Raw genomic sequence first — 115,343 nt, forward strand, 5'->3', positions numbered from 1 at the left:
GCATTGTTCGAGAAATATAAGTCCGAGCTCCAGGTGCTGGGGGCGGAGTTTGCCCCGCAAAAGCAGCTTGCCGAGCAGGTCGTAAGCCGATGCACGAAGCTGTCCGTGGACAAGGGCATGGTGGTGTCTGCTACTGATTCACATCATCCGGCCGTTTCGGCCAAAAAAGTGGACGGTCGAGAGGGAGCCGGCAATGAAGCCGCATCTGACGGTTCCGTCGTTTTTGAAGGGCGATTGATAACTGCGGATTGGGTTCAGCAGCTTGCTAGGGATGGCTCGGCGTCCCGGATTGTGATCAGCAGGAGAACCCTGATATCCCCGCTGGCGGGCGATGTGTTGAAGGCAGCAGGGGTGTCGCTGCAGTATGCGGATCAAGGATAGGGGGGAGCCGGGTGTTTCTTGGCAGGGTGATCGGCAGCGTATGGGCTACGCAGAAGGAAGAAGGAATGGACAACTTGAAGCTGATGGTCGTTCAGCCGATCGACTTTAAGGAAATGGAGTCCGGACAGACGGTTATTGCCGCTGACCGGATTGGAGCCGGCGTCGGAGAGAAGGTCATTGTGTCTAGAGGCAGTCCTGCCAGAGTGTTGTTCAGCGGCAAAATGGTGCCGATAGACGCCATGATTGTGGGGATTGTGGACAGCTTCGAGGTGACGGAAGACGCCGAGTAAGGAGGACGGACATGGAGCAGCCGAAGCAGCGGGTTATACAGGAATACGTGCCGGGCAAGCAGCTTACGTTGGCTCATGTCATCGCCAACCCCGACCCGGTATTATATACGAAGCTTGGCATTGAAAAGGCGAATGCCTTAGGGATATTGACCCTGACACCGACGGAAACGGCCATTATCGCCGCCGATATTGCGACGAAGGCCGCCAATGTGGATATCGGGTATCTGGACCGTTTTACAGGCTCGCTAGTGATTGTCGGGGATGTAGCGGCTGTAGAAATGGCCGTGGTGGCGGTCAACGGCTTTTTGCAGGAAAAGCTGCAATTTTCCATCGCTCCGCTGACGAGGTCGTAAAGCGATGAAAAAAGTGATGATCATCGGTGCTGTCGGAGCCGGAAAATCGACCCTGGTCAAAGCCCTGTTTGGCGAGAGCGGGCCGGCTGTCAAGACGCAAAGCCTGGTTTATCGGGAATGGATCATCGATACGCCCGGAGAATACAGTGAGAACCCGATGTATTACCGATCGTTAATGGCTACCTCCCATCAGGCCGCGGCGATCCTGCTGATTCAGGATGCGACGCGAACGCGCAGCTACTTGCCTCCCGGATTTGCCGGGGGCTTCCCGATACCGGCGCTAGGGGCCGTCACGAAGACGGATCATCCGCAAGCGGATTCGGCTAAGGCGGTAGCCCTCCTTCGGCAATCCTTGCCTGAAGGGGATATTTTCTTGACTTCATCTGCTACCGGCGAGGGAATCGAAGCGTTGAGGAACAGGCTGATGCCGTTCGTGAATCCGTCCGGGAAAATGTAGCCGGAAAAACGAAGAAGGCTGTTCCAAGGGGATGTCTTCCTAAAATGTGTCTATTATGTGACAATGGAGTCATTGGATCACAAATCATGAAAGCGATGTGGGATTCCCGATGATATCAATCACAGCAATGTGTAAGGAGCGCACCTTGTTAAGCCTGGAAGAAACGGCGGTTATCGAGGATATGGCCCGCCACTTGCAGCTCATCGCCGATGTCTCGCAATCCGATGTATTCATCGATTGCCCGCTGCCTGATGCAGGGACGGCGCTCGTTGTCGCACAGGCGCATCCTGCCACCGCCCCTTCCTTGTACAAGACGTCGGTGATCGGTCAGCTGGCCTATGCGCATAACGAGCCTGCCGTCATGTACTGCCTGCTTTCCGGCCAGCCGGTCATCGGCTCGCGGGGAATCTCGCAGGAGCATATTGCGATGCAGCAGCATGTGGTCCCTATTCGGGCCCAAGCCGAGGGAAGGGTAATAGGTGCCTTGATTATGGAACAGGACATCTCCGAGAGACTGGAGCAGGAAAAGCACGTGGAGCATCTGATGGAGACGACGGAGCAGCTGAGCGAGACGCTCCTTAAGATGGCCATGTCCGAAGGCAGCATGCCGATGCTGATGCATGAAGGCATCATTTTGTTTGATGAGATGGAGCGGGTTACCTATACGAATCCGCGGGCCGTCCTCATGCTGAGGGAGATCGGTCACGCAGGCTTGCTGAAGGGAAAGACGCTGGCAGAGCTTTTTTACGACCGTTTGGAGAGCCAATCGGTGGTTGGACATAGGGGGATTTTTCATGAAGACATTCAGCTTGGAGTGACGGCCTTCGAGCTAAAGGCGGTATCCATCTACAAGGGACAACGAGTGGTCGGAGGTCTGATGCTGGTTCGGGACGTCTCGGATTTGAGAGAAAAGGATAAGCAGCTTATGATGAAATCCGCCGTCATTAAGGAAATCCACCATAGGGTGAAGAATAATCTGCAGACGGTCTCGAGCCTTCTCCGCCTGCAAATGCGCAGAACGAAGCTGGACGAAGTGAAGACTGTGTATCGCGACAGCATAAACCGGATCAACAGCATCGCAATTATTCATGAAATGCTTGCCTTTGACGGACTGGATACGATTCGCTTCATCGATGTGGTGGACCGGATCGCAAAAAATATCGTCTCCTCAACGGCGAAGCCGGATCAAAGCATCCGCGTCCACCTATGTGGTGATGAGCTGACGCTGCCTTCGGATATGGCGACAACTCTTGCTCTGGTCGTCAATGAGCTCATACAAAACTGCGTGGTGCATGCCTTCGCGGACAGAGAGAGCGGGGAGATCGATATCGCTCTTCGGCGCAGCGGTCAGATTGTGACCGTAAGGGTGGCTGACAACGGAGTCGGCATCCGTTCGGAGAAGCGGACTGACCCGAAGGGACATTTGGGTCTCAAAATAACGGAGACGCTCGTCAACGAAAATCTCGGCGGCAGGATGAGCATAACGTCAGACGGGAGCGGTACGGAGGTTCAGCTTACATTTTCGCTTGCGAAAGCATAGTTGGGAGGGCTGCAGCTATGAAGCATACCATTGTCGTTGTTGACGACGATCCGATTATTCGCATGGATATCCGCGAAATGCTCGAGGAGGAAGGCTACGCGGTAGCCGGGGAAGCGAAGAATGGCGAGGAGGCTGTCGCGCTCGTAGCCAGGCTGAAGCCCGATCTTGTCATCATGGATGTCAAGATGCCGGTTATGAACGGGATCAAGGCTTCCCGGATCATCCGCAAAATGCAGGACACCTCCGTGCTGCTGCTGACGGCTTACAGTCAGAAAGAGCTCGTGCAGGACGCCAAAAGCGCGGGAGTGGCCGCATATCTCGTCAAGCCGGTCTCGGAGGAGGATTTGATCCCGGCGGTAGAGATTGCCTTGAGCCAGAAGGAACGCATCGACGGCTTGAAAAAAGATTTGGAGGAGCTTAGGCAATCTCTCGAGGACCGCAAACGCATAGAGAAGGTCAAAGGCATGCTGATGAAAGTTTACGCCCTGGAAGAGGAGGAAGCTTACCGTAGACTGCGCGATGCCAGTATGGCAGCAAGAATTTCCTTGGGCAAGCTCGCTGAGCAGCTGCTTGCGGAAGGCCCGGAGATTGGGTTTCTGACGGCGAGAAACGGGTGAGGGTATGGATAACCGCAGTGGAGAGCACTGGATCACCAGTGTAGGAATCGATATAGGAACAAGCACGACCAAGATGATTATCAGCCGTCTGAGACTGGCCCGAACCTCCGGCGCGTTGAGCCTGCCGAGGTATGATATCGTCGAAAGAGAGCTGCTGTATGCAAGTCCCATCTACGGCACTCCTTTGATAAGCGCCGATGAGATCGATGCGGAACGGATCGGGGAGCTGCTGGCTGAGGACTATGCGCGGGCAGGAGTACGCGCAAGCGAGCTGAAATCGGGAGCGGTCATCATTACTGGAGAGACCGCTACTAAAGCCAATGCAAGACAAATCGTCCATCTGCTCGCGGAGCGTGCAGGCGATTTTGTCGTAGCTGCAGCAGGCCCTGATCTGGAGGGGCTGCTGGCGGGGAAGGGAGCGGGTGCCGAGCAGCGCTCCAGGCATACCCGCGGAGCCGTCGTGAATATCGATATCGGCGGCGGGACGGCTAATGCGGCAATCTTTCAAAGAGGCCGCCCGGCAGGGACGATGACCTTTCACGTCGGGGGCCGTTTAATCGAGCTGGATCGCAGAGGAACCGTTACGGCTGTATCCGGGGCCTTGAAGCCATGGCTGGACGCTAACGGGTTCCAGCTGGAACCCGGTCAAACCGTTAGCTACGGGCTGCTGAAGCAAATATGCACAGGCATGTGCCAGACTCTCCTGGAAGGCTTGCTGTGCCCGATGACGCAAGAGCCGATGAAGGAGGACACGCTCAAGCTGGTGCTCGGACGCCCGCTTCCTGTCCTTCCGCCGGTGGAGGAATGGATGATCTCCGGCGGTGTGGGCAGACTTATGGCTCTGCCGAAGCCCCTCACTTTGGAGCAGACTGCGGTTCACGGAGATATAGGCCCGCTGCTGGCACACGCAATGAAGGAATGCTTGGAAGCCTCCGGGCTTCGGTTGATCCAGGCCGAGGAAACGGTGAGGGCTACCGTGATTGGAGCCGGTATGCAGAGCACGGAGATCAGCGGGGCAACCGTTCATGTGGATGAGAAGCTGCTGCCGATTCGCAACGTGCCGGTGGTGAAGCTGGAGCTTGCGGCTGAAGCTTTGGATCGGCCCGGACTGCTGGAGCAGCCTATCGATCATGCGATGGCTGCCGCTTCAAGCCTGTATGAGCGTAATGACGCCGCATCAGCCTCCATCGCGGTAGCTCTTCCCGCTCAGAAGTACTGGAGCTACGCAGTCCTTCAGCGATTGTCCGCACTTCTTGTGGAGGGCTATAAGCGGTATTTTCCCGAGAGCAAGGTCATGGCGGTTATTTGTGCGAACGATATCGCCAAGGCGCTGGGCCAATCTCTGGCCAGGCATAGCGGCGGAAGGCCCGATATCATCTGCATCGATCAAATAACGGTGGAGCACGGCGATTATATCGATCTGGGAGAGCCGATCGGAGGCATGATGATCCCGGTAGTGGTCAAAACCTTAGCCTTCCACGGCGGGAACAGGAGGTAGACGAGTGAAGCTGAAGGTTGCTTTGCACGGCACAACGTTTCAATTCAAGGACTTGAAGGAAGTGCTGGCCAAGGCCAATGAAGAGAAATCCGGCGATCAATTGGCCGGCATTGCGGCCCGGGACGCGAAGGAGAGAATGGCTGCGAAGCTGGTGCTGGCGGATCTGACGCTGGGAGACATTCGCAATCATCCGCTGCTGCCCCCGGAAACCGATGAGGTCTCCAAAGTGATCGAAGAGGCCGTAAATGAGAAGATCTATGCCGAAATTCGAGGCTGGACCGTAGCCGAGCTGCGGGAATATGTTCTTAGGCAGGAAACGGGCGGCAGCGAGCTTCGCCGAATCAGCAGAGGGCTGACGAGTGAAATGGTGGCAGCCGCAGCCAAGCTGATGAGCAATCTCGATCTGATTCAGGCTGCATCCAAGATGGAAGTGACGAGTCATTGCAACATTACGATAGGGCAAAAGGGCGTCCTGGCGGGCAGGGCGCAGCCGAACCATCCGACAGACAATATCCAGGGAATTAAGGCGTCCTTGTTTGAGGCATTGAGCTATGGAATCGGCGATGCGGTACTGGGCATTAACCCCGTTATCGATACGGCGGAGAGCGTGAAAGAGATCCTGCTCACAACCAAAGAGGTGATGAGCAAGTGGCAGATCCCTACTCAAAACTGCGTATTGGCGCATGTGAAAACGCAGATGAGGGCGATCCGTCAGGGAGCTCCGGCGGATATGATTTTTCAAAGCCTTGCCGGGACCGAGGACGGCAACAAAGCTTTCGGCATTCATGTCGGGCTGCTGGATGAGGCCGATGACCTGATCCGAAAGGAAGGCACGGGAACCGGACCGAACCTGTGGTACTTCGAGACCGGGCAGGGCTCCGAATTGTCTGCAGAGGCGCATCACGGGATCGATCAGGTAACGCTGGAATCCCGCTGTTACGGTCTGGCCCGAAAATATAAACCCTTCATCGTGAATACCGTAGTCGGCTTCATCGGACCTGAATATTTGTACGACGCCAAGCAGGTCATTCGCGCCGGTCTGGAGGATCATTTTATGGGGAAGCTGCAGCAGCTGCCGATGGGCGTTGACGTATGCTATACCAATCATATGAAAGCAGATCAGAATGATATGGATAATTTGGCCGTACTGCTGGCGGCCGCGGGTGTCAATTACTTGATCGGCGTGCCGATGGCGGACGACTGCATGCTAAATTACCAATCGACGAGCTATCACGATATAGCGACACTGCGTGAAATGATGGGTCTTCGTCCTGCTCCTGAATTTGAGCAATGGCTGGTACGAATGGGCATTATGGAGAATGGCAGATTGACCCCGAGTGCCGGCGACCCCACGATCTTCATGTAGTGAATAAACCAAATCCGAGAGGAAAGGAGCAGGAGGATGAATCGAACGATTCCGTTGGAGCTATTGGTCGATCAGGTCATGGCGCAGCTGGAGAAGAGGCAGCTGTTGGAGGATAAGCCGATTGTCAGCGATGCTGCTGCTCCATCATCGGCGGCAGGCTTCTATAATAACCTCGGCATCAGCGATGCTGCGGATCGGGAGTCCGACTCTGCCGCAGGTGAAGAGGAGATGACGATGGAGGCGGTCTCTCACGTACCTCATCCGAAATGGAAAGAAGGGATGACCGAGCTGTTATCCAGCACTCCAGCTAGAATCGGTGTATGGCGCACAGGGACACGGGCCTTGACCAAAGAAATGCTGAAGTTCCGCTGCGACCATGCTGCGGCCGTCGATTCGATCTATGGGGAAGTCAGCTCGTCGCTGCTGGATGCTTTCGGCTTGTTTCAGGTCGAAACGTATTATGAGAATACGGATAATTACTTGAAACGGCCGGATCGGGGACGGATGATTACTCCGCAAGGCGTCGAGCTGATTCGGAGCCGGTGCGTCATGAAGCCGCAGGTTCAAATTGTGGTTTCGGATGGCCTGAGCGCTAACGCTATCGACGCCAACCTGCCGGATGTTTACCCCTCCCTGCTCGATTCTCTTGCTTCTTACGGCTTGAAGGCGGGGACTCGCTTCTTCGTTCGCGGCGGACGGGTTGCGGTGATGGATCATATTGGAGAGCTCCTGCAGCCGGAAGTGCTTGTACTGTTGATCGGGGAAAGACCGGGGCTTGTTTCGTCCCAGTCGATGAGCGCCTATATGTGCTTTCGTCCGCGCAAAGGGACCGTGGAAAGCGAGCGCACCGTTATCTCTAACATTCATCGTGGAGGGACTCCTCCGGTCGAGGCGGGGGCACATATCGGAACGTTGCTTAAAACGATGATTGAGCAGCAGGCCAGCGGTGTGAACATGGAGCTGTAAGCGGTCAGACTGGTCCAGCTGATTAGTTACCCATCTTCCAGTAAGGAGGTGACCTTCCATGTCCACAGTCATTGGAGTCATTATTATTCTCATTGCCTGCCTGTTTGCTCTAGGTATTGTCCGAATAGCCAACAACAATATCCGTAATTACAAAGAAAGCGAGCACGAAAGCTTCTTGGGCAAGTAAAATCTCACGTCAACCGGCAACGACAATCAGACGTTATCCTTAGGAGGAGGTTGAATCCATGAGTGTACAATCTCATCACCACGATAAGGACAAACAAGATTTAAACAAGTTCGGTTACGCACAGGAGCTTCTTCGCAGCATGGGCGGCTTTTCCAACTTCGCCATTTCCTTCTCGATCATTTCCATTCTTACCGGTGCCGTTTCCCTATACGGGCATGGGCTGACTTACGGCGGTCCGGGAATGATGGGCTTCGGCTGGCCGATCGTCGCACTGTTCGTCATGTTCGTGGCCGCTGCGATGGCAGAGCTGGCGTCCGCTATTCCTACGGCAGGCGCGCTGTACCATTGGGCGGCGATTCTGAAAAACAAGCGGTGGGGCTGGTACACAGCCTGGATCAATCTGATCGGACAAATCGGCATTGTCGCAGGGATCGATTATTCGGTGGCGCTGTTTGCCGACCCGCTTCTCGGCAGTGTGTTCGGCTATACCTCGGACAATACAACCGTGTTGATTGCATTTACGGTCATCCTGCTGACCCACGGCATTCTAAACCATATCGGGATACGTATCGTAGCGAAACTGAATGATTTTTCGGCTTGGTACCATATTATCATCGTGGCGGTGCTGGTCGTTTCACTTGCCTTTTTCACCAAGGGAGGCTTGAACAGCTTCGACTACTTGTTCAAGGTTGGTGAGACGTTCTCCGACAAGCCGTATATGTTCGCCTTCCTGATCGGGCTTTTGCAGGCGCAGTGGACGTTTACCGGATATGACGCCTCGGCGCATACCATTGAAGAGACGATTAATCCTCGCGTACGCGCCCCTTGGGGGATTTTTACCTCCGTCGCTTATTCGTTCGTCATCGGGTTCCTCATGCTGGCCTTCGTTACCTTGTCGATCAAGGATGCAGGGGCGGCCACAGGGTCCGATAATGCGTTCATCTATGTCATCAGTCAGGCGCTCGGCGGTACGTTCGGTTCCATTGTGTTATGGCTCGTTACAGCGGCTATGTGGTTCTGCGGGCTGTCCTCCATCACTTCGTTCTCACGGATGATGTACGCATTTTCCCGGGACAAAGGGATGCCATTCAGCCGTCAATGGGCGCAAATCTCCAAGAAATTCCGCACTCCGGCCAAAGCCATCTGGCTGGCTATTGTACTCTCGTTCCTGCTCGCCTTTGTCGATTACCTCATCAAGCTTGCTAACCCAGACGCAAAGTATACAACGATCGCTTTCTTGACCGCAGTGAGCGTCGTCGGCTTATATGTAGCCTATGGTATTCCTATTTGGCTGAAGCTTAGAGCGAAGGCTAGCGGAAGATTCCAGGAAAAGCATCTGGGTCCGTGGAATCTGGGCAAATACAGCGATGCCATATCGATCGTTTCTCTCATCTGGATCGTATTTATTTGCATTATGATGGTCATTCCGCCGAACGAGACGGCTGGCTATGCGTTGGCGGCTATGCTGATCGTTCTGGTCATTATGGATCTGGCATATTATAAGAACCATTTCCCGGGTCCCCAGGCGGCTTTGAACACATCCATGGAGGAAATTCTTCGGCGTGAAAGAGAGCTTGACAGCGGCTCTTCCTCAGGTCCGGGTATGAGCCATAAGGCTTGAACCTTTTTGTCTCTATTAAACAGCCCGGATGGCTGTCGGGTTGTTGAAAAACCCTGTTTTGCGAGAACTATGCTACATATGGAAGTGGAGTATGCCTTGGAGGAGTTTACGTCCACCTTTGAAACCCGTGAAAATACCGCAAAATCTAATCCTATTTCACGGGTTTCAACAGTGGCTGAAGGGGCATACCCCACCGGTGTATTACTGTTAATGTTCAAGCTTTATAAGTTTTTCAACAGACCCAACAGCCTGAACGGCTGTTTTTTCTTTTCTTGGCGTCTTCTTTAACCGGAATCGATCCGGTGGTACAATGGTAGCGGCATATCTTCATCAGCAGTTTGCACAACGAGCATTAGAATGACTTGGAGGTTATTATGACGAAGCTATTAGTCGTAGGAAGTGTAAATATGGATATTGTGACCCATGTCACGAAGCTGCCTGTCCCGGGGGAGACGGTCAAAGGGTTAAGCACGGATTATTTTCCCGGAGGCAAGGGAGCGAATCAGGCGGTAGCGGTGTCAATGGCAGGTGCAGAAGTGACGTTCGCCGGAGCGGTCGGAGAGGATGCTTACGGTCCCCGGCTTATCGAATCGCTGCAGAGCAAGGGGGTTCGTACGGAGAATATACTAAGGAAGCCTACGGGCTCCGGTATTGCTTATATTAACGTCGACAATAGCGGCGAGAATCATATCATTTTGTCCGAAGGAGCAAACGGCCAGTTCTCCGCGGACGACCTGCTTCGTGGTTCTCGTTGCTTTGAGGGCGTGCAGGGACTCCTGTTGCAAAATGAAATTCCATGGGAAACAACCGTTCAAGCCTTGAAGCTGGCCCGCAGCCATGGTGTGTTCACCTGCTACAATCCGGCTCCGGTAGCGCCTGTTCCTTCAGAAGTATGGCCGCTGATTGATCTTGTCGTCGTGAATGAAAGCGAAGCGGAGCAGCTGACGGGTATCCATGTGGAGCAGCCGGATTCTTATAAGCAAGCTGTGGAAGCGCTGCTCGCACAAGGCGCTCAATCGGTGCTGTTGACATTGGGGGAGAAGGGCTGTATCTTTGCGGACCGGCAGGGGAAGGAGGTTAAGCAATCGGCATTCCGGGTAAAGGCTGTCGATACAACAGCAGCCGGAGATACCTTCATTGGAAGCTTCATGGCTGCCTATTTGTCCGGTCAAGCCTTGGAGGACAGCCTTCAATTTGCTTCAGCCGCCTCTGCCATTGCTGTGTCCAGAGCAGGGGCTCAAGCATCTATCCCTTCACGCGAGGAGATCGAAGCTTTTTTACAGGCTCAGCATCAATAAGCTTATACGGACGGAGCTGCTTCGGCAGCTCTTTTTTTGTTTTGACAAAATTTATTAATTTTGAGGTAAACAAGGCAACAAGGAGTAAAGATTCGCATGGATGCTTGTGCTATTATGTAAACGCTATCATAAACCATTGTACAAGACACATGGTTTACCGATACAGAAGCGAAGGAGGAAAGAGACCGCTTTCTTAGAAACCGGGTAGACAAGCCGATAATTGATCAACACAACGAAAGTAGCTTGTACAAAATCTTGAGGAGGAGATCCATTGTACGCAATCAAAAAAAGCTTGTCCGTTTTCATGGCTGTTACGCTGGCCGTATCCCTGTTTGCAGGAATCGGCAATTTCGGGATAGGACTTGCAAGTGCCGCTTCCCAAACAGGAGCCTCGGGCTCCAAATTTGACTTCGGATCCGATACAAGCCCGGTAGCCCCGGGGTATACTCAGGTTTCCAATACGATGATTTATAGCGCAGCAAGAGGGTACGGCTTGGATAAGACGGTAAATAACCGGGACCGGGGGACGTCCGACCCTTTGCTTCGTGATTTTATTCTTGCCTCGGACTTCACCTTCAAGGTGGATTTGCCCAACGGGGATTACTCCGTACGAATCATTGCGGGGGATGCTATTGCATCGAACAAAACTGACGTCAAAATTGAAGGCGTTTCCATGGGCACGCTCTCTTCAGGTACAGGGAGCTATGCGGAAATGACCAAGAACGTGCAGCTTACCGACGGTCAAATGACCTTTCAATTCAGCAAGGACGGACGCGTGAACGCCATTGAAATTACCCCAAAGCAAGCGCCGGCAGGGCTGACCGTTACCTCGGTAACGTATGACCTGCATCCGACGGTCAGTCTGGTATGGGAAGCGGTCTATGGAGCGGCAGGATATGATCTGTACCGCTCATCGGACGGAGGCGGCGAATTTGCCAAAATAGCGGGTACTACAAGCCCCTCCTATACGGATAGCACCGTACAGCTTGGCGGCACCTATCAATATCAGGTGACCCAGCTGCTGCCGAAAAACATCGAGTCGGCACCGAGCCAACCGATAACAGTCGCCGTACTGGACAGGTCGGTTCCCGCTCCATCTGCGCCTGCGGGCTTAGCGGTAGCATCGGCCGGTAAGGAACAGCTTGCTATCCGATGGAACGCGGTCGATCGGGCGCTGCAGTATCAAGTATACCGCTCCAAGACGGAAAAGGGACCTTTCCAGCTGGTAGGAACCACAGCGGAAACAACCTATGTGGATAACGGCGTCTTCACAACGATGCCTTATTACTATCATGTGGCGGCGGTCAACTCCGGCGGCTTGTCGAACCGTTCCGAGATTCTAGCTGTGCCGGTGATGACCATTTTGAAGCGGCAGATGGAGAGCCTGGACCGTGCTCCGGTCGCGGTGAAAGTAGAGGGCGGGGTCTATACCGGCTGGCGTCTGTTCGGGACGGATGATCCTTCGACGACCTTTAATTTGTACCGGGACGGGCAGAGGGTGAACGACACACCTATTGCAGACAGCACCAACTATCTGGATCCGGCAGGGACGCTCCAATCCGAATATGAAATCCGGGCTGTCGTCCGCGGGAACGAGGAATCGCAGGGTGAAACCTTCCGCGTATGGAACCAAAACTACCTCGATGTTCCTTTGAAAAAGCCTGCCGACGGCGTGACGCCTGCCGGAGAAGCTTATTCATACAGTGCCAATGATGCGAGTATCGGGGATTTGGATGGGGATGGAAAATATGAACTTATCGTCAAATGGGATCCGTCCAACTCTAAAGACAACTCTCAATCCGGTTATACGGGAAATGTGTATGTAGATGCGTATAAGCTCGATGGTACGATGCTGTGGCGCATCGATTTGGGACGAAACATCCGTGCCGGCGCACATTATACCCAGTTTATGGTATATGATCTTGACGGTGACGGCAAAGCGGAGGTTGCATTCAAGACAGCCGACGGAACCATAGACGGAACCGGTCAGGTTATCGGGAATGCCAAAGCGGACTACCGCAATTCCAGCGGATATATTTTAAGCGGGCCTGAATTCCTGACTATTTTTGATGGTCTGACCGGGGAAGCATTGGTGACGACCGACTATGATCCGCCTCGCGGCAATGTATCCAGCTGGGGAGACAGCTACGGCAACCGGGTAGACCGCTTTTTGGCAGCGATCGCTTATTTGGACGGAGAGCGGCCAAGCCTGATCATGGCGCGCGGATACTACACCCGAACCGTGCTGGTGGCCTATAATTGGCGGGATGGCAAGCTGACCAAGCTGTGGAAATTCGATACGAATGATGCCGAGAACGCAAGTTATACGGGTCAAGGCAACCATAATCTTTCTATCGCCGACGTCGATCATGATGGAAAAGATGAAATTACGTATGGAGCAATGGCCATAGACGATAATGGGAAACTATTGTATTCCACCGGTCTTGGGCACGGGGATGCGATGCATCTGGGTGACCTGGATCCGAACCGTCCGGGGATGGAATATTTCGGAGTACACGAGGAATACCCGAATCCTGCCGGTCTGGAATTCCGCGATGCGGAGACAGGGGAGCTCATCTGGGGCATTCCGACAAATTACGATGTAGGTAGAGGGATGTCGGCCGACATCGATCCGCGTTACCCCGGAGAGGAAATGTGGGCCACGGGGGATGCAGGAGGTGTCTACAACACCAAGGGAGAGAAGATCAGCTCCTCCCGTCCATCGGTGAACTTCGGCATCTGGTGGGATGGAGACTTGCTTCGCGAGCTGCTTGACCACAAGTATACCGATCCGGTGGGAGTAGGTAAAATTGACAAATGGGATTATATGAACAGCAAGTCGGTTAACCTGTTGACAGCTGCAGGTACCTATTCCAACAATACGACCAAGGGAACCCCTTCGTTACAAACCGATTTATTCGGCGATTGGCGTGAAGAAGCCATTTGGCGTACGGAGGACAGCAGCGCGCTTCGCATTTATACGACGACGGATCTGACTTCTCATCGCCTGTACACACTGCTTGACGATCCGGAATACCGGTTGTCCATAGCATGGCAAAACGTCGGTTACAATCAACCGCCGCATCCGAGCTTTTACTTGGGAGACGGAATGGCTGCTCCGCCTGTACCTCATTTGAACCGCATCCCGATGAAAGCAGCCGGTATTTCGATCACTTCCTCCGCTGCACAGGTAGACGCAGGACAAAGCCTGAAGCTAAGCGCGCGCGTACAGCCGGATGCAGCAACGGACAAATCTATCGTATGGAGCGTTCAATCGCCTGAAGGCACCGCCACCTCGCTAGCTTCCATTGATGCCAATGGCGTTCTTACAGCCCTGGCATCGGGAGAGGTTGTCGTGAAGGCTCAAGCCGCGGACGGCTCGGGAGTCACCGCACGATATGCGGTGAACATAACGATTCCCGACGGACCGGCAGCCAGCGGACCAGGCAAAGGAGTGTTATCCAGTGATAACGGTCATGATACCGGCCTACAGGACGGCGATTACAGGATCACGATGAACCTATGGTGGGGAAGCAACGGAACCGTCTACAAGCTGTACGAAAACGGTCAGCTGATAGATGTGAAGACGCTCACCGACCAAACGCCGAACGCCCAGACAGTGTCGACGGTGATAAGCGGAAAGCCTAACGGCACTTATCAATACACTTGCGAGTTGATCAATCGCCATGGAACAACGGCTTGTGAACCGGTGACGGTGCAGGTCAACCAGGCAGTGCCGTCTAAGCCGGTATTGTCCCATAATAACTGGGACGGTGACGGGGATTATGAGGTACAAATGAATCTGTGGTGGGGGACCAACGGCAAAACCTATAAGCTGTACGAGAACGGAGTCCTGATAGATACCCAGAATCTTGTGCAGGCAACTCCTAAAGCTCAATCGGCAATTACGGCGATAAAAGGAAGGAAGCCGGGTAAGTATCAGTATGTCGGAGAGCTGATTAACGACGCGGGAACAGTAACAAGCGATAAGATCACGGTTGAAGTAAAGAAATAATAGTACGGAGCAAAAGCTTAGTACGGCAGTCGTTGACTGCCTGCTAAGCTTTTTGCTTTTTTATGGTCGAAGAAAACCGTGTGAATGAAACTCCATTCTTTTTCCGACGTATTGTTGCATACAAGGGCGCTTAAGTGTAACCTTAATGCATCTTAGCTATAATAGATGTGACGATGGTACTTGGCGCAGAAGGGGATGGCATGATGTTTAGCAGAACAGAGAGCTTAAAGCAATACATTCGGCTGTATCCGGTGAATACAGCCATTTTGGTCATCCAGCTGCTGGTTATGGCTGGAATGACGATATACGGATCATCGAAAGATAATTCGACCCTGATCCGGTTTGGAGCGATGTTCGATCTTCCGCGAATGGAGCCGGAGCTGTGGAGATATGTAACGTCCATCTTCGTTCATATCGGCTTCGAGCATTTGCTGTTCAACAGCTTTGCTATTTATGTATTTGCAGCACCGCTGGAGCGAATGCTGGGTTCTTTTCGCTATGCGGTGTTTTATCTTTTGTGCGGCATAGCCGGGAATATAGCCAGCGCTTGGCTGCACAAGGACTATTATATCGGTGCGGGGGCGTCGGGAGCCATCTACGGTGTATACGCCGCCTACTTGTATTTATCCGTGTTCCGCAAGGATTTGATTGATTACCAGACCAAACAGACGATACGCATCATTGTCGTCATCGGATTTATTTACTCTATCGTGGTGCCGAATGTTGACTTGTACGCACACTTAGGAGGATTCGTCGGTGGCCTGCTGGTTACCGCACTTCTGACCTTATTTATTAAGCGCAGAACTAGCATGCAGGAGCAAGTTCTTCATCAAGATGAGCACTATCAATAACAGAAGAGGCCGTATTAATGACATAGCGGCAGCCGGGACAGGATTATCTACAGCGTCCCGGCTGCTGCTATTTTTTATCTGGAAAAAAAGGACATTGCATGACCGGGAAGAATTACTACTAAATTGGAAAGCGCAATCAGAAAAGGAGGCACACAAATGGCTTGGCTTCATATGCATTATCATTCCGAAACGCTCCGCATGCCGGTACCCATGGAGGTTCTTCTTCCCCAGCATGTATCCGGAGGATCACGCAGGACAAAGGATCCGGGGCCTTACCAAACCTTGTATTTACTGCATGGAATGAGCGACGATCATACCGCCTGGATGAGAAGAACCAGTATAGAGCGGTACGTAGAGCGGCTGCCGCTCGCCGTTGTCATGCCTGCCGGGCATTTAGGCTGGTATACGGATATGGTGAACGGCCGTGACTATTTTCAGTTTATCACAGAGGAGCTTCCTGCTATTTGCGAAAGGCAGTTCCGCCTGTCCAGCTTGAGGGAGGACAGGTTCATCGCAGGGTTGTCTATGGGCGGTTATGGGGCCATGAAAGCAGGTCTGCTTGCCGCTGACAAGTACCGCTCTGCAGCTTCCTTCTCAGGAGCCGTGGATGTTTCTGATATGTACGACCGTCTCTCGCCGAATCTTGCAGAGGATCTATTCGGAAGCAAGGAATCGGTCCGCGGAAGCGTGAACGATCTGTTCACTGCAGCCCGCAGCCTCTCCCAATCAGGGAAGGCTAGTCCGGATTTATATATGTGGTGCGGTACGGAAGATTTTCTGTATGACGGCAATGTAAGGTTTAGAGATCACGTCAAAGCCTTGGGACTGCCTCTTACTTATGAGGAAGGTCCGGGGGGCCATGAATGGAAATGTTGGGATACATGCATAGAACGGGTGCTGCAGTGGCTGCCGCTGCGCAAATCTAGCGAAGGTTGATGGAGGAGGGACAACGATGGCTTTAATCGAAACGCATTTTTTCTCTGAGGTTCTGGGGATGGAAATGACGGTGAATGTGGTGCTGCCTCAAGAGAAATCACCCTATTCCGGTAACGGCAAGCTGAAGGTGCTGTGGCTTTTGCACGGGGGCTCCGGTGATGAATCGGCTTGGCTGCGCATGGGCAATGCGGAACGGTATGCCATGGAATACGGCTTGGCGCTTATTGTACCGGGAGGGCTGAATTCTTGTTTTACGGATATGGCTCACGGGGGGCGATTTTTTACTTACTTGACTGATGAATTACCGCGCATTCTGCGCCATATGTTTCCACGGCTATCGGAAGCCCGTGAGGATAATCTGATCTCCGGCTTCTCTAACGGGGGCTACGGATGCCTGAAGGCAGGGCTTGCGCGGCCGGATGTTTTCGGGGCGATAGGAGCGTTCTCGGCCGGCGACAAGACGGACGTCGTTTTTATCAACGATGGCTCGCGCAAGGCTAAGGATCGGATTCATCTGTTCGGCGACGGCAATATGAGGGGGACGGAGAACGATCTGCAGTATTTGGGCAGGGAAGCTCTCAGGAAGGATATCCCATTGCCGAAGGTGTATCACGCCTGCGGCAGTCTCGACCCTTGGCTGGATTTGAATGAGATCGTAAGAGACTTCTTCCAGGGACTTGAGGGCAATCCCTATCAATATGAGTACCATCAAGCGGAAGGCTACGGCCATACTTGGGAATTCTGGGAGATGGAGCTGGGCCGGTTCCTCGGCTGGCTGGGTCTGGAGAAGAGCGGTTCGCGGTACATAGGGATTTAGCGAATGAGTACCCACATTAGAGCCTTTCAGGAACAGGATCTGGACGCTATACATCGAATCTGGAATCAAGTCATTCAGGAAGGAGAGAGCTTCCATTGGACGGAACCGTTCTCCAGACAGCGGATCGATGAGATTATTAAGCGGCAGCTTGCGGTATATTGCGCTGTTCATGATACTGGAGTAGTGGCGGGTTTCTATATTCTTCATGATAATGCCTCAGGCAGAGGCAGCCATGTGGCTAACGCCTTGTACGCTGTTCACAAGGATTACAGACGGCAGGGCATCGGGAGAATGCTGGCACAGCATTCCATCGAAAGCTCCAAGCAGCATAGCTATCGGGCGATGCAGTTCAACTCGGTTGTATCTACTAATATTGGATCGGTGCAGCTATGGGAAAGCCTGGGCTTTCGACGCGCTGGAACCCTGGAGGGTGCATTCAGGAATCCTAAGGACGAGTTCGTGGATGTGTATGTCTACATGTTGAAGCTATAACGAGGCGGAGGGATATCCCTGTGATAAGAAAAGCAACCCTAGAAGATATACCGGTTCTGGTAAGGCTGAAGTATCAAATGTACGAGGAATCCGGCATGGCTTCGAGACTTCATCCCGATTTTGACCGATTGGTGGAAGCGGATTATAAGGAACTGTACCGGGCCGGAACGGCTCAGCATTTCGTGATCGAGCAGGATGGAGCGATGGTTGGATGCGCAGGAGGCTTTATCCGCAACGATGCGCCGTACCGCTATCTCAAGCTGCAGCAATATGGCTTTATAGCTGATGTCTACGTGGAGCCTGCGTATCGAAGGAAAGGGTATGCCCGTGCTCTGACGATGGAGGTTCTTGCGTGGTTCGCAGAACAAAACATCCGTCTCTACAGGCTTGGGGCTACGGATGCGGCAAGGCCTCTATATGAATCTTTGGGTTTCACGGCAACCAATGAGATGGGAATGTATCGTTAGGCCGCTTGAGCAGCTTATAGCAAAACCTGGTCGATCATGGTATAGTGAAGCGTACTGATTGGAGAAAAGGGGACTTCATAATGATCGATCACATTGTATTGGTGAAATTCGGCGAGAGCACGACACAGGAACAGCTTCAAGAGGTTGTGGACCGGTTTAAAGCGCTCAGAAGCGAGCTTACCGGCATCGTCGACCTGCAGGCAGGCATTAATTTTTCCGAGAAAAATCAAGGGTACCAGGTGGTGCTTTCCGTTCGCTTCGAGAACAGGGCAGCGCTTGAAGCCTACGGGCCGCATCCGAAGCATCAGGCTGTCGCTGCTTTTATACGAGAAGTGGGCCGGGTAGACAGCATCGTCTCTGACATCGAGATTTAGTGCTGCCTCCTTCCTGCACAACGCATGGATCTTTGGCTTAGTTTGGGAGCTCCCGCTCCGGCTAGGCCTTTTTTTGATCCTATAGCATTATTAATTTGGTGCACCCCCGTAAGTGCCCGAATCAGCTTCGAAGGTGAGGCCACTGCTTTGTGGGGGGTAATTTGATTTGTTTCAGCAAATGGGCGGCCGATAATTTGAAAAAAAGGCCGATTTATGCTATAATTGAGTTAATTTCGAGGGAAAAGGAGGTGAATGTGTATGTTATCTCGCGTTATCTCGTCCAATCGTTGGTTATCTTTGATTTTGATTGTAGTGTTCATGCTGTTTGCTACACCTACACCCAGCCTGGAGTCCAATGTAAGCGAATCGGCACGCACGTCGGTCCAACAAGGAGTCGAATATTTTTCGAGCAAAGCTACCGTACGCAAGCTCAATTCATCCTCAGAAGCGATGCGATGGAGCATGCTCTTCTCCGTGCTTTCCTTTCTTTTGGCAGGTTTGGTTAGAGTCATACGCCGCGTTTGTTCAGAAGCCCACCTTACGTTTCAACCCCTGATTGCCCGCCGACTCCTTCGGCAGAAGTTAACCCCAATCAAATTCACTTCCCTCTTCGTTTAATTTCCAGAGTTATCCACACTATTTTTTCTCATAGTACCGTTGCTAAAGCCATTTTTTTAAGCATCATCCCAATGGTTTCTTTGTGATGTTCAAATTTGTCCTTCACTATATCTTAGAATCCTATATCAGGCTTAGTGCCCGAGCTCCATAGCTTCTTTTTGCGAAAAAAAGGGAGCTATGAGGGTCTGTTTGCTGCTGCCTGAAAATCCAAATATAAGGAGGATGGTGGGAGTATGACCATTCGTGAAACGGATCTACCCGGAATCGGCAAAAAATTTCAGATGACGACGCGAGGCGGAGAGAAGCTTGTCATTGTCGTCCATGACGACGGAAGACGCGAATGCTTTCATTATGATCATCCCTTAGCGGATGAATATGCGTCCATGATTTCCCTTGATGATGAGGAGGCGCGTTTTGTGGCCGGCATTATCGGGGGAATGACCTATAAGCCCAAGGCGTTGGAAACGATAGAAATGGCGCTGGATGATTTAATCATTGAGTGGTATCGGGTGGAAGCGGATTTTGCTTCCGTCGGAAAAACAATCGGGGAGCTTGATATACGCCAGGCATGCGGAGTTACCATTATTGCTGTCGTAGAGAAGCTTTCGGGAGTCAAGCAGATCAACCCGGGACCCGATATCGTGCTTGCTGCGGATTCTATCCTGATCGTTGCTGGAGAGAGGAGGCAGCATAAGCAGTTTAAAACAATTTTGACGAATGGATGTGATGGAACGAATGAACTACATCGTATTTGAAATAGGGATAGCGATTGCGCTTATCGCCCTGTCCGGATTGCTGTCGGCGAAGCTTCGTTTCTCCGTCATTCCGTTTTATATCTTGGTGGGTATGGCCGTAGGGCCGCATTCCTTTGAAATATGGCATATTGATCTCAGATTCATCTCCAGTGCGCCGTTAATCGAATTTTTGGGAAGAATCGGAGTCCTGTTCCTCTTGTTTTATTTGGGACTGGAGTTCTCGGTGGGGAGGCTGATTCGTTCCGGGAAGTCCATTGTTGTCGGAGGCACCATCTATATACTGATCAACTTTACTCTTGGACTGTTATTCGGCTTCATGGCCGGGCTTCCTATGCTGGAGCTGCTTGTTGTAGCGGGCATAACGACGATATCGTCGAGCGCAATAGCGGCCAAGGTGCTGGTCGACTTAAAAAGGACGGCTAATCCCGAGACCGAGATGATTCTTGGCATCATTATGTTCGAGGATGTATTCCTGGCCATCTACATTTCCATCATCTCCGGTCTGATCCTAAGCGGCTCGTCTTCACTTGGCGGGATCCTTCTATCTGCAAGCGTTGCCCTTGGCTTTATGCTGTTTGTATTGATCGTGGGCCGCAAGGCGGTTCCGTTGTTGAACCGGATGCTCAATATTCGATCTAATGAGCTGTTCCTGCTTGTGATTTTCGCGGTGCTGTTTGTTGTCGCCGGCTTCTCCGAAACGATTCATGTAGCAGAGGCGATAGGCGCGCTTCTCGTCGGCCTCGTGTTTGCCGAAACGGAGCATCGCAAACGAATCGAGCATCTGATCCTGCCGTTTCGCGACTTTTTTGGCGCCGTCTTTTTCTTCAGCTTCGGTTTGACGATTGATCCCACTACCCTTGGGGGCGCGGTATGGCTGTCCCTCGGAGCGGTGCTGCTGACGCTGGCAGGTAATTTTGCCGCAGGGCTATGGGCGGGTCACAGTGCAGGGCTATCCTCTAAGGCCAGCATCAATATCGGCTTTACCATCGTCGCCAGAGGGGAATTCTCGATCATTATGGCGAACCTGGCAAAGGCAGGAGGCCTGCTGCCGGTCATTCAGCCCTTCGCGGCCCTGTACGTGCTGATTCTTGCCGTCATTGGACCGCTGCTGACGAAAGAGACGAAGCATATTTACCGTATTCTCGACCGGGTATTCCGTCTGTCTGCGAAGGAGGGGCACAAGGAACGAAGAGAACAGGCGGTTACTCCCGATAGATGAACCTTTGCTGATCGTCCGCAAGAAGCGATTTCTAACTCATGATAGTGAGGGGGAATTCCATTGAGACATATGAAGGACGTCCTATGGGGGCTTGTCCATGATTCCACATGGAATCGGTCGGTAACCATTCAAACGGGCTGCGCGGAAGAAATTATGGAAGCTATCCAGCGAACATTCGGGCGGGAGGCGGAGATTACAGCTGCCAGGAATAACGGGTACGGAGTGACTATCCACACGTTGAGGCTAGTGATATCCCGTCTGGAGGAAACGGAGCTGACTGATCTGATTATGCAAATCGACGTTGAAGCGGTTGTCGATGTCGTTCCGGCTTACGGAAGGGAAGTGAGAAGGGGGAGATGGAAGCGGCATACCAAGAGCGACTTGCCTGACGTATCCAAATATGGAAATGAGCTGTCGGATTAAATAACGAAGAACCTTAGCCTAGCATAAGCGGCTAAGGTTTTTTTAACAGTATAGCAATTACAAATTTCGGGGCTCCCCGCAAAGTACCTCACTCGTCCTCGAAGCCGCAGCCTCTTCAGAATGTCAGCCTTATTTTACGTCCCGGTAGACGATTTTCAGACCGATGACTTCGCCTGTCTGTGCGTTGACGTCGGCGTAGCCTTTATAAAAATAGCTGCAAGCGCCCCATACGAAGCAATACTTCGCTGATATGTCCTTGCCGTCGATGAAGTAAGGCTGTTTGACCACAAACCGGTAGCTAATCGTGTCCACACCATCCGGAGAGGGACGGTTCGCTAATATTGCCTCGGACTGGTAGTGGGGAAGAGAAGGGAAAAAATGTCCCTCTGATCTTGTTTCGTCTGCATCATGTTCCGGCAAATCGACGGGCTTGGCCCATCCCGCATGGCCCGCCGAGATTTCTTTGATAGAGAGAACGACCCCGGGAAGCTCCCGGCTTAACGTGCTCTGCAGAGCAAAATGGATCCGTTGATCCAGACTATGTCTAACGATGAAGAAAAGCAGAAGTCCGATAAGCGGAGTGCACACTATAGTCTTCCAGTTGAATTTATAGCGGAGAAGCAGCAGCAGGAAGCATGCCAGACTCAGAAGCATGACCATGCCTGCAATAGAATAGAACAGCAGAGGATGATTCGTATTATGAAGCAAATAATAGAAGAGTATGACGAATGCCAGCAGCAAAACCCACGTAACGAATAAGCCGCTTCGTTTGCCCATATAAGTACTCCAATCAACTAAGAATCGAATGATCAAAAGAAAGCTATCCCAATTCCTGGAACCCCACCATCATAACACGTCCCCATTTCAAACGGCAATCAGGAAATGCCATTGGCTGTTTGCCCCGAGATATTGTACGATAGGTAGAAAACGGAGCCGAGAAGGAGGGAACGGTCCGATGAAGCGCTTTGCAATTCCTTTTTTCCAGAATGCGGTCAATTGGAAGATTAAGCATAAAGTATTTTCACTCATTTCTTTAATCATGGCGGTTTGTTTCCTCATCACCTATTTTTCCTTGCAATATGCTTATTCGATCTACGACGAGCAGCTTTATTCCAAGTCGTCTCAGCTCCTCAACTTGTCCTCCAGCGGAATTGAGAACGAGCTGAAGAAGATGGACCGGCTGTCGTTCAGCATTGCGACGGATTCGCAAATTCAAAGCCTGCTGCTCTCCATCACCCCGGATACCCCGGAGTTTGAGAAGCTGCGGCTGCGCTCGTATATATCCGACAAGCTGGTTCAATACGCAGGCTATGAGAAATATATTTACTCCATCGAGGTTACCGATTTGCTGGGCGAGCAGGCATTGGCGGGCCAATCGTCCACGGTATCGAAGGAAAAGAAGCAAATCATATTGGATGAATCGGCCAAAGGGTCCGGGGAAATCCGCTGGATTCTTCCCGACTCGGAGGATACCAATCTGATAGCCGCGCGGGAAATCCGGTCCTATCAGAACCAAAACTTCAGTCTCGATAGGATCGGTACGGTGGTGCTGCGCATCCGGTTCGAGAAAATCGTAGATGACGTCATAGCGGGCACGGAGCTGAAGAACGGAGAGATGCGTATCGCTTCCGGAGACCATATCATTTACCCGACCAAGCCGGATGATGACCTGAGCTCCTTCGTCCCGGTTACTGACCAATGGCATCATAACTATGAGATCAAGCAGTTCAACGGCCGTTCGTACTTCTGGACGCAGATTCAGTCAGGCTATTTGGGCTGGGCCTACCACAGTCTGGTTCCCTATGATACGATTTTTCAAAAAATCATCCTGATGAAACGGTTCCTCCTCTTCGGGTTTATCGTCAGTCTGCTTGCGGTGATGGCTGTCGCCATCAATTTTGCAAGAAGTCTGACCAGGCCCATTGAAGATTTGATCGGCCGCATGAAGCAGGTGCAAAAAGGGGACTTCAGCCTGACCGAATCGGACTCGGCGGACACGGTCGCGCTGCAAATGGATGAGGTGGGTCAGCTGCATAGAACGTTCCGTATCATGATGCAGCAGATTAATGAGCTGATAACCGAAAATTATGCCAAGCAGCTGACCATTAAAGAGACTCAATTTAAAGCGCTTCAAGCGCAGATTAATCCGCATTTTTTGTACAACACGCTGGAATCGATCAACTGGCTGGCCAAGACGAACGATCAGCCGCAAATTTCCAAGATGGTCGAGGCACTAGGCTTTTTGCTCAGGAGCTCGATCAGCATGAGGGAAACCTTGATCACGGTGGAAGAGGAATTGGAGATCGTGATGTGTTATATTACGATTCAGAAATATCGCTTCGAGGAACGGCTGATGTTCGAGATGGACATTCCGGAAGAAGCCAAGCAGCTGAAGCTGCCCAAGCTGACGCTGCAGCCCCTGCTGGAGAACTCGATCCATTATGCGCTCGAGCAGATGCTGGAGCCGTGCCGCATTCGCATTTATACAAGAAAAGAGCCCGGCAAGATGATCATGGTCGTAGAGGATAACGGACCGGGCATGAGCGCGGCCCTGCTGGAGCAGGTGAGAAGGGGCGAGGCACGGACACGTGGGAGCGGCATCGGTCTGAAGAACATCGAGGAGCGAATCAAATTGGCTTATGGTGAAGATTACGGCATCCGGCTGGATAGTCAGCAGGACCATGGGACAAGCGTCTCCATCATCATTCCGGATGAAACGAGGGATTAACATGTATAAAGTATTGCTGGTCGATGATGAGCGAATCATTTTGGACGGCATATCGAAGATTGTCAAATGGGAGCAAGCCGGTACGGTGCTTGCAGGAACGGCCCGCAACGGAATAGAGGCTTATGAGAAGATTGAGGAGGACCCGCCGCACATCATCATCAGCGATATCAAAATGCCGGGAATGGACGGGCTTCAGCTTGCTGCGAAGGTATCCTCTCAATATCCGCATATCAAAATCATCCTGCTCTCCGGCTTCGGAGAGTTCGAATATGCCCAGTCCGCGATCGAATACGGAGTGAAGCATTATTTGCTGAAGCCGTGCAATGAGAACAAGATCATGGAGGTTCTCGAGGAGTTGGTCTCGGAGCTGAATCAGGAACGGCAGAGCGAGCAGTTCATAAGCACCATGAAGGAAGGCTTGGCTAAAGTACTGCCCCACGTGAAGGAGCAGTTTCTCAAGGAATTCGTGACGAATAAAACGTACGGAAACCGGGACTGGGAATATTTCAGCCACTTATTCCAGCTGGATTTGGGCGACCGCAAGGTGAGATTGATTTTGTTCCATCTCAATGGCCCGTTCGAATTCGAGCATCTGTTTGCGGTGAAAAATATAGCCGAGGAGCTGCTGGAGAACAATGTGCTGAGCTCGACGGTCGGCGATCATGTGCTTATCGTCGTGGAGGATACGATTACGGTAAGTGCTTTACAGGAACGAATCGGTCAAATTCGGGAGACCTTTCTGAAGTACTATAAGATCGATTTGACTATAGCATTAAGCGAGGCAGGGGAAATTATACAGGCCCGCAGTTTATACAAGCAAACGCTGGAATGCTTGAACTACCGCTTTTATCTCGGTGAAGGCAGCTTGATTACGAAGTCGGATGTTGTCGGGCTGGGCCTAACAGAAAGCGACGAGCTCGGGTTTAACGAGGACAATTTGATCATGCAGATTAAGACGGGGAACCGTCAGGAAGCGGCTCATGAGATCGAGCTGTTCTTCCAGCGGCTGTCGGAGCTTCGCTCGAATATTACAACGGCCAAATCCTATGTGATTCAGCTCTTTATGGAGATGATACGGCTCGGAGACTCTGAGAATATGCACCGATATATGGATAAAGTCGTGAAGCTGATGCAGCTGGATACCCTGCAGGCGATTCAGACGTTGTTCAAAGAAACGGCGGAAGAGATCGCTTCGAGTCATTATGAGCAGACGAAGAGCAAGCACAGCGCTATCGTGAGCAAGGTCGTGGATATTATTAACGAGCATTTGGCCGATCCCGAGCTGTCACTGAACTGGGTGGCTCACCAGATGCTGTATATGAATCCGGATTATTTGGGGAAACTATTCAAAAAAGAGACCGGAGAAAAGTTTTCCAACTATGTGATGAGGGTGCGGATATCCAAGGCTATCGATCTATTGCATCAAAAATCAGACATCAAAATCTTTGAGCTTGCCGAACAGCTCGGCTTCGGGGACAACCCTCAATACTTCAGTCAGGTATTTAAAAAATATGCAGGATGCTCTCCATCGGAATATTTGAAAACGACGTAGCGTTTTTTCTGCAATATCTCTGTTTTTTAAACAAGGTTGACGGTTTTTTTAATTCTTTTTCCTGGTCCAAAACGAGATAATAGCAATGTGAAGACGAAGAACAGGGGAGGAAATAGAGATGAAGAAAGCGTTGCCAATGGTGCTGTCGTTGTCGATGATTTTAACCGCTGCAGGTTGCGGAGGAGCGGCTTCCAACGGGGATGCCGGCAAGAAGACGGATGCGGTGAGCTCGGGCTCCGGTACGGACAGTAAGGATCCGGTAACCTTGCGTATTGCATGGTGGGGCGGTCAGGCAAGACACGATTATACCCTGAAAGTAATAGAGCTTTACCAACAAAAGCATCCTAACGTAAAAATCGAAGCGGAATACGCGTCATTCGACGATTACTGGAAAAAGCTCGCTCCACAAGCGGCTGCTAACGGATTGCCGGATATCATTCAAATGGATATGTCTTACTTGAGCCAATTCGGCGGCAGAGGCCAGCTGGAGGATCTTCGTCCTTATACGACCAACGGCAAGCTCGATATGAGCGCAGTGAACCCGAACACGCTGAAAAGCGGCGAGTACGACGGCAAGCTGTACCAGATTGCTCTGGGCGTGAACGCTCTCGGAGCGACGGTTGACCCTGATATGCTGGCTAAAGCAGGTGCAAGCATGCCTGCCAAAGACTGGACTTGGGATGACCTCGATGCATTGGGCGCCAAGCTGAAAGGCAATGGCAAAATCCTGATGGACTATTTGCGATATGATGTCTTCTTCCCGTATTACCTTCGTACAGTAGATCAAAAAATGTACAGTGCTGACGGTACCAGCCTAGGCTATACAGATGATAAACCGTTCATTGATTACTTCAAACGTTACCAAAAAATGTATGATGCCGGTTACTTGCTAAGCCTGGATAAGCTGGCTCAAAAGAAATCCACTCCTGAAGACGATGAAATGGTTCTCGGCAATGCATTCGGCAGCTTCGCATGGTCCAACCAATACGTAGCATGGTCGGCTGCGGCCAAGCGGAATACGGATCTGATTCCGATTCCAGGTCCGAACGGCAAGAAAGGCTTGTTCTTGAAGCCTAGTATGGGCTTCTCCATTACGAAAAACTCGAAGCAAAAAGACGAAGCAGCCAAATTTATCGACTTCTTCATTAACGATATCGATGCTAACAAAATCATTAAGGGCGAGCGCGGCGTACCTATCTCCTCCAAGGTGAAGGAAGCGTTGAAGCCTAGCTTGACTCCGGCTGAAGCCAAAGTATTCGATTACGTAGCTTGGGCTGAAAATAACAGCAGTCCTATGGATCCTCCGAACCCAGTCGGTTCTGTTGAAGTAGAGAAGCTGTTGAAAGACTTGAGCGAGCAAATTTTGTATAAGAAAATTTCTGTAGAAGATGCTGCGGCGAAGTTCCGTAAAGACGCCAACGCGATTCTGGCCAAAAACAAAAAATAATCCAAGAAGCGGATCAAGACAGTCTCCTGCGAGAAGTCTGGTCCGCTTTTTTTCATCTCGCCAACGGATTTTTGAACAAAGCCGGAGTCTGTTTTTTAAACAAAATGAACGGTTTTTTGCATTCTTCTAGGAGACGCCAGTCTTTATAATGAAACTATAGAGTTAAGAGAAGAACAGCAAACTACATGCATAGGGGTTGAATTCCATGAAGCTGCGGGACAACAACAATGTCGTCGGATACGTGTTTACCGCTCCGTTTATCATCGGCTTTCTCATCTTCACGTTGTATCCTATTTTATCATCATTGTACTACTCGTTTACCGAGTATAACTTGATGGAAGCTCCCCGATGGATCGGGTTTGACAACTATATCAAAATTTTTACGGATGACGACAAAATATGGAAGTCATTTCAAGTTACGTTTACTTACGTGTTCGCCAGCGTCCCTCTCCGCTTAGGCTTCGCGCTTCTGGTAGCGATGCTGTTGAATAAAGCGGCGCGCGGGATCGGCGTGTATCGTTCGGCCTACTATCTTCCGTCCCTGATCGGCGGCAGCGTCGCTGTCTCTATCATGTGGACGCAAATATTCGGCGACAAAGGGCTCCTGAACTCCTTCCTTGGAATGATAGGGATCCACACGGAAACGTCCTGGATCGGAAGCCCGGGCACGGCATTATGGACGTTGATCGCCTTATCGGTATGGCAATTCGGTTCTTCCATGCTGATCTTCCTTGCAGGCTTGAAGAACATCCCGGCATCCCTGTACGAAGCAGCCAGTGTCGATGGAGCGAACGGCATCTACAAGTTTTTCAAAATTACGCTTCCGCTGCTTAGCCCGATCATTTTGTTCAACCTGATCATGCAGACGATTTCCGCTTTCATGACCTTTACACCGGCCTATATCATATCGCGAGGCGAAGGCGGACCGCTCGATAACACGTTATTGTATTCCTTGTACTTGTACCGCAGAGCGTTCGTATTCTTCGAAATGGGCTACGCTTCGGCTCTTGCCTGGATCATGCTCATCATCATCGGGGTCATAACACTCGTCATCTTCAAATCATCCAAGTACTGGGTGCATTACGAGGCGAAAGGAGACAAATAAGATGGCTGGAAGCAAACAAATTTCAAACGTCTTCTATCACTTGATCGTAGGCTTACTGGCATTGCTCATGCTGTATCCGATCATTTGGCTGGCGGTAAGCTCGCTGAAGCCCAACGATGAAATCTTCTCCCAGGCTTACAGCTTGATCCCCAGTCGTCTTGAATTCGTTAACTACGTAACGGGCTGGAAGGGATTTGCAGGCAACAGCTTCGGCACGTTCTTTAAAAACTCGTTCATCATCGTTATTATTTCGACGATCGGCGCTGTCGTTTCTTCTGCGCTCGTTGCTTACGGCTTGGCACGAATCCCGTTTAAGGGAAGCGGTTTCTGGTTCGGCTGCGTGATGATGACGATGATGCTGCCGCACGACGTTACCGTGATTCCGCAATACGTTATGTTCGCCAAGCTGGAATGGCTGTCTTCGTTCAAGCCGATTATCGTACCAAACTTTTTCGGAGTTCCGTTCTTTATCTTCCTGATTATGCAGTTTATCCGTACCATTCCGCCAGAAATGGATGAAGCGGCCAAAATGGACGGCTGCAATAAATATTCGATCTTTTTCCGGATTATCGTTCCGATGATTATTCCATCGCTGGTTACGGCAACGATCTTCCAATTTTATTGGAAATGGGACGATTTCATCAACCCGCTGCTGTATTTGAACAAGCCTTCGCTCTATCCGGTTTCCTTGGCTTTGAAGCTGTTCCTGGACGGAGAATCGATTAACAACTGGGGCGGAATGTTCGCGATGTCCACGCTGTCGCTGCTTCCTATCGTTATTGTGTTCTTTATCTTCCAAAAATATATCGTCGAGGGTATCAGCACCAGTGGTTTGAAAGGGTAAAAATGAGTCTGAAAAACTTGAGTCTGTTCGGAGCTTCCGGCAGACTCTTCTACTTAGAGGAGGAGTTATGGATATGCCAGCACTTATTTATGACGAACAAGAAATCAGAACGGTGATCGATCGTGTCGTTCGCCGCACATTCCAAATGGATTTTAACTGGGATTGGCCGGGCGGAGTCGCTTTCTACGGTGTGGCGGAAGCATATGAAGCGACAGGGAACCTGGAATATATCAAGCTGCTGCAGGCTTGGGTGGACGAGCAGTTGGAGGACGGTTTGCCGAAGCTGACCGTAAACGGAGTTTCCATCGGTCATTCGCTTCTCAGCTTGTATAAGGCGACAGGGGAGCAAAAGTACCTGGATTTTGCCATTCAAATGGCGGATTTCCTGAAAAATGACGCAGAGCGGTTTGCAGACGGTATTTTTCAGCACACGGTGAATTCCGAGGACTATAACTTCCCGGAGCAAGCCTGGGTAGATACGATGTTTATGGCAGGGTATTTCCTGGTCCGAATCGGAACCCTGTTAAACCGCAGCGATTATTTGGAGGACGGCATCAAGCAATATCATGGGCATGAAGACTTTTTGCAGGATCCTTCGACCAATCTGTATTATCATGGCTGGGATAACCTCGCCCAGAGCCATATGTCCGGTATTTATTGGGCCCGCGGCAATTCCTGGGCGGCCATCACGATGGCTAGAGCCTTGAAGTTAATTCATGTGACCCATCCATCCTTTATGGTCATTGAAGGCTCCTTACGGGATCAGCTAGCTGCTCTGGTGCGGCTGCAGTCGGATTCGGGGCTATGGCATACGGTGCTGAACGATCCGGCCTCCTACACGGAAACATCCGGCTCGGCCGGGATTGCCGCCGCATTGATCTCGAGCGGAAAGATGTACAACAAGTATGTCAATAAATCCATTACAGGCATATTGGGGCGCATTGACGAGGACGGATCGGTGAGAGGCGTTTCTGCCGGAACGGCTGTCATGCGCGACGCAGAAGGATACAAAGGGGTTCCGTACAAACGGGTACAGGGATGGGGCCAAGGCTTGGCGCTGGTCTTCCTGTCATCGCTGTTGACGCGGCAAGAGTGGTAATAAACAGGTGGAACGATGCCGGCTGAAAAGCCGGTAGATTGTAGAGAAACCTGTAGAGCTTGAACTATTGCCAATACATTCCGATGGGGTATGCCCCTCCAGCCGCTGTTGAAACCCGTGAAATAAGATTATATTTAATGGTATTTTCACGGGTTTCAAAGGCGGACGTAAACTCCTCCGAGGCATACCCCACCCCCATATGCAGCAAAGTTCTCGCAAAAAAGAGTTTCTCAACAATCTGATGCCGGCTGAAAAGCTGGCATTTTTGCGTTCGACGGGAGAGGCCCATCCTATTTTTTTAGAGCCGCTATGCGGACGCCCTATCCATCTGATAAGGGTGACGTATGATATATCAAATTCCGAGGAGGTGGTTTCCTGTGCCGATCAAGAACGGAAAGCAGTATGTCGATCGCTTGAACAAATCCAATGCGCATGTCTGGGTCCGTGGGGAGCAGGTGAGAGGTCCTATAACGAGCCATCCTGCTTTTCGCGGACTCGTCGCTACCCAGGCCTCATTGTACGACATGCAGGGACAGGACGAATATAGGTCACGGATGACTTATACGTCTCCGACATCGGGCGATCCGGTAGGGCTTTCTTTTCTTAGACCCGAATCGAAGGCTGATCTGGAGAGGCGAAGAGTCATGATGTCGCTTTGGTGCGATCGCCATCACGGATTATTGGGCCGAGCACCCGATTATATGAATACGGCCATCATGGCGTTCGGCGCAGCAGCGGATCTGCTGAAGGAGAATCATCCGCAATATGCCGAGAACATGAAAAAGTACTATGAGTATTGCCGGGAGAACGATATTACGCTGTCCCATGCGTTTATCCTCCCGCCAACCGCAAGAATGTCAAGCTTCTTGCGGACCTTGGAGGAGCCGGATGCCCCGAGGGTTATCGAGAAGACGAAGGAGGGGCTTGTAGTTAGCGGAGCTTTCTTGCTGGCAACCCAAGGGGCTACAGCGGATGAAATCCTGATTTTCCCGCCGGCGCTTCCTTCGTTTGCTGACGAGAATCCGCATGCTTTCGCCTTTGCGATACCCAATAACCTGCCGGGCCTCAAATTGATTTGCAGAGAGAGTTTGGTCGCCGGCGATTCGGAAGCGGATTATCCGCTTAGCTCCAGGTTTGAGGAGATGGATGCGTTAGTGGTGCTGGATCATGTCGTCGTTCCCCATGATCGTGTGTTTGTATACGGGGATGAGGCGGTGCTGAGCCAATTTATCGAACAAAGCCATTTCCATACCCATGCTACGCATCAAGTACTTTGCAGGTGCATCGCCAAGACGGAATTAATGCTTGGAGTTGTCGAATCCATTATCCAGGCACTCGGGCTCCGTGCCTATACGCAGGTTATCGAGAAAGCAGCGGAAGTGATGACGATACTGGAAAGCTTAAAGGCATTGCTGATTGCTTCAGAGGCTCTCGCACAACCGGATCAATGGGGGACTATGCTTCCGAATCCAAGCTCTCTCTATGCGGCAAACTGTCTGTATCCTAAAGTGATTCCGCGCTTAATGGATATTGTTCAGCTGCTTGGAGCCAGCGGCCTGGTGATGATTCCTAACGATCAGGATTTCAAGTCGGAAATCGGAACGGATCTATCAAGGTATTTAAAAGGGATCGAAACGGATGCGCAGCTCAAGGTACGCCTGTTCCGGCTGGCATGGGAGCTAAGCACCAGCTCCTTTGCAGGAAGGCAGAGCTTGTATGAGAGGTTCTTTTTTGGGGATTCCGTAAAGGTGTCCTCGCGGCTCTACAATAACTACACGGATAAGGATGTTCTTGCGGAAAAAGTGAAGAGTATGCTGAACTAATGCTGCCCAGATAGATGAGCTATCAAACCTCTCCGGGAAGTCAAGTCATGCGAAGGGGGAGAATAGGCTAGCAAGCTAGTTTTGGATTGGATAAAGGTCGGATTGCCTGGGAGCCGGTCATTCCCGGTATTGTGGTGCCTGTCAGCTTCTTTCCCAAAAGAATGTGGCAAGGGGACTTTCGGATTCCGGCTGTATGGCCGGAACTGCGACCGCTCCGGCAATCGGACGTTCGACAATTGTGGTGGTTCCGCGCTCAGCGCCATCTGCCATATTGATATTTGAAGTAGCTTACGAAAAGCAGAATGGCCGTTAGGATATGACAAATCATGCCTACAATTGGAATCCATGCGATGCAGGAGGTAATGATACCTGCGATACTGCCGTGGATATCCTTGTATTCCTTTAAAGCCAGCACGAGGGTAATAATATGAAGCACAAACATAACAAACAAAGGCGTGTAGCTGAATCCGATGACAATGGACCCTCCCAAAAGCGGGATTCCCAAGATCCCTTCCAGTAAAGCAGTTACAAGCATAGCAATTCTTGCATTACTCATGGTTTGCACCCTTTCCCTTCCATTTTGACCCAACGCTTTGATGATTCGTCTTCCCGTTTCAAATTCCTCTATCCTGCGAATAAAATCTTATTAAATTCCCAAAAAGCACCAATGGAACACGTTAACATGATATAATAGAGCGATTTCATTACGGGAGGATTCATTACCTATGGGGACTATGTTTCTTAAGGATGGGACTGTGCCTCGCTCCCTCAGGATCGCCTTTTTGGGGGACAGCATAACCGATAACGGACGATATATTGCGTTTTTACACGCTTATTTTGCCCAGTATATGCCGGAGCAACACCTGACATTCATCAATCTTGGCGTCAGCAGTGAAACCGCTTCGGGACTTAGCGAGCCGGAGCATCCGTTTCCTCGGCCTTGTATTCATGAGCGAATAGAAGCTGCGCTTAGAGAAAGCCGACCGGATTGGGTTGTCGCTTGCTACGGGATGAATGACGGCATCTATCATCCCTTATCGGAGGACCGCTTTGCAGCGTATCGGAGCGGGATGCTGTCGCTGGTACATAAGATCAGGCAGGCCGGTGCCAAGGCTATTGTGATGACGCCGCCTCCATTCGATGTCAAATCGATCAACAGGGAATTGGCAGAACAGCCTGGCGGGGAGGAAGCAGCCTCTTCCTATAGCTGGAAAAACCCTTATGCCAAGTATAATGATGTTTTGAAAGCGTATGCGGAATGGTGCCTGACTCTTCAGGACGAAGTGGATGCAGTCGTTAATATTTATGATCCGTTGGCCAAGGATTTTGAGCAGGCTCATGCGCAGAATCCGGATTATTCTTCCGGAGACGGCATTCATCCGAATGCAAGGGGACATTGGGTTATTGCCCGAACCTTGCTGGGCCGTTTATTCAATATTACATTGGAGCGGGTACCGGAGTATGTATCACAGCCGGAAAGCGAGCAGCCTCAATGGTTCAGGTTGGTCCTTGAACGTCACCGCATGCTGAGTGCAAGCTGGAAGGAGCATGTTGGGCACACGAATCCCAACAAAACGCAGGCGCTTCCATTGGCTGAAGCTCTCGATAGAGCAGCGGAGCTGGATTTGCAGATCCAAGGCGCCGTGACTGAGTACAATAGGGTGAACCTCAAGACCTTTTCCGAGTGGAAAGGATACCGGCGTACGGATACTGTCTTCGAAGGGCGGGAGGCCATCATCATTGAGCCGAAAGACGCTGCCGCCGGACAGCCTTGGATATGGAGAACGGAATTTTTTGGCGCTTTTGCCTATGCCGACAGGGTGCTGCTCGAGCAGGGCTGGCATATTGCCTATTACAGAATCAGTCATATGTACGGATGTGCCGGAGCTGTGGAGCGGATGCGGCGGTTCCACACCTATGTTATGGGGCAGTTTAGCCTTGGAGACAAACCGGCATTGTTCGGCTTTAGCCGCGGCGGGCTGTATGCGGTGCAATATGCGGCCGCTTATCCGAGTGATGTCCTGGCGCTTTACCTGGACGCGCCTGTTCTTGACATTTCCAGCTGGCCTGGAGGGAAAGGAAAGGGCAAGCCGTCGCTCCAAAACTGGGAGGACTGCCTGGTGGTATACGGGTTAACCGAATCCACCGTAAAAGCTTTTAAGGGCAATCCGCTGGACAAGGCAGAGATCTTGGCCAATGCGGGAATTCCAACCCTGATTGTCGCGGGGGATGCGGATGAAGTGGTTCCTTTAGAGGAAAATACGGCGGTGTTCGAGAGAAAGCTGAGCCAGCTCGGCGGTCGGCCGCAGGTGATCCTGAAGCCCGGTGTCGGGCATCATCCTCACAGCTTGGAGCAGCCGGAGCCCATTGTTGAATTTGTTCAATCTGCTTATACGAGAGCACTTCATCTACAATAACAAACAAAGAACGCTCCGAAACTGGAGCGCAGGGTTGTTGAGAAGCCTTGTTTTGCGAGAAATATGCTACATATGGAGGTGGGGTTTGCCTCGGAGGAGTTTACGTCCGCCTTTGTTCTCAGGAAACACCCGCTAAGAAAATATAATCCAAGATTCCCGAGAACAACAGCGGCTGGAGGGGCATACCCCACTGGAGTATATTGGCAATAGTTCAAGCTCTTTAGGGTTCTCACCAAACAAAAAAACGCTCCCGAAACCGGAGCGTTTTTTGTTCTACATCGAACCCATAGCCATCTTCCCTTGAGAATGACGGTACAATTGGTCGTAGTAGCCTTGCTTTTCAAGCAGCTGAGTATGATTTCCTTCCTCTACGATTTCCCCCTGCTTCATCACAATGATACGATCCGCCTGCATAATCGTTGACAGCCGATGGGCAATGACGAGCGTGGTTCTGCCGGCGGAAACGACATTCAGCGCCATTTGGACCAGCTGCTCCGTCTGGGAGTCGAGATTGGCGGTTGCTTCGTCGAGAATGAGTATTTTCGGCTGGAACACAACAATCCTTGCAAAAGAGATCAGCTGCCGTTCACCGGCTGACAGCCCGCTTCCTCTCTCCGAAAGCTGCGTATCGTAGCCGTCCTTTAACCGCTGAATTAGCGAATCCGCTCCTACGAAGGTACAGGCTTCAATGACTTGCTCGCGGCTGATCGATTCATCGAACAATCTTACATTGTCAATGATGCTTCCTGAATAGAGAAACGGTTCCTGCTGAACAAGGCCGATGATCCGGTGGAGCTGCTCCTGCGGAATGCTTTGAATGTCGGTGCCGTCGATGAGAATGCTTCCCTTAGTTACATCATAGAATCGGCATAGAAGGCTCATCAGCGAGCTTTTGCCTGCGCCGGTCGTTCCTACGATACCGATCATTTCCCCCGCACGGATATGCAGATCCAGATCGCGGATAACCGGAATGCCTTCCTGGTAACCGAATTGAACGTGATTATAATCGATTTGGCCCTTAACCTCCGCCATGTTGATTTGGGCAGGGGATTCAGCATCTTTAATATCCGGTTTCACCGAGAAAATCCGGTACAGCCGGTCCATGGAGACCGTCGTGGATTGTAGCGTGTTCCATTGTTGGGTAATGGAGTTGATAGGCTGGAAAAACTGCCGAATATACGTTATGAACGCATAAAGAACACCGAATTCTATAGAATGATGGAATACCGCCATGCCCCCGATCCATGTCAAGAAGGCGACGGACAAGTTGCCCAGAATGTCAAATGAACGGTTAAACAGCACATTGGTGCGAATTTCCCGAAGATTCGCCCGGTAGTACCGGTTGTTTTGTTCCGTAAATCGCTTATCCTGCTCCTTCTCCTGGTGGAATGCCTGAATCAAATTCATGCCGGCCAAATTTTCGGCTACGAAGGCGATCAAACGGGACAGCTGCGTGCGCGCGATCTGGTAGGTTTTGCGCATATAAGAGCGAAAGCCGATGGCTATGACCGCGATAATAGGCAGCAGAATCATGCTGTATCCGGCCAGTACAGGATCCAGATGGAACATCAGGAGGATGATGAACACCAGTGTCATCCCATCCCGGATCAAGCTTAAAAATACTTGAGTGAAGAACTGGTTCAGCGATTCTGTATCGCTCGATACGTGGGTAACGAGACTGCCGCTCTGGAACCGGTCGAAGAATGGCATCGACAGCTTGGATATATGCTCGAACAGCTCTTTACGTATCCGGCCGACAATGCTTTGTCCCGTATACTGCAGCAGATTGTTCTGAATATAGGTGAACACAAGGCTGATGACGGATAGCAGCAAATACACGCCGCAGATCCAGATCAGCATGCTGAAATCGTTCTTGCCGATCAGCAGGTTGTTATCGATCGCGATCTTCACCAAATAGGGCTGGAGCAAATCAGCCGCGATCACAAGCATAGTACAGCAAAAAATTAACAGGAACTTCCAGCGGTGAGGCTTCGCATAAGCCAAAGTGGAACGAAAGGCAGCCCGGCGGTCTTCCTTGCTGACATGGTAAGCGCTGCTGATTTCCTCCTGCGGTTTCATCTTACCGGTTTCCTTCGGCATATCGGGTTCCCTCCTCCTGAATGGAATACAGGGTTGCATAAATTCCGTCCTCCGCCATCAATTGATGGTGAGTCCCTCTTTGAACGATTCTTCCCTCATCCAATACGATAATTTCATCCGCGTGCTTGATAGCGCTGATTCGATGGGCGATAATAATCGTCGTTTTGTTTTTCCGGCCCAAGCGAAGATTTTCGATGATCTTCGTCTCCGTGACCGCATCGACTGCGCTGACGCTGTCATCCAGGATCAGGATGGGCGCATTTTTGATGAAGCCCCTGGCCAGACTCGTTCTTTGCCGTTGACCGCCGGATAAGGTAACCCCGCGTTCACCGAGCTTCGTCTCGAATTGGTCGGGGAATTCCATGATATTATCGTAAATTTGCGCCTGTTTGGCCGCTTTGGCGATGGCATCGAAAGCGGAATCCCTGTTGAAGAAAGCAATGTTGTCTCGAATGGTTGTACTGAACAGAAAGCCGTCCTGGGGAACATAGGCGATATCATTACGCAGACTGTTCAGCGTAAGGCTGCGGATGTCTTCGTTGCCGATCGTAATCGTCCCGGCCGGAGGATCGTAGATGCGCAGCAGCAGCTTGACGAGGGTTGTTTTGCCGCTTCCTGTTTTTCCGATGATCCCGACGGTCTTGCCGGGCTGAATGGTCAGATTAATATCATGCAAAGCGGATTTGGAGGAATCCGGGTATGCAAACGTTAAACCTTTGATGCTTATCCCTGCAGAATGAAGCTGAAGCGGCTTGGCCTGAGGCGCTTCCTGAATATCCGGCTTCAAATCCAGAAGCTGATTGATTCGCTCCAGCGAAGCCCGGGATCGCTGCATCGTATTGATAACGTTGCCAATTTGTTGAAGCGGGTTCACCATCATGCGCAGGTACAAGGTTAGAGAGACGAAATTACCTAAAGTTATTTGATGCTGAATCGTCAGATAGCCGCCGTACAGAATAGAGACAATCAGAGACAGCGCTCCCAAAAAAGGAAGGATGGCCTGAAACAAAGAGGAGAGCCGGACTAACCGAAGCTGGTTCTCTGTAATGTTGTCGACGGTTTTGCCGAACCGGTTACGCATGATGCCCTCGACCGCGAACTTTTTAGTTACCCGTATGCCGCCGAACTGCTCCTCCGCCGATTCGGTCATTTTGGCCAAAGATTCCTGTACCTTCAACGACCGTTTGCGAATAAGCGGCCCGAAGTATACGACGACAAAAGGAATGGCGAGAAGTGGAATAATACAGACGAGAATGAGATATAAAGGAATAGCGGATAAAGACATCATGACAATAACCGATACGATAAGGATGACCGCGTTCGTCGTTTGGTTGAAGCCGCTGGAGATGGACTCCCTTACACTGGTCACATCGTTCATCACGTAACTTAGCAGCCTGCCGACGCCGTTCTTGGAATAGTAGCTTTCGCTAAGCCTCAGAAAATGCTGGAACAGCCTGCGTCGGGTAACAAATTCAAACTTTCTTCCGAGCCGCATGACGGTGTATTGGCCGAGTCCGGCCAAAATTCCGTAAATCAGACCGATTTCCAATAAAAGCACACTGTAATGAACAATGGTGCTCTGGGTGATCCCATCCGATTGCAGCTGATCAGTGAAGTTACCAAGCACCTTCGGATAATAAGATTGCGTGATATTTGCAACGCTGATGAGAACAATAGCCAGTAAATAAAACATCCAATGAGCTTTCAGGTAATCCGCGAGCAGTCGCCGTTGTTTCAATACAATCCACATCCTGTTTGTTTTATGGTCTCGATTTTTTATTATACTTCGGCACACTAAATATTTCACCCGCTCTTAGCATACTTCAGGTGGTATATTCCGAGCGGTACCCTGAGAATAGAAGTATAACAGCTGTAATTCTTCCATTTTCTCCTTTTTACGGCTGTTACAAGGTCCATATGAAAAAAGGACAAAACGGACGAACCAGACCATCCGACTTTGTCCTATATGTAGAAGACATAAAACCATTTACTTCATATCTTTAGAGTGATCATTGCTTGCGCGGTCCTCTCTCTTAAACTCCGGATCCAATGGAATGTGGGGGCTGTTAATAAACGAGCTTGCGGGCGTATCGAAGTAGGAGGAGCTTGCGATGCGTTCCGTGTCTCCAACGAGAACCACCGATGCGCCGCCGACGCCGCTTATCTTCATATCACCGACACGAATACACTTATTATTTACGGTCATTTTCAAGATAGACCTCTCTCCTTCCAGAAATGGATGAATACATGGGAACACCCGTCATAAACTACATTAAGGACATTTTATTATAAAGGATGTCGTGTTATGCCGGCTTTAGTTGGAGTGATTAATGTGAATATGATTACCGGAGTATTCAATGTGGGCGACGCTGGAATTATATCTCCAAGTACGTTTAGTACAACATATGCGGGCGGGGGATCGTTCAATTCCGGCAATACGTTGAATATTCACAATGAGCCGACCGTGATCAACGTCTATGATTCTGCAGCATACGAGCAAAGAAGCCTTACCGCCGCACCGAGTATTACGAATATCCAGGAGGAGGGGCAGACATCATGAACTTGTTTATCCAGCAAAACATTGTGATTCATACTTTGAGAATCGAAGCGATATCGAACTCATCGGTCCTTCAAATCGGCAGCGCCGGGATTATCAAGCCGATATCGCAGCTGTATAATACAGGAGGCTTCACGGGGCCTGCTCCGGCTGCCGGAGGATCTGTAGTTCCTTTCATACCCTTATCATCACCCAGATTTTAAGAATCGAGTTGTGGCTTTCCGCAGCATAAACCCGGCAGGTATTGTGGGAGAGGTTGATCGATATGTACTACTTGAGCCCGGAAGTGATGCGCTACTTACAGCAGGTAAATGAGTGCTTACAATACCAGAATCAGCAAATTCAACAGCTGAACGAGTATATTCAATATCAGAATGAGCAAATAAAGCAGCTTAATGACAAAATGGATGGGCTGATGAAGGAAATCAGCGATATGAAGAAAAAGCCCTCCAGTGAACCCTCCATGGTCCGCAACGAATATAAGTTTGACTTGTTAAAGGTGGAGAAACTCGAAGGTACGTTGAACATTGGCATTAACCCGAATGCAAAGGATTCGGACTCCTCTATAGACGAATACTCAGTCGGACAGTCGGTAAGTACGCCATCCTCGGATGACACAAGTTCTTCACCGGATTATGAAGGGGTTCAAAGTCAGGTTGACGATTATTTCAGCAGCGATGCTTACCGGGCTTTGGAGTATTACGAGCAGATGTATCAGAATCCGCTGGATGAACCGTACCGGAAGTTTATTATAGAGGATGTTAAGAAACAAATAGACAAACGAATCCAGTATTATATGGCTAAGATGGGATCAGACCGGAATCATAACGCGATCTTTGAAGAGGTCAAACGCGATATTGAACGCACCTTCGAAGCATTTATCAAAAATTTACCGCGCAGAGACGGAGGGTTCTGATGGAATTTGAAGTGATTAACGGCGAGCTTCATGTCGGCTCTATTGACATTACCTACCTAAGTACCGCATCCGTGTTCCTTGTAGGGGATATCCGGACCATCACCCTGTACGGCGCTTTCGAAACACCTCCGGAAAAAGTGATTGTTGGAGTAACGGTTCTTCCTTTCGTTGAATAGGTAGCATTAAGGTGATGTGAGGAGGGGCAGCATGGACTATAGAGTAACAACTGTTGGTTATATGAAGCTCAACACACTCGGGACCTCGACTGTTCTTGAGGTTGGCGATTCCGAGAAGCTTACCCCGTTTAACTATACGATTGCCGTGCAGAGGGAGCAGGCAATCTTTATCCAAAATGAATTTCGATTCTCCGATTACAGCTTATTCTCCCGGCCGTTATTGGATCCTATTATTCATGAAAGCTTGTCTATGAAGCGAACTAATGTATCGCCTAACATTCGCGTAGACAGGATCAACATGTTTTTGGTGAACTCTTCTTCTATTGCACATATCGGTTCAAGCGATAATTTGATCGCCCAGTCACGGATCAAGCATATTCGGCATTTACTGAGAGAAAGACCTGCTGCGCCTGCTGCGACTTAAACCTTTTTGGAAGGGGGAATTGCTTTGCCATCCATTGTACAGTCCGTCAATATTAATACGAACAGCGGGACGGTCAATTTTGGAGATACTTTGAGTATTGTACCTGTATCCAGTACAAAATCGGTTTCAGGTCAGGGCGGAAGCAATACGGGAAATATCGTCAATACGTTGAACGGTCCGAATGTCAATAATGTATTGAATGCGGCTTTAATCGACCAGCCTACTGTACCGTAAGTCATGAACTGTCAGCCAATGAGGGGGTAGGCAACTATGGATCCGAGGAATAATCCCTTTTCACAATTTGACTGGAATGAATTTGAGAAGTACTTTCAAGGCATCTTACCGCAAAATTCCGATATATCCAAGAAGACCAATTGGATTGAGGATTATGTACGTCAGGTATTGAAGGACAACGTGCCCGACATGCAATCCGCTTCCAATGCCAAGCGTTATGATACCGAAATTATGGAGACGGTTGAACATCTGCTGTTTAAAATAAAAATCCCCGATAGGGCTGAAGCCCAGAAGCTGAAGGTTTTTACGGCGAACCATCAGATCAAGCTTGAAAGCAAGGACAACCGGGAAATCCAATGGTTTCGTCTTCCGCATCCTGTGGATCCGGCGAGCTGTAAAGCCGTTTACAAGGAAGGGGCTCTGCAGCTGCTGCTTCGCAAGCTGGGAAAGGAAGAGCCGTTCTATCAAGCAACCATTGAGTTTCCGTAACAGGAGAGTGAAAGAAAGGGCAGAGGACATCGTCCCCTGCCTCTTTTTGCCGCAACTTAGTAAAGAACCGGAACCCTACGCAAAAAGGGTCTGACCCACTCGGCTAAGTACGGGACAGGCCTTATATTTAAAGTGCCTGTACTTACTTTTGCTGCGGAATGCAGTATAAACGTCCCGTTTCCTCCCAAATCTCCCCAGGATTCAAGGAAATCAAGCCGATGTCTTCGGATGGGAGGGAAACCGAGGGAGCGTTCACGAGATTGATCTGCGGCTCCGGACAGAAGAAGCCCTCCGTCGCGTTGTTATTCCAAATCATCCAGTGCTTGAACGACGTACCTACATCATATACAAGAGTAACTTGATTGCGGGTATCGGTCAGCTCCATCCGGTTGCGTCCGTTGTGGGGCTGGGACGTGTAATGGTTGTCCATCGCCTCAAAAAAAGGAGAGATCCCCGTTGTTCTCATAAGCTCTTCGTCGGCCGTCAACGGCTGATATTGACCGGTTGGCAGCATGCGATCATTCAGAGCCCAGCGGCGTCCGGTGGTCAGTGTAAAGCGATAATCCGATGCCTGACTGTTGGCGGCGAACGGCGCATTGATGGAGGTATGGAATGCTAACAGGCAAGGCATGGACTCGTGTCCGTCGTTACGAACGAGAATATGCTGGTGCAGGCCCAACTCGTTCACGGTATAGCTAAGCTTGATTGTAAATTCATGAGGGAAGTAGCGATAGACCGGATGGTTCGTATCAACCTTCTGTACCAGAGTGATTCGGCTTGCATAAGGATCTGCATGGAATTGCTCCACTTCCCAAGGGATATTGTGCAAAAATCCGTGAAGATGATTGCCTGTGCTCGGTTCATTGACGGGAAACTCATAGCATTTGCCGTTCCATGGAAATTTGCCGTCCTCGTACCGGTTCGGAGGAAATAGGACGGGTATTCCGTGAATGATCGGTTTTTCCTTGAAAGCAGCCATCTCCTCCGGTGCAGGCTCATGCAAAAAACGGTATTGGTTTACGGTATCGCGAAAGGCAATGCAATTCCCGCCGATCTCGGGTAGAATAATAGCTTCATAGGGACCATACGCCAAAAATACTGCGCGCTCCCCCTGATATGTCGCCTCATAAGCTTTGGATTGTATTGGTTCCATAACGGCCTCCTGTTTCTATGTAGAATCTCTTCCCAGAATACCATAAGGAACAGAGGAGTAGAATGGATATAGTTAAAAAAGAATCAAACATTTGGTAAAAAGAGGAATAGGCGACGATTCTCACGAATTACCTTATCGAGGTGACGAATCCATGGTTGAAAAGTATCCATTGGCCAATGAGCCAGGCCGTACAATGGTTGTTTTCGTGAAAGACGGTAAGTTTTATGGGCATATTGTGAAGGATAAAACGGATAAAGCTCCAGCCAAGTTTGTTTTTGAGACACCAAGGTTTCTTACGTTAGAGGAATTAAAGGCGGAATATCCCTCAGCGGATACGAAATAGCAGACAGGGTAACAAGCCGGTCACTCCCAGGAGGGCCGGCTTGCGTGATTTACTGCGCACATGGAAGGGCCATTCTACTTCAACAGGCCCATTAATGTTGTGACGGTTTTCCTTTGATGCGGAAGCGGCAGGTTCAGCTTGTTACGGTCGATCAGCTCATTTAGCATATAAGGAATCCATTTGCCGCCGGCCGCATTCAGACGTATCATATAAGCGATCTGGGCTTCCAGATGCTTAGGCTGACTGGACATGGCTATATTCAGCAGCTGCTCATACAGCTTACTAACGACCGGAGTATAAGCGGAAGCCAGATCCGGGATCAGGGAGAGGACCGTTTGCCAGGTTTGAGGCTCATCGACCCAAACCAAGTTCAGCTTATATCCTTCGTCTTCGGTTTTAAGCAAATATTGCTTGGAGAGAAGAAAAGCATAATCCTCCTCATGGGCTTTCTTATCGGGAAGCTCTCCTTTCATAAAGGCGTGACATAGCTGTGCATCCTTGAATGTCAGACTTCTCCAGCCCGGACGGTCACTCCAATGCGTATCAAACTGCCAGAGGGATAAGCTCCCGCCCCCATTGCGTGTCATGGCACCATTAAAGGCGTATTTGCCGGGCTCGAAGCCGAGGTTCTCTAAGGGTTCTTGCTTCAACTGAGCGTATGCGATATATCGTCCGCCGTCTTTACGAACGGGAAGGATAAGTTTTCCCTCCGGCGCCATGGAGAGAATGGAAGAGCCTTGCCTTTCTATATCCTTGGGCAGCAAGGTCCAGAGAAGAAACTCGTAATCCCTATCGGGATAATACAATGAAGTCGCTTCGATATCCTTGCGAACATCCATCAACGCTTCATAGTGGAGATCGGCGAGCTGCGCAGCACTAGCTTTATAGAGCTTGTGGATGGCTTGAAGCTGCTCCCGCGTGTAATCCCAAATAATAAAATCGGTCCTGTACTTGTTCGAACCGGCTTCCGTCACGAATCCGTACTCCTCCAAATAACGTACCTCATCCTCAATAAAATGGGCAGGCGTGCCGAGCTCTACGGCAAGCTCATGAACGCTCATAGGCTTGTGATACATACGTAAACGATATTTTGGGTCAAGCTTCTTTTCAAAAAGTCAAAGGTTTCTCCCAGCTTACCCGGTTGACCGCTGTGACCTGTACCTGTTAATTGAATGGGGTTGAAGCTCAACTGTCCACTTGGGCGCATGCGATTCATTCCCTTCTTGATTTCCTTCTTGGCATCATGGAGATGCCACTTCACCGTTCCTAATGGAATGCCTAGGGAGACGGCAATTTCCTGCTGCTTGAGGCCTTCGTAGTAGTACTTGACTACAACTTGTCTCTGTATGCTGGACAGGTAGGCGAGCTCACGGCGCAGCATTTGATAGTGCTCATTGTTGATCAGCTGATCGACCGGCTGCGGCCCGGAACAGGACAACTCATCCAAGAATCCGTTCATTTCCAGGCTCACCGGCTGGCCGCTGCGTCTTTTCAGCCAATGAAACCAGGTATATTTCGCAACGGTCCAAATGTAGGAGTCAAGCTGATCAATCCTGATGCCAGATGAAATAGATTTGACAAGCTGGAGCAAAATGTCTTGAGCCAAATCCTCGGCTTCCTCCCGATTGTGCGTTCGATTCAGGGCGAATCCGAATATGGGCTTGGCGTACTGCCGGAGGATATCCGACGTCGTTTCGGTCGAATGAGCGCTCATTCTTAACCTCCTTTATGACCGGTCATTAAGTTAGTGTCTCTATATCGGAAAAGGTTGGAATCCTCTTGAAAAAATGCAGTGGACTAATAGAAAAAGGGGAAATTGGCACTTTATTTCCTTGTCCCTCCTAGCTTAATATGAGGCTTATGCAAAAGTAAACGTCGAAAGCGGGGGATTCCTATGAATGTACAATCAGTAGAGCTTACTGGAGTTCGGGCCCAGTTACTTCCATTAAACAGAGACCACGCCGAGGAATTGTTTGCGGCCGCGGCGCATCCGGATATCTGGACCTATCTTCCCGAGAAAATTGACTCTATAGAGGACACACTCAAATGGATAGAAAAGGCTTTGGCCGAACAAGAAAAAGGGGGAGAGCTTCCCTTTGTCGTGCGGGATCAAGAAACAGGAAGGCTCGCCGGCTCTACACGCTATATCCAAATCACCCCGGCTCATCGCAGCCTGGAAATCGGTTGGACATGGTATCATCCGTCCGTATGGAGGACGCGCATCAACACGGAGTGCAAGTATTTGCTGCTGAGGCACGCCTTCGAGGATTTGCACGCCGTACGTGTGCAATTTTGCGCAGATAAGCGAAACGACCGGTCCAACCAAGCGATCCAAAGGCTGGGAGCAATTAAGGAGGGAGAGCTGCGGCGGAACCGGATATTGAACGATGGTTATATACGCGATACCTGCGTGTACAGCATATTGGAGGAAGAATGGCCTCAAATCAAGCTGAGGCTGGAGAGCTACTTGAGATGATAAGGAGAAAAGGAAGGTTTGTAGCGTCCAGCTGAATGGTATAATTTTGTAATCATTTTGTAATCTGTTTTTTACCTGGATTTAATGTTCAAGGTCTATAATGTACTCAAGACCCCCTTTTTAATATATATAACCTTAAGGCTCGCATCCCGTTGATGCGGGTCTCTTTTTTTGTAAAGGGATTGATGAAGGAATTAGGAGTTCCTTTAACGAATACTTCTTGAAATATGGAATTTATTGGGGAATGTTGATGAGGAGAACAGAAATTTCATTTATTGTCCTTGCAAAAAGAAGTCTCGCGGAAGGGGAATGGCTTTGAAGAATCCAACAGAGGCACTTGCAATAGAAGAATCCTTGGCCAGGGAGGATGTATTCGCCCATTTGAGCCGTGAATGGAATATCGAGGTATGCAGCTATAGCGCTGTTTATAGGGGGCTGTCCAATTGGAAGTGGGTTGTCAACACTCCAGACAATAAGCTGTTCGTCAAATGCTACCACCCCAAACGATACCGGCTTGACGAGCCCAAGCATAAAATATCCATCGCCAGATCCCTGTCCTTCCAGCGTTTGCTGCATGACCGGGCCAATGTATGTCCTGATGTAATGATGCATAACGGGGAAATGATTATACAATCGGACTCGGGCTATTTTTATGTCGTGATGGAGCATTTTGATGGGACCCCTCCCCGTGCCGGCTGTTTGGACGCTAATATGATGTATCGGCTGGGACAGGCTTCAGGGCGAATGCATGCTGTCTTATCTCAGTATCCGGAACAAGGGGCTCCGTGGAGACCTGTACTCACTACTATGCAGGAGAAATGGCAAATACAAATGGATCAATCCATGGAGCTGCCGTCTTTGCCGACGCGGCTGAAGCGGGCTCTTGAACGACAGGGGGAGTTATTGCACCAGCTGGATCTATCGATATTTGATGCATTGGTACCGGGCTGGGCCCATTGGGATTTATGGGTCGATAATATACTGATTGGAGCAGACGGTGACATTCGTTTGGTCGACTTCGATACGGTACAATGGGGGTATCCGGAGGTCGATGTTGCGAGAGTGATCTTATCCGGTGCGTTACGTAACGGTCAGCTTCAGATTGGGCCGACGGCGGCGTTCTTGAAGGGCTATCGAGAGGAAAGTCCGTTTGCTCCGGGACGGTTATCATTATCTTTGCAATTATTATGGTGCCGGGAAGCGCATTGGTGGCTCAAAACAAACATGGATACGTTCAGCGCGCCACCCAAACGATTCGCCGAGGAAATGCTCTGGCTGACCGAGCATTGGGACCATCTGGATACCTGGTTGGGGCCTGAAGGAATCATGGTGAAATAAGGAAGAGGCATGCGAATGGGCATGCCTCTTATGTTTGTTTGGGAGAAGCCTCCGGTCTTATTCAGCTCTAATCTCCAGCAGCTCGTATTTGATGTCACCCACAGGAGCATTGACAATAATTGTATCTCCTACGGATTTGCCCATGAGCGCGGCGCCCATTGGACTTTCGTAGGATATTTTATTATCAGCAACGTCGGCTTCGGACGGGCCTACAATTTTGTATTCGATTTTCTCGGCGAACTCCACGTCCAACAGGACGACAACGGAACCAACATTGACAGAGGACGTATCCACTTTATCTACAACACGTGCTCGTTTGAGCATCTTCTCTATGGTGAGAATTCTTGTTTCCATGTGCGACTGCTCTTCCTTGGCGGAATGGTACTCGCTGTTTTCCTTCAGATCGCCATAGCTGATCGCGGTTTTGATGCGGCTGGCAAGCTCTTTTCGTTTTACAGTTTTGAGCTCCTCGAGCTCTTGCTCTAATTTGGCCAGTCCGTCTGGTGTTAAAATAATTTCTTCATGTGCCATCCAAGCATCTCCTATTGTTCTAAATCATTCTCTTTATTGCATTGTACACTATTTCGCTTCAGGATGCGAAAATGAAACCGGAATTTTTCCCGAAGGCGTCTCAACGGCTTTTTTTCATGCAGAACGCGAATGATCCTTCCGGAATATGGAATAAATCGCCCATCCAATAACAGCCGCGATAAACCCAAGACCGGATAACATCCACCAGAGCTGTCCTTTTAACGGATTTTCTGCAGGCTTTGCCGGCGTATCTGTTTCTGCCGCCTTAGCGACCGCAGCTGAATAACCAATATTCGTCAGCGCCTCCGCTCCAAGGCGTTCTTTCAGCTGCGCAAGGTACAAGCTCTCCGGATTGACCTTGGCTCCCCAGGAATCATACTGGCCCTCGGGCTCCTTGGAGGACATCTTTTTCCCGACACACCCGATGCACCAGTTCATTGTTCCGGGAGCCTGGGACACGAGAATTTGCGGGGCCTCCACATTCCAGGCGACGGACCAGCCCATAGGCCAGCCGTGCCCGGAGCCTGCTGTCGTTCGATTCATAAATACAATGCCCTCGGCATCATTGCCAGGATTGGTAAAACGGCTGTTATCTACCAGAATGCCTGTCGTCCATCGCTGATGGGGGGCTATTCCGTTTTTCTCCGTGGACGTAAAATTCAAAATGACGATGGGGCCAGTCCCTTGATTTTGCGTGACGAACGCCCAGGAGCCTTTGCCTTTGTTCTGGAAATCATTAGCCTGGCTCTTGTTGAACAATATTTGCGTTCCTGTGCATGTAAAGCTTGCAGGCGCAGCCGAGTCGGTAGAGGAGACCGTATGATTCACCGCCACATTATCTACCGTAATCCGTTTGGAGGCCTTGTCGATCGTAAAATTATCCGTACCGTCTTGGATGATGACATTCCTTACCCAGGAGTCGATAATTGCGTTCATATAGACGGCCCTGTATCTTTCCACGGCAGCCGGAGCCTGGATTTTAACATTTTCCAGTCCAACCTGCGATATTCTGCCGGGAAACGTATATTTGGCGACAGTCCCTACCGGGCTGCCCAAATATTTGGAGTCGAAAGAGTCGGTCAACGGGGCGTCGAATATCAATTTATTGCCCGATATCGATTTGATAACCCGGTCTGTTGTCATCTTGCTGCCGGGAGCGATCCAGGTCTGTGCCTTCCCGTCTCTGACTAATGCATCCATTCCCATAAATTGAATCCAGTCCTTGGTGGCCGTACGGCTGATCAGCACATTATCCCCTTCTTTGAAGCCGGAGGCGCTGCTGACCGTTACGGTATCGTTTCCCGAAGGAACAAAGGAGTCCGCAATATTCGTGCTTACCCCAGGTGTATGGGTGCCGGTTCCAGCTAGGTTGAACAGCAGAAAAGGGGTTCCGTTCATTTGAATGACGGTCCCGCCATCACCGGACCCGCTGCCGCGAACAACGACGCCGCTTGTCTTAATATTGATTTGCTTGGTTGTGATAAAAGTCCCCGGACCAAGCAGAAGCGCCCCGCGGAATCCGTCTTTGAGGGGCATGGCCGACACTTCGTTGATCGCATTTTGAATGGCGGTCGTATCGTCGCCGCCGGATGGCTGGATAGTTTTGACGACTGGGACTTCAGGGATTGCAACGCCGCCTCCCATATAACCAGCAGTGGAAAAGTCCATGATGCGGTTACCGGATTCATCTTTTTTATAAACCAGTTTTCCATCCGGTCCGTAGGTTACCCACGCTGACGCAGCTTCGTTACCGGCAGAAAGGCTTACCGGACTGTTCAGAACGGTGAGGGTGAGGATAAAAATAAGCAGGACGAGTACATGCCAACGTTTGCTCTTCAAAACAATCATACAATCTACCTCCAGGACGCCGCTTTATCTTCTGGCTGCTAATAAAGTTCCGTTCCAGCGGTCATTTATCTTTGAAATGAATCATGAAAAATTGCCAACAATTTCAATATACTTGATGTCCGGGCTAAGAGCAACTTGAACGAAAAACTAGAAAATTGTAAGAGATTTCATATATTGACATACGAACATATGTTCTGTATTATTTGAATTGTAATTATTATCCATGTACGTGGTTCATGAAGTTTACCCGGGTAGAACTGCGTGAGTAGTAACAAAACTAAAAAGGGATGTGTTGTGTATAATGAAATGTTATTCAAAAAGTCTTATTGCAGTTTTCATCATGTTCTTATCTTTATTCCTATTTGCTTCCTTTGCCCAAGCACAAGCGGGTGACAATGATCGTCCTATATTTAATTCGCTCCAGCTATCTTCGAATCAGGCCACTCCGGATCAACCAGTTACTATAACAGCGGATGTTACGCCGCCTATTTTAAAATCGCTAAATATATCTAGCATCACTGCAAAAGCAGGCGATAGCGTGACCATTACAGCGGATGTATATGATGAATCTGGATATATTTCTGTATTTGGAAACTATAAACCCATTAATAGTACCCGATATTATGATAAGAGCTTTGCTCTTAATCTAAATGAAAAGGGCAATTATTCAGGCAGTATTCGATTTGAAGCTAATGATGATAAAGGAGTTTATATACTAGACCAACTGTATTTATCTGATTTATTTGGTAATCAATACACAATTAGACACTCTAAGACAAACTCGGAGGAAACAGCAAACTATCGTTATGAGGATTTAAGCCGTTATTTTATTTACTATGATGCAACTGTTCCTATGTGGCCGTCTGACAATGTACTTACCGTAACTAATTCAACTTATACGAGTGCAGATCTTCAATGGCAGCATGCGGTTAGTTTATATGAAATTAACCATTATAATATATATAAGGATGGTAACCGGATAGATACGGTTAGTGGTAATGTTTATAAATATCATGTTGATGGTCTTTCTCAAGGCGGATCATATCGGTTTATGGTTGAGGCAAATAATGAGTGGGGGAATAGTATCAACAACCCAACGACGACAGTAACAACAGGAGTATACTTTGATACGACTCCACCTTACTGGAACCCAGGTGCAAAATTAACGGTTACAGAAGCTAGCTACAAGAGTATAAAGTTGTCTTGGGATCCGGCTCATGATAATGTCGGTGTAAAGCAATATTTGATTTACAGTGATGGTGCTCATTACGCAACTTTGGACAGTAGTATAACGTCGTATAATATATACAATCTAGTTCCAAATAGCATTATTCGGTTTGAGGTTAAGGCTATGGATTATGCTGGAAATATAACCAACCATGGTCTAGCAATTATTTATAAGGTACCTGATGTAATTTCCACTTCGCCAGAAGCTTATTTTGAGACTAACGGAGAATTTATTCAGGCAGGATCTACGTTTGATGTAAACATTGGTGTGAAAGATGCAGTAGATTTATATGGATTTTTATTGAAATTAGACTACGATCCAAACATGTTTGAAATAGAGCAAATTGAACTTCATTCCGAGTTTGGATCCGAAAATGTTGATGCAATAGTAGGAAGAAATGAACCAGGGGCAGCTCAGTTCGACCTAACCGGAGTATTGTTAGGAAATGTACAGGGCAAATACGGAAATATTAAGCTGGTGACCGTTAAACTGAATGCTTTGCGCAACGGCAATGGATCCTTATCCCTGTCCTCAGAATCACAAATCTCCGATTCGAAAGGTCAACTCACAATGTTGAATCCAGTAAGTTTCAGTATACATGTCGGGGATCTTGATTTTAATCGAGATGGACAAGTCAATCTTAGTGATCTTGTTATCATTTCGCATTATAATGATGTCCGTATGGGCAACCCTTTATATGATCCATTATTTGATTTAAACAACGACGGGGTTATTGATAAGAAAGATATACAGTATGTTGCTGATAAAATAGTTAAGAAGAATTAAAAGCTGTTAGAAGAAAAAGAAGATGGACCAATTGTCTCCATCTTCTTTTTATATTAGAGAATCTATTTCCTCAGGAAGTTACAGGCTCCGTAACAGATTTCACGCTGTCTTTTAAGCTTTTCCATTCGGCCAGCTGCTGTTCCAGCTGTTCGATCAGTTTTTCCATGTCACGGGTCAAGATCTCTTTGTCCCCATCCCGAAGGTTCTTAAGATCGGCAGACTGCGGGGCATGGGCCGGAAGAAAATCCAGCAGACGCTGAAGCTTGCCTTCAATAGGAGCTTTGGCGGGAGCAGCTGTTGCCGATGGAGCTAGAGATGCTGCAATCGGTTCCTGCTCGGACATGACCGGTTTTTCCTTTTTCACGGTTTCTTTTGGCTCTTTCGGCTCTGCCTTTTTGGCGCGTTCCGCTTTATTGGCCTCGAATGTCGACCAGGTTTCCAGCAGCTCATGGCCGGATTTGTATAAAAGCTTGTCCTTCGTATTTGCCGAGATCGTTTTATCCTTGAATAAACGGGCGATCTTCTTCACGTCGCTGACCGGCATCTCATCCCGGGCTACGATTAGAGCGAGGGAATCGCGATGCTCCAAAGGCAAATCCTTGAGGGGGAGCAGCTGATCTTCCGTCAGCCGGTCCTTTCTAATTTCGGTGCCTGCAACAATGATTTTTTTGACGGCGTTGCTGAATTTAAGCAGTTCACATTTATTTTTTATGTAGGCCTCCGGTTTGCCAAGCCGGCTGGATAAAAATTTGGTTGAGCTGCTGAATTTGGGATCGTTAAGCAGCTTATGAAAGGCTTCCGCTTCTTCGATTGGAGAGAACCCTTCCCTGGTCAAGTTTTCCGCAATTTGCTCCAAATAAATTTCCGTTTCGTCCGTAATGTCGGAGACGATGCACGGGATGGAGGGGCGGCCGAGCATTTTGCACGCCTTGTAGCGACGGTTGCCGTAAATGATCTTATATCGGCCATCCTTAATGCTTCTGACCTTAATGGGAGAAAGAAGTCCCAGCTCCTCAATGCTATTCATTAATTCCTGCAGCGCATCTTCATCGAATTGGTATCTGGGTTGATCCGTATCTTCATCTATCAAATGAGTCGGAATTTCAATGATGTCCATCGAAGTCATCCTGTCCTTTCATATAATATAGAAAAACCACCAGAGCTCATGGCGGTTTATAATGGGCATGTACGTTAGCATTCGCAAGGGATTAGCAGTACAGTACATCTAACTTTATCAAGAGATAAACAAATAGTCTATACTTTTTCCGAAAAATACCATATGATTTTTGTGAAACTCTCAGGAAAACCGACAGGAGGACGCCTGGAATGCTGTATCATTTCAGTGAAGAACCGGCCATCCGCAGCTTTGTGCCGAGAACATTAGAATACCGTCCGGAGGAGCCGGCCCAAGTATGGACAATAGATGGGTTTCACGCGCAGGGGTAGAAAGGAGAGAAGCATGAAGCTTATATTAACTTCAGACGGAATCAGCAGCAGTGCCATTGAAAGGCAGATCCTGTCCATACTCGAATCTCCTCCATCTAAATTGAAATCCTGCATTGTCACGACGGCATCCTCCAAAAAGCATCAAAGTCAAACTGCTTTAAACGATCAGGCTCGCCTCCTGCAATTAGGCCTATCCAGCTGCGAGCTCGTAGATATTGAGTTTGACGATCCTCAGATCCTCCGGGAATATGACGTTATTCATCTTAACGGCGGAAACCCGTTCTACCTCTTGCTCCAAATGAAGCGTCGAAATGCGATGGGACTAATAAGACAACTGGCGGACCAGGGCAACCTTATCATAGGCGTCAGTGCCGGTGCTATGGTGCTTGCAGATACCTTGGAGCATGTGAACGAGCTGAACCGTATCATCGGCTATGAGAATATGGATTTGGAGGAGCTAACGGATTACGATGCGGTCGGATTAACCCGTTGTGCGGTAGTCCCTCATTATAACCGGTTTATTGCGGATAATCCGGATTTTGAACAAAGCTTACGGCAGCTGGAGCTAAGCCGAGGCAGGACTTATGTCAGAATAGAGGATGGCGATGCGCTTGTGATTCAGGACGGCATGGCAAGCTATATTCGTTCTACGGAGGTGTCCTAATCATAGAACTATTTGGAAATAGAGTACCATAATACCCGCGTCGGCCATAGCATGGGAAAGAATGGAGCCGCACAAGCTGCGATATTTGGAGGACATCCAGCCCCAGATCATACCGGCGGCAACTACGGGAATACAGGAAAGCAGTGAAAATGGAAGTTCGAATAGCGGCAGCAGTACAATGCCGTGATACAGACTGTAAAATAAGGAGGAAATCCAAAGGGCACACTTCTTGGCATGCAGCTTTTGCAATAGAAACCCCCGCCAATACCATTCCTCCAAAATAGGATTCACTAAGGTTAGAACGATGACCAGCCCCAAGGTATCGCCTATGTTCAAGCCTAATTGCCATTCCTGACGGCTTGTTCGCATACAGGCCCTCCCTATCGAATATATATAACTTTAAGTATAGAGATATGGAGAGGAAGGCGACATGGATAAACAAGACTCTTCTTTTGTACGGGGTACGTTCATTCTCACGGCGGCGGCATTCATTACGCGAATACTTGGTTTTTTGAACAGTATCATTTTAGCGCGTTATTTAGGACCGGAAGGTATCGGTTTATTGATGATGGCACATCCGCTTGTCCCAATGATGATCACATTGACCAGTCTTGGGCTGCCTGTCGCCATTTCCAAGCTGGTTGCTGAGGCGGAGGCCCGGGATGATGAGGCGAAGATCAAAAGAATTTTGCAAGTATCGTTAACCTTGACGGTAACGCTAAGTGTAGTACTGACGCTCGGCAGCGTCTTTGGCGCCAAGCCCATCGCTTCCTGGATATTGGCTGATCAAAGGGCCTATTATGCGATGCTTGCGATTATTCCGATCACTCCTCTCGTGGCCATATCCTCCGTCCTGAAGGGATATTTTCGCGGCAAGCAGAACATGAAGCCGATAGCGATCTCCGATGTAATCGAAAATATCGTCCATATTACCTTGCTGGTAGGGATTATCCAGATGCTGCTGCCTTATGGCATTGAATATGCCGCGGCCGGAGCTGTAATCTGTACCGTGCTTGGCGAGGGCGGAGGATTAATTTACTTAATCATTATGTACTCCCTGCATAAAAAGAAAATCCGCAGGAATCAGCCGGAATCCTCTCATGCCATGCCGAGCAAAAAGGAAACCATCTATGAGCTGCTGCATATCGGTCTTCCGACGACAGGACAAGGCTTTATCCATTCGATCTACAGAGCGATCAAGCCTGCATTGGTTATCAAAAGCCTGGCCGTGGCAGGGGTGGGTACAGCGCTTGCGACCAAGCAGTACGGATTGCTGGCAGGGTATGCTTTTCCGCTGTTGATGTTTCCTACATTCATCATGCACTCCTTATCTGCAGCCCTAATGCCCTCCATTAGTGAAGCTTATGCGACCTATAACCGCAAGCTGATTCATCAGCGGATCGATCAAGCGATCCGTCTTGCCTTCATGATTGGGGCTCCCTGTACCCTGGTGCTGTATATGTGGGCGATTCCGTTAACGACGGTCATGTATCATGCCCCGGAAGCAGGTAATCTTCTGAAGCTGTTGGCTCCTTTTTTTCTGCTGCATTATTTTGAAGAGCCGTTTCACGCGGTCCTGCTGGGTATCGGTAAAGTGAAGACCGTCATGTGGAACTTCATCATGAGCACCTTGCTTCAAGCGATAGCGATGTATATTTTCGGTTCGGAATGGGGGATTTACGGCGTTGCTACCGGCATCAATTTCGGCATATGTATTATAACCATGCTGAACTTTTTGTCGATATCTACGTTTATCGGTATTTCACTGGACGTGCGTCATTATCTCAAAACGGCCCTTTGCTTAACGATTATGGCGATTGGGGGCCAAGCGGTTTACGTATTTATGAACCATGCCGGTTATGCGCTTGCGTGGGTCGTTACCGGGTCAATTCTCGCCTCGCTGCTGATGTACTTATTATCCCTTATGGCTACGAATACTTTAAAATTAACGGACCGAAGCGGTTCTGTGAAAGGCTTTTTTACGAAATTGTAGTTCAAATTATCCCCGATTCCTTAGCGGATCGGGGTTTCTTTTTTGCTGCAAAAATTAACCCGAATAAGCTTTGAAACCTTGGCCGCACTGTAGGGTTATTATATTTTGGATATATTTACAAAATAATCGACGAATGATATTATCAAATTACGTAATAAAATAATTACGTAAATAAATAATCTGGAGGCGATTCTTGTGACTCAAGATAACCGAAATCAGTACGATCCCCACACGCTGGTGTGGGCGCTGCTGGACAACAGCATCTTGGAGCATCAGGCTGGATATTGTACGGAAGTCGATATTTATCTGCATAGCGGGACTATGGTTACCCTGTCCGATAACGGGAGAGGGATACCTGTAAGCGGTGAGCTTAATGTCCAAACGGTATTGACCGGAAATGCAGGTTCAGACTTAAGCTCATCCAGCTTGACGAACGGTAATACAGGAATTAGCGCCGCTGCCGTCAATGCCTTGTCCCACAGATTATTTGTTGAAATTCGCAGAGAGGGAACCATCTACAGGCAGGATTATATGGATGGTATTCCGCAATCAGGTGTAATCCCTATTGGTTCGACGAAGGAAACGGGAACAAGTGTCACGCTGGAGGTGGAAGCCGACCGGTTCAATCAACCTTTTGACAGGAACCGACTGGAAAAAGGAGCTCTTGAATTGACAAAGGGGTATCCCGGTTTAAAGGTGCAAGTTCATTCTTCCAGGAGTTACTAGATAGGAAGCTGCTTCGGCAGCTTTTTTCATTAAGGGGTAGTTTCGATTGGAAATAGAAGGGAATTGGAGGGTGATAAGGAATTTGTTATTAGGAGTTTTGGTAGAAGGAGGGCGATTATGCATAAGTCTAACTTTGATTTTTTGAAAAACAGGCTGCCCTTTTATAATTTTTGAAAGAAACCCAAGGCATACGGGGCAAGCCTCGTCTAGTTGCTGTTTGGTCTTCCTAACATCAAAGATCTTCACGTTTTCCAATAACCGACAGCAGTCCGGCAGAGCAGCTTAATGTATGGACGAGTAAAAAAGTATACGTATTGAAATAGAAGCTGTTCGTATACTGATTAAACCAACCATAGCGGTAGATTCTCGATTCCGGGTTGTCAGGCGTCCCTCCAAGCGCATAGATGAGTTCTACGACGTTATGAATGATGCAGCCAAGCAATATGGCAATGACAACGACAGTAACGGGCAGGATGAATTTGAGACGGAGAGGGGCGGTTTTCCCTATCCTTCTTGCAGATGCAAAGGTGAGAACCAAACTGGCTGCTAGAAAGGGAAGTAGTATCATAATGACGAGCAGTCCAAGATTCCCGTTGCCGGATATCCGCTCCGGCCGTATCGTAAATAAATGCTCTACCATATAAAATCCGGTAAACGTTATAAGCAAACTGGCGGCACAGAGACGATATTTACCTGCCAAAGCTTTCACCTCCGTTTTGTTGTATACTATTCCAATAGTATAAACCTGCCTGATTATCCAGTGTAACTGGCAGCATGAATTTTTTAAATCGTTTTGGAGGAGGAATAGACAGATGAAGCTTCGCTGTGCGATATTGGATGACTATCAGAACGCGGCTTTGGACCTGGCAGATTGGTCTTCCCTTCAGGATAAAGTGGAACTGACCGTCTTCACGGAGCATATGAGCCATGAGGATGAGGTAGCCGAGGCTATTCGGGACTATGATATTGTCGTGATCATGCGGGAACGTACGCCTTTCCCCAAATCGTTATTTGCCCGGCTCCCCCGGCTAAAGCTGCTCGTGACAACAGGAATGCGAAATGCCTCTATTGATCTGGCGGCCGCCGCTTCCCATGGCGTCGTCGTCTGCGGAACGGCAGGCAAGCCGGAGCCGACAACAGAGCTGACATGGGCCTTGATATTAGGGCTGGCAAGACATATTCCCCAGGAATATAACGCCCTTCGGACCAATGGCCCGTGGCAGATCACGATAGGGGCGGATCTGGGCGGCAAGAGACTGGGATTGCTCGGCCTTGGCAAAATCGGGAGCCGTGTGGCGCGCATCGGTCAAGCCTTCGGTATGGAAGTGGCTGCCTGGAGCCAGAATCTGACGCAGGAGCGGGCAGAGGAGTGCGGCGTCCGGCTTGCCGGCTCAAAGGAAGAGCTGCTGGAAACCAGCGATTTTGTTTCTGTTCATCTTGTGCTGAGTGAGCGTACCAGAGGCCTGATAGGGGCCGGGGAGCTGTGCCGTATGAAACCGACGTCGTATTTGATCAACACGTCCCGTGCGCACATAGTCGATCAGCAGGCGCTTATCGAAGCGCTGCAAAACCGTTGGATTGCCGGGGCGGGAGTGGATGTTTACGATATCGAGCCGCTGCCGAAGGATCATATGTTCAGAACGCTTCCCCATGTTTTGACTACACCTCACCTAGGGTACGTATCTGAGGGGAATTACCGGATTTTTTATCGCGATGCGGTGGAAGATATCCATGCATTCTTGAATGGCTCGCCTATCCGTACCTTACAATAAGGATAGGAGTCAAGCTATAGTTGAAAATACTTTTATATGGAGCATAAATTTGATATCGACATGACGGGACAATCCGATATAATGGCAATATATGCCGTCTAACTTCTTCTTTGCCAGACAACATCAAGGTATATACCTATATCTTGTGAATTAGATTTTGATGGCAGGATATGCAGCCTATACTCTAAGGAAGGTGTAGTCCATCGTGCATTGGAAACGTCAAATGTTGGAGAAGGCCTATCGGATAGCGGAGCCTTTTTGCAGTCATTCGGGAGTTGCGGGTGTTGCCTTGGGAGGAAGTATTGGAAGAGGGCAGATGTGGAAGCATTCTGACCTGGAGCTGTGCCTAGTTGTGGAGCAGCGCCTCAAGGAGCTTCAGCATTTTAACTATATGGACTCCATGGGGGTAGAAATCATTCAAATTACCAAAAGCCGGATGAAGGAATTTACGGAACAGTCCGGTGAACCGGATAGGTCCATACTGGGATTCCCGATTCAAATATATAAATGCAAAGTCTTACACGATCCCGAACAGCTTCTGAATGCATTCAAAAAACGGTATGATTCCTATTTATTTCACGAGCCTATTACGAAATTTAAAGAGAAAGAAGCCTTGGAACAGGCCAATGCCAAGCTGGACAAGGCTCGGGAACAAGTTACCCGGGGCAATTACAGAACTGCAGCGGCTCATCTGCGAGTCGGCTTGAATTTTCTGCTGCTAGCCGTTTATTGGCATTATCACATACTTCCTAGGAGCCAGAACCGAACGATATACTTTTTACATAAAAATTCGCAAGTCATAGGGAATACCAAGCTGTACGACGCCTTTATCCAGGTCTTTGGGCTGGAAAAGCCGAGGAAAACGCATAAAGACGCTCTGCAGAATGCTCAGCGGGATATTTTCCAATTATCAGACACGTCCTGGGGCAGCAATACCTCCGCCTTTCTAAAAAACGCAGTGGATGGCAATCTGGAATGGGGGCATCATCAAAGTATTGTGTACGTCTACAAATATTGCGTCCATCGAATGCACGGACATGATAGATATCCCGAGGATCTTTACGATCGGCCGGATTTTGCACGACAGTTTCCCGAGCTGTACCATTTCCTGGACATGGATACCATGACTTTAGATGATGTGAAGCAGTGGATCCTGATGTTTGAGGAAGCCAGGGGAGACCTGCAGCTGCACGCTATATAGAAGAGAAAAAGGCGATTGCTTTACTGACCTTCATTGGTTGAGAGCAAACGCCTTTTTTCTTGTACCGTCTATACCTGACAATGGGAGAGCTCACTGTTTCGGTGTCATCTATCTAATTATTTTTGTAAAAATTTCAGGAATTGATCTCAACTTATGGGCATTCTGAATAACATAAGGATAACAAGTTGCATAAAGGAGCATACCCAGTGATTACTTATGTGGTTCAGCAAGGAGATACGTTGTATTTGATTGCCCAGCGGTATGGAGTCACGGTAGATGCATTGATGAAGGCGAACCGGTTAACATCGCCCGCGCTTCAGATAGGGCAGCAGCTATCCATACCTGTTTCCGGCCCTGTTACTTATGTTGTGAAGGCCCACGATACGCTCCACCGTATTGCCAAAATGTTCAATACAACCGTTGAGGCCATTATGCGGTTAAACTCGCTCACGTCCACAAGCCTGCATGTCGGTCAAACTTTACGAATTCCCATTTATACGGAAGTCATTGTGAGAACAAGTACGGCCGATATACGGGCCCATGCCAGCGCTCAAGCTCCCGTCCTGACACAAATGGTCAGAGGAGCCCGCCTTCCCGTCACCGGAATTATCGGGGAATGGGTGCAGGTTCGTATCTATAACGGACGACTGGGCTGGGTAAGCCGACACCAGGTTACCATAGTCCCGCATGACGGACGGCGCCCGGTACAGGAGGTATTCGGTTTCTATACCGAAGAGGAGGGGCCGACGCTTCCAAGCTCGCACGAGGTGTTCACCGCCCAAACGGCCCATTTGTCCAATGTAGGTATGTTTCATTTCCGAATCAATAGGCAAAATCCTACGGAGATTGAAAAGTTCCCGGCTACCTTCACCGATGAATATATGAAGGGTGTCGTCAGCTTCGGGCACCGTCATAATGTCAAGATGATGCCGACGGTCCACAATTTGCTGTATGAACGCGGAAATCAGAATGTCAACAAAGATGTGATTCGCGGCATGCTGGCTACCCGGGAAAACCGTTCTGCGTTTATATCGAGCATTATCCAGCTGATTCAAACCTACAACTTTGACGGGGTCAATATCGATTTTGAAGACGTCCATTACGAGGACAGGGAGAAGCTGTCCGCCTTTTACCGGGAGCTGGGCGCCGCATTGAAGGAGAGAGGCTACTATTATTCCGTCGATGTGCCTTCAAGAACGTCGGATGAGCCTACCAATCCGTTCTCCGCGCCTTTTAATTATTCCATCCTCGGTGAAGTGGTCGATGAGCTGGTGCTGATGCTTTATAACGAGCATGGCTGGCCGGGGAGCGGACCTGGCCCTGTCGTTTCCATCGGATGGATGAGAACCGTAGTCAACTATGCGTTAACCAAAATGCCTGCCAGTAAAATCACGGCGGCCGTATCCGTATTTGGCTTCGACTTCAACCTGACGACCAATCGCAATACGTATGCTACTTACCAGATGGCTATGGATTTGGCGAAGAAATACAACAAAGAGGTCATTTTTGACGAAAAGACCCAGACGCCTATGTTCGCTTACACTGACGAGTCGGGCAAAAAGCATGAGGTATGGTTCGAGAACGCAGCCAGCATCCAGGCGAAGATGGATCTTGCGAACCAGCTGGGCATTCGCGGTATCGCACTTTGGAGGCTGGGAATGGAAGACCCGGCTATCTGGACTATGATGAGGGATCATTTCGTGATCCGAAAGAGCGTCACATAACCGTGATCGACATCTTCACGCTAGAAGCGGGAGACCGTCGGAACAAAGAAGGCTGTACCTTCGAGCTTGTCATCTGTCCGAGGGAAGCCGCCTAACAAAAAAAGCTGTTCTCTTCATCCTGAAGATTGAGAGGACAGCTTTTTTTGTTCTATGCGGCGGGGAGCTCTGTCTGCTCTGACTTCTTTTTACGAAACAGGAATAAAATAATCGCACAAGGGATCAAGCACAGGAGACCGCAGGCGATGAACGCCCCATCCGCTCCGAACCGGTCGGCCATGTAGCCCGCGAATAGATTGCCTACCGGTGTAGACCCGGCAAAGACCAGGGAGTACACGCTCATGACACGGGCCCTGTATTCGTCCTTGGAATGAATCTGCAATGAAGAGTTGCAGTTGGTCGCGAACAAAATATTACACACACCCGTACATGCCAGGAACAATCCTGTTAAATAAGGAGAGCTCGTCCATCCGGTAATGCACAGAAAAATTCCGATAAGGATGGAAGCGACAGCGATCACCTTCATTTTGGGTCCGCTCTTGCTTCGCAGCGATACGGTTAAAGCCCCGATAAGCGAACCGACCCCGAGACAGGACATCAGCATTCCATAGGTTCGTTCCTCCATATGCAGTACGCCTTTTGTGAAGACAGGAATCAGGATGGCAAAATTATACGCGAACGTTCCGATAACCGTAACGAGCAGGAGCGTTTGTGCCAGACGTTTATCTCTCGCTATGTACACCATACCGTCTTTGATTTCCTTGAAAATGCTGACATCCTTTTTCTTCTGGCGAACATAAGGGGTTGTTTTAATACGCAGCAGCCCGTACAGGACGGCGATAAAGCTGAGTCCGTTCAATAAAAAGCACCAGGCAGGTCCAAGAAGGGCCATCATGGCGGCTCCGATAGACGGTCCAAGAATACGCGCCAGATTAAACGTAGTCGAGTTCAATGCGATGGCATTCATCAAGTCCTCCTTGCCGACGATTTCAATGTTGAACGATTGTCGGGTCGGCATATCGAAGGTATTGGTCAGACCCAATATAAAAGCGATAATCAGCACATAGCCGTACTGAACCGTGTCGGTAAACACCAGAATAGCCAAGACGAAGGCCAAGATCATGGAGACCGTCTGCGTAACAAGAAGAATCTGTTTCTTAGGAAATTTGTCTATAAGGGCACCCGCAAACAAGGAAAAGCAGGTAATGGGCAAAAACTGAATGCTGCCAACCAGACCCAACAATAACGGTGAGCCGGTTAACGTTAATACAAGCCATGATTGACCTATGTTTTGCATCCAGGTGCCAATTAATGAAATACATTGGCCGAACCAGAAATACCGGTAATTTTGATGCGTCAGGGCATGGAAATGGTTGTTAATGACCCGCTGGCCCATCGCTTTCATGTTCAATTTCGTTCACCTTCCTAGCGTCATAGGCGGACACACGCTCTTTGTTGATCTTTATGGTTCAATCCCCGGTCTCATTAATTCGCGCTGCGTTCGTGCCCATCTTCTCCAAGAGAACCAGCGCCATATGCTTCTCCTCCTCCGTTAATCCTTGGGATATAAGATTACGCCAGTCGGTTAGGACGGACTTTACTTCGTCTTTGATAAGCATTGCCTTTTCCGTTAAAAAAACCTGATAGGAGCGCTTGTCGTCCTCTCTTACTTTTCTCACGACGTAGCCTTGCTCCTCCAGCTTTTTCAAAGCCTTGGCGGTTGTGCCCTTGTCGATCTTAAGATGATTTGAGATTTCCTCCTGACTGAGCCCATCCTCCCGGTACAGCGTGTTCAGAAAAATATGCTGCCCCCGGCCGATATCCAGGTGCTTGAGACGATCACCGATATACATATGGCCATATCGATACAATAGAGAGACCCAGCGGGGAATTGTGCTTTTATGATCCATCAGCGGCAGACTCCTATTCCCGATTGATAGTTGCATGCGCCACTATTATAACGATTAATAGAATCGTTGTAAATGCAACTTTTTGTATTCGGCGCCTCCAGTTTGGTTATAAGCGGGAGGAGGATCACCCTGAAATTTGGGTTCAAGTGCTGCCATATTACAGAAAACAATCAGCCTCAGTGACCCGGAATAAGCGGACGGACCCTGCCTTCGCGGGCAGGGTTAGTGCCGATAAATGGACAAGCGGGAGTAAAAAATGGAAAATTGTTGTTGCGATTTTACACATTATCCCATAATATATAGCTATTGAGCGAATCAAAAACAGGAAAAGCGACTGTGACCTGATAAGGGAAGGGAGCTTTTTTTGCTGCTCAAAATAAGCTTTTAAGGGGAAATCACGTGGAACCAAATGTAAATCAGAACCAAAATCTCGGTTATCCTGCACCTGGATACCAACAACAAGCGGCGCCGGTTATTTCGGTAAAGGATTGGATGCTGACGATCTTGCTTTTGATCATCCCGGTAGTCAACTTAATTATGCTATTCGTATGGGCTTTTGGAGGCGGCGCAAATCCTTCCAAGGCTAATTATGCGAAAGCAAGCCTGCTGTGGGCACTTATCGGTATTGTCATATATATTGTTTTCTTCGTTCTCATTTTTGGAGCCTTTTTTGCCAGTGTTAACGGCATGAAATAACCCATTCCATAATCATAGGTGCAACAAAGCCCTTGCCGTTGTAGGCAGGGGCTTTGTCTTATTTGGCCTTGTTTTCAATTGCGTCCACATGGTAAGCGGCGTAGCTGCGCTCCCCCCTAATTTCTAGACAGTTTAACTGCATTCCATAAGCGCAGCCGCCGTCTATGCCTATTTTGTCTCCTCCGTACCAGATATGAGCTGAATCGTGAAATTGGACAGCTCTTGTATGCCCGAAGACGACTGTTTTTTCCACATTCGTAGGCCTGCTGTAGAACGGATCCCGAATCCACAGAAAATCAAACAAAGGCTGTTCCTTCCAATCCGCATATTCCGGATTAATCCCCGCATGGGCATAAATATGATGCTCGTCCTCGTAATAATAAGGAAGCTGGCGCAAAAAATGGAGATGATGCCCATAGGCTTGTTGAATAAAGCTCCTCGCCGGACCCAGGCGGGTCACGTCATAATCTCTGTTCCATAAGCCCGTATCAGAGCAGTAACTGATCAGCGTTTGGTGACCCCCGTGCTCGAAAAATTTTTGGGCAGCACGCTCTGAAGCTGTCCCGTCCATGATCTCAAGAAATCGTTGATCGTGGTTCCCGCGAAGCGCTACGGCTTGCCCCGCATGGACCATGCCGATAACTTGCTCGACGACTTGTCTGCTGTTGGGACCGCGGTCGACGAAGTCCCCGAGAAGTATGAGCTGATCCTTCTGCGCATCGTACCCGGCGGTATGCAATAGTTGATTGAACGATTCGAAGCAGCCGTGAATATCGCTAATGACCAGGGTTCTGTTCAAAGAGACCCTCCTCTCCAATAGGCAGTTGCTGACATACCACTGAAGTTAAAATTCCTCTATAAAAATTAACTATAAAGCCAGTTTCTTAAGTTCTCAACCTATTTTTTCTTCCCAGTTGATTACAAAAGGGAAGGTGCTTTACAATGAGAAAGAATTTTTCTATTACATAGTTCGGGGAGCAACCAGCCATATGCCTATGGAGAAAGACCCTTTTGACCGACATTTCGACAATTTTACCAGCTTGGCGGACTTGATTTGTGAAACGCTGCAATGTCCAATTACGATTGAGAACGCCAATCACCAGCTTATTGCCTACAGCTCGCATAGTCCACAAACCGATCAGGCCAGGATCGCGACGATTGTCGGGAGACGGGTGCCTGAGCAGGTCATCAGCGCACTCTGGAGAAATGGCGTCATTCAGAAGCTGATGGAGTGTGAGGATCCGGTAAGGGTTGAGGCTGTGCATGACGTTGGACTCGGGGGTCGAATAGCGATTGCGATCCGCAAGCATAATGAGGTTCTTGGTTACATCTGGGTGATGGAAGAGAACGAACGGCTCGGCCCCCAGGAATTGGCTTTATTAAAACGTGCAGCGCAGGCCTCAAGACATTTGATGCAGCAGCTTCAGATTCAAAAGCGGAAGGAAGAGGAAGGCCAGCAAAATTTATTCTGGCAGCTGCTGACAGGCCATCTTAAATCGGCACCGGCCATTAAGGAGCAGGCCAAGCTGTTTCATATTTCACTTCCGGCCTCATTTCAAGTGACGGTGTTTCAGTTTGAACAGGAAATTACAGAGTCCGTGCTTCAGCGGATTCAATACATGATAACCACCACCCAATCCGTCAGGATCGTGCTTCATGTTGTTGACGGCGTCCAGCTTGTTCTGCTCACATCCCGAAGGGACTTCCGTACAGCAGCAGATCCCGATAAGACGATGATAGGCTTTATCGATGAATTTATGAGGCAGATGAGGGAACGGTTCGGCATGGCCCCCATCGACGGTGCCTGTGGCGGCGAGTATGAGGATTATACCATGGTGGAGAAAGCGTGGCAGGAAGCGGTACAGGTATTGGAGCTGAAGAGGCGTTTTCCGGACGCGCTCCAAGGAGTTCATCAGCATCGTGACCTCGGCTTTTACCGGTATATTCCAGTGATGATTCATCCCGACGGCACACCTTTATATACTAATAGCAGTCTTCTGAAGCTGCAGGAATATGACCGTGAGCATAACAGCTGCCTGCTTGAAACGCTGGAGGTATTTCTCCATCACGACAGCAGCCTGAAGGATACGGCCGACGCGCTTCATATCCATATCAACACGTTGAACTATAGATTAAAGCGAATCACGGAAATCGGCGGCATGGATATGAAGAACATGGATCACAAGGTGTCCTTGTATCTGGATCTCCGGCTGATGAAGCTTTCGAAGTAACGATTTGTTGGATGAATACAAAAGGAAGGGCCAAAATTCTCATTTTTATACAAAGCCAAAGCTTGTTAAGCATTTTATAATCCTCATTAGAAACACATTTGGGGAGGACTTAACATGAAAATCGGCGTTCCAAAGGAAATCAAAAACAATGAGAATCGCGTTGCCATAACCCCTGCAGGTGCTGCGGAGCTGGTCGGCAGCGGCCATGAGGTTTGGATAGAGAGAGGGGCCGGAATTGGAAGCGGTATCTCCGACGAGGCTTATAAGGCGGCTGGAGCCAGATTGTTGGATCAGGCGGAGGACGTGTGGGCTGCGGATATGGTATTGAAGGTCAAAGAGCCTCTGCCCGGTGAATACCGGTATTTCCGTCCGGACCTGACGTTGTTTACTTACCTGCATTTGGCTGCAGTGCCGGATCTGGCCCGAGAGCTCGTCGCTAAAGGGGTAACCGCGGTCGCTTATGAAACCGTTCAGGCAGGGAGAACGCTTCCTTTGCTGGTGCCGATGAGCGAAATCGCAGGCAGGATGTCGGCGCAAATCGGAGCGCAATTTTTGGAAAAGCCTCATGGCGGCAAAGGGCTCCTGCTAAGCGGAGTGCCCGGAGTCAAGAAGGGCAAAGTCACGGTCGTCGGCGGGGGCGTGGCAGGCATTCATGCAGTACAAATCGCTGTCGGTTTAGGTGCGGACGTTACCGTTATCGACTTGAATGCGGAGCGTCTCCGGTATTTGGACGATATCTTCGGTCCGCGCATTCAGACCTTAATGTCTAACCCGGCTAATATTGCCGAGGCTGTGGAGCAATCCGATCTGGTTATCGGTGCGGTACTAATCCCGGGAGCCAAGGCGCCCAAGCTCATCACGGAACAGATGGTGAAATCGATGGGACAGGGCTCAGTCATTGTCGATATAGCGATCGACCAAGGCGGAATCGTCGAAACGGCCGACCGGACGACGACGCATGACGATCCTGTATACATCAAGCACGGTGTTCTGCATTATGCGGTTGCCAATATGCCGGGCGCCGTACCGAGAACCTCCACGTTTGCCCTGACAAACGTAACGCTTCCTTATGTGCTGCAAATGGCCAATCACGGCGTCAAGCAGGCGATTCTCGATAATGCGGCGCTTGGGGGCGGAGTCAACGTGATGGGAGGCTGCGTCACGCATCGGACTGTTGCCAGAGACCTGCAATACGACTACGTTCCCGTAGAAAGCGCGGTTTAGTCAGAACGCGGGCTGCTGAACTAATGAGGGGGAACACGGCTGCATGTATAGCTACCGGGATACTAGGGCTGAAGTATCGCTTGATGCGATAGCCTTCAATACAGCTTGGTTTAAGCAAAAGATAGGTGATTCGTGCCGAATGATGGCCGTTGTCAAGGCAGATGCATACGGGCACGGAGCGGTAGAAACAGCCAAAGCGGCTGTTGCCGCAGGGGCCGATTATTTGGGGGTTGCCATCGTTGACGAAGCGCTGCAGCTTCGGAAGGCGGGAATCGAGTGCCCGATTCTCGTTCTGGGCTACACGGCGCCCCGTGCCGTGGAAGCGGCGATTCGCCACCGTATTGCGCTGACCGTCTTCACGAACGAGGTATTGGACTGTGTGATGGACTGTTCGTACCGGCTGCAGCAGCCGGCAGTCCTTCATATCAAGATAGATACGGGCATGTCCCGTCTTGGTATAACCGAAGAGGATGAGGTGCTGGCCTTTGTCAGGAAAGCAAGCCGAAGTCCTTATCTCCGGATGGAAGGGATATTCACCCATTTTGCCCAAGCGGATCATGACGATACATCGTATACATGGAGGCAATATGAAGCTTTTGCTGCCATCCTGAGGCGGTTAAAGCAGGAAGGACTGTCCATCCCAATAGCGCATTGCTGCAACAGTGCGGCGGCACAGCGATTCCCTTCCATGCATATGGATATGGTTCGAATAGGAATCAGCTTGTATGGATTGATCCCATCACCGGGCATGAAGGGGACGGCCGTCGGGCTCCGGCAGGCATTTCAATTAAAATCCTCGGTCGCCTCCTTAAAACAAATCCCCGCCGGCCAGCCGATCAGCTACGGAGGCACCTTCCGTCCGGAGCGAGAGAGCATGATTGCCGTAATTCCGATCGGATATGCCGATGGATTATCCCGGGCTTTATCCAATCGGGGGTCCGTCTTGATCCACGGGCATAGGGCTCCTATCGTTGGCACGATCTGCATGGACCAAACCATGCTTGATGTAACGGACATGGCGGATGTTCGGGTCGGTGACGAGGTGATCCTCTACGGAGGGGGTGAAGGGAGCTGCGGCATCTCGATGGATGAAGCGGCGGCACTGCAGCAAACCATTAACTACGAGATCGTATGTACCGTCGGCAGGAGAGTTCCCCGCTTGTATCTGCGTGACGGACAAGTTATCGGCTACTCCAGCACGTTATTAGATGCTGCATTCTGATGAGCAGGGAGGGAGAAGGGTGAGACAGCAGCTTTTGGAACGCAAGCTGACGGAGCATTTTGAAGCTTATGCTTCGGAGAGGCAGTTCAGCGGAACGATTTTGGCAGCAGAAGAGGGGCATATTTGCTTCCACAGGTCCTATGGCCTCGCCAATTGCGAGCATCAGGTTCCGAATACCGGCAAGACCAAATTCCAGATCGCTTCGATTACGAAGCCAATCACGGCTATGGCTGCGCTTATGCTGGAAGAGCGGGGGGTTATCGATATTCAGGGGAGGATTGGCGATTACCTCCCGGTAGCAGACGGGCTCGATTCCCGCATTACGATCCATCAACTGCTTACGCACACATCGGGCATTCGCGATTTTGAGAAGCTGCCTGGGTTTGCAGGCGGGCTGGAGAGAACGCTCTACGAAGGTCTGGATATCCTGCAATTGATTCAGCATGACCCGCAGCCATCAGTGCCGGGCACGAAGTGGGAATATTGCAATACGGGCTACAATTTGCTGGGCGTTCTGATTGAGACGGTAACCTGCATGAGCTATGCGGAATTTGTGACGCAGAACATCCTGGCTCCTCTTGGCATGGATTCTACCTGCTTCGGAAGCTCGGATAGCATTGTGCAGGGACTGGCGCAGGGCTATTCGTTGAACGAGAAGGGGGAGCAAGTCAAAGCCCGTTACTTTGAGCTAGGTAACTTCTTGGCTTCGGGCCACATGGTTTCGACTGCGGAGGACCTGCTGAAATGGGACCGGGCGCTCTATCCCGGACATCTGGTTTCGGAGGAGCTGCTCCGCAAGATGTTCGCTCCCCATGCCTATATAGACGAGATCCGCCACTACGGCTACGGATGGTCCATATACCGTGGAAGCCGTGGACATGGAGGCTGGCTGCCCGGTTATTGGTGCAAATTCAGGCAGTTTCCGGAACGTAAACAGGTCCTCATCATGCTGTCCAACCAGGATTACACGAAAGAAGACGGAATCATCGACCGAACGGAAGCTATTTTTAAGGAATGTCTTTGAAGTTATTGTAAAAAACCGTTGACAAATAAGGAAAGCGGTTTTATAATTCAATTCAATGCATTGATATACGGTAGGTTCGAGTAGATGGAGAAACCCTTATCCGTAATCATGCCCTTCTTGTTGGAGGGTGTGTTTACTGTTGATAGGGGTTTTTTGTTATTGTTTGAATGATTCGAATCGTATTTCCGCGCGGATACCGGACAAAGATTTATTTACCTTTTATAAAAGCGAGGAAGAGGATATGAGAGGTTACATATTTGATCTGGATGGTACCGTTTATTTAGGGGACAAAATGATTGAGGGCGCTGCTGAAACGATTCGAACGTTGAGAGAACGGGGGGATAAGGTCGTCTTTTTGTCCAACAAACCGATCGCCACACGACAGTCCTATTCGGAAAAGCTGACGAAAATGGGCATTCCGACCCGTGTCGAGGATGTCCTGAATTCCTCCTTGATAGTCGCTCGCTACTTGCAAAAAAAGCTGCAGCCTGGCGAGAAAGTGTATGTCATTGGTGAGCAGCCCATCCATGATGAGCTGCATGAGCATGGCATTCCAATCACCGGGGACAGCGTGAGACCTGATTATGTCGTGTTATCCTGGGACCGCCAGTTCACTTACGACAAGCTGAACCTTGTCTATCAAGCCGCAGTAAGCGGTTCCAAAATCATTGCATCGAACCCGGATGCGACCTGTCCGCTGGATAACGGCCAAATTCCCGATACGGGCACGTTTATCGCAGCGTTGGAGGCAGCGACGGGCCGATCGATCGACCTGGTGGTAGGAAAGCCTTCGCTCATTGCAGCAGAAGCGGCCGTGGAGCACCTGGGATTGAAGTATGAGGACTGCTTCATGATCGGGGATCGGTTGGAAACGGATATCAAGATGGGCAACGATGCAGGGATGGCATCGGTTCTGGTATTAACCGGCGTAGCAACATCGGAGATGGCCGCAGCCTCAGAGTTTAAGCCTAGACATGTCATCCCCAGCATCAAAGAAATCGTCCGCCTCTAAAGGAATCATGGTATAATGGTTCTACTTGCAGAAAGGGGGAGACGAATGTATCCGATCGTCGATTTGGTCGAGCATCAAACTATCGCGGCCGTGCAGAGAGAAGAAGACTTGGAGCTTGCCCTGCAAAGCGAAGCCAACATCATTTTTTTATTGACGGGCTCCATCTTCAACATCAAAGAATTGGTAGACAAAGTGAAAGCGTCGGGTAAGCACGTATTTCCTCACATGGAGTTTATTGACGGCATATCCCCTGATAAAAGCGGGGTTACTTATATGGCGCTGAATATCAAACCGACGGGCATCATTTCTACCAAAAGCAATTTGATTCGAGTGGCCAAAGATTTGCACCTGATGGCCATTCAGCGTATTTTTCTTATAGACCGCAGCGCAGTGACAAGAGGCATTAAAGCCGTTGAGCAAAGTCAGCCGGATGCGATAGAGGTGATGCCGGGCATTATGCCCCGCATCATCCGAGAGATGACGAATATGACACCGCTGCCGATCATTGCCGGAGGGTTGGTTGGCAATCAAGAGGAGATTGATGAAGCGTTAAGAGCGGGCGCATTAGCGGTGTCAGCCGGTACATCGAGCTTGTGGTAACAACTGAATACACAATAGCAGATTCAAAGCGGGATGAGACTAAGGAGAAACCTCTTTGAAAAAGTGCGGCCGGGGCTTGTCGGTTGTTCTTTTTCATGGAGGTTTTTTCTATTCCCGAATCTGAACTTTCTGGAGGTGAATACGATGAACCGTCACGGAGCTTTTTCATCAGCAAGCAGAACGGCACGACTGCATTCGATGGCGGAAAGCGAGCTCGATTTACTTGTTATTGGCGGCGGGATTACAGGAGCAGGTATAGCCTTGGATGCCATCACCCGAGGGATCAAAGTAGGTGTACTCGAGAAGAATGATTTTGGTTCGGGTACGAGCAGCCGATCGACGAAGCTGATCCACGGGGGGCTGCGATATTTGAAGCAGGGAGATTTCAAGCTGGTACGGGAGGTGGGCCGCGAACGGGCGATCCTATACAGAAACGCGCCTCATCTTGTCATTCCGGCCCCTATGCTTCTGCCGGTGTATAAGGGAGGCACCTACGGCTATCTGGCTTCCTCCATAGGCCTATACCTTTATGATTGGCTTGCCGGCGTCGCCCGCAAGGAGCGCAGGAAGATGCTCGGCCGCAGAGAAGTGATGGAGATAGAACCCTTGCTGAAGAAGGAAGGGCTGAAGGGCGGGGGCTTATACTTTGAGTACCGTACGGATGATGCGCGTTTAACGCTGGATATCATGAAAACGGCTTCACAAAGAGGGGCTCTAGCCGTCAATTATGCCGAAGCAAAGAAGATAATTTACGAGAACGGCCGTGCAGCCGGTGTTGAGGTTCATGACAGCATCAGCGGAAGAAGGCTGGTGATCCGTGCGAAGCACATTGTCAATGCAGCGGGACCATGGGCTGATCAAGTCAGGGATTTGGACGGCTCGCTCAAGGGCAAACGGTTGTTTTTGACAAAAGGGGTGCACCTGGTCGTCGATTACCATAGATTCCCGGTGCATCAATCCGCCTACTTCGATACGCCGGACGGCAGAATGGTCTTCGTCATTCCCCGCGGGGATATCACCTATATCGGCACGACGGACACGGCTTACTCCGATTCCATCGATCAGCCGAGAACGACGCAGGAGGACAGGGAGTACCTTCTCCGAGCCGTCAATGCGATGTTTCCAGCAGTTAAGCTCACCCGGCAGGATGTGAAATCTCACTGGGCGGGACTTCGGCCTCTCATCTATGAAGAGGGTAAAGGTCCTTCCGAGCTGTCGAGAAAAGACGAAGTATTTATCTCCGAGAGCAAGCTGATAACGATTGCCGGAGGGAAGCTGACCGGGTTCCGTAAAATGGCGGAGAAGGTGGTCGACCTGGTAGCCGAATTTCTGGGCAAGGAAACCGGCAAAGTCTACCCGGGCTGTACAACCGATCAAATCGTGATTACCGGCGGCGAGAGGAAGGAAGGCTTCACCTTTGCCGAATGGAAGCAAGAGATGCTGAAAACAGGCGTTGCCCTCGGGATCAGCACGGCCGTCATGCAGGAGTGGATCGACACCTATGGCTCCAATGCATTGAACATTCTCAATTATTTGCCGGATGCCCGGAAGCATCATGTACCGGATAACCTGCAGTGGCTCTTTGCGCAGCTCCGCTACTCCGTAGAGGAGGAAATGACGGTCACCGCCTCCGACTTTCTAAGGCTTCGTTCAGGATGGTCCTACTTTCATCTGGCCAAGGCGGAGAAATACCGAAATATCGTCGAGAAGATGCTAGGCGATCTATTAGGTCTTGATACACGTCAAAAGGATATGCAGCTGGAGCTGCTGAATCAGCTGTTTCATCATATCCACGAGCTTCCGGCAAGCGATACCAGGCTGCAGAAAGCTTCATCGTAAAGGGGAGTCGAAATATGAACAGTATATGGCACATTTCTCAATTCGACCTGACCCTGCGCATCTTGACTGCGGCTGCGATGGGAGGACTGATAGGCTTTGAACGGGAATGGAGCAACCATGCCGCAGGGCTTCGCACCCATATTCTCGTGTGTGTCGGAGCTGCCGCCATCATGCTGCTGTCCATCTACGGCTTCGGGGAATTTGCCGTAGAGCCCAACGTAAGAATGGACCCTGCTCGTTTGGCGGCTCAGGTTATCAGCGGGATCGGGTTTCTGGGCGCGGGGGCCATTATCAGAACGGGCTCGACCATATCCGGTCTGACCACGGCTGCTTCAATCTGGGTCGTGGCCGCAATCGGACTTTGCGTAGGGGCTGGCTTTTATTATTGCGCGGCTCTGGCAACCGTTCTTGTTTTCCTCAGCCTGTTCGCCTTGAACAAATGGGAACGGCATCTAATGCGCAACCGGAGGCATCAGGAGGTGGTCATCAAAGTATATGACCGTCCGGGCGTGATGGGTAAGATCTCCACTGTCTTTGGCGAACAGGGGATCCAGATCGTTACGGTGAAAATGAAGTCGGAGGAGCCTCATCATAGCCCCGATGGAGATGTCCCTGTTATGGAGCTGAAGTTCAACGTAAAAACAACTCATTCCGAAAAGCTGATGCGGGCGATTCAGACCATAACGGCCTTAAGCGCCGAAGAGATCATTTCCCTGGAGGCTTCCCCGTGGAAGCTGCCGGGTAATTTGGAGCCGGGCAGAGCTCCTACCGTATAAATCAAGCTTGCGAGAATACTCTTGTATGTCTAGCGGAATAGTGGTATCATTAATAATTTATTAACATATCAAAGGATTGACAATCCGTTATACCCTATGGCATACTTTTCAACGTAAGAGGTATTACACAGTACAACACATCATACTAACTTGGATGCGGAGATCATGAGATAATCCAAGGGACAATCTTCTTGCCTGTGCTTATTGCGCGGCATGTGTCTCTAGACGTTCTCTTGGTCTTTTTTTGTCTGCCTGATCCTATTTGGAGGTGAGACCCGCATCGCTAGTCGGTCTTGAGACCGTTGTAAGCCTTTTCATATTCAAACACGAATGCAAACTGAGAGGGGTATTTAGAATGAAACATAAGAAATGGTTATCTTTGACTGTCATGGCTGCACTATTCGGCTCTGTCATCGGCTGCTCCAACTCCAGCACAGGTGCCGGCGAGAAAATTGAGGACGCAAAAACAGCAGCGGAGGATAATTCTCCGATCACGATACAATATTGGCATTCCCACTCGGAAGAACAGATGGCCGGAGTGAACTACATGATCAGCGAGTTCAACAAGAAATATCCGAATATTACGGTCGAGCCTGTGTTCCAAGGCGGCTATACGGATTTACATAAAAAATTGCAAGCGGCGGTTGCAGCCAATGATGTTCCAGCCGTTACGAACGTTGAGGTATCGGCGCTGCCTAACTTTGCGGATGGCGGAGTGTTTGCAGACCTCGGTCCATATATTAAGCGGGACGGCGTGGACTTGAACGACTTTTCCAAAGGTATGCTGCAAGCCTATTCCTTTAAAGATAAGCAGTACGGATTTCCGCTTATTGTAAGCACGAGTGTCATGGTATACAACAAAACGATGTTCGATCAATTGGGCGTGAAGCCTCCGCAAACCTGGAGCGAGATTGAGGAGTTCAACAAGAAGGTGACCGTGAAGGAAAACGGTAAAACCACCCGCTACGCGTTCTCCGTTCCAGGCTGGGATACATGGTATTACGATCCTTGGATCTCCAACGGCGGCGGTACGATCCTGACCAAGGATAATAAATCGGGCTTCGATCAGCCGGACAGCCTGCGCTGGGCGCAAAACTTCCAAAAATGGATTAAAGACGGCTCCATGCAAATGGGTTACGGAAAAGGCGCATCCGATGTTATGAGACAAATGTTCCTTGAAGGCAAGGTCGGTATGGTGCAGCATTCCTCGGCCATCATCAAAACGTACGTGCAAAACGCGAAATTCGAGGTTGGCGTATCGTTCATTCCTGGGGATAAAGAGAGAAAATCCCACATCGGGGGAGCGGGAGTCGTGCTGATGAACGGCGCAAACGCCAAGCAAAAAGAAGCGGGCTGGAAGTTCCTGAAATTCATGGTATCTGCAGAAAACAATATCAAATGGGCGGATTACACAGGCTACCTGCCTACGCATAAATCGGTTGTAAACACAGACGAAGGCAAGAAGTACTTTGAAAAATGGCCGCAATACAAGGCTGTATTCGAGAATTTCGATAACGTAGCTCCACGCATCCAGCACCCTGCTTATCCTGAGTTCAGCGAGAAGTATAAAGAGGTTGTCGGTAAAATGGTATTGAATAATGAAGATCCTGTACCTTTGCTGAAAGAAACGGTAAAGCCTATCAACGAAATTATTGCTGATTACAAGTAAGCACAGGAGGGAGCAATACAATGAAAGAAACGGGAAGCACTAATATCAATGCCCGGGTGAATTCCGCTGCCAAATCAGGCACGGGCAGACGCTCCGCGTACCGCCTGCTGGAGGGGTTGAAGGATTTTTCCTTCGCCCTGCCGGCTTTGGCGTTTCTGGTCATCTTCATTTATTATCCATTGGTAAATTCCTTCTACTTAAGCTTTACGAACTGGAATATGACGAAGCCCGTGAAGCAATTCGTCGGCTTCGACAATTATGAGAAGCTGCTTACCAGCGAGACCTTCTATAACGTATTAAGAATAACATTTACTTATACGGTCCTGGATGTAGTGCTAACCCTGGGCTTCGGATTATTGTTAGCGCTTTTGTTCAACGTATCGTCCCGATTCTTCAATTTCCTAAGAATGCTGTTATTCATGCCGCATTACATTTCCATGGTCATCGTATCCATGATCTTCCTGTGGATCTTCAACTCCCAGTACGGCTTAATGAACGAGCTGTTAGAGTTAGTGGGCATTGAGAAGGTACAGTGGCTGCAAAATCCGAAAACGGCGCTTTGGGTTCTTATCATCGTTTCGGTCTGGAAGGGCGTTGGATTTGCGATGATCATCTTTATCGCCGGCCTGCGCGGGATTCCTGTTGAATACTATGAGGCGTCCAGCATCGACGGGGCCAGCAAATGGACGCAGTTCTGGCATATTACGCTTCCGCTGCTTTCGCCAATTACTCTGTTCCTTGTCGTGACGAACTTTATATCTTCCATGCAGGTGTTCCAATCCGTTGATATTATGACCAATGGGGGACCGTTGGAATCGACCAAAGCGATGGTGTACTGGATTTATACGATGGCTTTCTCCGAATTTAAAACAGGCCGGGCCTCTGCGCTGGTTATCATTTTCTTCTTCATTATCGTTCTTCTGACCATGCTGCAAATGTACGTCTCCAAGAAGAAAGTTCATTACGAAGGGTAGGTTATAGATCAATGACGAAATCACTAGGGGTAACCACCCGTTATATATCGGCCATTCTCATTACGCTGATTGTCTTTTTCCCAGTGTACTGGATGCTCGTAACCGCTTTAAAATCGCCGGAGGAGCTTCGCTTGGCCGTACCGACCTTTTGGCCGGAGAAATTAATGTGGCAGAACTTTTTCCAAGCCTTCAATACCATTCCGTTCTGGCGCTTTGCCTCCAATACATTGATCCAAACGGTGGGGATTATCTTCCTTCAAATCAATATCGGACTTATGGCTGCTTATGCTTTTGCCAAAGGAACATTCCCAGGTAGAGAAAAGCTGTTCATTCTGGTATTGGCCGCCTTGATCGTGCCGGATCAGGTTACCTTCGTTCCGGTATATGTCATGATGTCTAAGCTGGGCTGGATCAATACGTTCTATGCCCTAATCATCCCGCATGCGGCTTCGGCCTATGGCATCTTCCTGCTGCGTCAAACGTTCAAATCCATTAACAATGACGTCATCGAGGCAGCGAAGGTGGATGGAGCGAATCGCGTGCAAATTTTGTACCGCATTTTGACGCCGATGGCGTTCCCGACGGTGATTACCCTGCTGGTTATCAGCTTTATTCACAGCTGGAACTCCTACTTCTGGCCTCTCGTTATGACGAACTCCAATCAAATGCGCGTACTGACTGTCGGTATCGCCATGATGAGAGATTCTATCGCCGGTAACGAAGCGTTAAACTTCCATCTGCTGATGGCTGCAAGTGTGGTTGTCATTTTGCCGATCGTATTGGTATTCGTTTTCGCTCAAAAATATATTGTGGCGGCCATGGCCAATTCGACCTTTAAGTAATGGGATCGTATCCCCACAAAGGGGAACAAGGAGGCTGTCATTTTGAAGCAAAAAGCTATGCTGATTGTATTATCTTGTATGCTCTGTGTGACAGCAGCGGGCTGTCAGCCTTCTTCGGCGGGTAATGCCAAGAAAGCAGCGGAGCAGGCGGCTCCGGCAGCAGCGAAAAAGCCGGAGGAGCAATCCGCAGCCAACGGCGGGAAAATAACGCAGGAAGAAGCGGGGATTAAGATACGGATCGATTTTCCGGAAATCAAGACTTTCCTGCAGGCCGCCAAGCAGGGGCCGATCGTTCCCGCATTAATGCAGAAGGCGATTCCTCAAGGAATCGGATTTATAGAAGAGAAGAACTGGATTCTCGTCAGCCATTATCGAGAAGGCGGGCTCCCAAGTCTGCTGTCGGTCATAGATGCCGGCACCGGCTCGATGGTGAAGGTAATGGAGCTTTACAAGGACGCTGACAAGCCTTACACTGGTCATGCCGGGGGCGTTACGGTCAGTAAGAGCCATGTGTGGATTTCATCCGATAACCACGTCTACCAGCTTAACCTGGATGAAGTGATGAGTGCCCAAAATGAGAGCAAACTAATGTTCAAGGGCTCCATTCGCACGGATACCCGGGCGTCTTTTACGACGTATAGTGATGGCGTCTTGTGGGTAGGTGAATATGCCAATGGTAAGGACTATCCGACGGAAAAGTCGCATTATATGAACAATCGCGACGATAAGGAATATAAAGCGTGGACCGTAGGCTTCAAGCTCGATCCGCAGACCGATTTGCTTCCTGCCGGCAAGGCAGCGCAATCGAACACGCCCGTAGTACCGGACTATATTTTATCTATACCGGACAGCGTACAAGGGATGGCAGTCTTGAAGAATAAGATTTTGCTAAGTCAATCATCCGGACGGAATGCGGCTAGCGCTTTAATCCAGCATACCAACGTCCTGGAGGAGCCGCCTCACACCAAGGCGGTCATCGGTTCCGAATCGGTTCCTGTATGGTTCCTGGATTCAAAGAACAAACCGGAATCGATGGCAATTCCGCCTATGTCGGAAGGAATCGTTTATTCCAAAGACACGCTGTACCTGTTGTTCGAATCCGGTGCGAGCATGTACAAGGCTTCCTCCAGCTATGCGCTGGACCGTATTCAACTGTTGACCATGACCGATTAAACAGGAGGATGAACAATGAGTATCGTCGGATTAGCACATCGTGGGTATCCCAAGAAATACCCGGAGAATACGCTTGTTTCATTTCAAGCTGCGTTGGATCTGTCCTACAGCCACCTGGAGCTGGATGTGAATTTGACCAAGGACGGCGTTCCGGTTGTCATTCACGATCCTACGGTGAACCGTACGACCAACGGAAAAGGTCCTGTTCTGGACTATACATGGGATGAGCTGCAAAAGCTGCGGACAGACGGAGAGCAAGCCATTCCGACCCTCGAGCAGGTATTGCGATTGGCTAAAGGCAAGGCCAAGGTGGACATCGAGCTGAAGCAGAGCGGCAACTTGTATGCGGGAATGGAAGAGAAGGTGCTGGAGGTTATACGCGCCTGTGACGTGCAGGACCAAGTGTTCGTGACTTCGTTCGACCATTATGCGATTCAGCGTATCCGCCAATTATCGAAGGATATAGAGGTCGGGCTCGTCATCTATGGCGCGACGCCGTCCATCTTCGGTTTCGCCGAAGAGCTGAACGCCAAATATATCTCGGTCAAATACATCTATTTAACGCAAGATTATGTGGGCTTGTGTGAAGAAAAGGGCATTCAGCTTATCGCATGGACCGTTGATGATGAAACCCATATGCGCCAAATGCGCAAGCAGTATCCGGGTGTATGGGTATGCACTAATGAGCTGGAAAGATGGAAGAAGTGCGTTTTGGAGACGGAAGCTCCTTGAGATGTATTCATCATGAGTCAGGCTGTTTTGCAGGCAACGTGGGTTGCTTGCAAAGCAGCCTTTTTTTATTTTTGATCAATCGAATCTTCCTAGTAAAAAAGAAAGAAGTTCATTATCGGAGGGTCACCATGGATAATATGTACTTACAACTTTGAATAATGATATAATGAACGTAAAAATTTGAACGATAAGCGTAGAAGCAGCGGTTCTATTCGAGGTGACCTATGACAGACGTCAAGCAGCAGCCCAAGTATATGCAATTAAAGCAGGAGATTTTAACGTGGCTTCAATCAGGCAAGCTCAAGCCGGACGACCAGATGCCGACGGAACATGAGATTGCCGAGCAGTTTCAGATGAGCAGACAAACGGTAAGGCAGACGTTCGGTGTGCTGGAGCAGGAGGGATGGATTTACCGGGTGCAGGGGAAGGGCACCTTCGTCTCCAATCCGCAAACGGCCCGGAAGCAGCAGGACGTACAGACGATCGGGATTATTACGACCTACATTTCCGATTATATTTTCCCGCACATCGTACGCGGGGCCGAAGCGGCTTTGCGCAGCAAAGGATACCGCATGCTGTTGTCCAGTACGGATAATGACAAGGACAAGGAAAGAGAAAGTTTGCAGATGATGATGAGTCAGCCGTTAAGCGGGCTTATTATCGAGCCGACCAAGAGTGCGGAGGGCAACCCGAATCTAAGCTACTATTTGACACTGAATTACCATAACATTCCATTCTTGATGATCAACGAAACGTACCCGGAGATAAATTGTCCGTACATTAAGGTGGGCGATGAGGCGGGGGGCTATTTAGCTGCTGAGCACCTGATCAAGCTGGGACACCGAAACATCGCCGGCTTTTTCAAAATGGACGATTTGCAGGGTGTCAACCGCCTCAAAGGATTTATTAAAGCGCATCAGGACTACCAGATTCCGCTGCCGCCTGAGGCTGTCATTCATTACACGACGGAGACTAAGGCGACGAAGCCGTTCGAGGCGGGATTAAGGATGCTGAACGATCAGCAGAATCGTCCTACCGCATTCGTATGCTATAACGACGAGCTAGCGGTAATGCTTCTGGAAGCCACAAGACAGGCGGGTTTAAGCGTGCCTGACGATATCTCGATAGTCGGCTTCGACGATTCGCCGCTGGCGGTGGCCACGGAGGTGAAGCTGACGACCCTAACGCATCCCAAGGACGAGATGGGGACTCTGGCTGCGGAGATGTTAATGAGGATTATTGAACAAGGACATGCAAACGCAGAGATGCATCAGATCATTACACCGCAGCTCATTATAAGAGAATCGACAGCAGCGATAAAATAATGGTAGAAAAATTGTACGTACAAATATATAATAACAGTATCGGACTTATTCTATTTTCAGAAAGGTGTTGATACAAGTTGTTATTACAACTCAAACAGGCCGTATGGGAAGCGAATCTGGATTTGCCGAAATACGGCCTTGTTACGTTCACTTGGGGGAATGTAAGCGGTATCGATCGCGAGCAAGGGCTCGTCGTTATTAAACCTAGCGGCGTTCCCTACGAGGAGCTGAAGCCTGAGGACCTGATTGTGGTCGATCTCGAAGGCAATATTGTGGAGGGAAAGCTGAGGCCGTCCTCGGATACGCCGACCCATCTTGTGCTGTACAAAGCGTTTCCGCAAATCGGAGGCATTGTACATACCCATTCGCCGTGGGCTACGAGCTGGGCGCAGGCGGGTAAGGGGATCCCGGCTTTAGGAACGACGCATGCGGATTACTTTTATGGCGAGGTCCCATGCACGAGAGCTATGACAGAGGCGGAAATTCAGGGCGCTTATGAGCTTGAAACCGGCAACGTTATTGTCGAGACCTTCCGGGGACGCGATCCGCTGCAAGTGCCGGGTGTACTGGTTCACTCCCATGCTCCTTTCAATTGGGGGAAGGACCCGCATCAAGCCGTACATAATGCTGTCGTGCTGGAGGAAGTGGCTAAGATTGGCTATCACACCATTGCATTAAATACCCATGTTCCTTCGATGGATCAGACGCTGCTGGACCGGCATTTTTTGCGCAAGCATGGCGCGAATGCTTATTACGGACAAAAGCAGTAAGGGATTTGGCATGGAAACAAGATTAGGATACAGGGAGGAGCAGTTTGTCGTATGGCTAAAAAATATGCTATAGGGATCGATTACGGTACCGAATCGGGCCGGGCTGTATTGGTGGATCTGGCGGATGGTACGGAGGTTGCCGATCATGTCACGCCGTATCCTCATAATGTAATTGATGAAGAGCTTCCGGGCTCGGGATTGAAGCTTGAACACGACTGGGCGCTTCAGCATCCCGGAGATTATATCGAGGTGCTCAAACGCTCCGTGCCCGCCATTATTCAGGCTTCCGGCGTAAATCCGGCGGATGTTATCGGTCTGGGGATAGACTTCACGGCTTGTACGATGCTGCCGGTAGACTCCAATTGCAATCCACTATGCTTCGATCCCGAACTGTGGGAAAGACCCCACAGCTGGGTCAAGCTATGGAAGCATCATGCGGCGCAGGATGAAGCGAATCGGATTAATGAGCTGGCTGCGGAGCGGGGAGAAGCCTTCCTGCCGCGTTATGGGGGCAAAATTTCTTCGGAATGGATGATTGCAAAAATATGGCAGATTCTTAATGAAGACCCTTACATATACGACAAGACCGATCAGTTTCTCGAAGCGACGGATTGGGTCGTATCCCAGATGACGGGCAATCCGCAGCGGAACAGCTGCACGGCCGGCTACAAAGCCATCTGGCATAAGCGGGATGGATATCCGAACGAAGCGTTCTTTAAGGCATTGGACCCGAGGCTGGAAAAGCTGACCAGCACGAAGCTTCGCGGCGAGGTCGTACCGTTAGGAACAAAGGCGGGAGAGCTTACACCAGAAATGGCTGAGCTGATGGGACTTCTTCCCGGCACAGCGGTGGCCGTCGGCAATGTGGACGCTCATGCGGCTGTTCCAGGTGTCGGTGTGGTGACTCCCGGCAAGCTGGTTATGGCGATGGGGACATCAATCTGCCATATGCTGCTTGGCGAGGAGGAGCGTCACGTCGAAGGCATGTGCGGCGTCGTCGAGGATGGAATTATTCCCGGGTATTTGGGCTACGAAGCGGGGCAATCCGCGGTAGGGGATATTTTCGCCTGGTACGTGGAGCAGGGCGTCCCTGCGTATGTACATGAATCGGCTCAAAGGGAAGGCATTAGCGTCCATGAGTGGCTGGAGCAAAGAGCGGCGGCCTACAAGCCGGGAGAAACGGGCCTGTTGGCACTGGATTGGTGGAACGGAAACCGTTCCGTTCTGGTTGACACCCATCTTTCCGGCATGCTGATCGGCTATACGCTGCTCACGAAGCCTGAGGAAATTTACCGCACCTTGCTGGAAGCGACGGCTTTCGGCACGAGAAAAATCGTGGATGCGTTTCATGAGAACGGAGTAACGGTAAACGAGCTGTATGCTTGCGGCGGGCTGCCGCAAAAAAACCGCCTGCTAATGCAAATTTATGCGGATGTAACGAACCGCGAGATCAAAGTAGCGGACTCCAAGCAAACGCCGGCATTGGGAGCGGCGATGTTCGGTGCGGTGGCTGCAGGAGCCGCCAACGGAGGCTACGATACAATCGTGGAGGCCGCAGAGAAGATGGCCCGTGTGCGGGAAGAAACGTTCAAGCCTATTCCCGAGCACGTAGCCGTATACGAAAAGCTGTATGAGGAGTACAACAAGCTTCATGATTATTTCGGACGAGGCGCTAATGATGTGATGAAACGATTAAGAGCGATGAAGGAAGCAGTACGTTAATTGCAAATGTACTCTTGGTTCACCAAATACGAACTCATTCAGGAGGTTATAATACTATGATACCCGTAAAGCCTTATACATTCTGGTTTGTTACAGGAAGTCAGCATTTGTACGGTCCGGAAACACTGAAGGAAGTAGATGCGCATTCATTGCAAATCACGGAAGGATTGGATCGAGATCCCGCCATTCCATTCCAGGTTATATTCAAGCCGGTATTAACGACACCGGAGGCTATCCGCCAATTATGTCTCGAGGCTAACGGCGATGATTCATGCGCAGGAATTATAACCTGGATGCATACCTTTTCACCCGCTAAAATGTGGATCGCAGGGCTGACCGAGCTGCGCAAGCCGCTGCTTCATCTTCATACGCAGTTTAACCGCGACATTCCATGGGACAGCATCGACATGGATTTCATGAATTTGAATCAATCGGCCCACGGGGATCGGGAGTATGGATTCATCGGCGCCAGAATGGGGATTGCGCGCAAAGTCGTCGTCGGCTATTGGGAAGATGCCCAGGTGCGCAGCCGAATTGCGGGATGGATGAATACGGCGGTCGCTTATACGGAAGGACGCCAGCTAAAGGTTGCCAGATTCGGCGATAACATGCGTCAGGTTGCCGTCACCGAAGGGGATAAAGTGGAAGCACAAATCAAATTCGGCTGGTCAGTGAACGGCTATGGCATCGGAGATTTGGTTCAAAGAATGAACGATATTTCGGAGAACGAAGTGAATCGGTTGTTCGAGGAGTATAACGATCTCTATGATATCGTCCCGGAAGCACGCGAAGCAGGTCCGATCCGCGAAGCTATTCTGGAGCAGGCCCGAATCGAGCTGGGCATGAAAGCTTTTCTGGAGGAAGGCGGCTTTAGCGCGTTCACGACAACGTTCGAGGACCTCCACGGGATGAAGCAGCTCCCCGGGCTTGCCGTCCAGCGTTTGATGGCGGAGGGATACGGCTTCGGAGGAGAAGGGGATTGGAAAACAGCGGCATTGGTACGTACGATGAAGCTGATCGCAGGCAATGTAGGTACTTCCTTCATGGAGGATTATACCTATCATTTTGAGCCGGGGAATGAACTGGTCCTGGGGTCGCATATGCTCGAGGTTTGCCCAACGATTGCCGCAACTCGCCCTAAAATCGAAGTACATGCCCTCTCGATCGGCGGCAAATCAGATCCTGCGCGGCTTATCTTCGATGGCAGAGACGGCGCAGCACTCAATGCATCGATCATTGACTTGGGCAACCGGTTCCGGCTTATTGTGAACGAAGTGGATGCGGTGAAGCCGGAGCAGGCTATGCCCAAGCTTCCTGTAGCTCGCGTTCTTTGGAAGCCGCAGCCGTCGTTAAATCTCGCGGCGGAGGCATGGATTCATGCCGGCGGTGCGCATCATACCGCATTCTCCTACATTGTAACAGCAGAGCAGCTGGCCGATTGGGCCGAAATGGCAGGAATTGAATCCGTCCTAATCAATCGCGGCAGCACGATCACGTCGCTGCGCAACGAATTGAGATGGAACGACCTTTATTGGCGCATGAAGTAAATAAGGTTATTGTTTTGAGCCCTCTGCACTTTCTTGAATGCAGGGGGCTGTCGTTTGCGGAAGTTTTTCGGTTTTGTGAAATTGACAGGTTCATCCTGCCGGAAAATGCAATCTTGTTTGGCTTGGCTGTATGATTTTGTGATATCATTGAATAAATGCTAACAAACAGAGAATAGCTAAGCGCATACTTGGAGGGAGCACTTATCAATAATATCGTCCTTAATGATGCAATGACCATGTTGAAAAAAACAAGCCGTACTTTTTATATTCCGATCAGCACCTTGGAAGCAGGTTTGAAGGAAGCGGTAACATCTGCGTATCTTTGCATGAGAGCCATCGATGAGATTGAAGATCACGAGCAGTTACCGGATACGTTAAAGGTCCAATTATTGCTCGGGGTACGGGATGCATTCCAATCCGGTACCATCCCGGAAGAGGTACAGAAGGTTATGGCCCCGCATCGGGACAAGCTACCGGAGGTCACCGTCCAGCTGGATGAATGGGTACGGCTGTGTCCTGCTACAGCTTTACCGGTTATTGTCCCCTATATCGGCAAAATGTCCCATCAAATGGCCGATTGGGTTCAAAACGGCTGGAGCATTCAAACGGAGGAAGACCTGGACCGGTATACCTATAGTGTGGCAGGTATGGTAGGGGAGATGCTGTCCGAGCTGTGGCTGTGGTATGACGGTACGCCGTCGGATCTTCATAAGGCCGTGGCTTTCGGCAGAGGATTGCAGGCCGTAAATATTCTTCGCAACAGGAAAGAAGATCTTGAACGCGGCGTCGACTTTTACCCGGACGGCTGGGATTTCAAGGAAATGCAGCAGTATACGCGGCGGAACCTGGAGATCGCCGACTCCTACGTAGCAGACCTGAAGGAAGGTCCGGCATTAAAGTTTTGCAAAATTCCACTGGCGCTTGCCCATGCAACCATGAATCTGTTATCTGCCGGAGGAAGTAAATTGACGAGAGATGCGGTGCTTAAGATTGTCAGCCGCGTGATGAACTAAAAAAAACTTGCAGCTACCCTGACAGACTGTTGTCAGGGTAGCTGCTTTATTATTAGGATAAACGCAAATATATTAGGTATATAAAGGGAGACGATATTTTATGGAAAATCAAGCAAGAAAAATGTACGACTATCACGTATGGGCGAATCAAACGATGCTTAACCGCTTAAAGGAGCTTCCGGAGGATGTGTATACAAGGGAAATACAAAGCGTATTCAGCTCTGTGTCCAAAGTCATCTCCCATATTTATACCGTGGATCTCTGCTGGCTTCACATATTGAGCGGGAAAAGCATGCCGGACGCTCTAGCCCTGACCCTGCCCCTGCAGGAGCAAATGTACGGGAAGACGGTACTGGAAATGGAATCCTTGTACGCCGAGCTGGCATCGCGATTCGCATCTGTCCTGGACTCTCTAGATAATATGGAAGAAACAATCACGCTTGATAACCCGTATGCGGGTGTTCGGGATACGAGCTACTCGGAAATCGTCCTGCAGGTTGTCAATCACGGCACATACCACCGCGGCAATCTGACGGCCATGCTGCGTCAAATGGGTCATGCCTCGGTAATGACGGAATATGCCTTGTTCTGGTATTCCTGAGGACATATCTGTATAAAAAGTTCCGGTTCGAATATTGGCTTCGAAATCATAGCCCCGCTCCTGCGGGGTGAGTCTGTCGAGAAACCTAGTTTTGCGAGAACTTTGCTAAATATGGAGGTGGGGTATTCCTCGGAAGAGTTTACGTCCGCCTTTGAAACCCGTGAAAATACCACTAAATCTGATCCCTTTTCACGGGTTTCAACAGCGGCTGGAGGGACATACCCCACCGTAGTATATTAGCAATAGTTCAAGCCTTATAGGTTTCTCGACAATCTGGCCCCGCTCCTGCGGGGTTATTTTTATTGGAGGACTTTGTCGGAATCGGTTCCAATAGTTAGAATCCGGTTCTAAAAGTGATAAGACTAAAGTGTGATTTCCAACTAGTATGAACTATAGAAGGTTCCATGCAGCAAATGGTGGATCCAACATACCAAAACCATGAATGGAGAGGGGATTAAACAAATGACAGTGCACAATGTTGGCATCATTATGAACGGGGTTACAGGACGTATGGGGACGAATCAGCATTTGATCCGATCCATTCTCGCGATTCGTAAACAGGGAGGCGTGACTCTGCCTAACGGGGATGTCATCATGCCGGACCCTATCTTGGTGGGACGTCAGGAGCATAAATTGAAAGCGTTAGCAGAAGCCCACGGGTTGACGCGCTGGAGCACCGATCTGGCCGGATGCCTGGCAGACCCTGCCAATACAATTTATTTTGATTCCCAAACGACCGTACACCGCGCCGAAAGCATTCGTCAAGCAGTTGCGGCCGGTAAACATATTTATTGTGAGAAGCCGACGGCTACTAACCTGGAGGAGTCGCTAGAGCTGGCGAAGCTCGTCCGCTCGGCAGGACTTAAAAACGGGGTCGTTCAGGATAAGCTGTTCCTCCCAGGACTGCTGAAGCTGAAAAGATTGGTGGATTCGGGCTACTTCGGCAGAATCCTGTCGGTCCGCATGGAATTCGGCTATTGGGTGTTTGAAGGGGATTGGCAGCAAGCGCAAAGACCTTCCTGGAACTACCGCAAAGAAGACGGCGGCGGCATTATCGTCGATATGTTCGCTCACTGGAGATATGTGCTGGATAATTTATTCGGCGAAGTCCGTTCGGTATCTTGCCTGGGAGTGACTCATATTCCTGAGCGCGTCGATGAACAGGGAAATACCTATGAATGTACCGCTGACGATGCGGCGTATGCGACCTTCGAGCTTGAGGGCGGCATCGTGGTTCAGGCCAATTCCTCCTGGGCGGTTCGCGTGAACAGAGATGACCTGCTCACGATTCAAGTCGACGGTACGGAGGGCAGCGCTGTAGCCGGTCTGCGCGATTGCAAGGTTCAGCACCGCGTTAATACACCTAAGCCGGTATGGAATCCGGATATTCCGAATCCGTTCAAATTCGAGGAGCAATGGCAGGAGGTACCTGACAATCAGCTGTTTGATAACGGATTTAAAGTGCAGTGGGAGCTGTTCTTGAAGCATGTCGTAGCCGATACGCCATTCCCTTGGGATCTGCTGGAGGGAGCCAAGGGAACGCAGCTGGCTGAATTAGGCTTGCGTTCTTGGGAAGAGCGCCGCTGGCTGGACGTACCTGAACTGAAGCTTGACACCGTCTCCCAGGATCAGCTGGCTTCAGCGAAACGATAAGGAGGAACCGAGATGAGCCGTCTATTGCAGCTCCCCCGTGTAGGGGGCTCGCTTTATTCTTATACGCCGGGACAATCGGCACCAATCGAATTGCCCAAAGGTCCGCTGAAAAGCCGCATCGCGTTCTCGGCCGCCCATGTAGTTTGTGATCCATTTGCCGATGCGGATCCCTTGAATCAAGCTCAGATCGATTGGGAGGCCACTTTGGCTTATCGCCGTCATTTATGGTCCCTTGGACTTTCGGTCGCCGAGGCGATGGATACGGCACAAAGAGGCATGGGGCTTGATTGGTACCGAGCCAAGGAGCTTATCAGCCGTTCTATTGCCGAAGCTCAAGCCGTACAGGGCAGAATTGCATGCGGAGCGGGTACCGATCATCTGGCTCCGGGGCCGCAGGTAACGCTGGAGCAGGTGGAGCAAGCTTATGAGGAGCAGGTAGCCTTCGTGGAAGGGCTTGGAGGGCAGGTTATTCTTATGGCGAGCCGCGCTTTGGCTGCTTGCGCCAAGGGGCCGGAGGATTATGAACGGGTCTATGGACGAATATTGAGCCAGGTATCCAAGCCTGTCATTCTTCACTGGCTCGGGGATATGTTCGACCCCGCATTAGCCGGGTATTGGGGAGAGCGCGATTTGGACGCGGCCATGGAAGTGTGTCTGAAGGTGATTCGTTCCCATGCCGACAAGGTGGACGGGATTAAGATTTCCCTGCTGGATGACGAGAAGGAGATCCGGATGCGCCGGCTGCTTCCGCCTCAGGTAAAAATGTACACAGGGGACGATTTTAATTACCCGACGCTCATTCGCGGGGACGAGCAAGGCTACAGCCACGCTCTGCTCGGAATCTTCGACGCCATCGCTCCTGCGGCGGCGGCAGCGATTCATGCGTTGGATAACGGGGACGAAGCGCGCTATAATGCGCTGCTGGAGCCAACGGTAGCCTTGTCAAGGCATATCTTCCAGAAGCCGACCTATGCTTATAAAACCGGCATTGTATTTATGGCTTATTTGAACGGGCATCAAAACCACTTCCGGATGATCGGCGGAGCCGAGGGAGCCAGATCCGTCGTTCATCTGTCGGAGCTGTTCGTGCTGGCGGACAAAGCAGGCTTGCTGGTCAATCCGGATTTGGCTGCCGAACGGATGCGCAATGTGTTGACTCTCGCTGGAATCTGAATGTCGTAAGCAAGGGCTACTCCGGTTACCCAGGATAACGGGGGGAAGCTCTTACTTATCGAAATGCTTACGGAGTAAGAATAGGCTGTTGAAAAGAACTGTTTTGCCTGAACTATGCTACATAAGGAGGTGGGGTATGCCTCGGAGGAGTTTACGTCCGCCTTTGAAACCCGTGAAAATACCACAAAAAAATAATCACCTTTCGCGGGTTTCAATAGCGGCTGGAGGGGTATACCCCACTGGAGCATATTGGCAATAGTTTAGGCTTTATGTTTTTTTCAACAGACTCCGCTTACGAAGTAAGTTTTTACTCCGTAAAAACTCAGCTTATGCTTACGAAGTTAGTTTTTACTTCGTAAAAACTCTAAGGAGGTAACCCCATGGAACCAATGCAAACTATAGAGCGGTTAAGCTTTAATCAAATAACAGCCGACCGGCTAAGCCTGCCGGAGGTTGTAGACTGCTGCGCCCGGGCTGAAGTGCCCTGGATCGCATTATGGCGCCATAAAGTCGCCGAAACCGGGCTGGCGGAAAGCAAGCGGCTTGTTCAAAATGCGGGCTTGCGGGTGTCCAGCCTTTGCCGGGGAGGAATGTTCCCGGCAGCGACCGCGGCGGAGCGTCAGGCGCGTATTGATGATAACCGTAGAGCCGTTGACGAGGCAGCCGAGCTTGGGGCGGAAGTGCTGGTGCTGGTCTGCGGGCCTGCACCCGATAAAGATATCGCGGCTGCCAGGCAGATGGTGGAGGACGGCATTGCCCAGCTGATGCCGTACGCGCAATCCTGCGGAATCAAGCTGGCGATCGAGCCGCTTCATCCGATGTACGCGGCCGAACGCTCCGTCATCAATACACTGGCCCAGGCGAATACGATTGCAGAGCAGTACAGCCCTGAGCAATGCGGTGTCGTCGTCGACGCCTTCCATGTATGGTGGGACCCGGAGTTGTACGCACAAATCTCCAGAGCCAGCGGGCGCATATTAGGCTTTCATGTCTCCGATTGGATTGTTCCGACACCGGATTTGTTGATGGGTCGCGGAATGATGGGGGACGGGGTTATTGATTTACGCCGGATGCGGAGCGCTGTCGAAGCCGCTGGGTATCATGGCCCCATTGAGGTTGAGATTTTCAACCGGACCATTTGGGATATGAGCGGGGATGATGTCTTCGCGTTAACGAAGGATCGATTTATCAAGCACGTGTAATATCCGGCCTTTTCTTGATTATAATGATCTCTCCACGCAACGGATGATGGATTTCGTATTCGCCAAAGTACAAGGTGCAAGGAACGATCTTTCTTTTGAAGGCGGTGTCCTAACCGATGGATGCGGATTTCGTATGTCAATATTTTTGGCCTGAGTCCGACGTTCCGGCTGATGAACAAGTGGGAACGAAGGTCCAGAGGCATAAGAAGCGGGAAAGAAAATGGTTATTCGGGTTATTCACCGGCAAGCGCAAGCATCCCCCATTGAGGAGAATCAAATAACGGAATTCAAGCAGTTATCCTTCAGCTCCTGTCAGCTGAGGGATGTTTGCGATTCAGGCACTCGGCTTGTTGCCGTCAGGCAAACACGGTAAAATAGGGTAACAACGATGCGGAGGTGAATCTTCCATCGGTTGAATACGCTCACAAGGCGGGCTTTGACAATGATTGGTATTCATTTGTACGAAAGCAAGCATCAGGAAAGCTATGAAATCAAAATTCATCATCACGATAATGTGCAGATTTTATACGCCATTGAAGGCGAAGGCAGTATTTGGCTTGATGGGCAGCAATATGCTTTTGAACAAGATAATGCGGCATACATCTACCCTCGATCCAGACATGCCGTCTCTTCCGATTCACATTTGACGCTGCTCGTTCTCGCGTTTGACGATCTGGAGCAGAATGGTCTGCATCAAGAGTGGAAGCCATACAGGTTCACCCGATCCGAGCTCCTAAAGCTGAATGCCTTTCACGCAAGCGAAATGCGGCTGATGCTTAGAAAGCTATTGTTCGAACAGAAGCAGGCGGATCCGCTTAGCAGCTGGGCTATGCATAACTTAATTCAGGACATTTATTTGCTGATGGTTCGTGCCAAGGAATCCAAGCAGGTGCAGGATGCCAACGGTTTAAGAGCGGAACGGATCCGGAATTACATCGACCTGCATTATTACGAACCGGTGACTTCAGAAGAGCTCAGCGGCAAGCTGGGCATTAGCATTCGTCAGATGAACAAAATCTTTAAGAAGGAATATCAGATGACCCCTATGCAATATTTGGCGGAGGTAAGGATGGGACTTGCCAAGAAGCTGCTTGCCGAATCGGATAAAGATATTGCCTCCATATGCTTTGAAGTCGGTTACGAGTCGCTGCCCACGTTTTATAGGACCTTCAAAATGGCCATGAACATGTCGCCGAATAAATACAGACAGCAGCTGCTTACTTCCGCGGCCGATCTGCAATAATCATGGAAATTCATGCTTTACCTGCCGGACCGAGAAAGAGTATAATCAATGTGGAAGCGATTTCAATCCAGTCCTTACAATGACTAAGGATACGAATCAAATTTTTAAATCCTTCTTGACGTTCCGTAATTTCAGGTGCTATAGTATAGACGACAAATGAACACTTTCATCACATAACGTGTTACCTTTCGAGGGCATTAGTTATGGGGAACTGTATAGATCCCCTGACTATGCCCTTTTTTGCTTGTCCGATGAGAGGTTCTTGGGTCCATTTCATGAAGTGAAAAGGGAGCGAGGTATGATGATGAAAAAAAAGAAGTGGTTACATTGGGCTTTGGCGGGAACGTTCGTACTGTCAGCAGCGGGCTGCGGGGCACCGGCCGCACAGCCTTCCGGGGGGAATACGAAGCCGGGCACGGACGCCAAACCGGCGGTGAGTGCCGCCCCAAGCAATAGTACAGCGTCTTCCGATAAAAAGCTGACGGGTGATTTTGAGATTCAATACTTTGTCGGCGGGTATGGCGACGCATGGTGGAAGGAAATGATAGCGGAATTTCAAAAGAAATACCCTGATCTGAAAATTAAAGAATCCGCCGGAGCCAAAATTAATGACCAAATGAAGCCTCGCTGGATCCAAGGCAACCCGCCCGATTTTGTCTATATTGATGGAGCAGGGGCTAATGCAAGGCAAATGGTGAAAGATGATCAATTACTGGACATAACGGATTGGCTTAAGGACTTGAAAAATGCCGACGGGGAGAAGCTGTCCGATCTTCTCATATCGAAGCCGGAGGAGTACGAGCCGGGTAAAAACCATACGGTTCCGCTCGTGTTCGGCTCGTGGGGGACCTTTTATGACAAGGCGTTATTTACGAAAAACGGATGGGAGGAGCCAAAGGATTTTGAAAGCTTCCTTGCCGTATCCGGCAAAATCAAAGCCTCTGGCATGATGCCGTATATTCATACAGGGGTGTACCCGTACTATATTGCGGGAGGTTTGCTCGATTCGGCCACCGTATCGGCTAATAAAGATGATGCATCGATTTTGAAAAAGGTCGCTTCTCTCGAGCCAGGCATTTTCAAGAGCGAGCCCGTCATGAAGGCTTTGGATAAGATAGTTCAGCTGCGCGACAAAGGCTTTATCGATCCGGGCTCCGTTTCCCTTAACCATACGGATTCCCAAGCATTATGGCTCCAGCATAAGGCGGCCTTTATTCCTAATGGATTATGGCTGGAAAACGAGATGAAGAAGGACATTCCGCAGGGCTTTGATTTTGGCTTCATTCCTTCCATCTCGCAAGAGAAGGGCGGCAAGTATATCGCCATTCCGTATACAAGCACGATTGCGGTAGCCAAAAAGGCAAAAAATCCGGAGGCTGCCAAAGCGTTCATCCAATTCCTGTTCACCAAGCAGCATGCGGTACGATGGGCGGAATTAACCGGTGCGCTTATGAATGTGAAGGCGGATCTGGAATCGTCCAAAGCAAGCAATGTCGTGAAATCCGCTATGAAATATTACAATTCGCCTAATACGGTTGTCGCTCCGGAGGTCGTGCTGCCTGCTGACGTGGAAAAAGCGAGAAACGATGCGATTGTGGCATTGACTACGAGCAAGATCACACCTGCGGAATGGGCGGACCGTTTGGAAAAGGCTGCAGAGAAAGCAAGGGCAAGTAAATAATCGTTTTTCAAAGGGGGGAAAGAGGGGCTAATTAGGCTCCTTCCTTCCCGCCCGAACCATAATCAGAAAAGGCTGGTAACGATCATGAGCGCCAAAACCAAAAGAACGTTGTTTGTCGCATCGTTTATCCTTCCGACATTGCTGTTGTTCTGCGTATTTACGGTGTACCCGATTGTTAAGGGAATCTATATCAGCTTGTATGATTGGTCCGGAAGCTCGGAGCATATGGATTTCATCGGCCTGCAAAATTTTCGTGATCTGATTGCTGATCCTGTCATACGTACAGCCATTTACAACGATTATTTTCTGGTGTTTTGGAAAGTGATCGGCATCATGCTTTTGGCGACCCTGTTCGCAGTAGCATTAACCCGCTTTCCCATTCGAAGGGCTGCATTTTTTCGCGTCATCTTCTTTTTTCCGAATGTTATTTCGGTTGTCGTCATCGGTGTGCTATGGAGGTATGTGTATAACCCGAACCTTGGGTTTTTGAATTCATTCCTATCGCTATTTTCAAGCGAGCCGGTGAATATTCCTTGGCTCGGTGACGAGCGGTTCGCCATGTGGTCGCTGTTGCCCCCGACGATTTGGGCAGGGATCGGTTTTTATATGATTTTGCTGATCGCTGCGATCTTGAGCATATCTGACGCTTTGTATGAAGCGGCCGAAATCGACGGCGCATCCCAATGGGAGCAGTTCTGGCACGTGACGCTGCCGCTTATTTGGGAGCAGCTGAAGGTGTCCATTTTATCGATTGCTATGACGACCTTGAACGGCTCCTTCATCATCGTAACGATCATGACCGAAGGCGGCCCCGATAACGCTACGCAGGTTATGGGCTCTTATTTATACCAGATGGGCTTCAAGCAGTTTCATATGGGATATGCCGCAGCGATTGGCGTTCTTATTCTCGTGCTTTCGCTGATTACGACCATAGCGCTGCAGCGATTAATGAGGCGCGATGTGATAGAGATCACCTAGAAGGAAAGGGGATACGGCATGAGAACTGAGATCAGGAGCCCGCTGCTCGGATTTTGCATGAAGCTGATATTAGCAATATGGACCGTATGTGTTTTGTACCCCTTAGTATGGACGGTGCTTGGTGCATTAAAGGATAATGCGCAGTTTATGCAGGGTAAGCCGTGGGATTTGCCGAAGCTCCCGCTTGTGTGGTCGAACTATTCTTATGTATGGGAAAAATACCATATCGGAGGATATTTTCTGAATTCCTTGCTGGTGACGGTCTTAAGCACGATTTTGGCCGCATTGCTGGCCGCAACCACCGCTTATGTCTTGGCCAGATATACATTCAGAGGCAGCGGCTTGCTGTACACCGCCTATATGGCCTCTATGATGATTCCAATGATCCTCGGGTTGATCCCGCTGTTCTTTTTATTGAATGATCTGCATTTGATTAACAGTTTATTTGGACTGAGTCTGGTTTATGGAATGGGAGCGCTGCCTTTTGGGGTATTCGTACTGGTCGGGTTCTTTAAGTCGCTTCCCAGAGAAATGGAGGAGGCGGCCTTCATTGACGGGGCAAGCCATTACCGCACCTTTTTCCAGATCATGCTACCTTTGGCTCGACCAGGGATCATATCGGTAAGTATTATGAACGTGCTCAATATTTGGAACGAATACATCATGGGGACCGTTTTTATTAACGACCCAGCCAAATATACATTGCCGGTCGGCATAGCCATTATGCAAGGGGAGATGCAGTACCGGACGGAATGGGGGCCGCTCTTCGCCGCATTATTGATTTCGATGCTGCCCGTTCTGGTGTTCTATGTGCTGTTTCAAAGACAGATTGCCGGAGGAATCACGGCGGGAGCTATTAAATAGAAGAAGTCCATGCGATTTGGGGGAAGGGCGATAACACGGCGCAGTTCCATTTCGTATGGCCATACATATCCGCGGATGCGAAAGAGAACAATAACCGTGCATAATAGGCAAAGGATGAGGTTCTATTGAGGCTTATTAAAACACCGGTTCTCGTTATCATCTGCTTGTTTCTCAGCTTGTCGGGGATGGGTCCCGGGAACACTTCGGCGGCTCCATCCGCCGTTCCTTTGGAAGCCCTCCAAGAGGAAGGGGTATATATTGAAATCAATAAGAAAAATAACACCTTGATCGTCTTCGTGAATGGGCGCCCCCATTATTATTTCTCCGTCGCAACAGGGAGGAGAAAGGACTTGACACCAGTCGGCGAATTTCATATTGTCACCAAAATCGTAAAGCCCTATTACGTTCGCAAGAAAATTCCCGGAGGTCATCCCCAGAACCCTCTAGGGACCCGATGGCTTGGTTTAAGTGTTCCCGGGACCGGAGGTTACATGTACGGAATTCACGGAACCAACCGTCCTTATTCCATAGGGAGCCATGCCTCATCAGGCTGTGTCCGTATGCATAATCGGGATGTCGAGTGGTTGTACCGGCATATCCCGCTGGGAACCAAAGTTCTTATAAAAGAAAAATAAAAGCGATGAATAGAACAATAACCATCGGGTGATAATATAGTTAGCGGTGAAAAGAGAGGTGTGGTTCCGTTGAACGTTTCAACGAAGCATTCCGGGAATATTGTGGTAGACTCCAGATAGAAGCGGAGGGATGTGCCAAAGACACGTTAGTGTAGTACAAGTACTGCAATAAGGTGAATGAGGTAATCACCGGCTTTTGGAAGGATCGAGGCAACATTCAAAAATCAATTCACCGCGAAAAGAACTCCGAAAGGGGTTCTTTTTATTTATAAGCTTTGGTAAAGGACATATGGGAACCTAATGCTATTGTAAAAGGTTCAAATGTGTCCTTTTTTTTACACTTTTTTCACATTTATATCATAGTTTCATCATGAATGTGCGCTAAGTTGATGATATCTGATGCATCGAGCACCTTGTTTCGTTGGCCTTGGCAGCAAGGCCTCCTCTTTGCAGGAGCAGATCCTTGGAGGAAGACGGGCATGAATACATGGAGGTATGGGAATGATCAGGTGGATCCAGAATGTATCCAAAAAGTGGGTGGTTGCCGCGATTGCGGTAATTGCTATCATCGCGGTTGTAGGCGCTACCTTCACAAACTGGGGGAGTCCGAAGACAGGACAATCAGGTGCCCCGACATCGCAGAGAGGCGGCGGTGGCAATGCGAGACAGTTCCCTGTAGAAACGATTGTCGTCAAGAAATCCGATGTAGGCGGCGGACAAGTTTTCACGGGCTCGATTACCCCACAGTACACAACCAATGTTTCTTCTCGTGTAGCCGGGCGTGTAACCGATATTATGGTCAAGCCGGGTGACCGGGTCAAGACAGGGGATCCGTTGGCCCAGATCGATACGACGCAGCTCCAGCAGCAGATCGCTCAGTCGGAGAGCGCACTGGCTGTCAGCGCAGCGCAGCTTCAGAGGACGACCAACGATCAAGCAAACAGCGTGGCAACTGCTGAGAAACAGCTGGCTGTTCAAAAAGCAAACCTCGAGAAGGCGATAGTCGACCAGCAGAATGCCGTAGCTGCAGCCAAGCAGCAGGTTGCCATATCGCAGGCAAACTATAACAAGGCATTGAATGATCAGCAGAATGCTATTGCAACCGCCAAACAGCAGGTAGCCATCTCTCAGCAAAGCTTGAATAATGCAATTACTACATATAATACGAATCTTACTAACGCACAAAATACGTTGAACGCCCAGCAGGACAGCATCCAGACTTCGCAAGTGAACTCTAATAACACTTTGGATTCCCTGCAGTTAAAGCTTCAACAGGCCATCATTAATTATAAGAATGTGAAAGAAGCGTCCGCCTCCAAAACAACGGATGTTGAGAATGCGCTTCAAAAGCTTCAGCAGGCTCAGCTGGATTTGGATCAAGCGCAGCAAACAACCCCAAGCGCTTTAACTTCAGCGACCTCTGCTTTGCTTAAGGCGCAAGGAGACTTGCAAGCGGCTCAAAACTCACAGACGGTTCAAATTGCACAGGAGCAGCTAAATCGGGACACGATCACCTTGGCGAATGCGCAGAACACGCTGTCGGTGATTCTGGAATCCAACCAGCAGTCGCTTCAGAAGGATCAGCTTTCGCTTGCGAACGCCCAATCGACTCAGGAGCTTAGCCTGAATGTCAGCAAAGCGCAGGTTGCGCAGTCGGAGCAGGCTCTACAATCGGCCAAGTCCACCGATGCCATAGCCGTCAGCTCTGCGCAATATGAGCAGGCCGCATCGAGCTTGAGAATATTGAATGAACAGCTGCAGGATGGGGTTTTGGTATCGCCAGTGGATGGAGTTGTAACCGCAATCAATACCCCAGTGGGTCAAAATGCGGGCAACAACGGCAATATCATTTCCATAGCTGCCTTGAATCCGACGCAGGCAACGGTAAATATTCCGGAATCCAGCATCGGAAAAATTAAAAAAGGGATGGAAATGAAGGTTAATGTTCCTACTTTGAACAAAACATTTGACGGCGTTGTAAGCGCGATTCGTCCTACCCTTGACTCCGTTACCAAAGCTTACGGGGTGGATATTAAAATTGACGATCCAAAGGGAGAGCTGCTCCCCGGCATGTTTGCCACCTCCAGCCTGAAGAGTGAAGGGCGGCAATCCATCATGGTGCCGGCAGATGCCGTATTGAGCCAGCCGAACGGGACCGCCGCATTTATTGTAAAAGACGGCAAGGCGAAGAAGGTAACCGTGAAGATCGGAACGATGACCAGCTCCCAGTTTGAAGTTACAAGCGGATTAAGCGAGGGAGACGAGCTCGTAGTGAAGGGTCAGGAGCTGTTGTCTGATAAAGCGAGCGTTCAAGTAGTACAGCCAGGCCAGGAAGGCCAGACGAACGGACAGAAGCCGCAGGGTCAGCAGGGCCAACAAGGCCAGCAAGGGCAAAGACCACAAGGCCAGCAGGGCCAACCCAATGGTCAAAAACAGCAAGGTCAACAGACCAATCAGCCAGGCCAGCAAAATAGCAAGCCTGCCCAGGGCGACAAACCGGCGCAAGGAGACAAGCCGGCCGAGGGCGATAAACCTGCGCAAACAGACAAAAAGCAGGAGAAGCAAGAGGAGAAAAAGCAGGGAGACAAGCCTCAAGGCGAAAAAGCGAAGGAGCAGGGGGAGACTTCGAAAGAGCAGGCTCCGACGAATCGTCCCGCTAATTCGAATGGCGGTACAGCCGGTCCAACGGGAGCAGGTGGCGGTCAGTGAATTTAGCGAATTTTTCAGTCAATCGTCCCGTCACGATACTGATGATTATGATTGCTTTAACGATATTGGGATCGATCGCGGCGCCGTTATTGCCCGTAGATTTGTATCCTAATATGGAGATTCCGACGGCCACGGTATCCGTGAGCTGGCCGGGGGCTTCGCCGGGACAAGTGGAGAATCAGGTTACCAAGCGTGTTGAAGCCTCCATGGCCACGATAGCCAACGTTTCATCGGTTACCTCGAACTCACGAACCGGAAGCAGTAACGTCACGGTGCAGTTCAACTTCGGGACGGATATTAGCGAAGCGACCTTGGCGATGCGGGACCGCTTGGACCGGGTCAGGAGGCAGCTGCCGGCCGATGCGGACGCTCCTGTAGTATCCAAGGCGGATCCGAACAGCCAGCCGATATTGAGCTTATCGCTGTACGGCAAGGATGTCGACTTAATCACGCTGCGCGATTTGGCCGATAACGTTGTCAGCCCCGCCGTACAGCGTGTGGAAGGCGTTGCTTCGGTCGGCGTCAGCGGAGGACGGGTACGGCAAATTCAATTGCTGGTTGACCAGAACAAGCTGACTCAGTACGGCATTACGTTCAACCAGGTTACCCAAGCTTTAAGCAATGACAACCAGTCTATGGATGCCGGGCTCGTCTATAAAGGGGATCAGCTCGTACCGTTAAGAATCAGCGGGGAATTCAAATCGACCGCTGAAATCGAGAAGGTACGTGTGCAGCTGTCGAGAGGCCAGTCCATGGAGCTGGGCGAGCTAGGCAAGATTATTGATACGTACCAGGATATTACTTATGATTCCCGCCGCAACGGGGAGCAGAGCGTCGGATTGTCGGTGTTGAAGCAATCGGACGGCAACACGGTGAAGGTAGCTGATAATATCCGGGCCGCCATGGCGGATATTCAGAGCAAGCTTCCCGACGGCGTGAAACTCGCCGTTCTTAATGATTCATCCAAATTTATTAAGAGCTCTATCAATACGGTTATCGAGCATACGCTCCTGGGAGCTGTATTCTCCATCATTATTCTGATGCTGTTCCTGAACAGTATCCGCGCTACATTGATTATCGGCGTTGTCATTCCGATATCGGTTATCAGTACGTTCAGTATGATGTATTTCTCGCATCAGACGATCAATACGATAACCCTGGGCGGCCTGGCGCTAGGCTTGGGCTCCCTTGTGGATTTTGCCGTCGTCGTTCTCGAGAGCATCTACAGGAAGAAAGAGGAGGGGCTTCCTCCTGCAGAAGCGGCCAAAAAGGGAACAGCCGAAGTGGGAACCGCCGTACTGGCGTCGGCTTTGGCACAGATTGCCGTATTTGCACCAACCGTGTTCATTGACGGGATGATTAAAAATTTCTTCGTTCCGATGGCGTTAACCGTCAGCTTTTCCCATATTGCCGCATTGTTCGCGGCAATTACCCTGGTGCCGATGCTGGCAGCCAAAATTTTGACCAAGCATCATGACGAATCTCTGCCAGAAGGGCGTTCCTATAACCCGGCTGTCTGGTTCGGCCGCGGCATGAACCGGTTCACCAAAGGCTATATCGGCTTGCTGCGCTGGTCGCTCGGACATCGGTGGGTTATTATCCTTATCACTGTCGGGATGCTGGGAGGCAGCGTATATCTGGCTAAATTCGTCGGTACCGAGATGATGCCGAGATCGGATGAAGGGCAGCTGAACATTAATATCAGTTTGGCTCAAGGAACCAAGTTCGAGATCACGAACGCTCTGACCAGCAAAATCGAAGAGCAAATCAAGAGCATTGATGATATCGAAACGATTTTTACCACAGTCGGCAGCGCCGGCGGAGGAGCTTTCCAAAGCTCGGCAACCAACTCGGCGAATATCAGCGTCACCTTGAAGCCGATAGACGAACGGAAGCTGAAGACAGAGCAGATCGTTGAGCAGATCCGCAATATGACTCAAGGGAACCCGGGAGCGCAGATTTCGGTTAACAGCCGTTCCTCAGTCCGATTGCCCGGTCTTGGCGGAGGCGGCGGAGCCGACATTACGGTAAACCTGAACGGGCCGGACATGACCGTGTTAAGCAAGCTTGGCGATATGGTTGCAGAAGAGCTGCGCAATATCCCAACCCTGCGCAGTGTCCAAAATACGATGGAGCGCAGCATACCGGCGTACGATATGACCATTGACCGCGATGCGGCTGCCTATTACGGCATTTCCGTTCGTGAGGTCATGACAGCCATCAGAACGGCTTATCAAGGCTCTGTGGCAACCAACTTCAAGACGGGAGACGCCCAAATTTCCGTCCTTGTCAAATATCCGACGGAATTTACGAACAACCTGGAGAACTTGAATCAAGTGGTCCTGAACACATCATCGGGAGCGCAAATTCCGGTAAGCGCCATTGCAAAAGTCACACCGGGATCAAGCCCGGCGCAAATTCGCCATATTAACCAGCAGCGGTTAACTACGGTTCAAGCCTCTGTATCCGGTGCAGCTATCGGCGATGTGGAGAAGGTGGTCCAAGAACGGTTGGATACGATTCAGCCTCCTGACGGGTACTCGATCAGCTTGACGTCCAAGAGCGAATCGAACGACACGTTTAAGAGCTTGTATTTAATGCTGGGGCTGTCGGTTGTACTGGTGTACATGGTCATGGCAAGCCAATTTGAATCGTTATACGGTCCTTTCATTATTATGTTTTCTTTGCCGCCGACGTTTATCGGTGCGATTCTAGGTTTGTACCTGACCAACCGAACCATTAACATGAACTCGGTCATGGGGATGATCATGCTGATGGGGATTGTGGTCAACAATGCCATTGTTCTTGTCGATTATACGAATCAGCTGAGAAAAAGAGGCTACACCCTGTTCGATGCCCTGATTGAAGCGGGACGAATCCGGTTAAGACCTATTTTGATGACGACGGGTACAACGGTTCTTGCCATGCTGCCTCTTGTCATCGGTTTCGGGGAAGGCGCGGAAGCTCAAGCCTCCATGGCAACCGTAGTGGCCTTCGGCTTGACGTTATCCACAATGGTCACCTTGCTTCTTGTTCCTGTAGTTTATACATTGATGGACGGCATGATGGATTCGATACGTAGTAAATTCAAACGTAAAACCCCTCCAGCTCTGCCAGCCGATAATACGAACATTTCGTAGCAGCAGGGTACATACAAGATTCCCTATAATGGAGGAGAGTGTGAAAAATGGTTCGAAAATTTCGGAAAACAAAATGGAATCATCAACTTGCCTATATCTTCGTCATCTCATTGCTGCTTCAAGCACTGATTGGCTCCGGTTTGGTGCAGGCGGAGGAATCCTCCGATACAGGGAGATCGGCCCCAGCCGGAGCCGCAGCTCCCGCAGCTTCACCGGACGTTAATCCGGCCCTGAAGCTGGTACAAATTACAGCCGGTCTAGGCCATACGGTGGCTCTCAAAAGCGACGGTACGGTATGGACTTGGGGAGATAGTCTTCACGGCAAGCTGGGAACCGGCCCGAACGTATTTCGCTATGCTCCCAATCAGGTGAAGGAGCTGTTCGAGATTAAGGCTGTTGCGGCCGGGATGAATCATACCCTCGCATTGCGCAAGGATGGAACGGTGTGGGCGTGGGGTCAAAATAATAAAGGACAGCTCGGCGACGGAACGTTGGAGGACCGTCCTGTGCCGTTTGAAATTCCGGATCTGCGGGATGTCGTAGCGATTTCCGCAGGCAATAATTCTTCCATCGCGCTCAAGAAGGATGGAACGATAGTCACTTGGGGCGACAATGAGAAGGGACAGCTGGGCGATTCCACGAACGAGAACAAGCTCAAACCGAATCAATTGGCTTATCCTACGAATGTCATTGCGGTTGCGGCAGGCGGTAACCATATGCTTGCTCTGCTTACGGACAAGACGGTCGTCGCATGGGGAGACAACACCTATGGGCAGGCAGGGGACTCCGTCACGGAAAGCAAGACGAACCGGCCTACCAGGGTCAATTATACCTATGACACCAAGGCGATTGCCGCCGGAAGCAACTTCTCCATGCTGATGAAGGAAGACGGCAAAGTGTGGACTTGGGGTTACAATGTCTCCGGTCAGCTGGGCAACGGCAATACGACGGACAGAAAGTTTGCCGCTGAAGTCACTGGGGTTACCGATGCGGTTGGCATTGCTGCGGGGAATTCTCATGCAGTGGTTCTTCATAAGGACGGAAAGGTCAGCACCTGGGGGCTGAATAACTACGGTCAGCTGGGTACAGGGGATTACAAGGACAGCGTCATTCAGCAATATGTCGATAATTTAAAGGATGTTGTGCTGATAGGCTCAGGGCACTTCCATTCTCTTGCTGTAAAATCGGATGGAACGGTGTGGGCATGGGGGAACAGCGCCTTGGGACAGCTGGGGGATGGAGCGGCTGCAAACCGGATTTTACCTACGCTGGTGCCCAGATTTTCTTTGCTGGTGAAGCCGCCGGATCCTTCAATGGAAGGACATTACAGCTACGTCAATAACCAGAACCCCAGAGGATTGGCTGCCGGGGACGCATTTACAATGGTATGGAAAAACAACAAGCTGTGGTCATGGGGCGAAAACTTATACGGTCAGTTGGGGCAAGGACAGAACGTCGGCACGAACAAGCCTGCGGAGGTTTCCGGACTTACTCAGCTTACGGCTCTAGCCGCAGGCTCCGGCCATGCCGCTGCGCTAAATAGTGACGGAACCGTATGGGGCTGGGGCTTGAATCTAAGCAGCCAGTTAGCTGATACGGCTTCTCTCGGAAGAAATCTTCCTTCGGCAATGGCCAGGTGGAAGGATATTACCGACATAGCGGCAGGCAATGCGTTTACGATTGCTCTGCGCAAGGACGGGACGGTCTGGGCTGTCGGAGACAATACCTTCGGCCAGCAGGGCGATAATACCAGTACGACCCATTCCGACCCGGTACAAATTCCGGGACTGATGCGTATAAAGGCTATTGCCGCTGGCTTCAACCATGCTCTGGCACTGGCTGATGACGGTACGGTATGGGCATGGGGGGATAACAGCAACGGCCAGCTGGGAGATAATACGACGCTGTTAAAGCGTACGGCGCAGCAAATCGTTGGCTTGGAAGGCATACAAGCAATTGCGGCAGGAAAGAATCATTCCATTGCCCTCAAATCGGACGGCACGGTGTGGACATGGGGTTATAACGGGTTCGGTCAATTGGGCGACAGTACGACGACAAATCGGCTGATCCCGGTTCAGGTTGCCGGAATGACCAAGGTCACTGCGATTGCAGGCGGAGCATTCCATACGCTGGCTGTGCGATCAGACGGCACGGTATGGACGTGGGGGCTTAATAACTTCGGCCAGCTCGGCGACGGCACGAAGACGAATCGGACGCGTCCCGTGCAGGCCCAGGGCATCCAGGGGGCGGCATTCGTTGCCGCGGGGAGCTCCCATTCCGCTGCGATGTCAGCGGATGGCACGGTGTGGACATGGGGAGGCAACATGTCCGGTCAATTGGGCGACGGCACGTACGTGAACCGTACCGTGCCCGAGGCGGTGACCGGCTTCGTTCGCTCCTTGAGCGATACGGCCGGTCACTGGGCGGAGGCGGCGATTGCCTCCGCTGTGGAAAAAGGCTATGCCGACGGTTATCCCGACGGCAGCTTCCGGCCCAACGGCACGGTAACCCGTGCCGAGTTCGCCAAAATGACCGCAGCCGCCCTGCGGCTTCCCGTAGCGTCGGCTGCGGCGGATGATTCATGGTACAAGCCTTACGCGGATGCATTAAGGAAGGCAGGATACATCACGCAGGCCGATTTGGCTTGGAACGAGCCGATTTCACGGTCGGAGATTGCGGACATAGCGGTCCGTGCAGCGAGCAAAGAGCTGCAAAAGCCGAGTACAGTCATTACACCTGCCTTTGCTATGCAGACGGCCGTGCAGAAAGGAATCCTACAAGGCTTGGATAACGGCCGACTGGCTCCAGACGAATCGACGAACCGGGCACAGGCGGTGACGATAATAGAACGGATCCTTACGTTGAATAGCGGAGGCAAGCTGCCTGTAGATGAAGCTGCGTTGAGCAGCGCGATGAATCAGCAATAAAGGAATTGGTTACAAAAGGAAGCAAGGGCTTGTTATAAACCTCTGCTTCTTTTTCTATTTTACCATAATTTATAAATAGAGAGACTCTCCCGTCAGCCGTCAAAATCGGCTTCGAAGCCAAGGTTCCCAGTTTCCGGGGGTGTTATGTCCTAGTGCCCGGGCTCCTAGCTAATCTAGTGAAATTTAAATTGACAGTACATGAAGTCCGCCATACAATGAGCAGGAATGCGTCATAGTCATTTCATTCCAATACATAAAGGGGAAGATCGATTTGAAGCAATCGCTTTCTTTTCGTCAAGACGGTACATTCACCATCGTTCAATTTACAGACGTTCATATGAAATCCGGAGGGGAGGCCGACGACCGGACGCTTTCCTTAATGAAAAAGGTGCTGGAGACGGAACGTCCCGATCTTGTCGTCTTCACGGGTGATGTGATCGAAGACAAGCATTGCGACGATCCCTTACAAAGGTTTCATAGGGCAGTCTCGGTCGTAGATAACGACAAAATCCCTTGGGCCGTCGTATTCGGTAATCATGATTCCGAAGCCAAAATCACCAGAGAAGCATTAATGGAAGCCGTTCAGCCCTATGAATTCGCATTAGCGGAAGCAGGACCGGAGGATATCGGGGGAATCGGCAATTATGCTCTATCCGTCAACGATGCCCGCGGCCATGCGGCAGCTTCGCTGTATTTTTTTGATTCCGGCAGTGTATCGCCGCTTTCCCATGTAAAGGGCTACGGATGGATTGGACGGGATCAGGTGTCGTGGTATGAAGGAATGTCGAGAGAAAGAACCAGGTCCAATAACGGCGTTCCGCTGCCATCCTTGGCCTTCTTCCATATTCCATTACCGGAGTATAACGAGGTATGGCAGCAGGAGGTTTGCTACGGCAGCAAGAATGAAAGGGTATGCTGTCCGCGCATTAATACGGGCCTTTTCTCCGCGATGGTTGAAATGGGAGATGTGATGGGCACCTTTGCCGGTCATGACCATCTTAACGATTACTGGGGAACGAAGCAGAGCATCCGGCTATGCTATGGCCGGGCTACAGGGTTTAACACGTATGGGCGTGACGATTTTCAGCGAGGGGCAAGAATCATTCGGATGCACGAGGGCAGGAAAGAGTTTGATACGTGGCTTCTGCTTGAAGACGGTACCCGAGTAATGGAGCAGCCAGAGCATCAGCCTGAATACGTGCATTTGTATTAAGAAGCAAGAGCATATCAATGGAAAAAAGGCGTCCCCCGCAACAATGTGGGGACGCCTTGCTTAGATTGCCTTAACGGGAAAGCGCCGGGTCTGGCTTTCCGAGAAACTTCCAGAATGTTCCCCCGAGAAGATCCTCCACGTCACGGCGAATTTCTTCTTCCTCCAGTCTCCATCCGGATGCGAGCAAATCGCTGTATTTGTCGCTAAGCACTTTAGCAATAATTTCACGGGAGTGATCCCATTTATACAGCAGCTGATCAAGAATACGGCAGTCCGAATGCTGAGGAATTATGCTGCCGCCCAGTAGCTCAAGACGCATACGAGTGATTTCTTCAATCAAGCTTGGATTGTTCAGGAACCACCAGCAGCCGAAGACTAACAGATTGCGATTTTTACGTGCTGTAACGGCCAGCTCGTGCTGATTCTCGCGGGAAAGCATGGTCACGAGGAATTTGACATCCTGATATTTACTTACGATACGTTCGACCGCACCGATATCGCTCTTGCCCAGGCTATCTCCCGCATCCTTAAGGGATGGATTGACCTTGCGTTTCACCCCGATCATCATGGCAAACGGAATGCCCGCCTCGCGTGCCACCGGCACGATACATTCATCAATAATTCGTCCTCGTACAGAAGGTTCCGGGTAAGCAAAGTCGTTAGGCAAAGAAACGGCCATGTACAACGGGTTCATTCTGGCGATCCAATCTTTAAGGAAACGGCGAATTTCCTCCATGGTGCTTCCGGACAAATCCTGTTTGACGTCGTAGCCTTGCTCAACCAGCTTCGACCAGCTTGTATCCCACAGGTTAAGCAGCGGATCAATCCGTAATGCCGCAAGGAAACGAGGGTCCTGCTCGGCATTCTCCGCCCATTTGCTCTGCTCATAAGCATCGAAAGGATCATTCGTCATCACAACGGTTTTTACTTTGGCCAGCTCCAGGATACGGTTGATATACTCGGCGGAGCTGACATTACGGAAATATTCGCGATAAGAGTTTAAATCACGGGATTTCAGATCAAATCCAAGCCGATGAAGAACGGTAACTACACCGCGGCAAGCTTCGCTGTATGGCGAATGCTCGATAAAGAGCGTCTGCCAGATCAGATCTGCTTGCTCCTGCTTGCTCATCTTCCAGAAAGCATCATAGGAAAGGTCGGAACGGAAGCGGAATGTCTCAGCAATCAAATAATGATAAGTAAGGAGCTCGTCCACACCCCATAATAGCAGATCCCCAAAGGATTCGGCGAATAAGTGGGTATGTATGTCGGTAACTTGGGTGTTTCGAACGGTCTCCTGCACGAAGGAAACAAGCTGTTCATGGGTTTGAATAGTCATAAATGAGAGCCTCCCGCAAAATAAGTTTATGTTAACGTGAACAATGAACTTATTATAACATTTTTTTCGGTATAGGCATATACACAACCCAACACAATTCGTCCCAGCATACCATAAACCATGCATCCCAGCGTGCATAGGATTCAAGAATGGAGCCGAAAACCGGATGGATAAGTCTAGTTCGTTGGTTATGATTCTCGTGCTCTTCATATTATTGCTAATTTTGTTTGTCGTCTTATTGTGAAGATGAAGGCAATCGGGCAAAAATAAAACAGCCTTTTCCCAAATGTAGCAGGGAAAGAAGGCTGTTTTATTATGGATTTGGCCCATTAGAAACCTTTATATTGAGGTTCTTCGTTTTCCAATTGCTGAATGCGGCCGTTGATTTGGTCCACTACGGATTGAGTGGTCTTAGCGGCTTGCTCGAACATCGTCTTTGCTTCTTGATTTTGAGTGCTCAAGGCGAAAGTTTCCAAGCTTGCTTGTGCACTTTTCAAGGATGCCAGGGTCGTTTTTACGTTAGATGCTACTGTCATTTGTTTCACCTCCTCTTCAAGTCCTCTACTAATGTGCGCAGGAAAAAAACATCTAATTACTGTAACAAAATGGGAAAACTATTGGAAAAAACTAAGGCCGCAAACCTTTTATAACGCTGCGCCTTTTGACAAATAATTGTTTAGTAAAGTAACTCGTTTGAAAAGGAGACTATGGAAATGGAATGGCTACATATCGCTTTAAGGTCGTTGGGCGCAATTGCCATGCTGTTCTTGATCACTCGTTTGCTTGGAAAAAAGCAAATATCGCAGCTTACCTTCTTCGAATATATAACCGGCATTACGTTAGGGGAGCTGGCAGGATTTATTTCTACCGATTTGGAAAATCATTACACACATGGGATCACGGCTTTGCTCGTTTGGTTTCTGGTGCCGCTCACCATAGAGCTCGTTTCCTTGAAAAGCGTTACCCTTCGCAAATGGTTTGAAGGCAATGGAACGGTTATGATCAAGGACGGAAAGGTCATGGGGAAAAACCTGAAGAAAGAGCGCTATACAGCGGATGAGCTGTTGGAGCAGCTTCGGAAAAAGAGTGTATTTAACATCGCGGATGTGGAGTTTGCCGTTTTGGAATCCAGCGGTGAGCTCAACGTGCTTCTGAAGAAGGAGAACCAGCCGCTCACTCCAAAACAGCTGGGCATAAAAGTCGGGCCGGAGAAGGAGCCGCAGACGGTCATTATTGACGGCAACATTATGGACGAGCCGTTAGCTACCGCTGGTTTCAGCCGTGCATGGCTGCAGGCGGAGCTGGAGAAAATAGGGGTTACCAAAGATAATGTATTTCTCGGCCAGGTAGATTCTTACGGATCGCTCTATGTGGATTTGTATGACGACATGCTTCAGGTACCGGCCAATAATGAGAAGCTTCTGTTACTGGCCAACTTGAAAAAATGCGAAGCCGACATCTCGCTGTACGGATTGGCGACCAACAGCAGCGAGGCCAAAATGATGTATGAGCAGTGCGCAAGACTGCTTCGTAAGGAAATTGTCAATCTCATTCCCGTATTGAAACGATAAAGTCGACTTCTTAAAGGCATTCCATCGCAAGGATGAGAAAGGATGTGGAACCATGGCTGTAAAAGCAAAGCAAAAAATGACGTGGACCCAAGAGGAATATCAGGAGCTGGCCAAGAGAAAAGAACCGCCCAGACCCGTGGTGAAAAACTGCCTTAGAGCTTTTTTGGTCGGAGGGATTATTTGCATTATCGGTCAGGCCTTGATGGAGCTTTTCATAAGAGTGTTCGGATTTACCGAGAAGACGGCAGGCAATCCTACGGTTGCCGTCCTGATTTTTATCTCCGTCGTACTAACCTGCTTCGGTGTATACGACAAGATCGCTCAATGGGCGGGAGCGGGCTCGGCCGTTCCGGTTACCGGCTTTGCCAACTCCATGTGTTCCGCAGCATTGGAGCATAAGAGCGAGGGGATTGTGCTTGGCGTAGGTGCCAATATGTTCAAGCTTGCAGGCTCGGTTATTGTATTCGGAACGGTCGCCGCTTTCGTGATCGGGATCATTCATTTACTCTTTGGAATGGGGAGGTAATCGGATGCTGCAGGGTCATCAAAGCTGGATATTCCGCAACAAGCCTGTCATCCAGGCTACGGCTACGGTTGTAGGCCCGGACGAGAGCCAGGGACCGCTTGTGAATGATTTTGATATTGTTCACGGCGATCTTACCTTAGGGCAGGATAGCTGGGAGAAAGCTGAACGAAAGCTGATGGAGGAAGCAGGCAAGCTTGCCATTGAGAATGCCGGACTTACTAAAGAACAGATCCAGTTTTATGTCGGCGGCGACCTTATGAACCAGATTATAAGCAACACATTCGCTGCCCGGACGATGTCCATCCCTTATCTCGGCATATTCGGCGCTTGTTCCACCTCGATGGAAGGGCTGGCAATGGCTTCATTAATAGTGGACTCCGGCTCCGCCAAGTACGCTATGGCCGGAACCTGCAGCCATAACTGTACATCGGAAAAGCAGTTCCGGTATCCGACCGAATATGGCTCGCAAAAGCCTCCCACAGCACAATATACGGTAACTGGAGCGGGGGCCGCCGTCATTTCCCGGCATGGTAAGGGACCTGTAGTGACCGGCGCAACAGTTGGACGGGTTGTGGATATGGGAATTAAGGATCCGTTCAATATGGGGGCCGCTATGGCTCCTGCCGCTGTAGATACGCTGCAGGCTCATTTTCGGGATTTTCAGCGGGAGCCGGGCTATTACGATCTTATCGTAACAGGCGACCTGGCTTCCGTAGGCTATGAAATTGCATGCGAGCTGCTGGAGAAGCATAAGGTTCCGATGAATCAAACCATTTATAAGGATTGCGGTCTCATGGTATTTGATGTGGATAAGCAGGCCGTAATGGCTGGAGGCAGCGGCTGCGGGTGCTCCGCCGTCGTTACGTATGGACATATTATGAAAAAGCTGCGCAAGGGTGAATTGAAGAGAGTGCTGGTTGTAGCGACCGGTGCCTTGTTATCTCCGCTATCGTTCCAACAAGGCGAAAGCATTCCATGTATCGCTCATGCGGTAGCCATAGAAAGCGGGGAGGAATAAACGTGGATACAGTCATGCATTTTGTATGGGCGTTTGTCATTGGAGGTGCTATCTGTGTTGTCGGGCAGCTGCTGATGGATGTAGGCAAGCTGACCCCGGCTCACACCATGAGCTCCTTGGTTGTAGCGGGAGCGGTATTGGATGGGGTTGGGCTGTACGAGCCGTTCATCAAGTTTGCCGGCGCAGGCGCTACAGTGCCAATTACGAGCTTCGGTAATTCCCTAGTTCATGGCGCTATGCAGGAGCTAAAGCTCCACGGTGCGATTGGGATTATTACCGGTATTTTCGAGGTGACTAGCGCAGGGATCTCCGCGGCGATCATCTTTTCCTTCCTGGCAGCCCTTGTCTGCAGACCGAAAGGATAACCAGGTTGAGTCCCCATAAAAAAACTTTGATTTTCGTACAACACGAATGTTGGCAAATTAGGCTCCGGGATGCTTCCCGGAGTATTTTTTTTGGTGCAGAGCTTACCTAAGCAGGTATGACGGCAAGCAATAGGAAGAAAATGCACCAAAATGTGTAATTTTACAAACAAATTTAGCATTTTTACATGTATACTGGCTTTTTTGAATCTTGTAAAATAGAATGAGGACCACTATAGGTAAAAACCTACACTTTTTGAATACCTCAAGGAGGATCAGGATCATGGAGCCTATCGTAAAAGAAGACATACAGACTATAAAGCGCATTCAAGCGAATTTGGAATCTTGCATCCTCGGCAAGACGGATGAGATTAAGCTTCTTTTGACAGCGATGCTGGCGGGAGGCCACGTGCTGCTCGAAGATGTACCGGGAACAGGGAAGACTGTATTGATCAAATCGCTGGCCAAATCGATCCGCGGCCAATTTAGGCGAATCCAATGCAATCCTGATTTACTCCCGACGGATATTACGGGGGTTTCTATATATCATCCGAAGGATGAAGTTTTTATTTTTCGTCCGGGTCCGATCATGACCCACATCTTGCTTGCGGATGAAATTAACAGGGCAACCACCAAGACGCAATCGGCTTTACTTGAGGCTATGGAAGAGCGGCACATTACGGTGGACGGGGTAACTCACGAGCTGCCCAATCCGTTTTTGCTGCTGGCAACGCAAAATCCGATTGATTTTGAAGGGACTTATATTTTGCCGGAAGCTCAGCTCGACCGCTTTATGATGAAATTCAGTCTCGGTTATCCGGATGAAGCCACCGAGACCAGAATGATCCAATCCCAAAGTGTCGTTCATCCGGTTGAGCAGCTGCAGCCTGTCGCAGAAGTAGAGGAAATTCAGGGAATCCAGCAGCGCGTCAAGCAGGTTCATCTGGATGATGCGGTAGCGGCGTATCTTGTAGCCATTACCCGCCAGACCAGGGAGCACCCGGCTATCTTCCTCGGGGCAAGTCCTCGGGCTACGCTGGCTTTGGTTCAAGCATCCAAGGCATACGCGCTGTTGCAGGAACGGGATTATGTCATTCCCGACGATATCAAGTTCTTGGCGCCGTACGTGCTGGGCCACCGCATTTTGCTTCATGCGGAAGCGAGAATGGATGGAACGACGGTACCATCCGTGCTGCAATCTGTATTCCAGCAGGTTAGAGTACCGATCCGTCTGGAGAAATAAGCATGATGAGGGGATCGGTCATGCAGAAGTTGACGGAGAGGCAGCGTTTGAGCAAGCAATTCTGGGCGGTGCTGGCCAGCTTTCTTATCAGCTTGGGCTTCCTTCTGTTTCAGGGCGGCAAATTGGCGCTAATGGTATTTGTCATCATAAGTCTTCTAAGCGTTTATTTGCTGCTGGGCCAATGGAGCGGGATTAAGCGAACCCAGGGAACAAGAATCCTGAGCAATATTGATCATGGGGGAACGTTGGAAGCAGGGAGCAGCCTGGGCGTAACGATTCAGCTGCAGATCCCCGGATTTTGGCCGATGCCGTATATATTTGTGAAGGATCGGCTGTTTCACAAGAATGGAACGGAGCTCGAATTCGAGGCCACGATCGTTCCCGATTGGCGCCGCCGGGGCGAATGGGAATACCGTACCCCTTCCTTGCGCAGGGGCATGTACAGCTTCGGAACGACGGAGTGTGTAACGGAAGATATCTTCGGCTTGTTCGAGCACAGCGGGAATTTAAAGCTGCCGCACAGCATTGTCGTTCTTCCGCAGACCATAGCGATTCGGGAGTGGCAGCAATATCACCAGATGATGAAGGGGACCAACCATCATTCCACAACGACCCGGGCTGTCAGGGAAACGACGCAGATTAACGGCGTACGGGAATATATATATGGCGACCGCCTTTCCAGAATTCATTGGAATGCGACAGCGAAGACCGGGACGTGGAAGTCCAAGGAGTTTGAAAGGGAGTCTCTTCCGAAGACCTATCTTATTCTGGATAGGGAACGCAAGGGGTATAACGATCCGGATCAATTCGAGCTGGCGGTATCGGTTGCCGCCTCCTTATTTCAATACGGGACGACCCGCGGACTTGCCTTGGGACTCCTGTCTACCGGGGCGGACGATGTGTATTTCGAGCCAAAGCCGGGACAAAATCAACATAAAACGGTGCAGCAGCATTTTATCCAGGTGGAAGCAGACGGGAATTATTCCTTGAAGCAGGTCATAAGGGAAAAAGCGCAAAATCTGGTGCCAGGAAGCTTTATAGCACTGATTACGCCTGTCTACGGCGAGCCGATGCTGCAAATCATCAGCTTGATGAAACAGCTGCAGCTCAATCCATGCCACATGTGGCTCTGCACAGACCCAGCTAATAAAGAGAAGTGGCTGAAGCAGCTTCAGTCCATAGGCGTTGCCGGATACGCTATTCAGTCGTTAAGTGAGCTTCCGGTCTTGTTGGGAGGTCGGAGCGGATGAACGAACGAGTATCCTGGTGGCGGCGGTTGTTGTTCCATGAATGGCCCCACAGGTTAACTGTACTGCTGGTAGGCATATTCCTGCTACAGTATGTGCTGTGGTTCATGAAGGAGGATCATCTCTGGCTGCCAGAGACGGTTGTCATTGTAGAGCTGACCTTGCTGGCAACGCTCATTCTGGAGCACTTCTCCAGAATCCACTGGCTGCTGCGGAGTCTGGTCCAGCTATTGCTCATTATTGTCATCAATAAGCAGGTGCTGTATTCCTATCAAGTCATAGAGAACATGACGGTACAGAGCTTTTTTTCATCGCGGTTATTTTTAAATTTGTACCAGCTTACCCCTTATCTCTGGTTCAGCTTGGCGGCCTGGGTGGCGTATCTTGCTTTCATATGGTGGGTAGAGGTCAAGTGGCGCGTCTACGTATTGATGCTGGCCACCGTCATTATCATGTGTATTCGAGATTCCTTCTCGAGCGTTTATTTGTGGCCGCAGGTCGCAATAACAATCGGATGCGGATTGTTCTTACTGATCTTGAGCCATTTCCAGCAGCTGCGTAAGAAAGACCCGACGGCCTGGAGCTATCTGGCGGATTACCCGGCCTCGATTGCCATTCCCATCGTCTCGCTGATCAGTCTAACTGTAGTGGTTGGAGCTATTATGCCTGAAGTGGGCCCAATGGTCACAGACCCCTACACAGCTTGGAGGACGATGCGCGGGGAGTCGGTTAATTTTACTACCGGTAAAGGGATCGAGGTTGCAGCCTCATCCGGCGATACTTCTTCCGGTTATAGCCGGAGTGATGCTGCGCTGGGCAGCGGGTTTCAGTTCGACTACACCCCTGTTATGAGCGTGGACACCACGCATCGCAGTTATTGGAGGGGGGAAACCCGAGCCAACTATACCGGAAAGGGCTGGGAATTAGGGGATAATGATAAACGGGCCGCAGCCACCGCGGTACGTCCTGATGCCATATTGGCTTCGGATCCCCGAAGTGCAGGCAGCAAGATGAAGACGATTGAGGTCAAACAGACCGTAAGTGTACTGTCCGAGGACGTGTACCCCGTATTATTCGGTGCGTACGATATTCAGAAGGTCATCGATCTCAATGGAGGAAAAACCGGCTTCGAGCCCCTGCTATGGGCGCCTTCACAATCGGAGCTCAGATTGAACGCTGCCCTCAACCAAGGCTATCCGAAAACGTATACGGTTGTTTCGCAAATGCCCATCATCGATGAAGAAGGGTTGAGGAAGGTCACCGATACGTCTGTGCGGAGCGATATGGGGGAATATTTGCAGCTTCCTGATCAACTGCCCGGCCGGGTACGGCAGCTCGCCGCAGACATTACGAAGAATGCGCCGACTCCATACGATAAAGCCAAAGCTATTGAAAAATATTTGCGAGAGAATTATCCCTATACGAATAAACCTGATTTAAGTAAAGGACGCAGCAAGGACTTTGTGGATCGCTTTTTGTTCGAAATAAAGGAAGGGTATTGCGATTACTACTCCTCTGCTATGGCTGTACTATCCCGTTCGGTAGGGCTTCCGACCCGTTGGGTTAAGGGCTACGCCTCAGGGCAATCGTCCAACATAGACGAAATGTTCGGCATGTTCGGCGAGGAATCACTTATGGACCCGGACGCCGCGGGAGTGTATACGGTGCGGAATGCGGATGCGCACTCATGGGTAGAAGTATATTTCAGTGGCTGGGGCTGGGTACCGTTCGAGCCAACCTCCGGATTTACGCTGCCTCGGGCAGTTCAAACCGAAGAAATTTCCTTTGAGCCTTCCGTCGTTCCTGAGGTTACGCCGTCTGAGCCTGAACCGACAGTACTTGAACGGCATGGACATGTTGCAGGTATTGTCATAGCTGCAGTGATTGCGGCAGCCGCTATTGTGCTTCTGATTCGAAAATTTCAGCTAGTGGAGCTGATACAAGAGAAGCTTGAACGCAGACGCGCATCCTTATTAAAGCAAAAGGTTATTATTGAATGCGAAAGACTGCTGCGCATATGCCGCCGCAACGGTTACGTGCGGTACGAGCATGAAACGCTGCGCGAAGCGATGCGCCGCTGGTCCCAGCAGAGCAAATGGATGAAATCCGACCTGGAGCAGGTGTTGGCTGTATTCGAAAAAGCGAAATACAGTAAAGCGGAGATCTCGGAAGAGGAATGGCAGCATACGGTTGCCGTTGTTGAAAAACTGCGTTCGCAATTTTGATGAGAGAAGGAGACGTGTGCTTCAACGCATGCGTCTTTTTTTTGCCATCCTTCAGAGGGGTAAGCCCCTTTCATAGAACCAGCCGCAGCTTCTATGAACATATGTACAATCTCTGCCCGCATACATTTTTTAAGGCGAACATTATGAGCGGGAGAAGGGATGCTTGTGAAAATCAATGCGGTTTTCGAAGGCGGCGGAGTCAAGGGGATAGCACTGGCAGGAGCGGTTCACGCGGCGGAGCGTAAGGGGCTTACCTTCCATCAGGTGGCTGGGACGTCATCAGGGGCCATCGTTGCATCATTAGTAGCGGCGGGATATTCCGCTGAAGAGTTGAAGAATATTATTATGGCGACCCCGTTCAGCTCCTTTATGCAGCGTGCACCCGTATTTAATGCAAAGATCATCGGCCCGCTTACCCGGCTATTTTTGAAAAAAGGATTATATTCGGGAGAGGCGCTCGAGCGTTGGATTCACCAGCTGCTTCTGGCCAAAGGGATACGCACGTTCAGCGATTTGAAAAAGAACCAACTCCGCATTATCGCATCGGATATTTCGGACCGAAGGCTTCTTGTGCTGCCGGATGATATTGAACAGTACGGGATTGACCCCAAGCGATTGCTAATCTCCAAAGCCGTTCGTATGAGCACGAGCATCCCTTATTTTTTTGACCCCGTCATTATTCGTAAGGCTCCCAGCAAAAGAGCGCCCAAGCAGTCGTTCGCGGACCAGTTCGCATATATTGTGGACGGAGGGCTGCTGAGCAATTTTCCTCTCTGGATTTTTGACCAGGACCACACTCCTAAGGCAGAGCAGC

The 115,343-nt window shown here is 50.0% G+C and carries 107 protein-coding genes (2 of these 107 cut by a window edge); 89 read left to right on the forward strand and 18 right to left on the reverse strand.

All coding sequences use genetic code 11. The annotated features are described in order from the left end of the window. From GGC63_RS23660 to GGC63_RS23765, 23 genes are all read left to right on the forward strand, one after another. On the forward strand, window positions 1-381 hold the end of the coding sequence (locus GGC63_RS23660; protein WP_192704427.1) for a hypothetical protein. The gene continues 498 nt to the left of window position 1, outside the view; the window shows 381 of its 879 coding nt (coding positions 499-879); the start codon falls outside the window, past its left edge; its stop codon occupies window positions 379-381. 11 nt (window positions 382-392) lie between these two features. Further along, window positions 393-671, forward strand: a complete 279-nt coding sequence (locus tag GGC63_RS23665) for a EutN/CcmL family microcompartment protein (RefSeq protein ID WP_079910912.1) — start codon at window positions 393-395, stop codon at window positions 669-671. Between the two features lie 11 nt (window positions 672-682). Next, entirely contained in the window at window positions 683-1,024 is a 342-nt protein-coding gene (locus GGC63_RS23670) for a BMC domain-containing protein (RefSeq protein ID WP_079910911.1), read from the forward strand. A 4-nt stretch (window positions 1,025-1,028) separates the two neighbouring features. Beyond that, on the forward strand, window positions 1,029-1,481 hold the full coding sequence (locus tag GGC63_RS23675; protein ID WP_192704428.1) for a EutP/PduV family microcompartment system protein: 453 nt from the start codon (window positions 1,029-1,031) through the stop codon (window positions 1,479-1,481). A 109-nt stretch (window positions 1,482-1,590) separates the two neighbouring features. Continuing rightward, complete coding sequence (locus tag GGC63_RS23680; protein WP_192704429.1) at window positions 1,591-3,021, forward strand: sensor histidine kinase; 1,431 nt, start codon at window positions 1,591-1,593, stop codon at window positions 3,019-3,021. 17 nt (window positions 3,022-3,038) lie between these two features. Next, window positions 3,039-3,638 carry an ANTAR domain-containing response regulator gene (locus tag GGC63_RS23685; protein ID WP_192704430.1) on the forward strand — a complete coding sequence of 200 codons (600 nt, stop codon included), beginning with the start codon at window positions 3,039-3,041 and terminating at the stop codon, window positions 3,636-3,638. A 4-nt stretch (window positions 3,639-3,642) separates the two neighbouring features. Continuing rightward, entirely contained in the window at window positions 3,643-5,136 is a 1,494-nt protein-coding gene (locus GGC63_RS23690; protein WP_192704431.1) for an ethanolamine ammonia-lyase reactivating factor EutA, read from the forward strand. A gap of 4 nt (window positions 5,137-5,140) precedes the next feature. Then, window positions 5,141-6,502 carry an ethanolamine ammonia-lyase subunit EutB gene (locus tag GGC63_RS23695; protein ID WP_079910906.1) on the forward strand — a complete coding sequence of 454 codons (1,362 nt, stop codon included), beginning with the start codon at window positions 5,141-5,143 and terminating at the stop codon, window positions 6,500-6,502. Between the two features lie 36 nt (window positions 6,503-6,538). After that, window positions 6,539-7,468, forward strand: a complete 930-nt coding sequence (eutC, locus tag GGC63_RS23700; protein WP_192704432.1) for an ethanolamine ammonia-lyase subunit EutC — start codon at window positions 6,539-6,541, stop codon at window positions 7,466-7,468. A gap of 58 nt (window positions 7,469-7,526) precedes the next feature. Beyond that, a complete protein-coding gene (locus GGC63_RS34970) occupies window positions 7,527-7,655 on the forward strand; it encodes a hypothetical protein (protein WP_256865350.1) in 129 nt (42 codons plus the stop codon). Window positions 7,656-7,713: 58 nt separating this feature from the next. Further along, a complete protein-coding gene (locus GGC63_RS23705) occupies window positions 7,714-9,276 on the forward strand; it encodes an amino acid permease (protein WP_192704433.1) in 1,563 nt (520 codons plus the stop codon). Between the two features lie 374 nt (window positions 9,277-9,650). Then, the gene (gene rbsK / locus GGC63_RS23710) at window positions 9,651-10,574 is read left to right on the forward strand and encodes a ribokinase (RefSeq protein WP_192704434.1); all 924 of its coding nucleotides are present in this window, start codon (window positions 9,651-9,653) and stop codon (window positions 10,572-10,574) included. A gap of 304 nt (window positions 10,575-10,878) precedes the next feature. Beyond that, entirely contained in the window at window positions 10,879-14,589 is a 3,711-nt protein-coding gene (locus GGC63_RS35215; RefSeq protein WP_192704518.1) for an Ig-like domain-containing protein, read from the forward strand. A gap of 200 nt (window positions 14,590-14,789) precedes the next feature. Further along, a complete protein-coding gene (locus tag GGC63_RS23720) occupies window positions 14,790-15,440 on the forward strand; it encodes a rhomboid family intramembrane serine protease (protein WP_225948447.1) in 651 nt (216 codons plus the stop codon). Between the two features lie 156 nt (window positions 15,441-15,596). Continuing rightward, the gene (locus GGC63_RS23725; RefSeq protein ID WP_192704435.1) at window positions 15,597-16,376 is read left to right on the forward strand and encodes an alpha/beta hydrolase; all 780 of its coding nucleotides are present in this window, start codon (window positions 15,597-15,599) and stop codon (window positions 16,374-16,376) included. Between the two features lie 16 nt (window positions 16,377-16,392). Next, window positions 16,393-17,193, forward strand: coding sequence for an alpha/beta hydrolase (locus GGC63_RS23730; RefSeq protein WP_192704436.1), 801 nt, complete (start codon window positions 16,393-16,395; stop codon window positions 17,191-17,193). Window positions 17,194-17,196: 3 nt separating this feature from the next. Next, entirely contained in the window at window positions 17,197-17,685 is a 489-nt protein-coding gene (locus GGC63_RS23735; protein ID WP_192704437.1) for a GNAT family N-acetyltransferase, read from the forward strand. Between the two features lie 20 nt (window positions 17,686-17,705). After that, window positions 17,706-18,152: a GNAT family N-acetyltransferase gene (locus tag GGC63_RS23740; protein WP_192704438.1), complete on the forward strand. Its 447-nt coding sequence runs from the start codon at window positions 17,706-17,708 to the stop codon at window positions 18,150-18,152. An 80-nt stretch (window positions 18,153-18,232) separates the two neighbouring features. After that, entirely contained in the window at window positions 18,233-18,526 is a 294-nt protein-coding gene (locus tag GGC63_RS23745) for a Dabb family protein (protein WP_079910897.1), read from the forward strand. Window positions 18,527-18,784: 258 nt separating this feature from the next. Next, a complete protein-coding gene (locus tag GGC63_RS23750) occupies window positions 18,785-19,144 on the forward strand; it encodes a hypothetical protein (RefSeq protein ID WP_192704439.1) in 360 nt (119 codons plus the stop codon). Window positions 19,145-19,377: 233 nt separating this feature from the next. Further along, a complete protein-coding gene (locus GGC63_RS23755; protein WP_192704440.1) occupies window positions 19,378-19,899 on the forward strand; it encodes a cation:proton antiporter regulatory subunit in 522 nt (173 codons plus the stop codon). After that, entirely contained in the window at window positions 19,880-21,118 is a 1,239-nt protein-coding gene (locus GGC63_RS23760) for a cation:proton antiporter (RefSeq protein ID WP_192704441.1), read from the forward strand. The genes GGC63_RS23755 and GGC63_RS23760 overlap by 20 nt, the downstream gene beginning before the upstream one ends. Before the next feature lie 60 nt (window positions 21,119-21,178). Continuing rightward, window positions 21,179-21,541 (forward strand): hypothetical protein, encoded by a 363-nt coding sequence (locus GGC63_RS23765; protein WP_192704442.1) that lies wholly within the window; start codon window positions 21,179-21,181, stop codon window positions 21,539-21,541. A 129-nt stretch (window positions 21,542-21,670) separates the two neighbouring features. On the opposite strand, the gene GGC63_RS23770 is transcribed toward GGC63_RS23765, so the two are convergent. Further along, window positions 21,671-22,318: a hypothetical protein gene (locus GGC63_RS23770; protein WP_192704443.1), complete on the reverse strand. Its 648-nt coding sequence runs from the start codon at window positions 22,316-22,318 to the stop codon at window positions 21,671-21,673. A 178-nt stretch (window positions 22,319-22,496) separates the two neighbouring features. On the opposite strand from GGC63_RS23770, the gene GGC63_RS23775 reads away from it, so the two are divergent. From GGC63_RS23775 to hpaB, 7 genes are all read left to right on the forward strand, one after another. Then, window positions 22,497-24,269 carry a sensor histidine kinase gene (locus GGC63_RS23775; protein ID WP_192704444.1) on the forward strand — a complete coding sequence of 591 codons (1,773 nt, stop codon included), beginning with the start codon at window positions 22,497-22,499 and terminating at the stop codon, window positions 24,267-24,269. 1 nt (window position 24,270) lies between these two features. Further along, window positions 24,271-25,821, forward strand: a complete 1,551-nt coding sequence (locus GGC63_RS23780) for a response regulator transcription factor (RefSeq protein WP_192704445.1) — start codon at window positions 24,271-24,273, stop codon at window positions 25,819-25,821. A 118-nt stretch (window positions 25,822-25,939) separates the two neighbouring features. Then, entirely contained in the window at window positions 25,940-27,268 is a 1,329-nt protein-coding gene (locus GGC63_RS23785) for an ABC transporter substrate-binding protein (RefSeq protein WP_192704446.1), read from the forward strand. Between the two features lie 205 nt (window positions 27,269-27,473). Beyond that, window positions 27,474-28,373, forward strand: coding sequence for a carbohydrate ABC transporter permease (locus GGC63_RS23790; RefSeq protein ID WP_079910889.1), 900 nt, complete (start codon window positions 27,474-27,476; stop codon window positions 28,371-28,373). 1 nt (window position 28,374) lies between these two features. Beyond that, entirely contained in the window at window positions 28,375-29,217 is an 843-nt protein-coding gene (locus GGC63_RS23795; protein ID WP_079910888.1) for a carbohydrate ABC transporter permease, read from the forward strand. A gap of 73 nt (window positions 29,218-29,290) precedes the next feature. Then, entirely contained in the window at window positions 29,291-30,316 is a 1,026-nt protein-coding gene (locus tag GGC63_RS23800; protein ID WP_192704447.1) for a glycoside hydrolase family 88 protein, read from the forward strand. A 377-nt stretch (window positions 30,317-30,693) separates the two neighbouring features. Further along, a complete protein-coding gene (gene hpaB / locus GGC63_RS23805; protein WP_192704448.1) occupies window positions 30,694-32,139 on the forward strand; it encodes a 4-hydroxyphenylacetate 3-monooxygenase, oxygenase component in 1,446 nt (481 codons plus the stop codon). Window positions 32,140-32,392: 253 nt separating this feature from the next. On the opposite strand, the gene GGC63_RS23810 is transcribed toward hpaB, so the two are convergent. Next, window positions 32,393-32,695, reverse strand: coding sequence for a hypothetical protein (locus tag GGC63_RS23810; protein ID WP_079910885.1), 303 nt, complete (start codon window positions 32,693-32,695; stop codon window positions 32,393-32,395). A gap of 169 nt (window positions 32,696-32,864) precedes the next feature. Here GGC63_RS23810 and GGC63_RS23815 point away from each other — a divergent pair, with 169 nt between their 5' ends. Then, window positions 32,865-34,556: a GDSL-type esterase/lipase family protein gene (locus tag GGC63_RS23815; protein ID WP_192704449.1), complete on the forward strand. Its 1,692-nt coding sequence runs from the start codon at window positions 32,865-32,867 to the stop codon at window positions 34,554-34,556. A gap of 273 nt (window positions 34,557-34,829) precedes the next feature. Here GGC63_RS23815 and GGC63_RS23820 read toward each other — a convergent pair whose 3' ends face one another. From GGC63_RS23820 to GGC63_RS23830, 3 genes are all read right to left on the reverse strand, one after another. Next, window positions 34,830-36,635, reverse strand: coding sequence for an ABC transporter ATP-binding protein (locus GGC63_RS23820; RefSeq protein WP_192704519.1), 1,806 nt, complete (start codon window positions 36,633-36,635; stop codon window positions 34,830-34,832). Window position 36,636: 1 nt separating this feature from the next. Next, a complete protein-coding gene (locus GGC63_RS23825) occupies window positions 36,637-38,394 on the reverse strand; it encodes an ABC transporter ATP-binding protein (protein ID WP_192704450.1) in 1,758 nt (585 codons plus the stop codon). A gap of 249 nt (window positions 38,395-38,643) precedes the next feature. Continuing rightward, entirely contained in the window at window positions 38,644-38,868 is a 225-nt protein-coding gene (locus tag GGC63_RS23830) for a spore gernimation protein GerPD (protein WP_144027862.1), read from the reverse strand. Window positions 38,869-38,961: 93 nt separating this feature from the next. On the opposite strand from GGC63_RS23830, the gene GGC63_RS23835 reads away from it, so the two are divergent. The 7 genes from GGC63_RS23835 (at window position 38,962) to GGC63_RS23865 (ending at window position 41,452) form a co-directional block, all read left to right on the forward strand. Continuing rightward, complete coding sequence (locus GGC63_RS23835; protein ID WP_079910881.1) at window positions 38,962-39,216, forward strand: spore germination protein; 255 nt, start codon at window positions 38,962-38,964, stop codon at window positions 39,214-39,216. Then, on the forward strand, window positions 39,213-39,416 hold the full coding sequence (locus GGC63_RS23840) for a spore germination protein GerPB (RefSeq protein ID WP_192704451.1): 204 nt from the start codon (window positions 39,213-39,215) through the stop codon (window positions 39,414-39,416). Before GGC63_RS23835 ends, GGC63_RS23840 begins: the two co-directional genes overlap by 4 nt. A 62-nt stretch (window positions 39,417-39,478) precedes the next feature. Further along, window positions 39,479-40,129, forward strand: coding sequence for a spore germination protein GerPC (gene gerPC, locus GGC63_RS23845; RefSeq protein ID WP_192704452.1), 651 nt, complete (start codon window positions 39,479-39,481; stop codon window positions 40,127-40,129). Further along, window positions 40,129-40,305 carry a spore gernimation protein GerPD gene (locus tag GGC63_RS23850; RefSeq protein WP_192704453.1) on the forward strand — a complete coding sequence of 59 codons (177 nt, stop codon included), beginning with the start codon at window positions 40,129-40,131 and terminating at the stop codon, window positions 40,303-40,305. Before gerPC ends, GGC63_RS23850 begins: the two co-directional genes overlap by 1 nt. A gap of 31 nt (window positions 40,306-40,336) precedes the next feature. Beyond that, on the forward strand, window positions 40,337-40,729 hold the full coding sequence (locus GGC63_RS23855; protein ID WP_192704454.1) for a spore germination protein GerPE: 393 nt from the start codon (window positions 40,337-40,339) through the stop codon (window positions 40,727-40,729). A 24-nt stretch (window positions 40,730-40,753) separates the two neighbouring features. Further along, a complete protein-coding gene (locus tag GGC63_RS23860) occupies window positions 40,754-40,963 on the forward strand; it encodes a spore germination protein (RefSeq protein ID WP_079910876.1) in 210 nt (69 codons plus the stop codon). Window positions 40,964-40,999: 36 nt separating this feature from the next. Beyond that, the gene (locus tag GGC63_RS23865) at window positions 41,000-41,452 is read left to right on the forward strand and encodes an Hsp20/alpha crystallin family protein (RefSeq protein ID WP_192704455.1); all 453 of its coding nucleotides are present in this window, start codon (window positions 41,000-41,002) and stop codon (window positions 41,450-41,452) included. A gap of 142 nt (window positions 41,453-41,594) precedes the next feature. On the opposite strand, the gene GGC63_RS23870 is transcribed toward GGC63_RS23865, so the two are convergent. Further along, window positions 41,595-42,605: an aldose 1-epimerase gene (locus GGC63_RS23870; RefSeq protein WP_192704456.1), complete on the reverse strand. Its 1,011-nt coding sequence runs from the start codon at window positions 42,603-42,605 to the stop codon at window positions 41,595-41,597. A 151-nt stretch (window positions 42,606-42,756) separates the two neighbouring features. Here GGC63_RS23870 and GGC63_RS23875 point away from each other — a divergent pair, with 151 nt between their 5' ends. Beyond that, window positions 42,757-42,948 (forward strand): hypothetical protein, encoded by a 192-nt coding sequence (locus GGC63_RS23875; protein WP_079910873.1) that lies wholly within the window; start codon window positions 42,757-42,759, stop codon window positions 42,946-42,948. Window positions 42,949-43,022: 74 nt separating this feature from the next. Here the strand turns inward: GGC63_RS23875 and GGC63_RS23880 are convergent, their stop codons facing one another. Next, complete coding sequence (locus GGC63_RS23880) at window positions 43,023-44,009, reverse strand: hypothetical protein (RefSeq protein ID WP_192704457.1); 987 nt, start codon at window positions 44,007-44,009, stop codon at window positions 43,023-43,025. Beyond that, window positions 44,006-44,662 carry an RNA polymerase sigma factor gene (locus GGC63_RS23885; RefSeq protein ID WP_192704458.1) on the reverse strand — a complete coding sequence of 219 codons (657 nt, stop codon included), beginning with the start codon at window positions 44,660-44,662 and terminating at the stop codon, window positions 44,006-44,008. Before GGC63_RS23885 ends, GGC63_RS23880 begins: the two co-directional genes overlap by 4 nt. A 180-nt stretch (window positions 44,663-44,842) precedes the next feature. Here GGC63_RS23885 and GGC63_RS23890 point away from each other — a divergent pair, with 180 nt between their 5' ends. Both GGC63_RS23890 and GGC63_RS23895 read left to right on the forward strand, forming a co-directional pair. After that, window positions 44,843-45,424, forward strand: coding sequence for a GNAT family N-acetyltransferase (locus GGC63_RS23890; protein WP_192704459.1), 582 nt, complete (start codon window positions 44,843-44,845; stop codon window positions 45,422-45,424). Window positions 45,425-45,739: 315 nt separating this feature from the next. Beyond that, window positions 45,740-46,762: a phosphotransferase enzyme family protein gene (locus tag GGC63_RS23895; protein WP_192704460.1), complete on the forward strand. Its 1,023-nt coding sequence runs from the start codon at window positions 45,740-45,742 to the stop codon at window positions 46,760-46,762. Between the two features lie 57 nt (window positions 46,763-46,819). Here GGC63_RS23895 and greA read toward each other — a convergent pair whose 3' ends face one another. Both greA and GGC63_RS23905 read right to left on the reverse strand, forming a co-directional pair. After that, entirely contained in the window at window positions 46,820-47,293 is a 474-nt protein-coding gene (gene greA / locus GGC63_RS23900) for a transcription elongation factor GreA (protein WP_079910869.1), read from the reverse strand. 114 nt (window positions 47,294-47,407) lie between these two features. Then, entirely contained in the window at window positions 47,408-49,141 is a 1,734-nt protein-coding gene (locus tag GGC63_RS23905) for a hypothetical protein (protein WP_192704461.1), read from the reverse strand. Window positions 49,142-49,442: 301 nt separating this feature from the next. On the opposite strand from GGC63_RS23905, the gene GGC63_RS23910 reads away from it, so the two are divergent. Then, on the forward strand, window positions 49,443-51,155 hold the full coding sequence (locus GGC63_RS23910) for a fibronectin type III domain-containing protein (RefSeq protein ID WP_192704462.1): 1,713 nt from the start codon (window positions 49,443-49,445) through the stop codon (window positions 51,153-51,155). A gap of 70 nt (window positions 51,156-51,225) precedes the next feature. Here GGC63_RS23910 and GGC63_RS23915 read toward each other — a convergent pair whose 3' ends face one another. After that, window positions 51,226-52,272, reverse strand: a complete 1,047-nt coding sequence (locus tag GGC63_RS23915) for a ParB/RepB/Spo0J family partition protein (protein ID WP_192704463.1) — start codon at window positions 52,270-52,272, stop codon at window positions 51,226-51,228. 209 nt (window positions 52,273-52,481) lie between these two features. Here GGC63_RS23915 and GGC63_RS35410 point away from each other — a divergent pair, with 209 nt between their 5' ends. Next, window positions 52,482-52,601: a DUF6886 family protein gene (locus GGC63_RS35410; protein ID WP_412973889.1), complete on the forward strand. Its 120-nt coding sequence runs from the start codon at window positions 52,482-52,484 to the stop codon at window positions 52,599-52,601. Window positions 52,602-52,614: 13 nt separating this feature from the next. Next, window positions 52,615-53,265: a Type 1 glutamine amidotransferase-like domain-containing protein gene (locus GGC63_RS23920; protein ID WP_192704464.1), complete on the forward strand. Its 651-nt coding sequence runs from the start codon at window positions 52,615-52,617 to the stop codon at window positions 53,263-53,265. On the opposite strand, the gene GGC63_RS23925 is transcribed toward GGC63_RS23920, so the two are convergent. Continuing rightward, window positions 53,266-53,634, reverse strand: coding sequence for a CPBP family intramembrane glutamic endopeptidase (locus GGC63_RS23925; protein WP_192704465.1), 369 nt, complete (start codon window positions 53,632-53,634; stop codon window positions 53,266-53,268). Window positions 53,635-53,695: 61 nt separating this feature from the next. Between GGC63_RS23925 and spoVB the strand changes: the two genes are divergently transcribed. Together spoVB and GGC63_RS23935 are read left to right on the forward strand one after the other, a co-directional pair. Beyond that, the gene (gene spoVB / locus GGC63_RS23930; protein ID WP_192704466.1) at window positions 53,696-55,258 is read left to right on the forward strand and encodes a stage V sporulation protein B; all 1,563 of its coding nucleotides are present in this window, start codon (window positions 53,696-53,698) and stop codon (window positions 55,256-55,258) included. Between the two features lie 195 nt (window positions 55,259-55,453). Then, the gene (locus GGC63_RS23935) at window positions 55,454-55,984 is read left to right on the forward strand and encodes an ATP-binding protein (protein ID WP_192704467.1); all 531 of its coding nucleotides are present in this window, start codon (window positions 55,454-55,456) and stop codon (window positions 55,982-55,984) included. Between the two features lie 232 nt (window positions 55,985-56,216). On the opposite strand, the gene GGC63_RS23940 is transcribed toward GGC63_RS23935, so the two are convergent. Further along, a complete protein-coding gene (locus tag GGC63_RS23940; protein ID WP_225948449.1) occupies window positions 56,217-56,684 on the reverse strand; it encodes a hypothetical protein in 468 nt (155 codons plus the stop codon). A gap of 112 nt (window positions 56,685-56,796) precedes the next feature. On the opposite strand from GGC63_RS23940, the gene GGC63_RS23945 reads away from it, so the two are divergent. The 3 genes from GGC63_RS23945 to GGC63_RS23955 all read left to right on the forward strand — a co-directional run bounded on the left by GGC63_RS23945 (window position 56,797) and on the right by GGC63_RS23955 (window position 60,681). Next, window positions 56,797-57,756: a D-2-hydroxyacid dehydrogenase family protein gene (locus GGC63_RS23945; protein WP_192704468.1), complete on the forward strand. Its 960-nt coding sequence runs from the start codon at window positions 56,797-56,799 to the stop codon at window positions 57,754-57,756. Window positions 57,757-57,979: 223 nt separating this feature from the next. Beyond that, entirely contained in the window at window positions 57,980-58,957 is a 978-nt protein-coding gene (locus GGC63_RS23950) for a nucleotidyltransferase domain-containing protein (protein ID WP_225948470.1), read from the forward strand. A 206-nt stretch (window positions 58,958-59,163) separates the two neighbouring features. After that, complete coding sequence (locus GGC63_RS23955; protein WP_318781120.1) at window positions 59,164-60,681, forward strand: LysM peptidoglycan-binding domain-containing protein; 1,518 nt, start codon at window positions 59,164-59,166, stop codon at window positions 60,679-60,681. A gap of 148 nt (window positions 60,682-60,829) precedes the next feature. Here the strand turns inward: GGC63_RS23955 and GGC63_RS23960 are convergent, their stop codons facing one another. Continuing rightward, entirely contained in the window at window positions 60,830-62,083 is a 1,254-nt protein-coding gene (locus GGC63_RS23960; RefSeq protein WP_192704522.1) for an MFS transporter, read from the reverse strand. A gap of 64 nt (window positions 62,084-62,147) precedes the next feature. Next, window positions 62,148-62,588 carry a MarR family winged helix-turn-helix transcriptional regulator gene (locus GGC63_RS23965; RefSeq protein ID WP_079910857.1) on the reverse strand — a complete coding sequence of 147 codons (441 nt, stop codon included), beginning with the start codon at window positions 62,586-62,588 and terminating at the stop codon, window positions 62,148-62,150. Between the two features lie 399 nt (window positions 62,589-62,987). On the opposite strand from GGC63_RS23965, the gene GGC63_RS23970 reads away from it, so the two are divergent. Continuing rightward, on the forward strand, window positions 62,988-63,284 hold the full coding sequence (locus tag GGC63_RS23970) for a hypothetical protein (protein ID WP_192704470.1): 297 nt from the start codon (window positions 62,988-62,990) through the stop codon (window positions 63,282-63,284). A gap of 58 nt (window positions 63,285-63,342) precedes the next feature. Here the strand turns inward: GGC63_RS23970 and GGC63_RS23975 are convergent, their stop codons facing one another. After that, the gene (locus tag GGC63_RS23975; RefSeq protein ID WP_192704471.1) at window positions 63,343-64,083 is read right to left on the reverse strand and encodes a metallophosphoesterase family protein; all 741 of its coding nucleotides are present in this window, start codon (window positions 64,081-64,083) and stop codon (window positions 63,343-63,345) included. 190 nt (window positions 64,084-64,273) lie between these two features. Here GGC63_RS23975 and GGC63_RS23980 point away from each other — a divergent pair, with 190 nt between their 5' ends. The 31 genes from GGC63_RS23980 to GGC63_RS24130 all read left to right on the forward strand — a co-directional run bounded on the left by GGC63_RS23980 (window position 64,274) and on the right by GGC63_RS24130 (window position 104,998). Then, window positions 64,274-65,515: a PucR family transcriptional regulator gene (locus tag GGC63_RS23980; protein ID WP_192704472.1), complete on the forward strand. Its 1,242-nt coding sequence runs from the start codon at window positions 64,274-64,276 to the stop codon at window positions 65,513-65,515. Window positions 65,516-65,629: 114 nt separating this feature from the next. Next, window positions 65,630-66,739 (forward strand): alanine dehydrogenase, encoded by a 1,110-nt coding sequence (gene ald / locus GGC63_RS23985; protein WP_192704473.1) that lies wholly within the window; start codon window positions 65,630-65,632, stop codon window positions 66,737-66,739. Between the two features lie 43 nt (window positions 66,740-66,782). Continuing rightward, on the forward strand, window positions 66,783-67,961 hold the full coding sequence (alr, locus tag GGC63_RS23990; protein WP_192704474.1) for an alanine racemase: 1,179 nt from the start codon (window positions 66,783-66,785) through the stop codon (window positions 67,959-67,961). A 19-nt stretch (window positions 67,962-67,980) separates the two neighbouring features. Further along, window positions 67,981-68,985: a serine hydrolase domain-containing protein gene (locus GGC63_RS23995; protein ID WP_192704475.1), complete on the forward strand. Its 1,005-nt coding sequence runs from the start codon at window positions 67,981-67,983 to the stop codon at window positions 68,983-68,985. Between the two features lie 241 nt (window positions 68,986-69,226). After that, window positions 69,227-69,997 (forward strand): HAD-IIA family hydrolase, encoded by a 771-nt coding sequence (locus GGC63_RS24000; RefSeq protein ID WP_192704476.1) that lies wholly within the window; start codon window positions 69,227-69,229, stop codon window positions 69,995-69,997. 45 nt (window positions 69,998-70,042) lie between these two features. Beyond that, complete coding sequence (locus tag GGC63_RS24005; RefSeq protein ID WP_079910850.1) at window positions 70,043-70,597, forward strand: glycerol-3-phosphate responsive antiterminator; 555 nt, start codon at window positions 70,043-70,045, stop codon at window positions 70,595-70,597. Between the two features lie 144 nt (window positions 70,598-70,741). After that, window positions 70,742-72,436, forward strand: a complete 1,695-nt coding sequence (locus GGC63_RS24010; RefSeq protein ID WP_192704477.1) for a glycerol-3-phosphate dehydrogenase/oxidase — start codon at window positions 70,742-70,744, stop codon at window positions 72,434-72,436. A gap of 14 nt (window positions 72,437-72,450) precedes the next feature. Then, window positions 72,451-73,212, forward strand: a complete 762-nt coding sequence (locus GGC63_RS24015) for an MgtC/SapB family protein (RefSeq protein ID WP_192704478.1) — start codon at window positions 72,451-72,453, stop codon at window positions 73,210-73,212. A 355-nt stretch (window positions 73,213-73,567) separates the two neighbouring features. Continuing rightward, a complete protein-coding gene (locus GGC63_RS24020) occupies window positions 73,568-74,881 on the forward strand; it encodes an ABC transporter substrate-binding protein (RefSeq protein ID WP_192704479.1) in 1,314 nt (437 codons plus the stop codon). Between the two features lie 20 nt (window positions 74,882-74,901). After that, window positions 74,902-75,855 (forward strand): carbohydrate ABC transporter permease, encoded by a 954-nt coding sequence (locus tag GGC63_RS24025; RefSeq protein ID WP_079910846.1) that lies wholly within the window; start codon window positions 74,902-74,904, stop codon window positions 75,853-75,855. A gap of 11 nt (window positions 75,856-75,866) precedes the next feature. Further along, a complete protein-coding gene (locus GGC63_RS24030; RefSeq protein ID WP_079910845.1) occupies window positions 75,867-76,697 on the forward strand; it encodes a carbohydrate ABC transporter permease in 831 nt (276 codons plus the stop codon). 42 nt (window positions 76,698-76,739) lie between these two features. Continuing rightward, window positions 76,740-77,870, forward strand: coding sequence for a hypothetical protein (locus GGC63_RS24035; RefSeq protein WP_192704480.1), 1,131 nt, complete (start codon window positions 76,740-76,742; stop codon window positions 77,868-77,870). 15 nt (window positions 77,871-77,885) lie between these two features. Continuing rightward, window positions 77,886-78,602 (forward strand): glycerophosphodiester phosphodiesterase, encoded by a 717-nt coding sequence (locus GGC63_RS24040; protein ID WP_192704481.1) that lies wholly within the window; start codon window positions 77,886-77,888, stop codon window positions 78,600-78,602. Between the two features lie 224 nt (window positions 78,603-78,826). After that, window positions 78,827-79,927: a GntR family transcriptional regulator gene (locus tag GGC63_RS24045; RefSeq protein ID WP_225948452.1), complete on the forward strand. Its 1,101-nt coding sequence runs from the start codon at window positions 78,827-78,829 to the stop codon at window positions 79,925-79,927. A 77-nt stretch (window positions 79,928-80,004) separates the two neighbouring features. Beyond that, entirely contained in the window at window positions 80,005-80,697 is a 693-nt protein-coding gene (gene araD / locus GGC63_RS24050) for an L-ribulose-5-phosphate 4-epimerase (RefSeq protein ID WP_192704482.1), read from the forward strand. A 51-nt stretch (window positions 80,698-80,748) separates the two neighbouring features. Next, a complete protein-coding gene (locus GGC63_RS24055) occupies window positions 80,749-82,419 on the forward strand; it encodes a ribulokinase (RefSeq protein ID WP_192704483.1) in 1,671 nt (556 codons plus the stop codon). A gap of 56 nt (window positions 82,420-82,475) precedes the next feature. Further along, window positions 82,476-83,966, forward strand: coding sequence for an L-arabinose isomerase (araA, locus tag GGC63_RS24060; protein WP_192704484.1), 1,491 nt, complete (start codon window positions 82,476-82,478; stop codon window positions 83,964-83,966). A gap of 230 nt (window positions 83,967-84,196) precedes the next feature. Beyond that, window positions 84,197-84,979, forward strand: a complete 783-nt coding sequence (locus GGC63_RS24065) for a squalene/phytoene synthase family protein (RefSeq protein WP_192704485.1) — start codon at window positions 84,197-84,199, stop codon at window positions 84,977-84,979. Window positions 84,980-85,079: 100 nt separating this feature from the next. After that, window positions 85,080-85,580 carry a DinB family protein gene (locus tag GGC63_RS24070; protein WP_192704486.1) on the forward strand — a complete coding sequence of 167 codons (501 nt, stop codon included), beginning with the start codon at window positions 85,080-85,082 and terminating at the stop codon, window positions 85,578-85,580. A 462-nt stretch (window positions 85,581-86,042) separates the two neighbouring features. Further along, window positions 86,043-87,233, forward strand: a complete 1,191-nt coding sequence (locus GGC63_RS24075; RefSeq protein WP_192704487.1) for a Gfo/Idh/MocA family protein — start codon at window positions 86,043-86,045, stop codon at window positions 87,231-87,233. A 12-nt stretch (window positions 87,234-87,245) separates the two neighbouring features. Continuing rightward, window positions 87,246-88,406, forward strand: coding sequence for a dihydrodipicolinate synthase family protein (locus GGC63_RS24080; RefSeq protein ID WP_192704488.1), 1,161 nt, complete (start codon window positions 87,246-87,248; stop codon window positions 88,404-88,406). 380 nt (window positions 88,407-88,786) lie between these two features. Next, window positions 88,787-89,608: a sugar phosphate isomerase/epimerase family protein gene (locus GGC63_RS24085; RefSeq protein ID WP_192704489.1), complete on the forward strand. Its 822-nt coding sequence runs from the start codon at window positions 88,787-88,789 to the stop codon at window positions 89,606-89,608. A gap of 442 nt (window positions 89,609-90,050) precedes the next feature. Continuing rightward, entirely contained in the window at window positions 90,051-90,851 is an 801-nt protein-coding gene (locus GGC63_RS24090; RefSeq protein WP_192704490.1) for a helix-turn-helix transcriptional regulator, read from the forward strand. Between the two features lie 304 nt (window positions 90,852-91,155). Then, window positions 91,156-92,532 carry an extracellular solute-binding protein gene (locus GGC63_RS24095; RefSeq protein ID WP_192704524.1) on the forward strand — a complete coding sequence of 459 codons (1,377 nt, stop codon included), beginning with the start codon at window positions 91,156-91,158 and terminating at the stop codon, window positions 92,530-92,532. 84 nt (window positions 92,533-92,616) lie between these two features. After that, the gene (locus tag GGC63_RS24100) at window positions 92,617-93,510 is read left to right on the forward strand and encodes a carbohydrate ABC transporter permease (RefSeq protein WP_192704491.1); all 894 of its coding nucleotides are present in this window, start codon (window positions 92,617-92,619) and stop codon (window positions 93,508-93,510) included. Between the two features lie 18 nt (window positions 93,511-93,528). After that, entirely contained in the window at window positions 93,529-94,374 is an 846-nt protein-coding gene (locus tag GGC63_RS24105; protein ID WP_192704492.1) for a carbohydrate ABC transporter permease, read from the forward strand. A gap of 185 nt (window positions 94,375-94,559) precedes the next feature. Next, window positions 94,560-95,009: a L,D-transpeptidase gene (locus GGC63_RS24110; RefSeq protein WP_192704525.1), complete on the forward strand. Its 450-nt coding sequence runs from the start codon at window positions 94,560-94,562 to the stop codon at window positions 95,007-95,009. A 501-nt stretch (window positions 95,010-95,510) separates the two neighbouring features. Further along, the gene (locus tag GGC63_RS24115; protein ID WP_192704493.1) at window positions 95,511-97,718 is read left to right on the forward strand and encodes an efflux RND transporter periplasmic adaptor subunit; all 2,208 of its coding nucleotides are present in this window, start codon (window positions 95,511-95,513) and stop codon (window positions 97,716-97,718) included. Beyond that, complete coding sequence (locus tag GGC63_RS24120; RefSeq protein ID WP_192704494.1) at window positions 97,715-100,858, forward strand: efflux RND transporter permease subunit; 3,144 nt, start codon at window positions 97,715-97,717, stop codon at window positions 100,856-100,858. Before GGC63_RS24115 ends, GGC63_RS24120 begins: the two co-directional genes overlap by 4 nt. Window positions 100,859-100,905: 47 nt before the next feature. Continuing rightward, window positions 100,906-103,785, forward strand: coding sequence for an S-layer homology domain-containing protein (locus GGC63_RS24125; protein WP_192704495.1), 2,880 nt, complete (start codon window positions 100,906-100,908; stop codon window positions 103,783-103,785). Window positions 103,786-104,056: 271 nt separating this feature from the next. Further along, window positions 104,057-104,998, forward strand: a complete 942-nt coding sequence (locus tag GGC63_RS24130) for a metallophosphoesterase family protein (RefSeq protein ID WP_192704496.1) — start codon at window positions 104,057-104,059, stop codon at window positions 104,996-104,998. Window positions 104,999-105,068: 70 nt separating this feature from the next. On the opposite strand, the gene GGC63_RS24135 is transcribed toward GGC63_RS24130, so the two are convergent. Beyond that, window positions 105,069-106,337 (reverse strand): glucuronate isomerase, encoded by a 1,269-nt coding sequence (locus GGC63_RS24135; protein ID WP_192704497.1) that lies wholly within the window; start codon window positions 106,335-106,337, stop codon window positions 105,069-105,071. Between the two features lie 329 nt (window positions 106,338-106,666). Beyond that, window positions 106,667-106,873, reverse strand: coding sequence for a DUF1657 domain-containing protein (locus GGC63_RS24140; RefSeq protein ID WP_079910824.1), 207 nt, complete (start codon window positions 106,871-106,873; stop codon window positions 106,667-106,669). Window positions 106,874-107,050: 177 nt separating this feature from the next. Between GGC63_RS24140 and GGC63_RS24145 the strand changes: the two genes are divergently transcribed. From GGC63_RS24145 to GGC63_RS24180, 8 genes are all read left to right on the forward strand, one after another. Next, window positions 107,051-107,908 (forward strand): DUF421 domain-containing protein, encoded by an 858-nt coding sequence (locus GGC63_RS24145; RefSeq protein ID WP_412973890.1) that lies wholly within the window; start codon window positions 107,051-107,053, stop codon window positions 107,906-107,908. A gap of 52 nt (window positions 107,909-107,960) precedes the next feature. Then, window positions 107,961-108,434: a stage V sporulation protein AC gene (spoVAC, locus tag GGC63_RS24150; protein WP_192704499.1), complete on the forward strand. Its 474-nt coding sequence runs from the start codon at window positions 107,961-107,963 to the stop codon at window positions 108,432-108,434. Window positions 108,435-108,438: 4 nt separating this feature from the next. After that, window positions 108,439-109,452 (forward strand): stage V sporulation protein AD, encoded by a 1,014-nt coding sequence (spoVAD, locus tag GGC63_RS24155; protein ID WP_192704500.1) that lies wholly within the window; start codon window positions 108,439-108,441, stop codon window positions 109,450-109,452. A 14-nt stretch (window positions 109,453-109,466) separates the two neighbouring features. Further along, window positions 109,467-109,817, forward strand: coding sequence for a stage V sporulation protein AE (spoVAE, locus tag GGC63_RS24160; protein WP_079911052.1), 351 nt, complete (start codon window positions 109,467-109,469; stop codon window positions 109,815-109,817). A gap of 280 nt (window positions 109,818-110,097) precedes the next feature. Further along, window positions 110,098-111,057: an AAA family ATPase gene (locus tag GGC63_RS24165; protein ID WP_192704501.1), complete on the forward strand. Its 960-nt coding sequence runs from the start codon at window positions 110,098-110,100 to the stop codon at window positions 111,055-111,057. Between the two features lie 20 nt (window positions 111,058-111,077). Continuing rightward, window positions 111,078-112,307 (forward strand): DUF58 domain-containing protein, encoded by a 1,230-nt coding sequence (locus GGC63_RS24170; protein ID WP_225948453.1) that lies wholly within the window; start codon window positions 111,078-111,080, stop codon window positions 112,305-112,307. Further along, window positions 112,304-114,529: a DUF3488 and DUF4129 domain-containing transglutaminase family protein gene (locus GGC63_RS24175; protein ID WP_192704503.1), complete on the forward strand. Its 2,226-nt coding sequence runs from the start codon at window positions 112,304-112,306 to the stop codon at window positions 114,527-114,529. Before GGC63_RS24170 ends, GGC63_RS24175 begins: the two co-directional genes overlap by 4 nt. 165 nt (window positions 114,530-114,694) lie before the next feature. Next, window positions 114,695-115,343 carry the 5' portion of a patatin-like phospholipase family protein gene (locus tag GGC63_RS24180; protein ID WP_192704504.1) on the forward strand. Its footprint extends 326 nt past the window's final position, so only the first 649 of its 975 coding nucleotides appear in the window; its start codon is at window positions 114,695-114,697; its stop codon lies beyond the right edge, outside the window.

It is taken from the genome of Paenibacillus sp. OAS669, from assembly GCF_014873645.1.
GTDB classification, from domain to species: Bacteria; Bacillota; Bacilli; order Paenibacillales; family NBRC-103111; genus Paenibacillus_S; species Paenibacillus_S vulneris.

Excerpts from the sequence above, each read along its gene's own strand:
- GGC63_RS23670 (WP_079910911.1), top strand. The coding sequence starts at position 683 with ATGGAGCAGCCGAAGCAGCGGGTTATACAGGAATACGTGCCGGGCAAG.
- GGC63_RS23675 (WP_192704428.1), top strand. The coding sequence starts at position 1,029 with ATGAAAAAAGTGATGATCATCGGTGCTGTCGGAGCCGGAAAATCGACC.
- GGC63_RS23680 (WP_192704429.1), top strand. The coding sequence starts at position 1,591 with ATGATATCAATCACAGCAATGTGTAAGGAGCGCACCTTGTTAAGCCTG.
- GGC63_RS23685 (WP_192704430.1), top strand. The coding sequence starts at position 3,039 with ATGAAGCATACCATTGTCGTTGTTGACGACGATCCGATTATTCGCATG.
- GGC63_RS23690 (WP_192704431.1), top strand. The coding sequence starts at position 3,643 with ATGGATAACCGCAGTGGAGAGCACTGGATCACCAGTGTAGGAATCGAT.
- eutC (WP_192704432.1), top strand. The coding sequence starts at position 6,539 with ATGAATCGAACGATTCCGTTGGAGCTATTGGTCGATCAGGTCATGGCG.
- GGC63_RS34970 (WP_256865350.1), top strand. The coding sequence starts at position 7,527 with ATGTCCACAGTCATTGGAGTCATTATTATTCTCATTGCCTGCCTGTTT.
- GGC63_RS23705 (WP_192704433.1), top strand. The coding sequence starts at position 7,714 with ATGAGTGTACAATCTCATCACCACGATAAGGACAAACAAGATTTAAAC.
- rbsK (WP_192704434.1), top strand. The coding sequence starts at position 9,651 with ATGACGAAGCTATTAGTCGTAGGAAGTGTAAATATGGATATTGTGACC.
- GGC63_RS35215 (WP_192704518.1), top strand. The coding sequence starts at position 10,879 with ATGGCTGTTACGCTGGCCGTATCCCTGTTTGCAGGAATCGGCAATTTC.
- GGC63_RS23720 (WP_225948447.1), top strand. The coding sequence starts at position 14,790 with ATGATGTTTAGCAGAACAGAGAGCTTAAAGCAATACATTCGGCTGTAT.
- GGC63_RS23725 (WP_192704435.1), top strand. The coding sequence starts at position 15,597 with ATGGCTTGGCTTCATATGCATTATCATTCCGAAACGCTCCGCATGCCG.
- GGC63_RS23730 (WP_192704436.1), top strand. The coding sequence starts at position 16,393 with ATGGCTTTAATCGAAACGCATTTTTTCTCTGAGGTTCTGGGGATGGAA.
- GGC63_RS23735 (WP_192704437.1), top strand. The coding sequence starts at position 17,197 with ATGAGTACCCACATTAGAGCCTTTCAGGAACAGGATCTGGACGCTATA.
- GGC63_RS23745 (WP_079910897.1), top strand. The coding sequence starts at position 18,233 with ATGATCGATCACATTGTATTGGTGAAATTCGGCGAGAGCACGACACAG.
- GGC63_RS23750 (WP_192704439.1), top strand. The coding sequence starts at position 18,785 with ATGTTATCTCGCGTTATCTCGTCCAATCGTTGGTTATCTTTGATTTTG.
- GGC63_RS23755 (WP_192704440.1), top strand. The coding sequence starts at position 19,378 with ATGACCATTCGTGAAACGGATCTACCCGGAATCGGCAAAAAATTTCAG.
- GGC63_RS23760 (WP_192704441.1), top strand. The coding sequence starts at position 19,880 with ATGAACTACATCGTATTTGAAATAGGGATAGCGATTGCGCTTATCGCC.
- GGC63_RS23770 (WP_192704443.1), bottom strand. The coding sequence starts at position 22,318 with ATGGGCAAACGAAGCGGCTTATTCGTTACGTGGGTTTTGCTGCTGGCA.
- GGC63_RS23775 (WP_192704444.1), top strand. The coding sequence starts at position 22,497 with ATGAAGCGCTTTGCAATTCCTTTTTTCCAGAATGCGGTCAATTGGAAG.
- GGC63_RS23780 (WP_192704445.1), top strand. The coding sequence starts at position 24,271 with ATGTATAAAGTATTGCTGGTCGATGATGAGCGAATCATTTTGGACGGC.
- GGC63_RS23785 (WP_192704446.1), top strand. The coding sequence starts at position 25,940 with ATGAAGAAAGCGTTGCCAATGGTGCTGTCGTTGTCGATGATTTTAACC.
- GGC63_RS23790 (WP_079910889.1), top strand. The coding sequence starts at position 27,474 with ATGAAGCTGCGGGACAACAACAATGTCGTCGGATACGTGTTTACCGCT.
- GGC63_RS23795 (WP_079910888.1), top strand. The coding sequence starts at position 28,375 with ATGGCTGGAAGCAAACAAATTTCAAACGTCTTCTATCACTTGATCGTA.
- GGC63_RS23800 (WP_192704447.1), top strand. The coding sequence starts at position 29,291 with ATGCCAGCACTTATTTATGACGAACAAGAAATCAGAACGGTGATCGAT.
- GGC63_RS23810 (WP_079910885.1), bottom strand. The coding sequence starts at position 32,695 with ATGAGTAATGCAAGAATTGCTATGCTTGTAACTGCTTTACTGGAAGGG.
- GGC63_RS23815 (WP_192704449.1), top strand. The coding sequence starts at position 32,865 with ATGGGGACTATGTTTCTTAAGGATGGGACTGTGCCTCGCTCCCTCAGG.
- GGC63_RS23820 (WP_192704519.1), bottom strand. The coding sequence starts at position 36,635 with ATGAAACCGCAGGAGGAAATCAGCAGCGCTTACCATGTCAGCAAGGAA.
- GGC63_RS23835 (WP_079910881.1), top strand. The coding sequence starts at position 38,962 with ATGCCGGCTTTAGTTGGAGTGATTAATGTGAATATGATTACCGGAGTA.
- GGC63_RS23840 (WP_192704451.1), top strand. The coding sequence starts at position 39,213 with ATGAACTTGTTTATCCAGCAAAACATTGTGATTCATACTTTGAGAATC.
- gerPC (WP_192704452.1), top strand. The coding sequence starts at position 39,479 with ATGTACTACTTGAGCCCGGAAGTGATGCGCTACTTACAGCAGGTAAAT.
- GGC63_RS23850 (WP_192704453.1), top strand. The coding sequence starts at position 40,129 with ATGGAATTTGAAGTGATTAACGGCGAGCTTCATGTCGGCTCTATTGAC.
- GGC63_RS23855 (WP_192704454.1), top strand. The coding sequence starts at position 40,337 with ATGGACTATAGAGTAACAACTGTTGGTTATATGAAGCTCAACACACTC.
- GGC63_RS23865 (WP_192704455.1), top strand. The coding sequence starts at position 41,000 with ATGGATCCGAGGAATAATCCCTTTTCACAATTTGACTGGAATGAATTT.
- GGC63_RS23870 (WP_192704456.1), bottom strand. The coding sequence starts at position 42,605 with ATGGAACCAATACAATCCAAAGCTTATGAGGCGACATATCAGGGGGAG.
- GGC63_RS23875 (WP_079910873.1), top strand. The coding sequence starts at position 42,757 with ATGGTTGAAAAGTATCCATTGGCCAATGAGCCAGGCCGTACAATGGTT.
- GGC63_RS23880 (WP_192704457.1), bottom strand. The coding sequence starts at position 44,009 with ATGAGCGTTCATGAGCTTGCCGTAGAGCTCGGCACGCCTGCCCATTTT.
- GGC63_RS23885 (WP_192704458.1), bottom strand. The coding sequence starts at position 44,662 with ATGAGCGCTCATTCGACCGAAACGACGTCGGATATCCTCCGGCAGTAC.
- GGC63_RS23890 (WP_192704459.1), top strand. The coding sequence starts at position 44,843 with ATGAATGTACAATCAGTAGAGCTTACTGGAGTTCGGGCCCAGTTACTT.
- greA (WP_079910869.1), bottom strand. The coding sequence starts at position 47,293 with ATGGCACATGAAGAAATTATTTTAACACCAGACGGACTGGCCAAATTA.
- GGC63_RS23905 (WP_192704461.1), bottom strand. The coding sequence starts at position 49,141 with ATGATTGTTTTGAAGAGCAAACGTTGGCATGTACTCGTCCTGCTTATT.
- GGC63_RS23910 (WP_192704462.1), top strand. The coding sequence starts at position 49,443 with ATGAAATGTTATTCAAAAAGTCTTATTGCAGTTTTCATCATGTTCTTA.
- GGC63_RS23915 (WP_192704463.1), bottom strand. The coding sequence starts at position 52,272 with ATGGACATCATTGAAATTCCGACTCATTTGATAGATGAAGATACGGAT.
- GGC63_RS35410 (WP_412973889.1), top strand. The coding sequence starts at position 52,482 with ATGCTGTATCATTTCAGTGAAGAACCGGCCATCCGCAGCTTTGTGCCG.
- GGC63_RS23920 (WP_192704464.1), top strand. The coding sequence starts at position 52,615 with ATGAAGCTTATATTAACTTCAGACGGAATCAGCAGCAGTGCCATTGAA.
- GGC63_RS23925 (WP_192704465.1), bottom strand. The coding sequence starts at position 53,634 with ATGCGAACAAGCCGTCAGGAATGGCAATTAGGCTTGAACATAGGCGAT.
- spoVB (WP_192704466.1), top strand. The coding sequence starts at position 53,696 with ATGGATAAACAAGACTCTTCTTTTGTACGGGGTACGTTCATTCTCACG.
- GGC63_RS23945 (WP_192704468.1), top strand. The coding sequence starts at position 56,797 with ATGAAGCTTCGCTGTGCGATATTGGATGACTATCAGAACGCGGCTTTG.
- GGC63_RS23950 (WP_225948470.1), top strand. The coding sequence starts at position 57,980 with ATGTTGGAGAAGGCCTATCGGATAGCGGAGCCTTTTTGCAGTCATTCG.
- GGC63_RS23960 (WP_192704522.1), bottom strand. The coding sequence starts at position 62,083 with ATGAAAGCGATGGGCCAGCGGGTCATTAACAACCATTTCCATGCCCTG.
- GGC63_RS23965 (WP_079910857.1), bottom strand. The coding sequence starts at position 62,588 with ATGGATCATAAAAGCACAATTCCCCGCTGGGTCTCTCTATTGTATCGA.
- GGC63_RS23980 (WP_192704472.1), top strand. The coding sequence starts at position 64,274 with ATGCCTATGGAGAAAGACCCTTTTGACCGACATTTCGACAATTTTACC.
- ald (WP_192704473.1), top strand. The coding sequence starts at position 65,630 with ATGAAAATCGGCGTTCCAAAGGAAATCAAAAACAATGAGAATCGCGTT.
- alr (WP_192704474.1), top strand. The coding sequence starts at position 66,783 with ATGTATAGCTACCGGGATACTAGGGCTGAAGTATCGCTTGATGCGATA.
- GGC63_RS24000 (WP_192704476.1), top strand. The coding sequence starts at position 69,227 with ATGAGAGGTTACATATTTGATCTGGATGGTACCGTTTATTTAGGGGAC.
- GGC63_RS24005 (WP_079910850.1), top strand. The coding sequence starts at position 70,043 with ATGTATCCGATCGTCGATTTGGTCGAGCATCAAACTATCGCGGCCGTG.
- GGC63_RS24010 (WP_192704477.1), top strand. The coding sequence starts at position 70,742 with ATGAACCGTCACGGAGCTTTTTCATCAGCAAGCAGAACGGCACGACTG.
- GGC63_RS24015 (WP_192704478.1), top strand. The coding sequence starts at position 72,451 with ATGAACAGTATATGGCACATTTCTCAATTCGACCTGACCCTGCGCATC.
- GGC63_RS24020 (WP_192704479.1), top strand. The coding sequence starts at position 73,568 with ATGAAACATAAGAAATGGTTATCTTTGACTGTCATGGCTGCACTATTC.
- GGC63_RS24025 (WP_079910846.1), top strand. The coding sequence starts at position 74,902 with ATGAAAGAAACGGGAAGCACTAATATCAATGCCCGGGTGAATTCCGCT.
- GGC63_RS24030 (WP_079910845.1), top strand. The coding sequence starts at position 75,867 with ATGACGAAATCACTAGGGGTAACCACCCGTTATATATCGGCCATTCTC.
- GGC63_RS24040 (WP_192704481.1), top strand. The coding sequence starts at position 77,886 with ATGAGTATCGTCGGATTAGCACATCGTGGGTATCCCAAGAAATACCCG.
- GGC63_RS24045 (WP_225948452.1), top strand. The coding sequence starts at position 78,827 with ATGACAGACGTCAAGCAGCAGCCCAAGTATATGCAATTAAAGCAGGAG.
- GGC63_RS24055 (WP_192704483.1), top strand. The coding sequence starts at position 80,749 with ATGGCTAAAAAATATGCTATAGGGATCGATTACGGTACCGAATCGGGC.
- araA (WP_192704484.1), top strand. The coding sequence starts at position 82,476 with ATGATACCCGTAAAGCCTTATACATTCTGGTTTGTTACAGGAAGTCAG.
- GGC63_RS24065 (WP_192704485.1), top strand. The coding sequence starts at position 84,197 with ATGACCATGTTGAAAAAAACAAGCCGTACTTTTTATATTCCGATCAGC.
- GGC63_RS24070 (WP_192704486.1), top strand. The coding sequence starts at position 85,080 with ATGGAAAATCAAGCAAGAAAAATGTACGACTATCACGTATGGGCGAAT.
- GGC63_RS24075 (WP_192704487.1), top strand. The coding sequence starts at position 86,043 with ATGACAGTGCACAATGTTGGCATCATTATGAACGGGGTTACAGGACGT.
- GGC63_RS24080 (WP_192704488.1), top strand. The coding sequence starts at position 87,246 with ATGAGCCGTCTATTGCAGCTCCCCCGTGTAGGGGGCTCGCTTTATTCT.
- GGC63_RS24085 (WP_192704489.1), top strand. The coding sequence starts at position 88,787 with ATGGAACCAATGCAAACTATAGAGCGGTTAAGCTTTAATCAAATAACA.
- GGC63_RS24090 (WP_192704490.1), top strand. The coding sequence starts at position 90,051 with ATGATTGGTATTCATTTGTACGAAAGCAAGCATCAGGAAAGCTATGAA.
- GGC63_RS24095 (WP_192704524.1), top strand. The coding sequence starts at position 91,156 with ATGAAAAAAAAGAAGTGGTTACATTGGGCTTTGGCGGGAACGTTCGTA.
- GGC63_RS24100 (WP_192704491.1), top strand. The coding sequence starts at position 92,617 with ATGAGCGCCAAAACCAAAAGAACGTTGTTTGTCGCATCGTTTATCCTT.
- GGC63_RS24105 (WP_192704492.1), top strand. The coding sequence starts at position 93,529 with ATGAGAACTGAGATCAGGAGCCCGCTGCTCGGATTTTGCATGAAGCTG.
- GGC63_RS24110 (WP_192704525.1), top strand. The coding sequence starts at position 94,560 with ATGGGTCCCGGGAACACTTCGGCGGCTCCATCCGCCGTTCCTTTGGAA.
- GGC63_RS24115 (WP_192704493.1), top strand. The coding sequence starts at position 95,511 with ATGATCAGGTGGATCCAGAATGTATCCAAAAAGTGGGTGGTTGCCGCG.
- GGC63_RS24125 (WP_192704495.1), top strand. The coding sequence starts at position 100,906 with ATGGTTCGAAAATTTCGGAAAACAAAATGGAATCATCAACTTGCCTAT.
- GGC63_RS24135 (WP_192704497.1), bottom strand. The coding sequence starts at position 106,337 with ATGACTATTCAAACCCATGAACAGCTTGTTTCCTTCGTGCAGGAGACC.
- GGC63_RS24140 (WP_079910824.1), bottom strand. The coding sequence starts at position 106,873 with ATGACAGTAGCATCTAACGTAAAAACGACCCTGGCATCCTTGAAAAGT.
- GGC63_RS24145 (WP_412973890.1), top strand. The coding sequence starts at position 107,051 with ATGGAATGGCTACATATCGCTTTAAGGTCGTTGGGCGCAATTGCCATG.
- spoVAC (WP_192704499.1), top strand. The coding sequence starts at position 107,961 with ATGGCTGTAAAAGCAAAGCAAAAAATGACGTGGACCCAAGAGGAATAT.
- spoVAD (WP_192704500.1), top strand. The coding sequence starts at position 108,439 with ATGCTGCAGGGTCATCAAAGCTGGATATTCCGCAACAAGCCTGTCATC.
- spoVAE (WP_079911052.1), top strand. The coding sequence starts at position 109,467 with ATGCATTTTGTATGGGCGTTTGTCATTGGAGGTGCTATCTGTGTTGTC.
- GGC63_RS24165 (WP_192704501.1), top strand. The coding sequence starts at position 110,098 with ATGGAGCCTATCGTAAAAGAAGACATACAGACTATAAAGCGCATTCAA.
- GGC63_RS24170 (WP_225948453.1), top strand. The coding sequence starts at position 111,078 with ATGCAGAAGTTGACGGAGAGGCAGCGTTTGAGCAAGCAATTCTGGGCG.
- GGC63_RS24175 (WP_192704503.1), top strand. The coding sequence starts at position 112,304 with ATGAACGAACGAGTATCCTGGTGGCGGCGGTTGTTGTTCCATGAATGG.